Source organism: Achromobacter sp. Root83, from assembly GCF_001428845.1.
In the GTDB taxonomy this organism is placed as follows: domain Bacteria; phylum Pseudomonadota; class Gammaproteobacteria; order Burkholderiales; family Burkholderiaceae_B; genus Achromobacter.
In genome coordinates, this window is sequence record NZ_LMIU01000027.1 from 1 (window position 1) to 115,343 (window position 115,343).

The 115,343-nt window shown below is 64.8% G+C and carries 100 protein-coding genes, 1 tRNA gene and 1 pseudogene (1 of these 102 running past the window's edge); 51 read left to right on the top strand and 51 right to left on the bottom strand.

The window, feature by feature from the left end:
* The 7 genes and pseudogenes from ASE30_RS29705 to tssH form a co-directional block, all read right to left on the bottom strand.
* A partial coding sequence (locus tag ASE30_RS29705; protein WP_369819386.1) for a DUF2345 domain-containing protein occupies positions 1-1,071 on the bottom strand: 1,071 nt, incomplete at its 3' end.
* 65 nt (positions 1,072-1,136) lie between these two features.
* Positions 1,137-2,410 (bottom strand): annotated as a pseudogene (gene tssI / locus ASE30_RS26390) (type VI secretion system tip protein TssI/VgrG); the annotation flags it as partial.
* Between the two features lie 134 nt (positions 2,411-2,544).
* Positions 2,545-6,264, bottom strand: a complete 3,720-nt coding sequence (gene tssM / locus ASE30_RS26395) for a type VI secretion system membrane subunit TssM (protein ID WP_057287248.1) — start codon at positions 6,262-6,264, stop codon at positions 2,545-2,547.
* Between the two features lie 25 nt (positions 6,265-6,289).
* Complete coding sequence (gene tssA / locus ASE30_RS26400; RefSeq protein WP_200964488.1) at positions 6,290-7,732, bottom strand: type VI secretion system protein TssA; 1,443 nt, start codon at positions 7,730-7,732, stop codon at positions 6,290-6,292.
* Positions 7,729-8,415, bottom strand: coding sequence for a type VI secretion system-associated protein VasI (vasI, locus tag ASE30_RS26405; RefSeq protein WP_082601753.1), 687 nt, complete (start codon positions 8,413-8,415; stop codon positions 7,729-7,731). Before vasI ends, tssA begins: the two co-directional genes overlap by 4 nt.
* Positions 8,412-9,983, bottom strand: coding sequence for a sigma 54-interacting transcriptional regulator (locus tag ASE30_RS26410; protein WP_057287250.1), 1,572 nt, complete (start codon positions 9,981-9,983; stop codon positions 8,412-8,414). Before ASE30_RS26410 ends, vasI begins: the two co-directional genes overlap by 4 nt.
* Positions 9,984-9,987: 4 nt before the next feature.
* Positions 9,988-12,561 (bottom strand): type VI secretion system ATPase TssH, encoded by a 2,574-nt coding sequence (gene tssH, locus ASE30_RS26415; RefSeq protein WP_057287251.1) that lies wholly within the window; start codon positions 12,559-12,561, stop codon positions 9,988-9,990.
* A gap of 400 nt (positions 12,562-12,961) precedes the next feature.
* On the opposite strand from tssH, the gene tssB reads away from it, so the two are divergent.
* From tssB to ASE30_RS26485, 14 genes are all read left to right on the top strand, one after another.
* The gene (gene tssB / locus ASE30_RS26420; RefSeq protein ID WP_057287252.1) at positions 12,962-13,468 is read left to right on the top strand and encodes a type VI secretion system contractile sheath small subunit; all 507 of its coding nucleotides are present in this window, start codon (positions 12,962-12,964) and stop codon (positions 13,466-13,468) included.
* A gap of 49 nt (positions 13,469-13,517) precedes the next feature.
* Positions 13,518-14,990 (top strand): type VI secretion system contractile sheath large subunit, encoded by a 1,473-nt coding sequence (tssC, locus tag ASE30_RS26425; RefSeq protein WP_057287253.1) that lies wholly within the window; start codon positions 13,518-13,520, stop codon positions 14,988-14,990.
* 6 nt (positions 14,991-14,996) lie between these two features.
* Complete coding sequence (gene tssE / locus ASE30_RS26430) at positions 14,997-15,425, top strand: type VI secretion system baseplate subunit TssE (protein WP_057287254.1); 429 nt, start codon at positions 14,997-14,999, stop codon at positions 15,423-15,425.
* Between the two features lie 27 nt (positions 15,426-15,452).
* Positions 15,453-17,219, top strand: a complete 1,767-nt coding sequence (gene tssF / locus ASE30_RS26435) for a type VI secretion system baseplate subunit TssF (protein WP_057287255.1) — start codon at positions 15,453-15,455, stop codon at positions 17,217-17,219.
* Positions 17,183-18,202 carry a type VI secretion system baseplate subunit TssG gene (tssG, locus tag ASE30_RS26440; RefSeq protein ID WP_057287256.1) on the top strand — a complete coding sequence of 340 codons (1,020 nt, stop codon included), beginning with the start codon at positions 17,183-17,185 and terminating at the stop codon, positions 18,200-18,202. The genes tssF and tssG overlap by 37 nt, the downstream gene beginning before the upstream one ends.
* Positions 18,199-19,563 carry a type VI secretion system-associated FHA domain protein TagH gene (gene tagH / locus ASE30_RS26445; protein ID WP_057287257.1) on the top strand — a complete coding sequence of 455 codons (1,365 nt, stop codon included), beginning with the start codon at positions 18,199-18,201 and terminating at the stop codon, positions 19,561-19,563. Before tssG ends, tagH begins: the two co-directional genes overlap by 4 nt.
* Positions 19,560-20,588, top strand: coding sequence for a type VI secretion system lipoprotein TssJ (tssJ, locus tag ASE30_RS26450; protein ID WP_057287258.1), 1,029 nt, complete (start codon positions 19,560-19,562; stop codon positions 20,586-20,588). Before tagH ends, tssJ begins: the two co-directional genes overlap by 4 nt.
* A complete protein-coding gene (tssK, locus tag ASE30_RS26455) occupies positions 20,585-21,922 on the top strand; it encodes a type VI secretion system baseplate subunit TssK (RefSeq protein WP_057287259.1) in 1,338 nt (445 codons plus the stop codon). Before tssJ ends, tssK begins: the two co-directional genes overlap by 4 nt.
* A gap of 1 nt (position 21,923) precedes the next feature.
* Positions 21,924-22,751: a type IVB secretion system protein IcmH/DotU gene (gene icmH, locus ASE30_RS26460; protein WP_082601754.1), complete on the top strand. Its 828-nt coding sequence runs from the start codon at positions 21,924-21,926 to the stop codon at positions 22,749-22,751.
* 23 nt (positions 22,752-22,774) lie between these two features.
* On the top strand, positions 22,775-24,082 hold the full coding sequence (locus ASE30_RS29135; RefSeq protein WP_057287260.1) for a DUF2875 family protein: 1,308 nt from the start codon (positions 22,775-22,777) through the stop codon (positions 24,080-24,082).
* Between the two features lie 52 nt (positions 24,083-24,134).
* Positions 24,135-24,398 carry a PAAR domain-containing protein gene (locus tag ASE30_RS26470; protein ID WP_057287261.1) on the top strand — a complete coding sequence of 88 codons (264 nt, stop codon included), beginning with the start codon at positions 24,135-24,137 and terminating at the stop codon, positions 24,396-24,398.
* 223 nt (positions 24,399-24,621) lie between these two features.
* Positions 24,622-25,959 carry a C4-dicarboxylate transporter DctA gene (locus ASE30_RS26475; protein WP_057287262.1) on the top strand — a complete coding sequence of 446 codons (1,338 nt, stop codon included), beginning with the start codon at positions 24,622-24,624 and terminating at the stop codon, positions 25,957-25,959.
* Positions 25,960-26,052: 93 nt separating this feature from the next.
* Entirely contained in the window at positions 26,053-26,742 is a 690-nt protein-coding gene (locus ASE30_RS26480; protein WP_057287423.1) for a glutathione S-transferase C-terminal domain-containing protein, read from the top strand.
* Between the two features lie 138 nt (positions 26,743-26,880).
* Positions 26,881-27,504, top strand: a complete 624-nt coding sequence (locus tag ASE30_RS26485) for a PIN domain-containing protein (protein WP_082601755.1) — start codon at positions 26,881-26,883, stop codon at positions 27,502-27,504.
* Between the two features lie 62 nt (positions 27,505-27,566).
* Here the strand turns inward: ASE30_RS26485 and ASE30_RS26490 are convergent, their stop codons facing one another.
* From ASE30_RS26490 to rpsO, 6 genes are all read right to left on the bottom strand, one after another.
* Positions 27,567-29,072, bottom strand: coding sequence for a tripartite tricarboxylate transporter permease (locus ASE30_RS26490; protein WP_057287264.1), 1,506 nt, complete (start codon positions 29,070-29,072; stop codon positions 27,567-27,569).
* 10 nt (positions 29,073-29,082) lie between these two features.
* Positions 29,083-29,505 (bottom strand): tripartite tricarboxylate transporter TctB family protein, encoded by a 423-nt coding sequence (locus ASE30_RS26495; protein ID WP_082601756.1) that lies wholly within the window; start codon positions 29,503-29,505, stop codon positions 29,083-29,085.
* A gap of 480 nt (positions 29,506-29,985) precedes the next feature.
* Positions 29,986-31,203: a threonine ammonia-lyase gene (locus tag ASE30_RS26500; protein WP_057287266.1), complete on the bottom strand. Its 1,218-nt coding sequence runs from the start codon at positions 31,201-31,203 to the stop codon at positions 29,986-29,988.
* A gap of 12 nt (positions 31,204-31,215) precedes the next feature.
* Positions 31,216-31,944: a hypothetical protein gene (locus ASE30_RS26505; RefSeq protein ID WP_057287267.1), complete on the bottom strand. Its 729-nt coding sequence runs from the start codon at positions 31,942-31,944 to the stop codon at positions 31,216-31,218.
* A gap of 212 nt (positions 31,945-32,156) precedes the next feature.
* Positions 32,157-34,319 carry a polyribonucleotide nucleotidyltransferase gene (gene pnp / locus ASE30_RS26510; protein WP_057287268.1) on the bottom strand — a complete coding sequence of 721 codons (2,163 nt, stop codon included), beginning with the start codon at positions 34,317-34,319 and terminating at the stop codon, positions 32,157-32,159.
* 90 nt (positions 34,320-34,409) lie between these two features.
* Positions 34,410-34,679 (bottom strand): 30S ribosomal protein S15, encoded by a 270-nt coding sequence (rpsO, locus tag ASE30_RS26515; RefSeq protein WP_006223612.1) that lies wholly within the window; start codon positions 34,677-34,679, stop codon positions 34,410-34,412.
* A gap of 313 nt (positions 34,680-34,992) precedes the next feature.
* Between rpsO and ASE30_RS26520 the strand changes: the two genes are divergently transcribed.
* A complete protein-coding gene (locus ASE30_RS26520) occupies positions 34,993-35,511 on the top strand; it encodes a hypothetical protein (protein WP_057287269.1) in 519 nt (172 codons plus the stop codon).
* A gap of 49 nt (positions 35,512-35,560) precedes the next feature.
* Here the strand turns inward: ASE30_RS26520 and pssA are convergent, their stop codons facing one another.
* The 4 genes from pssA to ASE30_RS26540 form a co-directional block, all read right to left on the bottom strand.
* Positions 35,561-36,334 carry a CDP-diacylglycerol--serine O-phosphatidyltransferase gene (gene pssA / locus ASE30_RS26525; RefSeq protein WP_057287270.1) on the bottom strand — a complete coding sequence of 258 codons (774 nt, stop codon included), beginning with the start codon at positions 36,332-36,334 and terminating at the stop codon, positions 35,561-35,563.
* Positions 36,335-36,500: 166 nt separating this feature from the next.
* Positions 36,501-37,517 carry a ketol-acid reductoisomerase gene (gene ilvC / locus ASE30_RS26530; protein WP_057287271.1) on the bottom strand — a complete coding sequence of 339 codons (1,017 nt, stop codon included), beginning with the start codon at positions 37,515-37,517 and terminating at the stop codon, positions 36,501-36,503.
* 75 nt (positions 37,518-37,592) lie between these two features.
* The gene (gene ilvN / locus ASE30_RS26535; protein ID WP_006223608.1) at positions 37,593-38,084 is read right to left on the bottom strand and encodes an acetolactate synthase small subunit; all 492 of its coding nucleotides are present in this window, start codon (positions 38,082-38,084) and stop codon (positions 37,593-37,595) included.
* Positions 38,085-38,095: 11 nt separating this feature from the next.
* Positions 38,096-39,811, bottom strand: a complete 1,716-nt coding sequence (locus ASE30_RS26540) for an acetolactate synthase 3 catalytic subunit (protein ID WP_057287272.1) — start codon at positions 39,809-39,811, stop codon at positions 38,096-38,098.
* Positions 39,812-40,282: 471 nt separating this feature from the next.
* On the opposite strand from ASE30_RS26540, the gene ASE30_RS26545 reads away from it, so the two are divergent.
* Positions 40,283-42,508, top strand: a complete 2,226-nt coding sequence (locus ASE30_RS26545) for an FUSC family membrane protein (RefSeq protein WP_057287273.1) — start codon at positions 40,283-40,285, stop codon at positions 42,506-42,508.
* Positions 42,509-42,584: 76 nt separating this feature from the next.
* On the opposite strand, the gene yaaA is transcribed toward ASE30_RS26545, so the two are convergent.
* From yaaA to ASE30_RS26560, 3 genes are all read right to left on the bottom strand, one after another.
* Positions 42,585-43,358: a peroxide stress protein YaaA gene (gene yaaA / locus ASE30_RS26550; RefSeq protein ID WP_057287274.1), complete on the bottom strand. Its 774-nt coding sequence runs from the start codon at positions 43,356-43,358 to the stop codon at positions 42,585-42,587.
* Between the two features lie 15 nt (positions 43,359-43,373).
* On the bottom strand, positions 43,374-44,156 hold the full coding sequence (locus ASE30_RS26555; protein WP_057287275.1) for a 3-hydroxybutyrate dehydrogenase: 783 nt from the start codon (positions 44,154-44,156) through the stop codon (positions 43,374-43,376).
* 106 nt (positions 44,157-44,262) lie between these two features.
* Complete coding sequence (locus ASE30_RS26560) at positions 44,263-45,480, bottom strand: cation:proton antiporter (protein ID WP_057287276.1); 1,218 nt, start codon at positions 45,478-45,480, stop codon at positions 44,263-44,265.
* A gap of 260 nt (positions 45,481-45,740) precedes the next feature.
* On the opposite strand from ASE30_RS26560, the gene ASE30_RS26565 reads away from it, so the two are divergent.
* Positions 45,741-45,831, top strand: a tRNA-Ser gene (locus ASE30_RS26565).
* A gap of 194 nt (positions 45,832-46,025) precedes the next feature.
* On the opposite strand, the gene ASE30_RS26570 is transcribed toward ASE30_RS26565, so the two are convergent.
* The 4 genes from ASE30_RS26570 to ASE30_RS26585 form a co-directional block, all read right to left on the bottom strand.
* The gene (locus tag ASE30_RS26570; protein ID WP_304438831.1) at positions 46,026-47,624 is read right to left on the bottom strand and encodes a methyl-accepting chemotaxis protein; all 1,599 of its coding nucleotides are present in this window, start codon (positions 47,622-47,624) and stop codon (positions 46,026-46,028) included.
* 306 nt (positions 47,625-47,930) lie between these two features.
* Entirely contained in the window at positions 47,931-48,548 is a 618-nt protein-coding gene (locus ASE30_RS26575) for a flavin reductase family protein (protein WP_057287278.1), read from the bottom strand.
* Between the two features lie 3 nt (positions 48,549-48,551).
* Complete coding sequence (locus tag ASE30_RS26580) at positions 48,552-49,511, bottom strand: carbon-nitrogen hydrolase family protein (protein ID WP_057287279.1); 960 nt, start codon at positions 49,509-49,511, stop codon at positions 48,552-48,554.
* 15 nt (positions 49,512-49,526) lie between these two features.
* Complete coding sequence (locus tag ASE30_RS26585) at positions 49,527-51,179, bottom strand: MFS transporter (RefSeq protein WP_057287280.1); 1,653 nt, start codon at positions 51,177-51,179, stop codon at positions 49,527-49,529.
* A gap of 171 nt (positions 51,180-51,350) precedes the next feature.
* On the opposite strand from ASE30_RS26585, the gene ASE30_RS26590 reads away from it, so the two are divergent.
* Positions 51,351-52,199 (top strand): IclR family transcriptional regulator, encoded by an 849-nt coding sequence (locus ASE30_RS26590; protein WP_057287281.1) that lies wholly within the window; start codon positions 51,351-51,353, stop codon positions 52,197-52,199.
* Positions 52,200-52,308: 109 nt separating this feature from the next.
* On the opposite strand, the gene ASE30_RS26595 is transcribed toward ASE30_RS26590, so the two are convergent.
* From ASE30_RS26595 to ASE30_RS26605, 3 genes are all read right to left on the bottom strand, one after another.
* Entirely contained in the window at positions 52,309-53,289 is a 981-nt protein-coding gene (locus ASE30_RS26595; RefSeq protein ID WP_057287282.1) for a tripartite tricarboxylate transporter substrate binding protein, read from the bottom strand.
* A 138-nt stretch (positions 53,290-53,427) separates the two neighbouring features.
* Positions 53,428-54,339 (bottom strand): dihydrodipicolinate synthase family protein, encoded by a 912-nt coding sequence (locus ASE30_RS26600; protein WP_057287283.1) that lies wholly within the window; start codon positions 54,337-54,339, stop codon positions 53,428-53,430.
* Positions 54,340-54,355: 16 nt separating this feature from the next.
* Complete coding sequence (locus ASE30_RS26605; protein WP_057287284.1) at positions 54,356-55,483, bottom strand: mandelate racemase/muconate lactonizing enzyme family protein; 1,128 nt, start codon at positions 55,481-55,483, stop codon at positions 54,356-54,358.
* 162 nt (positions 55,484-55,645) lie between these two features.
* On the opposite strand from ASE30_RS26605, the gene ASE30_RS26610 reads away from it, so the two are divergent.
* Positions 55,646-56,524, top strand: coding sequence for a LysR family transcriptional regulator (locus ASE30_RS26610; RefSeq protein ID WP_057287285.1), 879 nt, complete (start codon positions 55,646-55,648; stop codon positions 56,522-56,524).
* 20 nt (positions 56,525-56,544) lie between these two features.
* Here ASE30_RS26610 and ASE30_RS26615 read toward each other — a convergent pair whose 3' ends face one another.
* Together ASE30_RS26615 and ASE30_RS26620 are read right to left on the bottom strand one after the other, a co-directional pair.
* Positions 56,545-57,735, bottom strand: a complete 1,191-nt coding sequence (locus ASE30_RS26615; protein ID WP_057287286.1) for an amidohydrolase family protein — start codon at positions 57,733-57,735, stop codon at positions 56,545-56,547.
* Between the two features lies 1 nt (position 57,736).
* Positions 57,737-57,934, bottom strand: coding sequence for a hypothetical protein (locus ASE30_RS26620; RefSeq protein WP_057287287.1), 198 nt, complete (start codon positions 57,932-57,934; stop codon positions 57,737-57,739).
* Between the two features lie 193 nt (positions 57,935-58,127).
* Here ASE30_RS26620 and ASE30_RS26625 point away from each other — a divergent pair, with 193 nt between their 5' ends.
* Both ASE30_RS26625 and ASE30_RS26630 read left to right on the top strand, forming a co-directional pair.
* A complete protein-coding gene (locus ASE30_RS26625; RefSeq protein WP_057287288.1) occupies positions 58,128-58,643 on the top strand; it encodes a hypothetical protein in 516 nt (171 codons plus the stop codon).
* Between the two features lie 293 nt (positions 58,644-58,936).
* Positions 58,937-59,263, top strand: a complete 327-nt coding sequence (locus ASE30_RS26630; protein WP_057287289.1) for a virulence factor — start codon at positions 58,937-58,939, stop codon at positions 59,261-59,263.
* Positions 59,264-59,492: 229 nt separating this feature from the next.
* Here the strand turns inward: ASE30_RS26630 and ASE30_RS26635 are convergent, their stop codons facing one another.
* From ASE30_RS26635 to ASE30_RS26650, 4 genes are all read right to left on the bottom strand, one after another.
* Positions 59,493-59,741 carry a hypothetical protein gene (locus ASE30_RS26635; protein ID WP_082601757.1) on the bottom strand — a complete coding sequence of 83 codons (249 nt, stop codon included), beginning with the start codon at positions 59,739-59,741 and terminating at the stop codon, positions 59,493-59,495.
* 229 nt (positions 59,742-59,970) lie between these two features.
* Positions 59,971-61,314, bottom strand: coding sequence for a serine--tRNA ligase (serS, locus tag ASE30_RS26640; protein ID WP_057287291.1), 1,344 nt, complete (start codon positions 61,312-61,314; stop codon positions 59,971-59,973).
* Positions 61,315-61,356: 42 nt separating this feature from the next.
* Positions 61,357-62,697: a replication-associated recombination protein A gene (locus tag ASE30_RS26645; protein ID WP_057287292.1), complete on the bottom strand. Its 1,341-nt coding sequence runs from the start codon at positions 62,695-62,697 to the stop codon at positions 61,357-61,359.
* Between the two features lie 127 nt (positions 62,698-62,824).
* Positions 62,825-63,616: a deaminated glutathione amidase gene (locus ASE30_RS26650; protein WP_082601758.1), complete on the bottom strand. Its 792-nt coding sequence runs from the start codon at positions 63,614-63,616 to the stop codon at positions 62,825-62,827.
* Positions 63,617-63,793: 177 nt separating this feature from the next.
* On the opposite strand from ASE30_RS26650, the gene ASE30_RS26655 reads away from it, so the two are divergent.
* The 9 genes from ASE30_RS26655 (at position 63,794) to ASE30_RS26695 (ending at position 73,497) form a co-directional block, all read left to right on the top strand.
* Positions 63,794-65,062, top strand: a complete 1,269-nt coding sequence (locus ASE30_RS26655; RefSeq protein WP_057287293.1) for an amino acid deaminase — start codon at positions 63,794-63,796, stop codon at positions 65,060-65,062.
* 110 nt (positions 65,063-65,172) lie between these two features.
* Positions 65,173-66,729 carry an ABC transporter substrate-binding protein gene (locus ASE30_RS26660; protein WP_082601759.1) on the top strand — a complete coding sequence of 519 codons (1,557 nt, stop codon included), beginning with the start codon at positions 65,173-65,175 and terminating at the stop codon, positions 66,727-66,729.
* Between the two features lie 97 nt (positions 66,730-66,826).
* Positions 66,827-67,768, top strand: coding sequence for an ABC transporter permease (locus ASE30_RS26665; protein ID WP_057287294.1), 942 nt, complete (start codon positions 66,827-66,829; stop codon positions 67,766-67,768).
* Positions 67,769-67,781: 13 nt separating this feature from the next.
* Positions 67,782-68,651, top strand: coding sequence for an ABC transporter permease (locus ASE30_RS26670; protein WP_057287295.1), 870 nt, complete (start codon positions 67,782-67,784; stop codon positions 68,649-68,651).
* 2 nt (positions 68,652-68,653) lie between these two features.
* A complete protein-coding gene (locus ASE30_RS26675) occupies positions 68,654-69,661 on the top strand; it encodes an ABC transporter ATP-binding protein (protein WP_057287296.1) in 1,008 nt (335 codons plus the stop codon).
* Positions 69,658-70,653 carry an ABC transporter ATP-binding protein gene (locus ASE30_RS26680; RefSeq protein ID WP_057287297.1) on the top strand — a complete coding sequence of 332 codons (996 nt, stop codon included), beginning with the start codon at positions 69,658-69,660 and terminating at the stop codon, positions 70,651-70,653. Before ASE30_RS26675 ends, ASE30_RS26680 begins: the two co-directional genes overlap by 4 nt.
* Positions 70,654-70,678: 25 nt before the next feature.
* A complete protein-coding gene (locus tag ASE30_RS26685; RefSeq protein WP_057287298.1) occupies positions 70,679-71,551 on the top strand; it encodes a MurR/RpiR family transcriptional regulator in 873 nt (290 codons plus the stop codon).
* A gap of 14 nt (positions 71,552-71,565) precedes the next feature.
* Positions 71,566-73,035: an amidohydrolase family protein gene (locus ASE30_RS26690; RefSeq protein ID WP_057287299.1), complete on the top strand. Its 1,470-nt coding sequence runs from the start codon at positions 71,566-71,568 to the stop codon at positions 73,033-73,035.
* 48 nt (positions 73,036-73,083) lie between these two features.
* Positions 73,084-73,497 (top strand): RidA family protein, encoded by a 414-nt coding sequence (locus ASE30_RS26695; protein WP_057287300.1) that lies wholly within the window; start codon positions 73,084-73,086, stop codon positions 73,495-73,497.
* 87 nt (positions 73,498-73,584) lie between these two features.
* Here ASE30_RS26695 and lolA read toward each other — a convergent pair whose 3' ends face one another.
* Together lolA and ASE30_RS26705 are read right to left on the bottom strand one after the other, a co-directional pair.
* A complete protein-coding gene (gene lolA, locus ASE30_RS26700; protein ID WP_057287301.1) occupies positions 73,585-74,208 on the bottom strand; it encodes an outer membrane lipoprotein chaperone LolA in 624 nt (207 codons plus the stop codon).
* A complete protein-coding gene (locus ASE30_RS26705; RefSeq protein WP_156407792.1) occupies positions 74,208-76,592 on the bottom strand; it encodes a DNA translocase FtsK in 2,385 nt (794 codons plus the stop codon). Before ASE30_RS26705 ends, lolA begins: the two co-directional genes overlap by 1 nt.
* Before the next feature lie 42 nt (positions 76,593-76,634).
* On the opposite strand from ASE30_RS26705, the gene trxB reads away from it, so the two are divergent.
* Genes trxB through ASE30_RS26730 form a run of 5 tightly spaced genes read left to right on the top strand, consistent with a single transcriptional unit; the run spans position 76,635 to position 80,327 of the window.
* The gene (gene trxB / locus ASE30_RS26710; protein WP_057287303.1) at positions 76,635-77,594 is read left to right on the top strand and encodes a thioredoxin-disulfide reductase; all 960 of its coding nucleotides are present in this window, start codon (positions 76,635-76,637) and stop codon (positions 77,592-77,594) included.
* Positions 77,581-78,249, top strand: a complete 669-nt coding sequence (locus tag ASE30_RS26715) for a Smr/MutS family protein (protein ID WP_057287304.1) — start codon at positions 77,581-77,583, stop codon at positions 78,247-78,249. Before trxB ends, ASE30_RS26715 begins: the two co-directional genes overlap by 14 nt.
* The gene (locus tag ASE30_RS26720; RefSeq protein WP_057287305.1) at positions 78,246-78,575 is read left to right on the top strand and encodes a multidrug efflux SMR transporter; all 330 of its coding nucleotides are present in this window, start codon (positions 78,246-78,248) and stop codon (positions 78,573-78,575) included. Before ASE30_RS26715 ends, ASE30_RS26720 begins: the two co-directional genes overlap by 4 nt.
* The gene (locus ASE30_RS26725) at positions 78,572-79,210 is read left to right on the top strand and encodes a hypothetical protein (protein ID WP_057287306.1); all 639 of its coding nucleotides are present in this window, start codon (positions 78,572-78,574) and stop codon (positions 79,208-79,210) included. The genes ASE30_RS26720 and ASE30_RS26725 overlap by 4 nt, the downstream gene beginning before the upstream one ends.
* Positions 79,197-80,327, top strand: a complete 1,131-nt coding sequence (locus ASE30_RS26730) for a hypothetical protein (protein WP_057287307.1) — start codon at positions 79,197-79,199, stop codon at positions 80,325-80,327. Before ASE30_RS26725 ends, ASE30_RS26730 begins: the two co-directional genes overlap by 14 nt.
* Here ASE30_RS26730 and ASE30_RS26735 read toward each other — a convergent pair.
* Complete coding sequence (locus tag ASE30_RS26735; protein ID WP_057287308.1) at positions 80,324-82,414, bottom strand: sodium:solute symporter family protein; 2,091 nt, start codon at positions 82,412-82,414, stop codon at positions 80,324-80,326. The two genes, ASE30_RS26730 and ASE30_RS26735, sit on opposite strands and share 4 nt — an antisense overlap.
* Complete coding sequence (locus ASE30_RS26740) at positions 82,414-82,692, bottom strand: DUF4212 domain-containing protein (RefSeq protein WP_057287309.1); 279 nt, start codon at positions 82,690-82,692, stop codon at positions 82,414-82,416. Before ASE30_RS26740 ends, ASE30_RS26735 begins: the two co-directional genes overlap by 1 nt.
* Before the next feature lie 753 nt (positions 82,693-83,445).
* On the opposite strand from ASE30_RS26740, the gene kdpF reads away from it, so the two are divergent.
* The 9 genes from kdpF (at position 83,446) to ASE30_RS26785 (ending at position 93,960) form a co-directional block, all read left to right on the top strand.
* Positions 83,446-83,535, top strand: coding sequence for a K(+)-transporting ATPase subunit F (gene kdpF / locus ASE30_RS26745; protein ID WP_035183859.1), 90 nt, complete (start codon positions 83,446-83,448; stop codon positions 83,533-83,535).
* A complete protein-coding gene (gene kdpA / locus ASE30_RS26750) occupies positions 83,535-85,331 on the top strand; it encodes a potassium-transporting ATPase subunit KdpA (RefSeq protein ID WP_057287310.1) in 1,797 nt (598 codons plus the stop codon). Before kdpF ends, kdpA begins: the two co-directional genes overlap by 1 nt.
* Positions 85,332-85,352: 21 nt before the next feature.
* Positions 85,353-87,512: a potassium-transporting ATPase subunit KdpB gene (gene kdpB / locus ASE30_RS26755; protein WP_057287311.1), complete on the top strand. Its 2,160-nt coding sequence runs from the start codon at positions 85,353-85,355 to the stop codon at positions 87,510-87,512.
* Positions 87,513-87,540: 28 nt separating this feature from the next.
* Positions 87,541-88,149, top strand: a complete 609-nt coding sequence (gene kdpC / locus ASE30_RS26760) for a potassium-transporting ATPase subunit KdpC (RefSeq protein ID WP_057287312.1) — start codon at positions 87,541-87,543, stop codon at positions 88,147-88,149.
* Between the two features lie 51 nt (positions 88,150-88,200).
* Positions 88,201-90,987, top strand: coding sequence for a sensor histidine kinase KdpD (locus ASE30_RS26765; protein WP_057287313.1), 2,787 nt, complete (start codon positions 88,201-88,203; stop codon positions 90,985-90,987).
* Positions 90,988-91,000: 13 nt separating this feature from the next.
* Positions 91,001-91,693, top strand: coding sequence for a two-component system response regulator KdpE (gene kdpE / locus ASE30_RS26770; RefSeq protein ID WP_057287314.1), 693 nt, complete (start codon positions 91,001-91,003; stop codon positions 91,691-91,693).
* Positions 91,694-91,821: 128 nt separating this feature from the next.
* Complete coding sequence (locus ASE30_RS26775; protein WP_057287315.1) at positions 91,822-92,592, top strand: TorF family putative porin; 771 nt, start codon at positions 91,822-91,824, stop codon at positions 92,590-92,592.
* 204 nt (positions 92,593-92,796) lie between these two features.
* Positions 92,797-93,057: a hypothetical protein gene (locus ASE30_RS26780; protein WP_082601761.1), complete on the top strand. Its 261-nt coding sequence runs from the start codon at positions 92,797-92,799 to the stop codon at positions 93,055-93,057.
* 3 nt (positions 93,058-93,060) lie between these two features.
* Positions 93,061-93,960, top strand: a complete 900-nt coding sequence (locus ASE30_RS26785) for a 4-hydroxy-tetrahydrodipicolinate synthase (protein WP_057287317.1) — start codon at positions 93,061-93,063, stop codon at positions 93,958-93,960.
* 19 nt (positions 93,961-93,979) lie between these two features.
* Here ASE30_RS26785 and ASE30_RS26790 read toward each other — a convergent pair whose 3' ends face one another.
* Positions 93,980-95,245, bottom strand: a complete 1,266-nt coding sequence (locus tag ASE30_RS26790) for an O-antigen ligase (protein ID WP_057287318.1) — start codon at positions 95,243-95,245, stop codon at positions 93,980-93,982.
* Between the two features lie 118 nt (positions 95,246-95,363).
* A complete protein-coding gene (icd, locus tag ASE30_RS26795) occupies positions 95,364-96,620 on the bottom strand; it encodes an NADP-dependent isocitrate dehydrogenase (protein ID WP_057287319.1) in 1,257 nt (418 codons plus the stop codon).
* 203 nt (positions 96,621-96,823) lie between these two features.
* On the opposite strand from icd, the gene ASE30_RS26800 reads away from it, so the two are divergent.
* Positions 96,824-97,249, top strand: a complete 426-nt coding sequence (locus tag ASE30_RS26800; RefSeq protein ID WP_057287320.1) for a DUF1841 family protein — start codon at positions 96,824-96,826, stop codon at positions 97,247-97,249.
* 80 nt (positions 97,250-97,329) lie between these two features.
* On the opposite strand, the gene ASE30_RS26805 is transcribed toward ASE30_RS26800, so the two are convergent.
* Positions 97,330-97,692 (bottom strand): cytochrome c, encoded by a 363-nt coding sequence (locus ASE30_RS26805; RefSeq protein WP_057287321.1) that lies wholly within the window; start codon positions 97,690-97,692, stop codon positions 97,330-97,332.
* 12 nt (positions 97,693-97,704) lie between these two features.
* Positions 97,705-98,058, bottom strand: coding sequence for a cytochrome c (locus tag ASE30_RS26810; protein WP_057287322.1), 354 nt, complete (start codon positions 98,056-98,058; stop codon positions 97,705-97,707).
* 174 nt (positions 98,059-98,232) lie between these two features.
* On the opposite strand from ASE30_RS26810, the gene ASE30_RS26815 reads away from it, so the two are divergent.
* Positions 98,233-99,114, top strand: a complete 882-nt coding sequence (locus tag ASE30_RS26815) for a MoxR family ATPase (RefSeq protein ID WP_057287323.1) — start codon at positions 98,233-98,235, stop codon at positions 99,112-99,114.
* A 25-nt stretch (positions 99,115-99,139) separates the two neighbouring features.
* On the top strand, positions 99,140-100,312 hold the full coding sequence (locus ASE30_RS26820) for a VWA domain-containing protein (protein ID WP_057287324.1): 1,173 nt from the start codon (positions 99,140-99,142) through the stop codon (positions 100,310-100,312).
* 34 nt (positions 100,313-100,346) lie between these two features.
* Here the strand turns inward: ASE30_RS26820 and ASE30_RS26825 are convergent, their stop codons facing one another.
* The 3 genes from ASE30_RS26825 to ASE30_RS26835 all read right to left on the bottom strand — a co-directional run bounded on the left by ASE30_RS26825 (position 100,347) and on the right by ASE30_RS26835 (position 102,236).
* On the bottom strand, positions 100,347-100,904 hold the full coding sequence (locus ASE30_RS26825) for a GNAT family N-acetyltransferase (protein WP_057287325.1): 558 nt from the start codon (positions 100,902-100,904) through the stop codon (positions 100,347-100,349).
* Positions 100,905-101,006: 102 nt separating this feature from the next.
* On the bottom strand, positions 101,007-101,387 hold the full coding sequence (locus tag ASE30_RS26830; protein WP_057287426.1) for a hypothetical protein: 381 nt from the start codon (positions 101,385-101,387) through the stop codon (positions 101,007-101,009).
* Positions 101,388-101,636: 249 nt separating this feature from the next.
* Complete coding sequence (locus ASE30_RS26835) at positions 101,637-102,236, bottom strand: GNAT family N-acetyltransferase (protein ID WP_057287326.1); 600 nt, start codon at positions 102,234-102,236, stop codon at positions 101,637-101,639.
* 131 nt (positions 102,237-102,367) lie between these two features.
* On the opposite strand from ASE30_RS26835, the gene ASE30_RS26840 reads away from it, so the two are divergent.
* Positions 102,368-105,124 (top strand): pitrilysin family protein, encoded by a 2,757-nt coding sequence (locus ASE30_RS26840; protein ID WP_057287327.1) that lies wholly within the window; start codon positions 102,368-102,370, stop codon positions 105,122-105,124.
* Positions 105,125-105,411: 287 nt separating this feature from the next.
* Positions 105,412-105,801 (top strand): DUF4148 domain-containing protein, encoded by a 390-nt coding sequence (locus ASE30_RS26845; RefSeq protein WP_057287328.1) that lies wholly within the window; start codon positions 105,412-105,414, stop codon positions 105,799-105,801.
* Positions 105,802-106,732: 931 nt separating this feature from the next.
* Here ASE30_RS26845 and dnaJ read toward each other — a convergent pair.
* The 7 genes from dnaJ to hrcA form a co-directional block, all read right to left on the bottom strand.
* Positions 106,733-107,866, bottom strand: a complete 1,134-nt coding sequence (gene dnaJ, locus ASE30_RS26850; RefSeq protein WP_057287329.1) for a molecular chaperone DnaJ — start codon at positions 107,864-107,866, stop codon at positions 106,733-106,735.
* 108 nt (positions 107,867-107,974) lie between these two features.
* On the bottom strand, positions 107,975-109,900 hold the full coding sequence (dnaK, locus tag ASE30_RS26855; protein ID WP_057287330.1) for a molecular chaperone DnaK: 1,926 nt from the start codon (positions 109,898-109,900) through the stop codon (positions 107,975-107,977).
* An 80-nt stretch (positions 109,901-109,980) separates the two neighbouring features.
* Positions 109,981-110,385, bottom strand: a complete 405-nt coding sequence (locus ASE30_RS26860) for a thioredoxin family protein (protein ID WP_057287331.1) — start codon at positions 110,383-110,385, stop codon at positions 109,981-109,983.
* Positions 110,386-110,399: 14 nt separating this feature from the next.
* Positions 110,400-110,957, bottom strand: a complete 558-nt coding sequence (gene grpE, locus ASE30_RS26865; protein ID WP_057287332.1) for a nucleotide exchange factor GrpE — start codon at positions 110,955-110,957, stop codon at positions 110,400-110,402.
* Positions 110,958-111,084: 127 nt separating this feature from the next.
* The gene (locus ASE30_RS26870) at positions 111,085-111,321 is read right to left on the bottom strand and encodes a hypothetical protein (RefSeq protein ID WP_057287333.1); all 237 of its coding nucleotides are present in this window, start codon (positions 111,319-111,321) and stop codon (positions 111,085-111,087) included.
* Between the two features lie 12 nt (positions 111,322-111,333).
* Positions 111,334-112,425 (bottom strand): ferrochelatase, encoded by a 1,092-nt coding sequence (hemH, locus tag ASE30_RS26875; RefSeq protein WP_057287334.1) that lies wholly within the window; start codon positions 112,423-112,425, stop codon positions 111,334-111,336.
* Between the two features lie 45 nt (positions 112,426-112,470).
* Positions 112,471-113,475, bottom strand: a complete 1,005-nt coding sequence (gene hrcA / locus ASE30_RS26880; RefSeq protein WP_057287335.1) for a heat-inducible transcriptional repressor HrcA — start codon at positions 113,473-113,475, stop codon at positions 112,471-112,473.
* A 140-nt stretch (positions 113,476-113,615) separates the two neighbouring features.
* On the opposite strand from hrcA, the gene ASE30_RS26885 reads away from it, so the two are divergent.
* Together ASE30_RS26885 and recN are read left to right on the top strand one after the other, a co-directional pair.
* Complete coding sequence (locus ASE30_RS26885) at positions 113,616-114,515, top strand: NAD kinase (protein ID WP_057287336.1); 900 nt, start codon at positions 113,616-113,618, stop codon at positions 114,513-114,515.
* A 13-nt stretch (positions 114,516-114,528) separates the two neighbouring features.
* Positions 114,529-115,343, top strand: the 5' portion of a protein-coding gene (recN, locus tag ASE30_RS26890) for a DNA repair protein RecN (RefSeq protein ID WP_057287337.1). Its footprint extends 847 nt past the window's final position; only the first 815 of its 1,662 coding nucleotides appear in the window; its start codon is at positions 114,529-114,531; its stop codon lies beyond the right edge, outside the window.

Consider the following 115,343-nt stretch of genomic DNA (forward strand, 5'->3'; position numbering starts at 1 on the left):
CGGAAACGCGCCCGCCTGACTCTTGGGCCCGGTGTAGTTCACGTCGGCCGAATGCACCTTGTAAGGACCGCTGGTCGCATGCGTGATGCCGCCCGCGTTGTAGGTGGTGCCGCTGCCTCCGGCGTTGATCACGAGTTCTTCCTTCGCGCTGATCGTGATCCGGGTGGCGCTGACCGTCACGTTCAGCTTGGCCAGCACGTTGATGCTGTCCTTGAGTGCCTTGATGTCGATATCCCCGCCTGCCGCAATCAAGCGGTATCCCATGCTCTGYACAAAGAAACGCATGCCTCGGCTGGCGCTGGCCAACAGGCGCTTGCCGGCGGAAACACTGGTGTGGSCGGTGCTGGAAAGCGCRACGTGYTCCCCGCTTGCGATATGGGTGGATCCCGGCGTGCTGGCGGCGATTCCGACGGGRCTGGCCAGCACCAGATGTGGTGCGCYGAGTTCCGGGTATTGATTGGACTGCGGGTTGGCGGCCCCTTGGCCTTGGATATCCTGGTGCTGCGTCTGCAAGGACCGCGCGACCTCGTCCTGATCTCCCGCCTCTTGCGCCAACAGTTCGCGCGCCATGCTGGCAAAGGTGTCCTGCTGCTCGCGCGCCACGGACAGGCGCTCTGCCGTCTCAGGCAGATCCTTGTGATGTTCGCTGGCGTTGGCGCGCATCTCGGTGGTGAGCAGCATKCCGCCACCGGCGCGCAACACCCCATGCGCGTCCGTTCTCAGTTCGAAGCCCTCACCGCGCGGCACGCCGCCCGAGGGTCTCGRATGCGTGAGATAGCCGATATTCAACGCCGTGGCCGCGTGGTCGCTCATCAGCGCCGCGCTGATCTGGCCGGAGGTGTCGTCCAGCCGCAGCTCGTTGGCGCGGCTGCCCTTRTGCTCCTTGGTCTTGACGGTGTTGAGGATGTTGTGCTTGGGCAGTGCATACGGCGGCAGGTTCGTCGCCCGGTACGTTCTTCCGGAAATGATCGGCTGGTCGCAATCGCCGTCCAGGAAATTGACGATCACTTCCTGCCCGATGCGCGGGATCGCCATRTGGCCCCAGGCCGCGCCCGCCCAGTTCTGCGACACGCGGATCCAGCACGAGCTGTGTTCGTCGTGCTTGCCCAGGCGGTCCCACGGAAACTGGACCTTTNTGGCCCCAGGCCGCGCCCGCCCAGTTCTGCGACACGCGGATCCAGCACGAGCTGTGTTCGTCGTGCTTGCCCAGGCGGTCCCACGGAAACTGGACCTTTACGCGCCCGTACTCGTCGCAATAGATCTCTTCATTGGCCGGGCCCACGACTGAAGCGATCTGCGGGCCGTCGATGCGCGGCTTGGCGGCGGGTTCCGGCTTCCAGTCCATGTGGTCGGGCACGATGTCGGCGGTGTAGCGGTATTGCGTGCCCTGCGAGGCATCGGCCGCTTCCTCTTGCTGGCTCGTGTGCTGCACGCCGTGGTGCCGCATGCGCACAGGGCGCCAGCCGTGGTTCCAGTCCTCGCGGGGATGGCCCGTCAGGTCGAAGGCCACGCCGGGAACGAGGCGCGCGTCGTCGCCTTCCACTCGCGCCATGCGGGCGTCGCGGCGCAGTCCCAGCAAACGGCTCTGCGTGAACGGCTTGCCCGCTTCGTCGACCTTGTAACGTCCGGGGTAGTCATAGCGCTCGTAGCGCTCACCCTGATGATCCAGGTCCGTCGCGACCGGTGAATGCTCCTGGTCGTATTGTGGGTGTGTATAGGTGTAGTCGCGCTGCGTCTGGCGCGCCGTGCGCACCTGTTCGGCGTAGGTGAACCGGCGCAGCGCGGGCGCCGGCTGGTCGCCGCCGGGCGACGGGTTGTATTCCACGGGCCCGCCTTCGATCKSSCCRTGSACATAGATCCGGTCGCCGTGGATCAGCCGATGGCCYTTGTCMGTGTGCGCAWAGCGGTRGAAGAACCCCTCTTCGGCCGCCAGGCGGGCCAGAAACGCCAGATCGGTTTCTCCAGCCTGCACGCAATACTCGCGCGGCAGGTGCGGGTTGGTCGTGACCTGTTCGTAGTCCGTGATGCCGTGCGACTTGATGATCTGCTCGAGGATCTCGGGCACGGACTGCTGCTGGAAGATGCGCCAGTCCGAGCACAACTCAGCGCGCGCCAACGCGGGTTCCACCACGGCCTGGTAGCGCGTTCTTCTGAAGCCGGTGTCGCCCTGCTCGAAGCTGGAAACCACGCCATGGACATGTCGCACAGGCATATCCCCGCGCCAGATCGTGAACAACGCCGGTTGATCCAGCATCGCGCCAAAATCCACCGCCGGATCGAAGCTCGATAACTCCACGCGCAGAAGGAAGGTCTCGGACAAAGCTTCATCGAGCGTGAATTCGAGCACCTCGAAGTCCACTCCTGTGGCGGACGGGGAAAAGGTAAACCGCACATCGGATAAACGGGGCATAACGGCATCCTGAGCAAGCTGAACGCCTTAGGGGCGTTCAGCGCGTATATGAACAAGAAACGGTCCAGACCTGACGCAACTCACCGATCACAAGTCCCGGCTTGAATTGCGTAAACGACTCAAGCCGTTTCAACTCAACGTCCTGACACCGGCTTGCCCTTGGCCACCTTGGCAGGCGGCGGGACCGGCGGGACGGCCCCGGGTTTGGCTGGAGGGTCCATGAGCAACGTGCGCGGCAGCGCAAAGCCGTCAAATATGGCTTGCGTGAACGGGTTGTTGGATTTTTCAGCCACGATCCGGTAGCGCATCGCGCCGTCGTTGGCGGCAAAGCTGAGATCCACCGCATTGGTCGTGGCGCTGTCGAGCCGCGCCTGGCTAAGCAGGCGGAACATGGACCACGAACCCCGGTAAACCAGGCTGCTGCTGGTTCCGCTGCCGTTGACCAGCGTGATGCGGCTCTCTGTGTTGGCGGCCAGGCTGTTGGGCCAGATCAGCCCCACACTGTTGGACGCGCCATGGCTATAAGAGATCAGTTGCCCCTCGACGCTCAATACGCTGCTGCGCCGTGTCGGCGTCAGGCCCAGGGGCTCGACGCTGAATTGAACGCCCAGCGCTCCCCGGCTGTTGAAGAACGCGTCCCGGATCCGGTCCGCCGCTTCAAGCTGCTTCAGGACGTCCATGCGCACCAGATAGCCGCCGCGCCGCTGGGAATACAAGGCCTCCAGGTTGTCCTCCAGGAACAGCTTCAGGTATTGCTCCTTGAACTGCGCCAACCGGCCTTGCGGCCCGAACATGACGGTGAAGTCCTCCAGAGACGCGTCGACCCGCCCCGCCGGATTGAACGGGTAGCGATTGGCAAGCCGTTCGTCGTAGTAGCGGTAGACCTCGGTGTTCCAGCGGCGCTCCAGTTCCTTCAGCGCTTCAATCAGCAACACCTGGGACGATTCGTCAGCAAGCTTCTTGACCTGCGTGTTCAGCGGCTCGGGCATGCCGGCGGCCATGCGCTGCAGGTTGCCGATAGGATCCGTTCCCTTCAGCGCAAAGCGGTCCAGCACGATGGTCAAGGCGGCCTTGCCGGGCTCAGGGCTGTCCTGGACGCTCTTCACGGTGTCGTAGACCCGCGCGATGGCGGCCATGCTTTCGTCCAGATACGAGGGTTTGTTGTCCGCGCCGACCAACACGCCCGTGAGCGGCGCGAACGGCCGGGAGATGGCGGCGATCTGCTGGGCCTTGGCGGCGGTGGCCGGCGTCACCGGCGCGGGCTCTGTCTTGGTCCCCGCGACGGCGGCCTCGGCCGGCTGCAACGTGGTGTTGTCGCGCACCGTCTCCACCAGCCGGCGCAAGGGCGCTGCCGGACTGGTCACGCTGCCCAGCACGCTGACTGCCTGGGAAATGTCCTCGAAATCGACCACCTCCAGTCGATTCAGGCCGCGTTGCCACGTGTCGATGTAGTCACGGCTGTAGATGGCGCGAACCCGCTCGGCCAGGGCCTGCTTGTCGGCCTCGGAATAATCGATGCGCTGGCGTTCTCCCAGCGTCCATTGGTCGATCATGGCCAGATCGGTGAAGTCGTTGCTGCGCGGATCGAAGTAGCCGCGAAAGCCCTTGGCCGTCAGCAGGGCTTCGATGCGGGTGTCCTGCTTGTCCGTGGCGTTCCGAAGCCCTGCCGCGGCGCCGTACACGATATCGAAGGCCGGACCGACCTCATTGCGCAGGTCCAGCGGCGCCTGCAGCGCCCGTTCGGCCTGCTCGCGCATGCTCATGTACACCCGCTGCGGCATCGGCACCTGCCGCAGCCGCTGCTGGACTTCCGCCACGCGTTCGCGATATTGCGGAAGGTCGGTCGCGGCGTATTGCATGGCATACGCAAGATGGCGCATCAGGCCATTCTGCACGGCGCCATCGCCCGGGTACGCACTCTGCCACTGCTTGCTCATCCAGTCTTGCACGATGGGCGCGCGACGGTTCTCACGGTCTTCGATCATTCGATAGACGCGCAGGGCGGCAAGCTGCTGGTCGCTATCCGCAGGCGCCGCGTTCACGGCATTCATCACGCCGCCGGCCAGCTCCGGAAGAAACCGCTTGGACAAGAGCTGCAGGTAGGCCTCGTCGACTTTCGGACCGATCTTCCGTCCTTGGTAGAGGCCCAGGTCCGAAACCACGGGCCAGGCATCCCGGTAGTCGCCGAAGACGGCGACCGCGCTGCGGATCTGGTCCAGAGGCTCCAGCAGATTGCGGCCGGTCGGGTCGGCGCGGCCATCGATCCGGTTGGCGCTGAATTCCCGGCTCTTCTCCAACACCTGGTTGACCAGGTCGCGATTGATGCCGTAATAGTGATACCAGCCGCCAGCCAGCACCAGGCAGCCCAGCGCCGCCACGCCGAAACCAACTCGGAGCACGCGCCGCTTGTCGGCGAGGATCTTGAGATTGTCGCCGGCAAGGCCGGCTTCGGGATAAATGATCCGCTGGAATACGCGCTGAGCGAAGTAGACCATGGAGCGCCCGCTGGGCTTCACGTCCGCCACCGGCTCGCTCAAGCCATACGAATGCGACGCGGCATTGATAAAGGCGTTGCACAGCAAGCCTTGCTGATACACGGAAGAAAAATACACGCCACGCGGCAGCGCGGGCGTGGTGTAGCGGTCGCTGCCCAGGACATCGGCCAGAAAGCTCAGCAAGACGGGGCGCATGCCAGCCAACTGCCTCACCAGTGAAAACAGCGCCTCGCGCGTCTCCACCACGTTGGTGTCGCTCAACGCGTCGAACACCCGCTCGTTCAGACGCGTGATGAAGCCGTCATAGCGCCCCGCCAGCTCGTCCAGCCAGGCGTCATAGTTGTTCACGGAGTCCAGCGTGAACGTGAACCCGAAGATGTCTTCGCGCACGGAACGCGGCAGGCGGGCAAAGAAGGGTTCGAAGCCAGTCAACAGATCGAACTTGCTGAGCACCACGTAGAGCGGCGGACGCGTGCCAAGCTGCCGCCCGAGTTCGCTCAGGCGGGTACGCAGCAGAATGGCAAGCGCCTTGCGGTCGCTGGCCTTCTGATTCAGCAGGGTGACCATGTCAACCATCAGCACGACGCCGTTGAGCGGGCGGCGGCTACGGCTGCGGCCCAGCCAGTCGACCAGGCTTTCCCACAGGCGGCCATGGGTGCCGGGCGGCAGGTCGCGGCGCGGCGCGGCGGGGCCGGCCGCGCGCGCCCCCGCGTTCGCAGGCGCGTCCGGCCCCGTCGCTTCAACGGGTTCAGGCACCGACTCGATCTGGCTGATCAATTCGCCCGGAGGGTCGATCAGCACGGCTTCGTCGCCCATCCACCAATCGATGGTGTACGCAAGATCGGGGTCGCCGAATACGCGCCGGCTGGCCGCCTTCAGTTCTCCCGTCAGCGAGAAATTCTGATTCGAACGGTTGATGAAGCTGGTCTTGCCCGAATTCTCCTGGCCCAGGACCAGATACCAGGGAAGCTCGTAAAGACCGTTCCGGCCCTTCAGGTTGCCGCGCAAGGCGCTCAGGCTCAGGTCCAGCGCCCGCTCCTGCGCCTGCACGAATCGCAGGGCGGGGTCCTCCTGCAGCCTTGCCGTCTGTTCACGGTCGGCCTCCAGGTTGCGGTTACGGCGACGCAGCGTGAGTGCCCAGACCAGCATGGGAACCATCAGCAGGACCAGCGTCGACAGCACGCGCGCCGACAGTTCGGCAAGCGGCTGCCGTTCGCGCCAGGTCCAGTGCGGGCCGAGCCACCAGATCCCAATAAGAAGAAACAATATGCCCAGCAGCAACAGCACTGGCATTGCGCTCTTGAACTGGCGCAGCACGGGCAGCCCAAAGCGCTTCATGAAAGCCCAGATCTTCAACATCGTGATTCCCTCTTCAACTCTAGCTTTAGCGTTCTTCTTCCGCGGCGCGGGGCGCAGGCGCGTATTTGCTCAACGGGCCATACAACTCCGGTTCCCATTGACTGGCGGGCGTGGTCCGCATCGCTCTGCCGACGGACGCATACAGGTCGTCGGCCAGCCACGACAGCCCGCGCGCGGCGAGCATGTCGGCGGCGATCACCGTGGCATAGCCGCGCTGCCGGGGCGGCGCCGCGCCGCCTTGGCTATCCTGCAGCCGCCGCAGCACGACCTCCACGCCCTCCGTTTCCAGTTGCTCCACCAATTCCTTGCGCAGGGCAGCGAACTCCTGGGTAGCGTGCTGTTCCCCGCTGCGCGAATCCGCGCCACTCAGCCAACCCATGGTTTCGCTGTCGACGAACGGCCGGCCGTCGTTGAACTGCAGTTCCACCAGGACGGGAATCCGCCGCACGAAGCGTTCGGTGGCCTGCCGTATGGCGACCGCCACTTCCTTCATTTCGAGGCGCGCGGCGATGCTGGCGGCCAGAAAGCTGCCGCGTATCCAATAGGGCGATGCGACAACGCTCTTTTCCACGCGCTGGAGCAAGGCGGGGTTGATCGTGTTGGCCGACAGCGCCTCGCGGTAGCCCTCCACGATGTCGGCGGGCACCGCCATCAGCTCGGTGCGATGTTCCTTGCGGGCCGGCGGGGCCGCGTGCAGATGGCCCCATAACGCAAAGCGGCGCAGTTGGTAGCCGGTGGGGTCGTAGGCATCCTGCTGATTGATGAACTCCGCGACGCTCAGCAAAGAACGCCGGCTTTCGCGCTCGTCGCCCAGTTTCAAGGTGTCGCCCGGGACGCTGAAGAACGCTTCGCTGATCGCCTGACCGCCCTGCTGCCCCGGATTGGGTGCGGCAGCCGCCGGTTCCGGGTAGCGGGCTTGTTCGACGCGGCGAGAGAACTGCGCCTCCAGCCGGTTCAGCATGGCGACGTCCAGCCTTGCCGCGGCCGCGTTGGCCTGGAGCGTGTCCAGCGCCAGGCGCGCGGCCTCCTGGTGTTCCTTGGCATCGCCGTCCGCGCTCAGGTCGGCCAGCCCCTCGTAGAGACGGTCGACCTGCAGGGCAACGAGCTTGCGTTTTCCCAGGTAGCCGGTCGGACCCGGCTTGGGATAGCCGGTCTCCCAGTACGCCTGCACCATGCATGCCAGCACACCGGCGGCTTCGCCCCACGTGCGCCAGGACTTGACGCGCAGGCGGGCTGCGATCAAATGTCCGGCGACGCGGAAGTGCTTGCATTGGCTACCCAGATACTGGCGCGCCGCCTCGTCGACGTAGGCCCAATCCATGCGAGGCTCTTGCAGGCCGCCCAACTTGACCATTTCGTGGTCGATGCCCTGAAAGGTCTCGTCCTCTTCATCGAAATAGCCCGCCGGGTCGATTGCATCCAGCGGCGCCAGCAGCCTTTCCAGTTCGAGCGGTGGATAGTCGATCACCAGTGACACGCCTCACGTTGTTGCGCCACAAGTCCATGCAGGTCTTCCGCGCTGAACATCAGCCCGTTGACCGGCGCGTAGTCGCTTTCCACCCGCAGGCGCCCGCCCGACGAAAACTGCCGCAGTATGTCGATGGCGACCAGCCCCCGGCCGGCGTCGACCACATTGCCCTCGTCCACCACCTGCCACGTACTGGCGGGCGCCAGCGCTCTGTGATCGATGTACAAGCGGATGCGCATCTGATTCCGGTCCGCGGAGCGATGCAGCAGCAATTGCAGGCGGGAGATATTCGAAACGCAGCTGATCGCGAGGTAGTTCGGCCGGGCCGCGCCGTCCAGCGCCGGCGCCGAGATCACGACCTGCGTCTGTCCCGGTTGCCGGTCGGCAGACCGGGAGATCAGGAACGCAACGTTTCTCTCCTGGCGCCCCACTTCATTGAGCCGGACCAGTTCGGTCACGCCCGGCGCGGTTCCCGCGGCAGCCGCCTGTGCGGGCAGGCCGGCGGCCGGCGCGGTCAACGTGGGCGAAGGCGGCGTGCCGGCGGCCGCGTCAAAGCAGCCCAGACGCTCCAAGTCGGAGACGATCGCCGTGCAATCGCCGCCGCTGGCGTGGCCGGAGGCGTGCCCGGTGTGACAGGTGAAGGCGGCCAGCAACAGCGGCAGCAGTGTGCAAAATGATTTCATTGAAAGGAGTCCTCGCGGTCCAGATTCCAGGTCTGGCATCGGCGCGCCAGCGTGCGCTTCGGAATGCCGAGACTTTGCGCAGCACGGCTGCGCGACCCGTCCAGCGCTTTCAGACGCGCCGTGATCAGCAGACGCTCGAACAGGTCGAGCGCTTGAGGCAGGTTGTCCGTTTGAAGCAGGCCATGCAGATGCGGATCAAGGCTGCCCGGCGCGCCGGCGGCCATCGTGTCTTCCGGCAATTCCCGCAGGGCTTGCGCGCCGATGCACCTGCCCCGCGCGGTCCTTTCGGCCGCGACCAGCAACAGGCTGCGCAGTTCCCGCACGTTTCCGGGCAGGGGATGGCGTTCCAGCATCGCCAGGGCATCGGGGTCTATGCCTGCCACATGGGTCTGGCGCTCCCGGTTGTGCTGCAGGATGACGTGCGCCGCGAGCACGGGAATATCGTCGGTCCGCTCCCGTAGCGCGGGCAACTGCAAGGTCTGCTGCCGTATCCGGAAATACAGGTCTTCCCTGAAGCAGCCTTCGCGTATCAATTGCGGCAGCGGCCGATGGGTTGCGCAGATCAAACGAAAGTCCGATGCCAGTTCGCGCGAGGCGCCCAGCGGGCGGTATTTCTTTTCGTTGAGCAGCCGCAACAAGGTAGCTTGCAGCGCAAGCGGCATGTCGCCGATCTCATCCAGGAACAGGGTGCCGCCATCGGCCTCGGCAACCAGGCCGGTGCGCGCCTGGGTTGCCCCGGTGTAGGCGCCGCGGACATTGCCGAACAGCTCCGCCTCGATCAGATCCTTGGGAATGGCCGCGCAGTTCACGGGAACAAACTTGCCGCCGCGCGGCGAGGCCTGATGGATCAGCCAGGCGGCGTGGTCCTTCCCGGTCCCCGTCTCGCCGGTGAGCAGCACCGCCAGCGAGGAGTCCGCGATGCGAAGCATGTCTTCCCGAATGCGCCCTGCCGCCTCGCTGACCCCAATGAATTCGGCCGCCAGCAAACGAGCCGCGCGCACGCTCCTGCGTTCTTCCTGCGGTTGACGGACGCTGCGCTGATACCGCGCGCTTTCCGTCGCGCTCATCTGCTCGTGCAATCGCGCGGACAGGCACTCGTGGATCTGGACGAGCATCTTCCATAGGGGATCGTCCAGCCAGCCACGCAAGGGCTGCGCGTCGCCCGCCAACACCAGCACGGAAAGCGCCTGCTGGCGGTTGTCCCGCTGCGGCACGGCCACCAGCGCATTCCGCGGCCCGAGGCATTCGGCCAGGCGTTCGAATCCCGCGCCCACGCCAACCACCCCGGACAGGCGTTCGATGTAGCAGGACTTCCCTCCGGTCAGGCTGTAGACCAGGGGATCGTCGAGCGCGTCCATGCTGATCGCCGGCAACCGGTCCACCGGGAGCGGCACGCTGGCCAAAGGCAACAGCTTGTCGCCCGCGGCATCACGTCCATACAGACAAGCGTGGTGCAGGCCGGGATAGCGCGTTGCCGCCATGAGAAACGCGGCAGCCAGCGCGCCGGGGCCCGGGGCCAGCGCCAGATCTCGCGCAATGCCTGCCACTTCAAGCGCGTTCACCGGCATCGCCCTATTCCAGCGCGGCGGCGAACGCGCCGTCGCGCCACTGCAGACGCGCGGCGCCAAAGGGCGTGCCGCTGGCCAGACGTTGAAGGACCGCCAGGGACAAGGGCGGCAGCAGCTCTCCATCGATGCTCGCATCCAGCAGACGCGCGCCGTTCTCGTGGCGGCTGCAACGGCCGCGCAGTTCGTCGCGCGCATCGGCGTCCACGTGCAGCACCGCGCCATAACGCGAACCGAATTGGTGCTGCAGACGCTGCAGCCGGCCATCGATGATCTCACCCAGTACAGCCTCGTCCAGATAGCGGTACGGGATCAATTGCATGCGCGCCAGCAGCGCGGGCTTGAAGAACTCCATGAGCCGCTGGCGCAGCGCCGCTTCGGACAAGTCCGTCAAGGCGCCGTCCTGCCGGTCGAAACCCAGGTTCGAGGTCAGGAAGAACAGGATGTTCTTGCAATCGATCTGGCGTCCCTCGCCATCGGCGAGTTCGCCCTTGTCGAAGGCCTGATAGAAGATATTCAACACTTGCGGGTGGGCCTTTTCCACCTCATCGAGCAGCACCACGGAATAAGGCTGTTTTCGGATCGCTTCGGTCAGTACGCCGCCTTCTCCATAACCGACATAACCGGGCGGCGCACCCAGCAGACGGGACACGGTGTGCTTTTCCTGGAACTCCGACATATTGATGGTCGTCAGGAAATTCTTGCCGCCGAACATGGCGTCGGCCAGCGCCAGCGCAGTCTCGGTCTTGCCCACGCCGCTAGGGCCGACAAGCAGAAATGCGCCAAGCGGCGTGCCTGGCCGGCGCAGATCGGCCATGGCGGTGAGCAGGTGCTTGTGCACGCGTTCGATCGCCACGCTCTGCCCCTTGACCCGTTCCTGCAACAGAGCCGGCAATTGAGCCAAGCGCTCCATCTGGTTGCGGTTGATGGTGGTGGCCGGAATGCCGGTCCAATCCGCGATCACCTGGGCGATCTGTTCATGGCCGACATCGGCGTGCAACAAGGCGCCACCGCGTTGAAGTTCGGTCAATTGCGCGACCTTCGCGGCCAGCGCGTCGTCGCGGCCCACGTCATCGTCCTCGCCCTGCTGCCCCCGTAGCGCCAGGATCTCATCGATCAGGCTCTTCTGCTGGGTCCAGGCCTGCCGCAGATGGTCGATCTGCCGCAGCACGTCCTGGCCCGCGATTTCCAGGGTTGCCAGGCGGCCCGGATTGGCTTTTCTGCCTGCCCGGGCATCGCGCCGCAGCAACGCGATTTCCGCATCGATCTGAATCCGTTCCTGCTCCAGGGCGCCCACGCGTCTGGGCGGCGCCGCCAGGGCGGTCGCGACACGCGCGCAGGCCGTGTCCAGCACGTCGATCGCCTTGTCCGGCAATTGGCGCCCGGACAGGTAGCGCGCGGAAAGCGCCGCCGCCGCCTGTAGCGCGTCGTCTCCGATATAAACGCGATGCGCCTGTTCATAGATCTGGCGCAGCCCGCGCAGGATATGAACGGCCTGTTCCTGGCTGGGCTCATCCAGCTTGACCAGTTGGAAACGCCGCGCAAGCGCCGGGTCCTTTTCAAAGTACTTTTTGTACTCGGACCACGTGGTGGCGGCTATGGTGCGCAATTCGCCGCGCGCCAGGGCGGGTTTGAGCAGATTGGCCGCGTCGCTGCCGCCGGCCGCATTGCCGGCGCCGATCAGCGTATGGGCCTCGTCAATGAACAGGATGATCGGTTGCGCGGACGCCTTGACCTCGTCGATGACCGATTTCAGACGCTTTTCGAATTCGCCTTTGACCGAGGCGCCAGCTTGCAGCGCGCCCAGGTCCAGTCCCCACAAGGCCACCTGTAGCAAAGGCTCGGGAACACGTTCCTGCACGATGCGCAGCGCCAGGCCTTCGACCACGGCGCTTTTACCCACGCCGGCGTCGCCCACCACGATGGGGTTGTTTTTTCTGCGGCGCGACAGGATGTCGATCATCAAGTCGATTTCCGCATCCCGGCAGAGCACCGGGTCTATGCGGCCCGCGCGAGCCTGCGCGGTGAAGTCATGGCCATACTTGGCCAACGCCGTCTCGCCGCCGGAAGGCTGCAAGCCGGGCGTGGGCTCGGATGACCCAGGCGCTTCCGACGAATCCGACAGCAAGGCCGCGAAGTTCTTGCGCAGCGCTTCGCGGTTGATGCCGTCGAACAGCGTTACCGCGGCCAGCGGCAGATAGCGGGCCGGATTGAGCAGCGCCGCCAGAAGCAGGCAGCCGCCCCGCAGATTCTGAAAGCCCATTTCAAGCGATCCGAGCAACCAGGCCTCTTGCAGGAGTTCGATCAGCAACGGGGAAAACGTGGGGTACTGCCCAGGGTTCTCCTCCTGGAACGGCGCCTCGCTGGACAAGGCCTGGCGCACTGCATCGACATCCAGCCCTGCCTGTTTGATAAGCAGCCGGGCGTCGCTGAGCGGCTGGTCCAGCAATTTGAAAATCACCAGCGCCACGGTTACTTCGGAACCGCGTTGGCTTATGCAGAGGCTAGCGGCTTCCTCCAACGCCTGACGGCAGATGGGGTTCAAGCGTTGAATAACCGCCGGCAAATCAATTCTGATCATTGATTTCACTCGTCCAATGATGTGGGGAACATTTGATTATTGGTCGCACTGACAGCCCACCAAGAGAACACTTTTCTTTTCACTGGAACATAAGACCAGTTTGAAAATAAGTGAGGAGGATAGGCGATTATTTTGAAAATAAACAAGCCTTAATTTTTCGAATTTTTCTTATTTACCGTATATGACCGTAGACCGTAGGATCGCCCCGATTCAGCCTATCTGTGGAGAATCAACTTCAGTATTTCCAAATATTCCCACAGCGATTAACGGTATTCTTTTTTTCAATAGAAAGAACCCAATGGCGATGGAATCGCAATAATCGGTCAACATTGAAAGAAGAGTTTGGCCATTTTCCGAGGCCAAGCCTTTGGTTTTCCCGTGGTTATAACCAGGAGTTCCCATGGCAAAAAAAATGGCGTCAGTCGCCCCGCAAGAACGCATCAACATTAAATACGTGCCGGCGACTGGCGATCAACAGGCTGAAATGGAATTGCCGCTGAAGCTGCTCATCACGGGCGACTTCAAAGGTCACGGCGAGGAGATGGCGCTCGAGGAGCGTCCGACCGTCCGCATCGACAAGGACAATTTCGACGAGGTGATGTCGGGCGCGGGCCTGCACTTGGCGATGCAAGTGCCGTCGCGCCTGAGCGAAGGGCAGGAAGAGGACACGCTCAGTGTCGGCCTGCAGTTCAAGGCGATCAAGGATTTCTCTCCGGACGCGATCGCCCGCCAGGTACCGGAACTGAACAAGTTGCTGGAATTGCGTGAGGCGCTGGTTGCGCTGAAGGGCCCGTTGGGTAATGTGCCGGCGTTTCGCAAGCAGCTTCAGACGTTGCTGGCCGACGAGAAGGCGCGCAGCGCGCTGGCCAAGGAACTGAATCTGGTATTGGAAACGTCGGCTTCCTGAGTCCGGCTTTGTTTTTCCCTTCGCCCCATCGGTTTAAAAGGACAAGAGCATGAAGGCTCAAGCTAGCGTTGCACAGGAAGTGAAGCAAACCCATGGCCTGCTGGAGCAGATCATGGCGCAAACTCGCATTGAACCCAGTCACGAAGGATATGCCGTCGCCGAGCGCGGTGTTGCCGCGTTTATTGGCGAAATCCTGAAGAGCCAGGAACGCGAGCAGCAGGTCAATAAGCAACTGGTCGACCAGATGATCGCGGAGATCGACCGGAAGATCGGTTATCAAATGGATGCGATCCTCCACCAAAAGCCGCTGCAGGATCTTGAATCCGCATGGCGCGGATTGAAATTGCTGGTGGATCGCACGGATTTTCGCGAAAACATCAAGATCGAAATCCTGCACGTCACGAAAGACGAAATGCTCGAGGATTTTGAAAGCTGCGGCGACATTACCCGCAGCGGCCTCTACAAGCATGTGTATACCGCGGGCTATGGCCAATTCGGCGGCGAACCGATAGCAAGCATCGTCAGCAATTACACGTTCGGTCCTTCCGCGCCGGACATCAAGCTGCTCAGCTACGCGGCCTCGGTCAGCGCCATGTCGCATGCCCCGTTCCTGGCGGCGGCGGGTCCGGAGTTCCTGAATATCAAGAGTTTTCAGGATCTGCCCAACCTGAAGGAGGTGAAGGACATTTTCGAGGGCCCGCGCTTTGCCAAATGGCGCGGCCTGCGCGAATCGGAGGATGCCCGCTACCTGGGGTTGACGATGCCGCGCTTTCTGCTGCGCCAGCCCTACGATCCGCTCGAGAACCCGGCCCGCAGCTTTGTCTACCGCGAGACGATAGCCGGCGACCACGAGAATTATCTGTGGGGCAACACGTCCTATCTGCTGGCCAGCCGCATCACCGAGAGCTTTGCCAAATATCGCTGGTGCCCGAACATTATCGGGCCGCAGTCGGGCGGCAGCGTCGACGACCTGCCGGTGCACCTGTATGAATCCCTGGGCCAGCTCCAGGCCAAGATCCCCACCGAAGTGCTGGTCTCCGACCGCAAGGAATTCGAGCTGGCCGAAGAGGGCTTCATCCCCCTGACGATGCGCAAGGACAGCGACAACGCGGCATTCTTCTCCGCCAATTCGGTGCAGAAGCCCAAGCTGTTCCAGAAGACGCCCGAAGGCCAGGCCGCGCAGACCAATTACAAGCTGGGCACGCAGTTGCCCTACATGTTCATCATCAACCGCCTGGCGCACTACATCAAGGTGCTGCAGCGTGAACAGATCGGGAGCTGGAAGGAGCGCCAGGATCTGGAGCGCGAGCTCAATGGCTGGCTCAAACAGTACATCGCGGACCAGGAAAGCCCCTCGTCCGATGTCCGCAGCCGCCGCCCCTTGCGCGCTGCCCAGGTCCAGGTCCAGGACGTGGCCGGCAATCCCGGCTGGTATCAGGTTTCGCTCGCCGTGCGTCCGCACTTCAAGTACATGGGCGCCAACTTCGAGCTGTCGCTGGTGGGACGCCTGGACAAGGAATAACGGGAGATGCCCAGATCGCCCGGGCAGGGCAGTTTGTTCGAGCGGCTCGAGCCGGACGCGCTGCCCCGGCGCTCCCGGTCGCGCCGGGACCTCGCGGTCGCACGCATCCATGCCATCAAGCGGCATCTTGAACTCATTCTGAACAGCCGCAGGGGCTGCTCCCAGAGCAGTCCCGAGCTGGGCTTGCAGGACTTCAACGACGCCGCGATCGGCAGCGCCGATTTACTGGTGCAAGTAAGTCAGGACATCCGTCAGTCGGTGGCCGCGTTTGAACCCAGGGTCAAGGTGATCGGGGTGCATGCGCGCCCCGACGCATTGCAGCCATTGAACCTGAATTTTCGGTTGGACTGCCTGGTGCCCGTCGCCAACGCAGAAGAAAAGGTGGAGATCGATCTTGTGATCCACCGTCCGGATCGATACGCGCGCATCGTTTAGCGCAACGCCAAGGGAGGCGGAAAGAACATGCCGTTGCGGGGGAAGTTCCGCGAGGAAATGGATTATCTGCGCCGGCTCGGCCGCGAGTTTGCGCGCGACAATCCGCAGTTGTCGCAATTTCTGGGCGACGAGGCGGCTGATCCCGATGTGGAGCGGCTATTGGAAGGGTTTGCCTTTCTTACCGCCAAGCTGCGCCTGAAGATCGAGGACGATCTTCCGGAACTGACGCATTCCTTGTTGCAGTTGCTGTGGCCCAATTACCTGCGGCCGCTGCCGAGCGCGACCATCATGCGCTTCGACCCGATCGATCGGGCCATCACGACGCGGCAGGTGATTCCAAAAGGCACGCGGGTGCTGTCCCGGCCGGTCGAAGGCGTACGCTGCGAATTCCGTACCTGCTCGGACGTTACGGTGTATCCCCTGCGCATCCTTGAGGTCAGTGACGCGCACACACGCGAGAAATCCATCATGCGGGTGGATCTTGCGCCCATGGCCGGCAACGCCCTGGACAGCTTCGACTGCGATCAGCTCGATTTTCACCTGAGTGGCGATGACACGACCGCGCTCACCCTGTACCTGTGGCTGTCCAGATACCTGGCCGAAATACGGATAGAGGTGGGCGGGCAGATGCGCCGGCTATCCGCGCGTCAGATCGGTTTTCCGGGGTTCTCGCCCGACGAGGCGCTGCTGCCCTATCCGAAGAATGTATTCGACGGGTATCGGATCCTGCAGGAGTACTTCGTTTTTCCGCGCCGTTTCCAGTTCTTCAGCCTGACCGGGCTGCGCGCCTTGTGGCCCGCCGGGAGCACGGACAATGTACGGGTGGAATTCCACTTCAACCGGCCCATGCCGGTGGATATCCGCCTGCGCACCGCTGACCTGATGCTGTACTGCACGCCCGCGGTGAATCTCTTTGAACATGACGCGGAGCCGATCAATCTCAATGGCCGCTCCGTGGACCAGCGCCTTCGGCCCGGCGGGCAACGGCAGGACGCCTACGAAATCTTCAGCATCGATGAGGTCAGCGGCTGGCACCGCGGAGCGGATGGACAACGCGGCAAATTCCTGCGCATTTTCCATCCCTTCGAGTCCCTGCAACATGAAATCGAACACGCGCAAGGACGCACCGCGCTCTACTACCGGACGCGCATCGAGAATGCGCTGACCGAGGACGGCGTGCTGCACCGAGTGGCCTTCATCCGCGGCGACGAGACCGACTACATCGACGAAGATGAAACCGTATCGCTGGCCCTGACCTGCACCAACAGGGATCTACCCCTGTCCTTGGGCGTCGGCGATATCTGTGTCCAGACGCAGACCACCCCCACTTTCGCAAGCTACAGCAACGTCACGCGGCCGACGCCGTCCTATCGGCCCGTCCTGGACGGACAGCTTCAGTGGACGCTGATCTCCAACCTGTCGCTGAACTATCTGTCGCTGCTGTCGACGGAACCCTTGAAGGCGGTGCTGCGCGGCTATGACTTTGCCGCGCTGCATGACATCCAGCGCGCCCGCGCCACGCGCAAACGGCTCGATGGCATTGGCGATGCCATCACCACGCCCACGGACCTGCTGATGAAGGGCCTGCCCATACGGGGCCTCAAGACGCGGCTGAAACTGGACCCGGAGGCCTTTCTCTGCGAGGGCGACCTTTACCTGTTCGGTACCGTGCTGAGTCATTTTTTCGCCCTATACGCGAGCATCAATTCCTTTCATCTGCTGGAAGCCACCAATACCGGCAACAACGAGCACTACGAATGGCCATTGCAGAACGGCAAGCAGCCGTTGATCTAGCCGGCCATCTGCTGGCTGACGCGAAGAACTATGACTTTTTCCGTTTGCTCGAGCAGTTGCACGGCTTGCACGACGACAATCTGGAAGCCCCGGAGAGCGCCGACCCGGAGCGCCACCGCGTCCGCCTGAGCAGCTACGCGGGGCTTGGATTTCCGGCCTCGGACGTGGCGCTGGCCGAGCGCATGCCCGCCGCCGCCAGCAGCGACTATCGGGTGCAGGCCACGTTTTTTGGCCTGCATGGACCGGACTCTCCCCTGCCCGGTTATTACCTGGACCGGCTGGCCTATGAGTACGGACAGGGTGTCGGGATACGTCCTGCCTTCCTGGACTTCTTCAACCACCGGTTGTTGACGCTGCTGCACCACGCCTGGCGCAAGTACCGCTATTACGTGCGCTTCCGGCGGGAGGCTCAGGACCGGTTCTCGCGCTATGTCTTTTCCATGGTGGGACTCGGCGACGTCGAGCTGCGCGGCGTCACCCCCATCGCCTGGAGCCGCCTGCTGAGTTACGCGGGCGCCATCGCCAGCCGCAGCCGCTCTCCGCACGTGGTGGCGGGCATCATCGCGCACTGCTTTGACCTGAAGACCGTGCAGGTGCGCGAATTCGAACTGCGCTACATGCACATTCCGGCCAATCAGCGGCTGGCATTGGGCAAGCGCAACGGCACGCTGGGCGACAGCTTCGTGATCGGCGATCGCGTCCGCACCCGCTACAGCAAGTTCACCATCGTCATTCCCGATCTGGATCAGAAGCGCTTTCGTGAGTTCCTGCCCAGCGGCGAAAACTTCGAGCGCTTGCGCAAACTGATCGACTTTCTGCTGCGCGACCCGGCCGCCTACGATCTTGATCTGGGCTTGCGTCAGGAAGAAGTGCCGCCGTTCAACCTGGGACGCGCCAGCGGCGCCCACCTGGGTTGGACGAGCTTTGTTGCGCATACGGCGGTACGCCGCTCTTCCACCGTCAAAATCAAGGCGCGCCTATGAATCACAATCAAGCCGAGCGCAGCGTCGCGCTCGTCGTGACCAATCCCCAGGCGCTCCAGCACGGCAGCACGCCCCGCCATCGCTTCGACGCCGCGGGCGGGACCATAGGCGGCGCCGGCGCCAACTGGACCCTGGTCGACCATGCCGGCCGGGTACAGCCTGTCCATTGCGAGATCCGTTTCAGCGACGGTTCCTTCTGCGTGATCGACCGGTCCGGCCACACGCATATCAATGACGCCAGCGACCCATTGGGCGCGATGGTCGGCGCGCGCTTGAGCGAAGGCGACATCTTGCGCGTGGGGCCCTATCTGGTGGCGGTTCATCTGCATGACGAGCGCCACGAGCTACCGGATGCGTCCCGCCATCTGGCGCAGTACGAGGTCAGCGAACTGCTCAACGAACAGCGTGGCGCGATGGACGACCTGCCGGCCGGCGCCTATTCGTTTGATCGCGACAAAGGCGGGACCGCCCAGGACGCGGCCTTTCAGGCCCTGGCGACCCATCACGATCCGCATTCCGATCTCGATCCCTTGCGGGCGCTGGATGCCGCCGAGCATTCCGCCAGGCCCGCTGCCCCTGCCCTGGACTTTTCCGACGCCGCGCGATGGAACGTCGCACACACGCCGACCCAGCCGGACCTTGCCTCAACCCGATTCGCTGCCGTCACTGGCGCCCCCAAGACTACTTCCGGAGATCCCCGCATGTCGAATTCACGCGATCACTTCGTTTCCGACCAGGATTGGCAGGGCTCGCCGCTGCCCATCGGCGGCGACGCGTCGCAGGCAGCCGCGCCCTTGCTGCAGGGACTTGGCGTTTCGCTTGGCCCGCTGGACGCGCAATCGAGCCACACCCTGATGCTGGAGGCGGGCCAGGCCCTTGGGGCGGCGATACGCGGGATTGCCGAACTGTATGGCAGCCAGGCCGGTGAGCAGCGCCGCATGGCGCTGAACGCGCTGACGTTGCAGCCCATCGAGGACAACCCCCTGCGCCTGGGGCAGAGCTATCCGGATACGTTGCGGGCCATGTTCTCCAGCGAGCGCAGCGTTGTGCATTTGTCGCCGATGGCCGCGATTGACGAGAGCATGGCCCAGCTCAGGGCGCACCACGCTGCCGTGATCGCGGGGATAGAGGCAAGCCTGGAAGCGTTGCTGCGCGCCTTTTCACCCGAACTGCTGTTGCAGCGTTTTCGCCGTTACCGGCCAGAACAGCCGCAACAGAGCGGCGGCGACGATTGGGCGTGGCGGATGTACACCCATTACTTCGAAGAGCTGAGTTCCGCCCGGCAGCGCGGATTCGAAAAGCTCTTCTGGGAGATCTTCGAGCAAGCATACGACCGTGCATTGCGCGCGGCTGCGCAATGAGGCGCGTCCTGTCCGTGCTGGTGGCGAACGCTGTCCTCGCCGGCTGCGGCACCGTGGGCGATGTCCTGACGAAGACGGGGCAGATACTGATGGATCCCTCCATTCCCGTCGGCGCGCCGGAGGATCAGCCCAGCCAGATCGGCCTGAGCCTTTATGCGGCGGATGACGTCAACCCGAATCCGTCGAGCGGGGCCGAGCCCCAGGCGGGAATCTCGACGCCGGATGGCGCCGCATCCCGCTCAGGCACCGGAGGGCCTTTCGAGGTGAGCCTGAAAACAGGAAGCCGGCGCGAGCTGATCGACAGCCTGCGCGGCCTGCTGGGTGAACTGGAAGAGGACCGCCCCGCAACCCAGCCCTTGAGCCGCACCGACCGGGGATCTTCCCGCGTGGTGCACACCGCCGGCGCCCCAGGCCCTGCGCCGCTCGATTCGGCACTGCTCCCGGTAAGCGCCCTTTCGCCCTATTTTCTGCCCAATCGTCGCTTCGGTTCGGGGCCGGCCATGGCATCGCAGGCCGTGACCCGGGCGCCCTTGCCGCTGGCGTGGGTGTCCGACGAAGAACCGGACGCTGGCGCCGATGGCGACGGGATGGGCCGGGGACTAGGCCAATACAGCCGGGGACCCAGCTTTTCGCCCGTGGAGATCCCGGCCGCGCCCAAAGGGGTGTCCACCCCCATCGCATTCAAGGTGCTGCAGCTCAAGGACGATTCATTGCTATTGAACGCGGACCCGCAGCAGGTTGAGAAAGATCTCAAGAAGGCATTGGGCACGACCTTCGTGACCCAGGACGACTACGTCCTTCTGCCGGGGCAGTTCAAGTACATCGATTTCTCGCGGATTCAAGCGGATACGCGGTACGTCGCCATCGTCGCCGACTTCCATGATGCGGACGGCGCGGTGTGGAAGCAGGCCTTTCGCCTGGAGCCCAGAGGGCGCAAGTATTCGCTGCTGCTGACCTTGCGCGGCAACCGCGTCGCCATCACCGACGAAAGCTATCGACCATCGCAACCAGGTTCCAAACCATGACTTCACGCAATCCCGTTATCTGGAGCGAGGGGCTGTTCGTCAAGCCCCAGCATTTCCAGCAGCAAGCCCGCATGTCGGAGCATCACGCCAACCAGCGCGTCAATGGTGTCAGCGAGTATCTCTATGGCTTCAGTGAGCTTGAGCTCAACCAGGAGTATCTGAGCTTTGGCAAGATCGCGATCGTGCGCGCGCGCGGCGTCATGCCGGACGGCAGCGTGTTCGACATCCCCAATGATCAGCCGCCGCCCGTGCCCTTGCCGATCACCGACGCGTCCGCGGTCAACCAGACCGTGTATCTGACTCTACCCCTGCGGTCGGACGGCGTGCTTGAAGTGCAATGGCCCGAGACGTACGCCAATGCGCGCTACCTGACCCGCAACGAAGAGGTCCGCGATACGCACAGCCAGGAAGGCGACTATGTGCCGATGAATCTGGCCGCGTTGAATCTGCAGTTGGCACTGGAGCGCGACGACCGCAGCGCGTTTACCGGCATAGCGGTGTGCCGGCTGCTGGACCGTCGGCCGGACGGCAGCCTGCTGCTGGACGAATCGTTCTACCCCACCGGCATTTCGCTGAACGCGATTCCGCCGCTCAAGCGCTACCTCGGGGAGATCGCCGGGCTGATGCGCGAGCGCGCGAAGAACATCGCCGAGCGCATCGGATCGCCCGGCCAGGCCGGCGTCGCCGACGTCACCGACTTCAACCTGTTGCTGGTGCTGAATCGCCTGCATCCGCTGTTCCTGCACCTGTCGCGTCTTCGGCGCGTCCATCCGGAACAGGTGTATATCGCGTTCAGCCAGGCTTGCGGGGAACTCGTGACCTTTACCGATGAAGGCCGCCTGCCGCAGGAGTACCCGGCCTATCAGCACGACGACCCGCGCGCGTCGTTTCGCGTGCTTGAAGAGACGCTGCGCCGTTCGCTGAGCACCGTGCTGCAACCGCGCGCGGTGTCGCTGCCTATCGAGCGCCAGCAATACGGCGTGCTGACGGCGGCCGTGCACGACAGGCGCCTGTACGCCGACGCCGATTTCGTTCTGGCCGTGCGTGCCCGCATGCCGCTGGACAAGCTGCGCCAGCAGTTCGTCCAGCAGGCCAAGGTGACCTCGATGGAGAAGCTGGGCGAGCTGGTCAGCCTGCAATTGCCCGGCATTCCGCTCCTGCCCCTGCCGGTTGCGCCACGCCACCTGCCTTTCCACGCCGGGTTCACCTACTTCCAGTTCGACCGCAGCCATCCCAGCTGGCAGGCGATGCGCGACACGGCTGGCTTCGGCTTCCATATCGCGGGCGATTATCCGGAGATGGAGTTGCAGTTCTGGGCTATCAGGAGCCAATGACATGAAGACCATCGAAGCGTCTCCTTCCGGCGGCGGAAGTTTTCTGCGCACGGCCCCCGTCGCGGAGATCGACCAGAAAGAGTCCATCGCCTTTGACACCATCGGGCATATCGACCAGGACGAGGATCTGGGGTTTCAACTCCGGGGCCATGGCTACAACCCCCTGGTCGACGGGGCACTCCCTTTGTTCGGGCTGGTCATCCGTTTACGCAAGCTGACGCATTACGAGGGCATTGAACGCCTCTATGGCACCGTGCGCGATCAGATCGCGGCGCTGGACGAGGAAATCCGCCAGCATGGTTACGACGGCGCAACTCAGCTCGCCTATCGATACGCGCTGTGCAGCTTTATCGACGAGGCCGTGATGGGCACGCCATGGGGCGCGCATTCCCCATGGGCCGAACGGTCGCTGCTCAGCGTGAACCACAACGAGACATGGGGCGGCGAGAAGTTCTTCACAGTGCTGTCACGCATGATGATGGACACGGTCAAGTACCGCGATGTGCTCGAGTTCAAGTATCTATGCCTGTGCCTGGGCTTCAAGGGCAAGTACGGCATGCAGCACAACCAGAACGAAGCCCTGCAGGCCATCATCGTCAAGCTTCACCGCGAGCTTCGCGAACTGCGGGGCGAGGTGCCCGAAGAACTTACCGACGCGCAGCAGAACATCGTGTCGCGCCGGTACAGCGTGGGCCGCCTGTGGCCATGGTGGACGCCCTGGCTGAGCGCGCTGGTGGTGCTGGTGGTCGTTTATGCCGCTTTCGCGGCCAGCCTGGGCGGCACGAGCGACCTCGTACTGCATTCCTTGGACGAAGTCCTCAAGAAGTAACGTGGCGCAAGGAGACTCCCATCATGCCAACCGGCGCGCGCTACACGGCCCCTGCGACGTCCCCGCCTTTGGAAGTCCTGGATGTGCTGAGGGTCGGGCTTAGCCTGGATGTGTACCGGCAGGGACAGGCATGGGACGCATTGCGCAGGCAGGACGCCGCCCAGCCCAATGCGCTGGGCTTGCTCAGCATCCTGCCTACCGGCCCCGGCGGATACCCGGTCACTGCCTATGCGAAGGATATGGCCTATGACAAACGGAAATCCGATGCGCTGCGATTGGCCCTGCGCGATTTTCTCGAGGGCTGGCCCATCCCCACTGTCACGGTGGTGCGCGGCTGGGACCCGGATGCGCCCGATCCCAGCCTGACGCCGGCGCAAACCCGGAAAATGCTGTCCGGCATGGTGGACCGGCTGCGCGATCCCGCCGGACTGCATGGACACCAGATCCGGCAATTGGAACGCGGCGGAATCGTCTGCGACGACACCCCGGAAGGCGTGGTGGAGCATCTATTCCGGCTCTTCGAGGCAAACCCCGATCTGCCCGCGGTGTTGGTCTACAGCGTGGATGGCTTCAATATGGCCGCCACCTTGGGCACCCGGGGCAATCAGCCCATCGGCGTCGGCAATGGCCCGCGCCAGCCGGGCGAACTTACCGACAGCATGGTGGCGATCGTTATCGGCCGATCCGAGCGTTTGAACTGGCTTCGCGAATACGCGCGCCTTACCAAGAGCACCGCGGGCCCTGTCGATCCGCCATACCCGGGCTGTCACGGACGCGGCACCTTCGTGCCCTCGCCTTTCGTGCCGCAACCGTGGACGGAGCGGACCTTGACGCAATGGGACGCGCTGCCCGTGCTGGCCAGAGTGCACCGCCCGGTCACGGCGCCGCTGCGGGACGCAGGGGGCAGACGCCTGCGGAATGACGCGCTCACGGCCGCCCGGGCATTGGCCTGGCGCCAGGCGACCCAAGGACTGTCCGCGGATCCGGCACGGGTGTTCTACGACGGCGGCCACGACGGCCACGGGGCACTGACCGACTGGACGCCGGCCTTGCGGGCCGCGCACAGTTCCGTCGATCTGCTGGCGTCGAACCAAAGCTACGACCTGACGCGGCGGCTGGGCGATACGGGTTCGGCATCGCCCTTCGTCGGCCTCGCGCTGGCAACCATCGCGAGCTGTCTGAACGCGGATACCAGCATGGTCGCGGCGCTGCGCCGGACCGATCAGGCGACGCTGATTGCCGTCAGCTCGCCCACGCCAGGCACGCCCCCTGGCGTCGACCCCTTTGGCTTGCAACACGCCCCAACCCAAACGAACGCTGCCCGGCCGTGATGCGAGGCGGACGGCCCGACCTTGCCACCCCTGACCAGCGAAGGAGATTGATATGAAAGAGATCATCCGAGTGGGCGACGCCACCAATCATGGCGGAGTCGTCGTGAATGGCTTCGGCCAGACAAACTTGAACGGCAAACCCATTGCCGGGGTGGGACACATGGCCACCTGCCCGAAATGCAAGGGTGTCTTTCCCATCGTGGAAGGCAGCGGGCATCTCCGCGTGGACGGCACGCCTGTCGCGTTGGAGGGCATGAAGACGGCATGTGGCGCCAGCCTGATTTCCAGCGGCTCACTGGGCGCGGTGGACGGCTGACCACCCGTGGCTCGAAAGCTGGTGACCAGCCGACTATCGGACCGACTCCAAGGTCGGTAAGGGTATGCCCCAGCAGTCATCGGCGGCGCTTCGGGTTTAACGTACGCATGTTTTGTATACAACTTAAGCATGCACCATAAATTGAGATAACGGTCCGCCCGGCGGGGCATCATCCCGCCGGCGCGGATCCTTTGCCTGCAAAGGGCACCGAGGGGACATACTCATGCGCGGTTTTGCGAAATCATTATTCGGCCAGGTCGTTATCGCCCTCGTCTTGGGCGTGATACTGGGCTTGGCCGTGCCGGACATCGCGCCCAAGCTCAAGCCGCTGGGCGACGGGTTCATCAAGCTGATCAAGATGATCATCCCGGTGCTGGTGTTCTGCGTGGTGGTCCATGGCATCGCCGGCGCGGGGGATCTCAAGCGCGTGGGCAAGGTGGGCGTCAAGGCGCTGGTCTATTTCGAAGTGCTCACCACCCTGGCCTTGATGCTGGGCCTGGCCGTGGCGCTGGTGTTCAAGCCGGGCGCCGGCATGAACATCGACACCAGCACGCTGGACGCGTCCGCCATGAGCGCCTACGTGTCCAACGCCGACAAGCTCACCAGCGGCGGTACGGTCGAATTCCTGTTGAAGCTCATCCCCAACACGGCCGTCAGTCCGTTCGCCACCGGTGACGTGCTGCAGGTCCTGCTGTTCGCGGTGCTGTTCGGCTGCGCGCTGTCGCAATTGGGAGAGCACGGCAAGCCCGTGGTGCGCCTGATCGATGCCACGTCCCAGGTGATGTTCAAGATCATGGGACTGATCATCCGGCTGGCTCCGCTTGGGGTGCTGGGCGCGGTGGCGTACACCGTCGGACAGTACGGCGTCGGCTCGCTCAAGCAATTGGGCATGCTGGTGCTCGTGTTCTATGGGTCCGTGGCGGCCTTCGTGTTTGGCGTGCTGGGAATCGTGATGCGCTTGTGCGGTTTCAGCCTGCTCAAGCTGCTTCGCTACCTGCGTGAAGAACTGGCGGTGGTGTTCGCCACCACCTCGTCGGACAGCGTGCTGCCGCAGGTCATCGCCAAGCTGCGCCACCTGGGCATCCGGGATTCCACGGTCGGGCTGGTGATCCCCACGGGCTACTCTTTCAACCTGGACGCCTTCTCCATCTACATCACACTGGCCGCGGTGTTCATCGCCCAAGCCACCAACACCCCGGTGTCGATGGTGGACCTGATGACCATCCTGGCGATCGCGCTGATCACCTCCAAGGGCGCCCATGGCGTACCCGGTTCCGCCATCGTCATCCTCGCCGCCACGCTGCACGCGATTCCCGCCATTCCCGAGATCGGGCTGGTGCTGGTGCTGTCGGTGGACTGGTTCATGGGCATTGCCCGGGCGCTGGGCAACCTGGTCGGCAATTGCGTCGCGACGGTGGCGGTCGGCGCCTGGAACGGCGACATCGACCGCGAGCAGGCACATGCCGTGTTGAACGGCGAACGTCCGGTGGACCTGACCCCCGTTCCCGTGGCGGATGACGAAGAAGCCGCCGGCCTGCCGGGCGTACAGGCCAGGGCATAGCGACCGGGCCGGGGTGCAGGCGTCCCGGGTGGAAAAAAGGCGTGCGCGGGCGCGCCGGTGGATTATTCTGATCCGGCCACCTGGGAGCGCGCCATGATCACTCTTCATTCCTACCCCGGACTCTACGGCCTGGAAGACAACAATCCGTACGGCCTGAAGATCTACGCGTTCCTCAAACTGTGCCGCCTGCCGTTCGACCACGAACATGGCATCGACGTCAGCGCGGCTCCCCGCGGACAACTGCCCTACCTGACCGACAACGGCCTGGCGATCGGCGACAGCGACGCCATCATCGTCTACCTCAAGCGGCAGTATGAGCTGACCATAGACGCTACGCTGGACCTGGCGCAGCAGAGCCAGGACCTGATGGTCCGGCGCACCCTGGACGATCTGTACTGGGTGATGTCGTACTCGCGCTGGCGCGACGACCGCTATTGGCCGGTCTTCCGCAAGGCCCTGCTGGACACCCACCCGGACGTGACGCCCGAGCAGTTGGAAGCCGCCCGGCAATTCAATTTCCAGCGCTACCACTATCAGGGCATCGGCCGGTACGCCCCCGAGGAAGCCTATGCCCGCGGCATCGCGGACCTGGATGCGATCGCCAACCTGCTGGGCGATGACGGCTTCCTCTTCGGACCCAATCCCGGCAGCGTCGACGCCGGAATCTATGGCTTCGTGGCCAACATCTACCACTACGCGATCGATACGCCGCTCAAGCGCCATCTGCTGTCCCGCCCGAATCTGGTAAACCACTGCCTGGCGCTGCGGGCGGAACTTGGCTGAGGCCGTCCCCCGCTCAACAGGCCATCGAAAAAACCATTATTCTTCTGCCTCGTTCCTGATTCTTCAAACCGCGCTGGCGGCCCGGATCCGCGCGCAGCTCGCGCGCCTCGTCCCCCACAGCGGGTGACTCGCCCTATCTTGACCTCCCAGCCCTCAGCCCCGCCCTTTATCGTCCTGGATGCGTGCGTCCTTATGTCCGGCATCCTGCGCCGGTTCTTGCTGCGCCTGGCGGACGCCGGGGTGTTCAAGCCGGTATGGACCGAACGCATCGGCGAGGAATGGCGCCGCAACGCGTCTCGCATCTGGGATATCCCCCCTGAGGTGATGACCGAGTTCTGGGCGGATATGAACGCGCGGTTTCCAGACGCGAACGAAGCCGACACACAGGTCTACGAAGCCTCGCTGCGCTACAGCGACCCCAAGGACTTCCACGTCATCGCGGCCGGGCTGGCGCGGCGCGCGCGCTGCGGTTTGCCGCTGACGCCCATCGTGCAGGTGCTGACCTGGAACCTGAAGGATTTCAACCGTTCCGAGTTGCGGCGGCAGGGCCTGGATGTCTACAACCCGGACCGCATGCTGGTGCAGTGGTGGCAAGCCGGCCCCGACCGACTGCGCGACGCCATCGCGCAGATTCCCGCCGACTACATCGCATTGGGCCGGGAACCCGAGCCGCTGTCCGCGACCTTGCACCGGGAACGCCTGTACGGGCTGAAAAACCTGGTGGCACGCGAGGCAGCCGGCGACCGCCCCAGCCCGCGCTGAACAAAAAAGGGGCCTGGGCAGCTTGCGCCGCGCCAGACCCGGAGCCAACTTGTTACGTCGGATCAGTCGACCTCGACGAAAGCCTCTTCACGCTTCTTGCGCAGGGCCGGCAGCATCACCAGCACCAGCAGGATGGCCGCCATCGCCAGCAGCGTCGCCGACAGGGGCCGCGTGACGAAGGTCGTGAACTCTCCGCGTGACAGCAGCAGCGCCCGGCGGAAGTTCTCTTCCATCATTGGGCCCAGAACCAGTCCCAACAGCAGCGGCGCGCCCTCGCAGCCCAGTTTGCTCCACACATAGCCGACGATGCCGAATATGGCGAACATGAGGATATCGAAGCCGTTGTAGTTCAGCGAATACACCCCGATCGTGCAGAACACCAGAATCGCGGGGAACAGCATCCGGTATGGCACCCGCAGCAGCTTCACCCAGATGCCGATCAGCGGCAGATTGAGGATCACCAGCATCAGGTTGCCGATCCACATGGATGCGATCAGGCCCCAGAACAGATCGGGGTGGCTGGACATCACCTGCGGACCAGGCTGGATGTTGTGGATCGTCATGGCACCCACCATCAGCGCCATGACCGCGTTGCCGGGTATGCCCAGCGTCAGGAGCGGAATGAACGAAGTCTGCGCGCCGGCGTTGTTCGCGGATTCGGGTCCTGCCAGGCCGGCGGGATGGCCCTTGCCGAAGCGCTCCGGCTCTTTGGACAGTTTTTTCTCAAGCGTGTACGAGGCGAACGCGGACAGCACCGATCCGCCGCCCGGCAGGATTCCCAGCGCCGAGCCCAGCGCGGTCCCGCGCAAAATGGCCGGCGCGGCTTCGCGGAATTCCTGGCGGCTGGGATAAAGCGATCCCACCTTGTCGGTGATCTCCACCCGTTTCTCTTTGAGTTCCAGGTTGTTCATGATCTCCGACAGGCCAAACACGCCCATCGCCACGATCGCGAAATCGATCCCGTCCTGCAGCTCCGGAATGCTGAAGTCGTACCGGGCGACGCCCGAGTTGACGTCGGTGCCCACCATGCCCAGCAGCAGACCGAGCAGGATCATGCAGATCGCCTTCGGGAGCGAACCCGAGGCAAGCACCACCGCGCCGATCAGGCCCAGGGCCATCAGCGAAAAATACTCGGCTGGCCCAAACGCGAAAGCCACTTCCGCCAAGGGCGGCGCAAACGCGGCAATCAGCACGGTGGCCACGCTGCCCGCGAAGAACGACCCGATCGCCGCAAGCGACAGCGCCGCACCGGCCCGGCCGTTGCGCGCCATCTGGTGTCCGTCCAGCACGGTCACCACCGCCGAGGTCTCGCCCGGCAGGTTTACCAGGATGGCGGTGGTCGACCCGCCATATTGCGTGCCGTAATAGATACCGGCCAGCATGATCAGCCCGGCGGTCGGGGGCAGCACATACGTGATTGGCAGCAGCATGGCGATCGTGGGCACCGGGCCAAGCCCGGGCAGCACGCCCACCAGCGTGCCCAGCAGGCAGCCAATGAACGCGTAAGTCAGGTTCTCCGGCGTGAAGGCGACCGAGAATCCCAGCATCAGGTTTTGAAGTAGTTCCATTGCCAGTCTCCTAGTTGCTCAGCACGCTGGGCCACAGCGGAAAGATCAGCCCCAGGCCGCGTATGAATGCGACGTAGGAAAAGGCCACGAGGAACAGGCCATTCGCAATGGCGACCTTCCAATTGAATTCATGGCTGGCGAAGCTGCTGATCAACACCAGCAGGAAAACCGAGAGATACAGCCCCAGATAGCGCAGGGTCAGGCCGTAAAGCATCACGGAGCCGACGACAAGAAAGAGAATGCGGAAATCGTAGCGGCTGACGGTCGTTGTCTGGGCGCGCTTGGACAGCGCGCTCATCAGCACTGTCGCGCCCATCAACGCCAGAACGATACCGAGCCAGAACGGAAAATAGCCCGGCCCCATGCGGGCCGCGCTACCCATGGAGTACTGGGTGGCTTGCACGGCGAAGCCTCCTCCAAGCGCGATGAACATTGCGCCGGACCAGAAGTCCTGTCTATTTTTTATCAAGCTGCTCTCTCCTGTACTGGCGCGCCGGAAAAATCGTCTCATCGATGGCGCGCGCGTTTCTTCTATTTGTCCGCCCGGCGCGATCCCCCTGCCCGGCAAACGATGAGAAACGGATGGTATATCGTGCTGCGACCTATCGACTATCCGTATGAACCATGAATTTCCTGGGGATATCCCTAGGCGTTCTTTTGGACAGAATCAGTGCTTTTGCCGCGAATTCGCGCCCTGGCGGTCTTGCAGGATCGCCGCAATCCCATGCCAGCCCAAAGTCGCGCCCGCGTCAGGAAAAGTTCCACGGACTTTTGTCCGCGGTACGCCTGAAACGAGTGGATTCATTTTTTTTCTGTGCGAGCGCCGACCGCGCATCGCTCGGACGCAGAGGACATGCGCGCGCCCGAGCCCGGCAGGCTGCCGCGTGTCAGGCGCCCTGCCCGGCTGGGATTGTCAGTGGTCGTGGTTGCTGGCGGCGAAGCCCGCGGCGTTCAGGATGTCGATCACTTCCTGGATGTGTTCGGGTCCGCGTGTCTGAAGCACGAAATCCACCTCGACGTTGCGCACCGGCAATGAGGTGAAGGCCCGCTGATGATGGACTTCGGTGATGTTGGCCTGCGCATCGGCGATGAGCTTGGTGGCATGCGCCAGCGCGCCCGGCAGGTCGCGCAGGTCGACGCGGATGCGGGCCAGGCGGCCGGCGCGCACCATGCCGCGTTCGATCAGTTCGCCGAGCATCAGCGGATCGATGTTGCCGCCCGTCAGCACCAGGCCGATACGCTTGCCCTTGTAGCGGTTGCTGCCTTCTTCCTGTGCGCGCAGCAAGGCGGCCAGGCCCGCCGCGCCCGCGCCCTCGACCACGCTTTTCTCGATTTCCAGCAACACCACGATGGCGTGCTCGATATCGGCCTCGCTGACCAGTTCGATGCGGTCGACGAGCTTGTCCACGATGGGCAGCGTCAGTTCGCCCGGCGATTTCACGGCGATGCCTTCGGCGATGGTATACAGGCCCTGCGGCATGGTCTCGCCCTTGATCGCCGCGTACATCGCCGGGAAGCGCTCAGTTTGCACGCCCACGATCTCGATGCCGGGTTTCAGGGCCTTGGCGGCCGTGGCGATCCCGGAGATCAGCCCCCCGCCTCCGATGGCGATGACCAGCGTGTCGAGCTGCGGCTGGTCTTCCAGCATCTCCAGCGCCACCGTCCCCTGCCCCGAGATGACCGCCTCGTCGTCGTAGGGGTGGATCATGATCAATCCGCGCTCATTGGCCAGTTCGTAGCCGCGCGCCTTGGCGTCGTCGAACGTGTCGCCGGCCAGCACCACCTCGGCGCCGAAGCGGCGCGTATTGGCGACCTTGACCGTGGGCGTGAAGCGCGGCATGACGATCACGGCGGGCACGCCCATGCGCTGCGCGTGGTAGGCCACGCCTTGGGCGTGGTTGCCGGCGGACACGGCGATCACGCCTTTGGCGCGCTCGTCGTCGGACAGCGTCAGCATGCGGTTCAGTGCGCCGCGTTCCTTGAAGGACGCGGTGAACTGCAAGTTCTCGAACTTCAGCCAGATCTCGGCGCCGAAAATGTCGGATAGCGTGCGGGACAAGGTGAACGGGGTCTTCAGCACCTGGCCGCGCAGGTTTTCGCGGGCGGTCTGGATGGAGGCAATATCGATCACGATGAAATCCTGTTAACGCACCGGCAGGAAATTGAACAGCAAAAGGCCCTGCGCGTAATTGATTCCGATGCGCCTGGAATTCTCGCCGAGCAGATTGGCGATCAGGTCGAGCCGGCCGATGATGGCGCCGAACTCGCGCTCGAAGCTGAGGTTCGTGGCGTTTTCGGACATTTCATTGGCCAGCAGCAAGAGCTCGCCTTGATTATTGCGGCGCGATGCCAGCAGCCACGCTGCGGCCTCGACGTTCCGTGCGGCATTGTAGACCCGCTGCCCGTCCAGCGCGTCGGTGGCGTACAACCGGGTCTTGCCGTTATGCGCGGCGATGATGGTGTCGGCCAGGCCGTAGACGAATGCGGCGACCCGGTCGCCTGAATAGTTGGGATCCAGCGACACGGCCAGGATCTGGATGTCGCGCAGCCCGGACATGTCGCTGGGGGGAACGCGGACCTCGATGGCGTGTTTGACGCGGTTCACTGCCGTGGCATGGTCGGGCAAACCGGTCTTGCGCCATTCGCGCGGATTGCGCCGGTAGAGCTTGTCCAGCAGCGAATACAGGCTGCCAAGGTTGTCGCGGACTTCCAGCGTGACGGTGCGGTTGAAGTCGGTCTGGCCGAACTGGTCCGCCGACATGCCTTCGCTATGGGGCCCTCGCTGCCCGGGCGCAGGGCTGGACATGCAGCCGGTCAGCAGCAACGCCGCAAGCAGCGCCGCGGCGCCAGCGGTGGTCGGCCGCGCGATCATGCCTTGCTCATCCGTACGCCCCCTCAAGAATGCGTCGAGGCCGTCCCTCAGGCTCGGGCGGCGCCGCTCTCGCGCAAGACTTTACAGGAAGGCCGCCGAAGTTGGGAGACGTCCGCCGGACCAACAGGCAAGAAGATGAATCAAAACCGGCTGGAGCAACCAAGAAAAACGGCGCCTCGCGGCGCCGTTTTTTCGATCAGAACCTTGCAGGCTTATTCAGCTTGCGGTTCCGACTGAGGAGCTGCCTCGGGAGCAGCACCGGCTTGCTGCTGCTCGATGCCGCCGATCGCCTTGATGGACAGGCGCAGACGGCCCTTGTCGTCGGCCTCGATGACCTTGACGCGGACTTGCTGGCCGACCTTCAGCACATCGTTGATGTTCGCGATGCGGTAGTTGGCGATTTCGGAGATGTGCAGCAGGCCGTCGCGGCCCGGCAGCACTTGCACGATGGCGCCGAAGTCCAGCAGACGCAACACCGAGCCGTCGTAGATCTGGCCAACTTCAACGTCGGCGGTCAGCTCGACGATACGGCGCTGGGCTTCCTTCGCCTGCGTTTCGTCGACGCTGGCGATCACGATCGTGCCGTCATCGGAGATGTCGATCTGCGTGCCGGTCTCTTCGGTCAGCGCGCGGATGGTGGCGCCGCCCTTGCCGATCACGTCGCGGATCTTCTCGGGGTTGATCTTGATGGTCAGCATGCGCGGGGCGAATGCGGACAGTTCGCCGCGCGAACCGTCCAGCGCTGCCTTCATCTCGCCCAGGATGTGCAGGCGGCCTTCGCGGGCCTGAGCCAGCGCCACCTGCATGATTTCCTTGGTGATGCCCTGGATCTTGATGTCCATCTGCAGTGCGGTGACGCCGTTTTCGGTGCCCGCAACCTTGAAGTCCATGTCGCCCAGATGATCTTCGTCGCCTAGGATGTCCGTCAGCACGGCGAACTTGCCGCCGTCCAGGATCAGGCCCATGGCCACGCCGGCCACGTGATCCTTGACCGGCACGCCGGCGTCCATCATGGCCAGCGAGCCGCCGCAGACCGAAGCCATCGACGACGAGCCGTTGGACTCGGTGATTTCCGACACGATACGGATCGTGTACTGGAAGTCTTCGGGAGCCGGCAGCAGCGGGATCAGCGAGCGCTTGGCGAGGCGGCCGTGGCCGATTTCGCGGCGCTTGGGCACACCGATGCGGCCCGTTTCGCCGGTGGCGAACGGAGGCATGTTGTAGTGCATCATGAAGCGGTCGCGGTATTCGCCCATGAGCGCGTCGATGATCTGCTCATCCTGCTTGGTGCCCAGCGTGGCCACGACCAGCGCCTGGGTTTCACCACGGGTGAACAGCGCGCTGCCGTGCGCGCGGGGCAGCACGCCCAGACGCACGCTGATGGGGCGCACGGTGCGGGTGTCGCGGCCGTCGATACGCGGCTCGCCGTTCAGGATCTGGCCACGGACAATGGCCGATTCCAGCGAGAACATGATGTTGTCGACCGTCACGGCGTCCGGCAGCGACTCGCCCTTTTCAGCGGCGGCGGCAGCCAGCTTGGCCGACACGTCGGCCGACACTTCACGCAGCTTGGCCGTGCGGGCCTGCTTTTCGCGGATCTGGTAGGCGGCGTTCAGGCCTTCCTGGGCAGCGGCGGTCACCGCGGCGATCAGGGATTGGTCCTTGGCAGGCGCTTGCCAATCCCAGTCGGGCTTGCCAGCGTCCTTCACGAGTTCGTGAATGGCGTTGATGACGGTCTGCATTTGCTGGTGGCCATAGACCACGCCGCCCAACATGACTTCCTCGGACAGCTCTTGGGCTTCCGATTCAACCATCAGCACGGCGTTTTCCGTACCGGCGACAACCAGGTTCAGCTTCGACGACTTCAGGTCCGAGGCGGTCGGGTTGATGGTGTATTGACCATCGATGTAACCCACGCGAGCGGCGCCGATCGGGCCCGAGAACGGGATGCCCGAAATGGCCAGCGCGGCGGACGCGCCGATCATGGCGGCGATGTCGGGATCGATTTCAGGATTGACCGACAGCGTGTGGATGACCACCTGGACTTCGTTGTAGAAGTCTTCGGGGAACAGCGGACGCAGGGGACGGTCGATCAGGCGCGAGGTCAGCGTTTCCTTTTCGGAGGGCTTGCCTTCACGCTTGAAGAACCCGCCCGGGATACGGCCGGCGGCGTAGGTTTTCTCGATGTAGTCGACGGTCAGCGGGAAAAACGTCTGACCCGGCTTGGCCTTCTTGGAAGCCACGACGGTGGCCAGGACGACGGTGTCCTCGATCGACACCACAACGGCGCCGGAGGCCTGGCGAGCGATTTCGCCAGTTTCCAGGACGACCGTATGCTGGCCGTACTGGAACGATTTTGTCACTTTGTTGAACATGACGATTATTCCTTACAAATGAAAAACCGTGGCCGCTGCGACGTACGTCGCACCGACCACGGTTGCGTCATGGGGAGCCAGCCCCGTCGATCACTTGCGCAGACCGAGTTTTTCGATCAGTGCGCGGTACGAATCGGGATTGCGGCCCTTGAGATAGTCGAGCAGCTTGCGGCGACGGCTGACCATACGCAGCAGACCGCGGCGCGAGTGATGGTCCTTCATGTGTTCTTTGAAGTGACCGGTCAGTTCGTTGATACGGGCGGTGAGCAGAGCCACCTGAACTTCGGGGGAGCCGGTATCGCCTTGAGCGCGTTGGAACTGCGCAACGATATCGGATTTCTTGATGTCAGCTACAGACATTGATGACCTCTTCGGACATGCGACAGGGCCGAGGTGCCCTGACGTGGTTTGAAAAATTTGCGCAAGACCAGGCTGAATTCGCTTTCTCACTGCTGCCCATGATGACCTAGGCAGTACCGGGGCATCAGGCAAAAGCGCCTTGTTCCAGGTAGCTGCGTAAGTATCTGCGGCTGGCGCAAAATATCTTGCAGAATCAATACATTTGATAAAGCTCGACGATTATAGCCGATTCGATAGAATTACCTCAATGGCGGCTTGGCCCACCCGGTGGCGCGCCGACGTTGCCCGTCCGGCACCGGTAAGGAGCAAAATCATGACAGACCATTTCCCACGCGCCCGCGTCGCCCTGGCATGCCTGGCACTGGCCGGGCTGACGGCCTGCGCCAACATGGCCCAGGTGCCGCCAGGCACCCCGCTGGCCGACGTCCAGGCCCAGTTCGGCTCCCCTAATTTTGAATGCCCGCAGGCCGGCGGCGGCCGCCGGGTGATCTGGACCCAACAGCCCATGGGCCAGTACGCCTGGGGCGCCAACGTAGGCACGGACGGCAGGGTGGACCGCGTGCAGCCGCTCCTGACCGACGCCCACTTCAAGGTGCTGGCGGTCGGCGACTGGGGCCCCGAGCGGGTCCGTTGCGAATTCGGGCCACCCGCCCGCATCGACGTGGTCGGCCTGGGGGAACGGCGCGAAGTCGTCTGGTCCTACCGCTACAAGGAAAACAGCGTCTGGAATTCGCTGATGTACGTCTACATGAGCCGAGATGGCAGCAAGGTGACCCACTTCCATCCCGGGCCCGACCCCATGTACGACGATGACAGATTCATGTGGCACTGAACCGCCCCCCAAAAACAAACCCGCCTGACGGCGGGTTTGCTTTTGGGCTTCAGGACGAATGATTGCGGCGTTCCTGCTGCAGGCGGCGGACCTTGTTCCAGCGCCAGCCCCACGTGATCCAGCCCGACAGCCCGTACAGCACGAACAGGCCGAACAGCACGACCGGAGGATCGCTGGACACGAAAACGAACACGGCCACGACCAGCAGGATGCCCCAGAACGGCACGCTGCGGCCCAGGGCGAAGCTCTTGCCGCTGAAGAACGGCGCGTTCGACACCATGGTGATGCCGGCATACATGGTGAGGGTGAATGCCACCCAGGCCATCAGGCTGTCGTGGATGGGCAGCTTGTTGTCCACGGCCAGCCAGACGAAGCCCGCCACCAGCGCGGCCGCGGCCGGGCTGGGCAGCCCCTGAAAGAAGCGTTTGTCGACGACGGCGATATTGGTGTTGAAGCGCGCCAGGCGCAACGCGGCGCCGGCGACGTAGACGAAGGCGGCCAGCCAGCCCCAGCGGCCCAGATCGTTCAGGATCCATTCGTACATGACCAGCGCGGGAGCCACCCCGAAGGACGTCATGTCCGACAGCGAATCATATTGCTCGCCGAAGGCGGACTGCGTGTTGGTCAGCCGGGCAACCCGCCCATCCATGCCGTCCAGCACCATGGCCACGAAAATGGCGATGGCGGCGACTTCGAAGCGGTCGTTCATGGCCTGCACGACGGCATAGAACCCCGCGAACAAAGCGGCGGTGGTGAACGCGTTCGGGAGCAGGTAGATGCTCCTGTGGCGGTTCTCGGAATCGCGCATGGAAAAATTGGGCATGGTCTCAATAACTTACAACGGACTTTGAAAGGTTAACCCATATGGCCCCGCTTGCGGGATTGAGCAAGGATCGTGCCTGAGCCAAATAGCAAAAAAAACGGCACGCCCTCGCAGGCGTGCCGTTTGGATCCGAACGGTGCGGGGCCGGGCCCCGCGTCGGCCGGGATCAGTTCTTGGACTTGTCCACCAGCTTGTTCGCGGCGATCCAGGGCATCATGGCGCGCAGCTTGCCGCCCACCTGTTCGATCTGCGATTCGGCGTTGATACGGCGGCGCGAGGTCAGCGTCGGCGCGCCTGCGGTGTTTTCCAGGATGAACTTCTTGGCGTATTCGCCGGTCTGGATGTCCGTCAGGCACTGGCGCATGGCCTTGCGGGTTTCTTCCGTGACGATCTTCGGACCCGTTTCGTATTCGCCGAATTCGGCGTTGTTCGAAATCGAGTAGTTCATGTTGGCGATGCCGCCTTCATAGATCAGGTCGACGATCAGCTTCAGTTCGTGCAGGCATTCGAAGTACGCCATTTCGGGCGCGTAGCCGGCGTCCACCAGCGTGTCGAAGCCGGCCTTGATCAGTTCGACGGTACCGCCGCACAGCACGGCCTGTTCGCCGAACAGGTCGGTTTCGGTCTCTTCGCGGAAGTTGGTTTCAATGATGCCGGCACGGCCGCCGCCGTTGGCGCTGGCGTACGACAGGGCCACATCGCGCGCGGCGCCCGACTTGTCCTGGTACACGGCCACCAGGTGGGGCACGCCGCCACCTTGCTTGTACGTGTTGCGCACCGTGTGGCCGGGGGCCTTCGGGGCGATCATGATGACGTCGATGTCTTCGCGCGGCACGACCTGGCCGTAATGGACGTTGAAGCCGTGGGCAAACGCCAGGGCGGCGCCGGCCTTGATGTTGGCGTGGACTTCGTTGTTGTAGACCGAAGCGATGTTCTCGTCGGGCAACAGCATCATGACGATGTCGGCGGACTTGACTGCATCAGCCACTTCCTTGACTTCCAGACCGGCGTTGGCGGCCTTGTTCCACGAGGCGCCGCCCTTGCGCAGGCCGACGATGACCTTCACGCCCGACTCATGCAGGTTCAGCGCATGCGCGTGGCCTTGCGAACCGTAGCCGATGATGGCGACGGTCTTGCCTTTGATGAGGGACAGATCGCAGTCTTTGTCGTAGAAAACTTTCATGGTTGTGCTCCAGATTCCAGTATTTGGATATTCGATTGATTCAGATGTAGGGTGCGGCGTGGCCTGCAAGGCCGGTCAAATCTTCAAAATCCGTTCACCGCGTCCGATGCCGGACACGCCGGTGCGCACGGTTTCAAGGATGGCACTGCGGTCCAGGGCCTCCAGGAAGGCCTGTACTTTTTCCTGCACCCCGGTCAACTCAATGGTGTAGGACTTGTCGGTGACGTCAATGATGCGGCCGCGGAAGATGTCCGCCATGCGCTTCATTTCCTCGCGTTCCTTGCCCACGGCGCGCACCTTCACGAGCATCAGCTCGCGCTCGATGTGGGCGCCTTCGGTCAGGTCCACCACCTTCACGACATCCACCAGGCGGTTCAGGTGCTTGGTGATCTGTTCGATGACTTCATCGGAACCGGTCGTCACGATGGTCATGCGCGACAGCGTGGAGTCCTCGGTGGGCGCCACGGTCAGGGTTTCGATGTTGTAGCCCCGCGCGGAAAACAGGCCGACCACGCGCGACAGCGCGCCGGGCTCGTTTTCGAGGAGGACGGAAATCACGTGCTTCATGGGTGGCCTCCTTACAGGTCTTCAGAGCCGAGCAGCATATCGGTCAGGCCGCGGCCGGCCTTGACCATCGGCCACACGTTTTCGGTGCGGTCGGTGATGAAGTCCAGGAAGACCAGGCGTTCCTTGTGCTTGCCGAAGGCTTCGCGCAGCGCCGGCTCGACGTCCGCCGGGCGCTCGATGCGCAGGCCCACGTGGCCATAGGCTTCAGCCACCTTGACGAAGTCGGGCAGCGAATCCATGTACGACTCGGAATAGCGCGAGCCGTAGTCGATCTGCTGCCACTGGCGGACCATGCCCAGGAATCGGTTGTTCAGGCAGATGATCTTGGGCGTCAGGCGGTACTGGTGGCAGGTCGACAGTTCCTGGATGTTCATCTGGATGGAACCCTCGCCGGTGATGACGGCGACGTCGTGCCCCGGATTGGCCATCTGCACGCCCATGGCGTACGGCAAGCCAACGCCCATGGTGCCCAGGCCGCCGGAGTTGATCCAGCGGCGCGGCTTGTCGAACTTGTAGTACTGGGCCGCCCACATCTGGTGCTGGCCCACGTCGGACGTGACGAAGGCGTCGCCGCCCGTCACTTCCCAGAGCTTTTCCACCACGTACTGCGGCTTGATGACTTCGTCCGAATTGGCGAACTTCAGGCATTCCTTGCCGCGCCAGGTCTCGACCTGCTCCCACCACCGGGTGATCGAGGCGGGCTTGTGCTCGGCGGCGGCAATGTCGTACTGCGCGCTGAGATCGGCCAGGACGTCCTTGACGTTGCCGACGATCGGGACATCCACGCGCACGCGCTTGGAGATCGACGACGGGTCGATATCGATATGGATGATCTTGCGGGCGTTCTGCGCGAAGTGCTTGGGATTGCCGATCACGCGGTCATCGAAGCGGGCGCCGATGGCAAGCAGCACGTCGCAGTGCTGCATGGCCATGTTGGCCTCGTACGTGCCGTGCATGCCGGGCATGCCCACGAACTGGCCGCTGCTGGCCGGGTAGCCGCCCAGACCCATCAGGGTGCTGGTGCAGGGCGCGCCAAGCTGCGACACGAGCTTGTTCAGCTCGGGCGCGGCGTTCGACAGGATGACTCCGCCGCCCGTATAGATCATCGGCCGCTCGGCGGCCAGCAGCATCTGCACGGCTTTCTTGATCTGCCCCTGGTGGCCCTTGGTGACGGGCGCGTAGGAACGCATCGAGATCTCGCCCTTGGGCGGCGTGTACTTGCACTGCGCGATGGTGATGTCCTTGGGGATATCCACCAGCACCGGGCCGGGACGGCCCGTGCGCGCGATGTGGAACGCGCGCCGCATGGTTTCGGCCAGGTCCTTGACGTCGCGCACAAGGAAGTTGTGCTTGACGCAGGGACGCGTGATGCCGACGGTGTCGCATTCCTGGAAGGCGTCCTCGCCGATGGCCGCAGTGGGCACCTGCCCGCTGATGATGACCATCGGGATGGAATCCATGTAGGCGGTGGCGATGCCGGTGACGGCATTGGTCACTCCCGGGCCGCTGGTCACGAGGCAGACGCCGACCTTTTGCGACGAGCGCGAATAGGCATCGGCGGCGTGCACGGCGGCTTGCTCGTGACGAACCAGGATATGCTGAAATTTGTCTTGCTTGAAGATCGCGTCGTAGATGTAAAGCACTGCGCCGCCGGGGTAGCCGAAAACGTGTTCCACGCCCTCATCGGCCAGGCAGCGCACGACGATATCGGCGCCATTCATTTCCATGTTGTATTTCCTTTCAGTACCGGCCCTGCAACCCTGACTGCTGCTCGCCCGGATACGGCGGCAACGGAACCCATACCGGCTACGACAACATGATCCGGCGCTTAGCGGCTCACGGAGCCACGCCACCCGGACACCTTGCCGACCCGGCACACGCTCGACAGAACGCAGTGCAAACGCCCCTGGGGGACGCTGGAGGTCGAAATGGAAGCCTTGGCAACACACGCTTGTGGCGCGGCCAACGGCAGGTGTGACTGTTGCAAGAGGGCTGGGAGGTGACCCTGGCCCTCTGCATCAACGCCCCGGTATCGGATATGCAGACCGGAGCAAGTGGAGGAATTTACCGCGTTGCGTCAAAGGTGGCAAATCGGCTTTTTTCCGACCGTTGCGCGGAAGGTTCGGTAACTATCCGGCCCCAAAAAAGCCGCGTGCGTCTCTATACTTGTTCCGTTGTCCAGAACCGAGCCGCAGCCCATGGATTTGCGCATTGCCAGCATTCGCCGCTTCCTCTATAGCCACTACTTCTTCGGAGGGGTGCGCCAGGGGGTCGGCATGCTGTTGCCCGTGCTGGTGCTTGGGGGCATTTTCGGCAACTACACGACGGGCCTGGTCGCCACATTCGGCGCGCAATGCCTGGCCATCATCGACCAGCCGGGCGGCCCACAGCGCCACCGCACCAACGAGATGCTGGGCGGCGCGGCGCTGGGCACCATCACCGTCATCATCACCGGGCTGGCGTCCACGCACCCCGTGCTGATCTGGCTGGTGGTCATTGCGCAGTGCTTTGTCTATTCGATGTTCACCGTCTTCGGCAAGCGCGGCGGATTGATCGGCTTTGCCGGCCTGCTGCTGATGACCTTGACCATGCATTCGCCGCTGGAGCCGCACGAGGTGCTGGCCCATGCGGCCGCCACCTTGGGCGGCGCGCTCTTCTATGTGGTGTTCAGCCTGGGCTTTTCCCGGCTGTTCTGGCTGCGCGAAGAGCAGCAGGCCATGTCGGTGGCGCTCTTCGCCACGGCCGACTACGTCGCCGCCCGCGCCTCCTTCTATGACGAAACCGCCGATCTGGACGAGGCCTACCGCAACCTGATCCAGCGCCAGTCCGTCATGACGGAAAAGCACCAGGCCGCCCGCGACATGGTGCTGCGCGCCCTGCCCCGCGGCAAAGGCCTGGGGGACCGCCAGCGCGTCATGATCTGGAACATGTTCGTGGACATGCTGCAACTGCTGGACACGCTGGTGGCCACGCACACCGATTATGCGGCCCTGCGCCGCACGCTGGCCGGCAACGACTGCCTGATGTTCATGCGCGACGCGCTGGTGAAGATGTCGCTGGAACTCAACCGCATCGCGCTGGACGTGTCGCGCGGGCGCAAGGTGCAGTACCGCAGCAGCGCCAAGGCGGAACTGCGCGCCATCGAATACGAGATCGAGCAGCTCAAGCAGCAGGGCCTGGGCGAGCGCGACCCGGAGATACTGGCGCTGATCATCCAGGTGCTGCGCCGCCTGCGCAACTCGGCGCGCATCGTCGACCGGCTTGCCGACCACACCGCGGCCTCGCCGGACGCCAAGCCCACCGACGTGCTCCGCATCAACAAGTCGCTGACCCGGTTCATTTCGCGCCAGGAGTTCCGATTCGGCCTCCTGACCAGCAACCTGCGGCTGGATTCGCCTCATTTCCGCTACGCGCTCCGGGTAACCGCCGCCGCCGCGATCGCCATGACCCTGGCCAGCCGGTGGCTGTCGCCGGAGTTCTCGGCGCACAACTACTGGATCATGCTGACCATCGTGATCATCATGAAGCCGGGCTTCGCGCTGACGCGCCAGCGCAATGGCTGGCGGCTGATGGGCACCCTGATCGGCTGCATCTGCGCCTTGCTGCTGTTCAACGTCACCGATCGACCCGGCATCCTGTTCGCGGTGCTGCTGGGCGCCTGCATCATGGGCAACAGCCTGGTTCAGCTGAACTACATGGCCAGCGCCATCTTCAACACGCTGTTCGTGGTGCTTGTCTTTCACTTCGTGTCGCCGGGCACCGTGTCCATGGCGGTGATCGGCGAACGCGCCATCGACACCCTGCTGGGCTGCGCGCTGGCGCTGATCTGCAGCTATATCCTGCCCTGGTGGGAGGCCCGCTACCTCAAGCCCCTGGCCTCGGCGGCGACGCGCGCCAATCGCGAATACCTGCTGGCGGGACTGCGCTACGCCGAGGCCATGCAGGCGCACGGCGCCCCGGTGGGCGAGGCGGCCGCCGAGACGCCCGCGGTGACGGACGCGGATCTGGCCTGGCGCCTGGCCCGCAAGAACGTGCATATCGCATTCAGCAATTTCGCCGAAGCGTTCTACCGGATGATGAGCGAACCCAAGTCGCACCAGGTAGATGTGCCGGAACTGAACAACCTGCTGATCCAGAACCATGTGCTGGCGTCCCAGATCACCGCGGCGGTCCCCATCCTGGCAGCGCTGCCCAGGACGCCCGAATCCATTCAGCAGGCCTTGAACGGCATGGTCACGCTGCTGGACGAAAGCCGCCCGCAGGCGCCCGCGAATCTGCCGGCGCATTTCGACACCGACGGCGAACAGGCCGCGCTGGTCTATCCCGTCAAACAGATGCTGAAGGCCAGCCACATGATCCGGCAGGAACTCCAGGCGCTTGCCGACCCCATGCATGCGCCGCCGATGGCGGCGGCCGCCTCCTAGCGCCCGAACTCGGCGGCCCGCACGCGAAAAAAAATCCGGCCAGGCCGGATTTTTTGTTGGGACGATACCCTGCCGTTCAGGCCAGCTTGCGGCGGAACACCAGCTTGTCCGCCGACGACGCCGATGCGTCATGGGCATAGCCTTCCAGATCGAAGCCATGCAGGCCTTCCGGCTTGGCGACCTTGTGCTGGATGGCATAGCGGGCCATCAGGCCGCGCGCACGCTTGGCATGGAAGCTGATGATCTTCCAGGCCCCATTCTTCCAGTCCTGGAACACGCACTGCACCACGCGCGCGTTCAGGGCCTTCAGGTCGACCGACTTGAAATACTCTTCGGACGCCAGGTTGACGATCACCGGAGACTTCTGGCCGGACTGCCGTTCATTCAGGTATTCGGAAATGGCGCCGCCCCAATACTCGTACAGGTTCTTGCCCTTGGCGGTCGCCAGGCGCGTGCCCATTTCCAGGCGGTACGGCTGCATCAGGTCCAGGGGCCGCAGCACGCCGTACAGGCCGCTGAGGATGGCCACATGCTCTTGCGCCCAATCCAGCTGCTTGGCCGACAGGGTGGCGGCATCCAGACCTTCGTAGACATCGCCATTGAAGGCCAGCACGGCCTGGCGCGAATTGGCCTGCGTGAAGCTGCGCTTCCAGTGCGCATAGCGCTGGACGTTCAGTTCGGACAGGGCCGGGCTCAGGCTCATGAGAGCCGAGATGTCCTCGGCGGTCTTGGTCTTCAGGACCTTGATCAGACCCGCGGCCTGGTCGACGAACAGTGGCTGGGTGTGCGTCTCGATGTGGAGCGGCGAGTCGTAGTCCAGCTTCTTGGCGGGGGAAAGCAAAAACAGCATTCGGGGATTCCTTTATTAGCGCGCCGTCCAGCCGCCGTCGACAGAGATGGTGGTGCCGGTGATTTGCGCGGCGGCGTCCGAAGCCAGGAAGACGGCAGTGCCGCCCAGTTGCTCGGGCGTCACGAATTGCAGCGAAGGCTGCTTTTCGCTGAGCAGGTCGCGGGCGGCGGCTTCCTGGTCCACGCCATTCTTTTCAGCCAGCGCGGTGATCTGTTTTTCAACGAGCGGGGTGCGCACCCAGCCCGGGCAGATGGCGTTGGCGGTGATGCCCTGGCCAGCCGTTTCCAGCGCCGTGACCTTGGTGAAACCCACCACGCCATGCTTGGCGGCCACATAGGCGGACTTGCTGGCCGAGGCCACGAGGCCATGCGCGGATGCGATATTGATGATGCGTCCGGAGCCCTGCTTCTTCATGTGCGGCAGCGCCGCGGCAGTGCCATGGAACACGGCCGACAGGTTCAGCGCCAGGATGGCGTCCCATTTCTCGGCGGGAAAGTCCTCGATCAGCGCGGTGTGCTGGATGCCGGCGTTATTGACCAGGATGTCGATGCGGCCCATCTGGCGGACCGTGTTCTCGACCAGTTCACGCACGGCCGAACCCTTGGACAGGTCCGCGCCGTCGTAGATCACCTTCACGCCATGCTGTTCGGCCAGGCTGGCGCGCAGCGTTTCGATTTCGGCCGCGTCGCCAAAGCCGTTCAGCACGATATCGGCGCCCTGTTGGGCGAAGGCCGTGGCGATACCCAGGCCGATGCCGCTGGTGGAACCGGTGACGAGTGCTACTTTTCCTTTGAGCATGAGCTTTCTCCTGTGAGCTGGCGCATAAATCGGGAAGCGAAAACGGGCTTCAAGTGTAGCTGCCCGGCAAGGCGGTCATCATGCCATGTCCCCGCGCGCCGCAGGGTCAGGCGGCAGGCGGCTTGTCCGCCGGGGAGGACGGCGACGGCTCCGTCGCCTGCTCCGCCTCCGCCACGGGCAGGCCCGCCATGCCGCCCATCCTTTCCGGCACGCGCTCGAGCAGCTTGATCAGCATGGGCACCACGCCCATCGACACCGCCACGATCACCGACAACACGTCGCGCTGCTCCAGGTTCACCAAATGGTTGTCCCAGGCTTCGTTGAAGATGGCGAAGCTGAACTCCCCGCCCTGCGCCAGCACGACGGCAAACAGCAGGCGGTGGTAGCGGGGCAAACCCAGAAAGCGCGCAAAACCGTACAAGACCACGGACTTGACCACGAGCAGGGCGGCCACGCCGGCGAAAATGAACATCCAGTGATGGGCCACTACCTTCAGATTGATGGACATGCCGATCGCCACGAAGAACAGGCCCAGGAGCAGCCCCTTGAACGGGTCGATCGCCTTTTCCAGTTCATGCCGATAGCGCGATTCGGCCATCAACACGCCCACCAGGAATCCGCCCAGGCCCGCCGACAAGCCGGCATAGTCGAACAATTGGGCGGCGCCCACCACCATCAGCAGGGCGGCCGCGGTGAAGAGTTCATTCAGTTCCGCCTTGGCCGCCCAGCCCAGCAGCCGCAGCCGGTACGCCAGCGCCACGACGGCCACGGCCACCAGCGCTTCCTTGAAGGACGGCGCCGACGAGCCGTCCGCCCCCAGAAGGCCGGCCGCCACCAGCATGGGAATCGCCGCCATGTCCTGGAACAGCAGCACCCCCAGCGCGGAGCGCCCCAGTGGAGTGCGCGTCAGCGCGCGCTCGTCCAGCAGCCGCAACGCCACCGCCGTGGACGACAGCGCCAACGACAAGCCGCACAGCACCGCCGCCTGCCATTCCATGCCCGCCAGATGCCGCAGGGCCGCGCCGAACACCAGCCCCAGCAGCAGGCCGCAAGCCAGCATCTGCAGGGAACCCAATATGAAGACCTCGCTGCGCATGGCCCACAGGCGCTTGGGCGACAGTTCCAGGCCGATGATGAACAGCATCATCACCACGCCCCACTGCGAGACGCCAATCATCGTGTCCACATTCGTCACGAGCTTCAGGCACGAAGGCCCGACCAGCACGCCTGCGATCAGGTAGCCCGGAATGGCTCCCAGGCCCAGCCGCTGGGTGATGGGCACACACAGCACGGCCGCAAGCAGAAGAATGAGGATGAGGTCCATGGGACGAGAGATAGACTGAATGGGGGGAATTCTGGCCAAAGAATGGCCTGGCTGGAAGCCGGTTGAAACCCGCTGTGGTCCTTTTACCCGTGCTCTTTTCCTACCGCTTTACACAAACAAAAAAAATCCTGTAGAATTGCGGGCTTCGCTGCTCCGACAACGATGATCCTTCCGACCAGGGATCTGTGTGAGAGACCCGCCCTAATCAGGCAGTAATGTCCTGATCAGGCAGTAATCTCAACGTTACGGAATCCAGCCACGGAGAGGTGGCAGAGTGGTCGAATGTACCTGACTCGAAATCAGGCGTACGGTATCCCCGTACCGTGGGTTCGAATCCCACCCTCTCCGCCAGTATTCAAGAACGAAGCCCCTGAGAAATCAGGGGCTTTTTTCTTTGGGCTGCGGGGATGCGGGGGGATACGGATGCGCTCAGTCCAAAACAAACTCCAAAGCAAAAATCCAAAGCAAAAGAGCAACTGAGGCAAAGCAACAACGCAACCACAGCGGGAGGACGCAAGGCGCCCTTGCCCGCCCTGGCCCTTGTCCTAGTAGGCTGCGAGCCGCAACGCCGCCGACGACCTGGGCGCCGCGGCGGGGATTGCGCCCTGCCCGCCACCCGGCAGTTTGAAAGCGCTGACCGCCCGTGTCAGTTCCGCTGCCTGGTCCTGCATCGAACCGGCCGCGGCGGCGGCTTCTTCGACCAGCGCGGCGTTCTGTTGCGTTACCTCGTCCATCTGGGATACGGCGCGGTTGACCTGCTCGATGCCGTCGGCCTGTTCGGCGGAGGCGGCCGCGATTTCGCCCATGATGTCCGTCACGCGTTGCACCGAGCTCAGGATCTCCTGCATCGTCGACCCGGCGCGCTCCGCGCTGCCCGAGCCCTGGCTGATCTTCTGGACGGTGTCCTCGATCAAAATCTTGATTTCCTTGGCGGCCTGGGCGCTGCGTTGCGCCAGGGTGCGCACTTCGGCGGCGACCACCGCGAAGCCCTTGCCCTGCTCGCCCGCCCGCGCCGCCTCTACCGCCGCGTTCAATGCCAGGATATTGGTCTGGAAGGCGATGCCGTCGATGACGGACACGATATCGGAGATCTTGACGGAACTGGCCGCTATCGCGCTCATGGTGCTGACGACTTCAGACACCGTTGCACCACCCCGTGACGCGGTGTCCGACGCCGCCGCGGCAAGCTGGTTCGCCTGCTTGGCGCTATCGGCATTCTGCTTCACCGTGGACGACAACTGCTCCATCGATGCGGCGGTCTCTTCCAGGGAAGCGGCCTGCTGTTCGGTGCGCGAGGACAGGTCGGTATTGCCGGCCGCGATCTCGCCTGACGCGGACGCGATGCTGTCCACGCCGGTGCGGATCCGGGCGACGGTGCCGGCCAGGTTGGCGTTCATGGATTCCAGCGCCCGCATCAACTGCCCGATCTCGTCGCGCGAGGTCGCGACGATCGTGCTGCTCAGGTCGTTGGCGGCCACCGTGCGCGCGACGCGCACGGCTTCGGACAGCGGCCGGGTGATGCCGCGGGTCAGCAAAACGGCCAGCAGCAGACCGCTGACGACCGCAATGGAGCCGATCGCGATCATCCAGAAATTGGCCGAGCGGTAGGCATCCTCGATTTCGGCGGCGCGGGCGTCGATATCGGCGCGCTGCAAGCTGGACAGGCGGGTGATCTGGTCAATGAACTGGCGGGTGGCCGGCAGGAATTCCTGAGAGAAGACCTTGTTGGCCGTCTCGACGTCGCCGTCGGTCTTGGCCTTGAATATCCGGTCGCGCGTGCTGAGGTAGGCGGCACGGGACTTGCCCACCCCGTCCCAGAGCTGCTTTTCCTCGTCGGTCTGGATCAGCGGCTCGATCTTCTGCTGCAATGCAGAGGAGTTGCGCGAGGAGGTCGCCGCTTCTTCGGAAAAGAATCCCGCCAGTCCGGCATCGGCGCTCTTGGCGATGGCCGTGGTCCGGGTGACCCCGGTCTGGATGTTGCGCGCCCAATCGTTGATCAGGCGCTCCTTGGTCAGCGAACGTTGTGTGACGGTTTCAACCGACTCGTGGATGTTGGCCAGGCTGACCAGGCCCACGATGCACATGACCATGATCATGGCCAGCAAGACGGCGAATCCACCCGCTAGGCGGGTTCCAAGCTTCATGTTTTTCATACTGCCTCCGGCTACTTCCAGGGCAAGTGTGAATGCGGGCTCGAGCGGAAGCGTCAGCGCCGGCCAAACGCCGCCGCCAATGCCAGCCAGATGCCCGCAAGCCCCTGGATATCCGCCCCCAATAATGGTGTCCGTTATGTCGAAATAGTGCCGCCGGAGGGCTCGGATGCGAGGGGTTCTCGCGACGGTCAAAGGGATGCTAGCAGCCCGGATTTGACGGGCATCCGGCGAAATGGAGAACTTATTGACTCAAGCTCTTCCCTTTGTGCGAAGCGGCCGCATCGGCCGCTTTGCTTGCTATTGCGGCGCCGTCGGCCGGGCCAGTTGAAAGGTATCGGTACTGCGCGCATACCACCCGCCGCCGTGCATGCGGGCGATCAAACCCAGGGCCGGCGCGTCCACATGGCCACGCGCCGCGTCCCGCACAAACGCGTCGTCGACATGCGCTCCCAGCACCCGGCCGATGACCACGATCTGGCGCGGACCGGTCACGACCGTTGCTTGGCTGACACACTCCAGCGACACCGGGCTGCCCTGGATCAGGGGCGGACGCACATGCGACGCGGGAAGCGCCGTCAGGCCGGCTGCCTCCAGTTCGTCGACGTCGGCGGGGTAGTCGGCGCAGGTCTCGTTCATCTGCCGGACCAGCGACTCCGGCACCAGGTTCACCACGAACTCGCCGGTCTCGATGATGTTGGCGCCGGTGTCCTTCAGTTCTCCGCTGGCATGGCGCATCAGGCCGATGGCGACCGTGGGCGGCTGATGGCCCATGACGTTGAAGAAGCTGAAGGGGGCCGCGTTGACGACGCCCTTGCCCGAAACGGTGGTGACCCAGGCGATCGGGCGGGGCGTGACGGTCGAGGTCAACACGTTGTAGACCGTCTGCGCCGGCAAGGCGCTGAAATCAAAGTGCATTGCTCAGGCCTCCTGCGGGCCGGTGTGGGTGATGGCGGATACGGGGCGCTTTTCGCGGGTGTCGACCTGCAACTGGAAGACATCGGGCCGGGCATAGTGGCCGGACACGTCGAAGTCGTACTTGCCGCGCAGGATCTGGTTGGGGTCGATGTCGGCGTACAGGATGGTCTCGTCCGAGAAATCCGGTCCGGCCAGCACCTCGCCCAGGGGGTCGATGATGGCGCTGCCGCCGCGCATCAGTACGGTGTCGGGCGCGTCGCCCAGCGCGCATTCGAAATCCTCGGGGTAGGCGCTGCGGCGCAGGTGCTGGCAGGCCGTGAGCACATAGCAGCGGCCTTCCAGCGCAATGTGGCGCATGCTGGGGATCCAGCTATCGCGATCGTCGGCGGTGGGCGCGCAATACAGCGCCACGCCCTGGCTGTACATGTACATGCGCAGCATGGGCATGTAGTTTTCCCAGCAGATGACCGCGCCGACCTTGCCGTAGGGGGTATCGAAGACGGGCATGGTCGAGCCATCGCCAAAGCCCCAGATCAGCCGTTCGCCCGCCGTGGGCATCAGCTTGCGGTGCTTGCCCGCCAGGCCCTGCTGGCCGTTGAAGTACAGCACGGTGCAATACAGCGTGCCGCCGTCCGCCTCGATGCAGCCCATCACCACGAAGCTGTCGGTGTCGGCCGCGGCTTGCGCCACCAGCGCGACTTCCTCGCCGTCCAGACGGATGGCCTGCTGGTGGTAGCTGGCGAAGGCGTCACGGCCTTCGGGCTTGCGCATGCCGATGGGCGCGCCAAAGGAATTGCCCTTGGGATAGCCGCCCAGGAAGGCTTCCGGAAAAACCAGCACGCGAGCGCCCTGCTCCGCGGCCTGGCGGATCAGCGAGGCGGCCTTGGCGGCGCAGGCCACGCTGTCGGTGGGGATGGACGCCGCCTGGATGACGGCGGCCTTGAAACGCTGATGCACGGACATGTCTCTTCTCTCTTGTTAGTGGACCGGGTCTTCGTCGATGGCCTGGGCGCGCGTGTTGGGCAGGAACAGACTGCCGATAATGCCCACGATCACCATCACCGCGACCGGATACATCAGCCCGCCGAAGATATTGCCGCTTGCCTGGGCCAGGTAGGTGGCGGTAAAGGGCACGATACCCCCAAAGATGCCGGCGCCGATGTGATACGGGAACGACAGCGCCGTGTAACGGATGCGCGCCGGGAACAGTTCGACCAGATAGGACGCGACCGGCCCGTAGACCATGGCGACCACCGCGGTCATCAGCACCAGGATCAGGATGATGGTGCCGCGGTCGACGCGCGCGGCATCCGCCCGGTCCGGGTAGCCGGCGGCAGCCAGCGCTTTCGCATAGCCAGCGCGGTCGAAGCCGTTGACGGTGACGCCGCCCACGCTCATGGCGATCTCGTGGCCCGGCAGCGGGGCCGCGTATTCAAAATTGATGCCCTTGCCGACCAGGAATTTCTTGGCCTGCACGCAGACCTTCTTGTGGTCGGCGTGGCTGCCGATCATTGCCGCCTGCAGCCCGAAATCGCAGGCGCCGCCGCTGGTGTCCGCATGCACGCGGACGGGGGTGGTCTGCATGGCCTGAGCCAGCGCGGGATTGCCGGCGTTCAGCAGGACGTCGAACATGGCGTGATAACCCAATGCGCCGATGAACAGCCCGGCCATCATGATCCACTTGCGGCCGATCTTGTCCGACAGCCACCCGAACAGCACGAAGGTCGGCGCGCCGATGATGAAGCCGATCAGGATGAGCGTGTAAACGGTGGTCTGATCGAGCTGCACGGCCTGCTGCAGGAAGATCATGACGTAGAACTGGCCCGTGAAGTAGGTGGCGCCCTGCCCGGCGGTCACGCCGATCAGCGCCAGCAGCACGAGCCGCAGGCTGGGCCACTGGCCGAAAGTTTCCTTGACGGGATTCTTGGACAGGCGGTTCTGCTGCTTCATCCGCGTGAAGACCGGGGACTCGTGCAGCTTGGCGCGGACGTAGATCGAAATGGCCAGCATCACGATCGACAGGATGAACGGCAGACGCCAGCCCCACTGCCGGAAATCCTCGGCGCTCATCGAGGCCTGGGTGCACAGGATCACAACCAGGGACAGGATCAGGCCGGCCGACGAGGTGATCTGGATCCAGCCGGTCAACAGGCCGCGCCGCTTGGGTTCGCAATGTTCGGCGACGTAGATGACGGCGCCGCCGTACTCTCCCCCGACCGCCAGGCCCTGGACCACGCGCAACGTCAGCAACAGGATCCACGACAGGTGGCCCGCCGACTCATAGGTGGGCAGGCAGCCGATCAGGACGGTGGCCCCGCCCATCATGACGACGGTGATCAGAAAGGTGTACTTGCGGCCCAGCTTGTCGCCCAGGTAGCCGAACATCACGGCGCCCAGCGGCCGGATGATGAAGCCCACCGCCAGCGCGCCCAGCGCGGCCAGCAGCGCCACCGTGGGATTGTCCTGGGGGAACAGCACCTGGCTCATGAAGACGGCGAGCGTTCCGTAGATGAAGAAGTCGTACCACTCGAACAGCGTGCCCAGGGTCGAGGCCACGACGACCTGGCGTTCTTCTTTCCGGCTGAGCGTTGGCCCGTCATCGATCCTGGGCATTGCGATGTTTGCTTCCATGCTGGCTTTCCCCTGTCGTTTTAGATTGATAGTGCTGTACGCATTAACTATTATCAAACTTAAAACCGGACCTGAAATAGCTAGGGATAACCCGGCGGCAGGGGCCCGCCTTGGCCTGGAGGCCGGCGGGGCCGCTGCTACACTGCCGCCACGGAGACTGTGGAGGCAGTAATGGCAAGGCCCGCCGGCAAGGTTGAAAAGAACACGGAACAGACGCCGGCCACGGCGCGCAGGGGCATCCAGTCGATCGAGGTGGGGTTCAGGATCCTGGACGTGATCCGCAAGACCGGCCGCCCGATGCCCTTGAAGGAAATCGCGGACGCCTGTGAACTGACCGTTCCCAACGTGCATTACTACCTGGTGAGCTTTCAGAAGGTGGGCGTCGTGCAGCAGCATGCCGACACCGGGCACTACGGCCTGGGCCCCTATGCCCTGCGGTTGGGCCTGGCGGCGCTGGAGCAGTTCGACGTGTTCACCACGGCGCGGCCCATCATGGCCGAAGTGGCCGCGGCCACCGGACACACCGTGTTTTTGGGCGTGTGGGGAAACAAGGGCCCCACCATCGTCTACCGCGTGGAAGGCAGCCGCAGCCGGCCTTTGCTGGAACTGCGCGTGGGAACCGTGATGCCGCTGCTGTCGTCCGCACTGGGACGCAATTTCCTGGCGCATCTGCCGGCCGCGCTCACCCGCGAACTGCTCGAACAGGAAATGGCTTCGGCGGTGCCCGAAAGCCACGGCGGCATGGCGGGCAATTCATACACGATGAAGGATGTGGAGGCGATCCGCGACGAAGTGCGGAAACACCACATCAGTCGTTGCCGCCACGCGCTGCTGCCGCACTTCACGTCGCTGTCGGCGCCCATCTTCGACATGCTGGGCGAAATGAAGGCGGCCATCACCCTGATGGGCCCCGTGGGCGCCGTGGATGACGACCTGGAATCCGATACCGCACGGCTGCTGAGCGAGAAAGCCCGCTCGATCTCGGCGACGGCGGGCTGGGTGGATCCCGAGGCACGCTGATCGAAGCGCGCTGATCGGAGCGCGCGGGTCGGGACGCGCGAGTCGGAACGGGCTGGGCGGGACGCGCCGGGCGGTGGCCTGCTCGGCGGCGCGCCCGGAGGGTTGGGCGTCAGCCTTCGGCGACGATCTTCGCGTCCTGAATGGTCTTGGCGTACTTCTGCTGTTCGCTCTTCATGAATTCAGCAAAGCGCTGCACGCTGCCACCGCCATCTTCCGCGCCCACCTGCGCCAGCTTCTCCTGCACATCCGCCATCGCCAGCACCTGGTCGATATCGCGGTTCATGCGCTGGACCATGGCGTCGGGCATCTTGCCCGGCCCCACCATGCCGAACCAGATGCTGGCCTCGAAGCCCGGATAGCCCTGCTCGGCCACGGTCGGCACGCCGGGCTGGCTCTTGGATCGTTTCTGCAACGTCTGCGCCAGGGCGATCACCTTGCCGGACTGCAGCAGCGGCGTGGCGGTCGTCATGCCTTCAAAGCAATATTGCACGTGGCCGCCCATCAGATCGTTCATCAGCGGCGCCGACCCCTTGTACGGCACGTGCAGCACGTCGATCCCGGCGCGTGCCTTGAAGATTTCCAGCGCCAGGTGCTGAGCGGAGCCGCTACCGGCGGAACCGAATATGATCTTGCCCGGTTGCGCGCGGCATAGCTTGACCAGGTCGGGCAAGGTCTTTGCCGGCTGGGCGGCGCCGCCGATCAGGATGGTGGGCGTCTTGCCCACCAGGGCGATGGGCGTGAAATCGCGATCGACCGAATAGGCCAGCTTGGGCTGCAGGCCCGGCGCAATGCCGTGGCTATTCACATGGGCCATCAGCAGGGTATTGCCGTCGTTGGGCTGACGCGCGACCTGTTCGGCGGCGATGATGCCCGCCGCGCCGGCGCGGTTCTCGACAATGACCGGGATGTTCCACAGCACGCCCAGCTTCTGGCCCAGCAGTCGCGCCAGCACATCGGTGCCGCCGCCGGCGGGAAATCCCACCACGATCTTCACGGGTCCCGAGGGCATGTCCTGCGCCCGTACCGTTGCCGGCAGGACGAGCGCCGCCCCCAGCGCCGCGGCGCCGGTCATGAATTGCCTACGTTGCATAGTTGTCTCCTCGCGCGCCGATCCAAAGGCCGGCGACTGGTTATGGATGCACTGCCTGCCTCTGTCGCATCCGGCCGTCTGACGCGGCCTGGATGCTGCACTGCTGTACTACGCCTGCATGAACGCCATCGAACGCCGTCAGCGCGCGGCCGGCGCGGCCAGCCGCTGCGCCAGTTGCGCCGACTGCACGCTGTCCAGCTCCACCAGCGGCGGCCTGACGGTGGCCCACGCCGGATCCTGCCTGCGCTGCGCGATGGCGGCCTTCATGGCGGGAATCATCGGATAGGACTGGAAGATCGCGCGCGTTTCGTTCAAGGCGCGCTGCCTGTCGTCGGCGCCGTCCTCGCGCCAGTTGCGGTAGAGGTCCACGATAGGCCCCGCGTTGACGTTGCCGGTAGCGGTGATGCAGCCGGCTCCGCCGGCACGCATGGTATCGAGCAGCACGGCCTCGGTGCCGGCGAACACGTCGAAGCCCCGCGGCTGGAAGTCGCGCAGCATCGCCTGCGTGTTGGCCCAGTCGCCCGAGCTGTCCTTGATCCCCGCGATGATGCCGGAGAATTCGTTCAGCAAGCGGTCGATCAAGCCGAGACTGATGCCCACGCCCGACACGGGCGGGATGTGATACAGATAAATGCGCAGGCTGTCGTCCGCGACCCTTTCGATCACGTGCGCGAAGGCCCGGAACAGGCCTTCGTCGCTGACGCCCTTGTAATAGAAGGGGGGCAGCATGAGCACCCCGCCGCACCTCGCGGCAACCGCGTGCCGCGTCATCTCCACCGCGTCGGGCAGCGCGCAGGCGCCCGTGCCCGGCATCATGCGGCCGGGGGGCAGGCCGGCCTCCAGCAAAGCGTCCAGCAACTGGCGCTTTTCCGCCACGCTCAGTGAGTTGGCCTCGGAGTTGGTGCCGAAGATCGCCAGCCCCGCGTCCTGCTCCAGCAGCGCCCGGCAATGTTCGACAAACCGCGGCGTGCTGGGCGACAGGTCCGCATTGAATGGCGTGAGGACGGGCGAATAGACGCCCTGCGGGCGATCGGCGGCAACAGTGCTCATGAGGTTCTCCGGTGTATCAACGGGCGACGCGGGTCCACTTGCCGTACCGTTCGACCATGCGTTCGTCAAAACCGAACCCCAGTCCCGGCTCCTGATGCAAGACCACGCGACCCTGCTTGTGGGTCAATTGGCGATCGACCAGCTTGCGGAAATTCAGGACCTGGTCGTCCCAGAAAAATTCGACATAGCGCGCATTCGGCGTCGCGGCCACCAGCGGCGCATGCACGTCGTGGAACCAATGCGGGCAGACCACCACGCCATAGCTGGCGGCGGTGGCGGCGATGCGCTTCCACTCCGTGATGCCGCCGCAAACCGCCGCATCCGTCTGCAGGATGCCAGCAGCGCCCTTGTCCAGCAATTCCTTGTGATACCAGCGGCCGTAGCCGATCTCGGCGGTGGCGATCGGCAGGTGTGTCAGGCGCGCCAACTTGGCGTGGCTGTCGATGTCGTCGGGACCGAAGGGTTCTTCGATGAAATAGGGTTCGTACTGCTCGAAGCGCCGGATGTATTGCATGGCCTGGGTCACGTCCTGCCAGGCGTTGTTGCAGTCCATCATCAGTTCCACGTCCGGACCGACGGCCTCGCGCGCGGCCTTCAGGCGCGCCTCTTCCTCGCGCGGCGACAGGCGGCCCGTCTTCATCTTGACGGCGCGGAACCCCTTGTCCACATAGCTGGCCATTTCCTCGCCCAGGTGCTGCGGCGTCTTGCCGTCCAGGTAGTAGCCGCCGCTGGCATAGGCCGGCACGGTTTCGAGTTCCACGGCGCCCAGGAATTTGTGCAGCGGCAGGCCCGCCGTCTTGGCATTCAGGTCCCACAGCGCGATATCCAGCGCGCTCAGCGCCCGCATCACCGTGCCCTGGCGGCCTTGCAGCAGCGCTTCCTGGTACATGGCGTTCCACAGGCCCTCGACGGCGTGCGAGTCCTTGCCCAGCAGCACCGGGCCCAGCAGGCTCTGGACGGCCGCCTCGAAGATGGCGCCGCCGGCGCTGCCGACATAGCAAAAACCGATGCCTTCCACGCCGTCGGTGGAACGCACCTTGACCAACCCATAGTGGCGCGTGGAGACGGTGCGATTCGAAAACGAGGTGACTTTATCCAGGGGCACCGCGGCGGCGCATACGTCTATGGATTCAATGATGGGCACGGTGGCTCCTTGGTAGCTGGGTTGTTTCGACAGGGCTTGGTCGGCGCGCCTTGCGCTGCCTCAATGCCATGGACGTATTCTTCCCTCCACCAAAGAAAACAACAATTATCTTCACCCATCTTTAGAATATGAAAAAAGCATCTTTTAAAGAGACGGACGGCCATGGATTCGCGTTTTCTTCAAACCTATGTGCATGTGGTGGAACTGGGCTCCATTGCGCAGGCCGCGAGGCATCAGGGACTGACGCCGGCCACCGTGCAGCAACGGCTGCGGGCGCTGGAGGCGGATGTGGGCAGCGCGCTGATTGCGCGCTCGGGACGCACCGTCAAGCCCACGCCGGCCGGCGTCCGCATCCTTGAACGCGCGCGCGGCATTCTGCGCGATGTCCGCGACCTGCGGTCCGCGGCCTCGGATACGGAACTGCCGGCAGGCCCGCTACGGCTGGGTGCCACGCCCACGGCGCTGACGGGCATCATGCCGCCCGTGCTGCGCACCTGGGTGGCGCGCCATCCGCGCACCGAGATCTACATCGAGCCGGCGCCCACCACGCTGCTTTATGGCAAGGTGCTGTCCGGCGAACTGGACGGCGCGCTACTGGTGCATCCGCTCTTTTCCATTCCCAAGACCTGCGCCTGGCGCGACCTGCGCCACGAACCGCTGGTGCTGGTGACGCCTGCGGGCATGAAAGTGCAGGACCCCTTGGCCATCATCGCGCGGGAGCCTTACATCTGCTACGACCGCAGCGTAGTGGGCGGCAAGATGGCCGACGATTACCTGCGGGCGCGCAATCTGCGGCCGACGATAAGATTTGAACTCGATGGCATCGACTCCATCGCCAAGCTGGTGTCGGAAGGCCTGGGCGTGGCGCTGTTGCCGGATTGGGCCACCACTGGAACGCCATCGGCGCGCGTCACGCGCTGGGCGCTGCCCGCGCCCTGCCCGGTGCGTACCGTGGGCGCCATCTGGCTGCGGTCAGGGGTGCGTTCGGAATTGATGCGGGCTTTCGTGGAACTGACCGAGTCGCAGCTCGGCCTGGACTGAAACACCCATAACCAGCGCAGCTAGGCGATGGCGTCCTGGCCATTGCGGGCGACGATCGCCCCGCCGGACACCACCAGGCGGCGGGGCGCCGGTTTGACCACGGCCTCGGCCACGCAACTCGCGTCGGCCAGAACCAGATCGGCGCGAGCGCCCGGGGCCAGGCCGTAATCGGCAAAGCCGCAAGCGCGGGCGGCGGCGCCGGTCACGCATTCGAACGCCCATTCGATCTCGTCGTCGCGGCGCAGGTCGTTGCGCAGACCGATCAGTGCGGCGCGGGCCAGCATGTCGGGACTGCCGTATGGCGTCCAGGTATCGCGGATCCCATCGTTGCCGCCAAAGAGCGTCACCCCTGCCTCGCGGCACGCACGCACGGACGGCACGGGCCGCGACGCGGGCGCCGTGGTCAGCAAAGCCACATCCAAAGCGGCCAGGCGCTGGAGCAGGCCGTCCAGCCGCCTGGCGTCGACGCTGCCCAGACAGAAGGCATGGCTGATGACGGCCTTGCCGTTCATGCCCAATGCCTGGACGCGGTCCAGGATGAGCTCCAGCGTGAAGGCGCCCAGCTCGCCGGGCTCGTGCAGATGAATGTCCACCGGCTTGCCATGTTTGCCGGCCAGCGCGAACAACAGGTCCAGGGATCTTGCGGGATCGCGGTCGATGGCGGATGGATCCAGCCCGCCAAGCACATCCGCGCCCTGCGCCAGGGCCTGATCCAGCAGTTCCGCCGTGCCGGCGCGCGCCAGCAGGCCGGATTGCGGGAACGCAACGGTTTGAATTTCAATGCGGCCGGCAAGCTCCTGCCGCGTGGCGTGCACGCCATCCAGATGGCGCAGGCCAGCGTCGGTGTCGATATCGACGTGGGTCCGGATGCGGGTGGCGCCTTCGCGCAGAAAGGCCAGGGCCAGGGCGCGCGAATGGCTCGCGGCATCATGCCCCGTGCCGGCGCGCCAGGCGCGTTCATTGTCGATGCGGTCGGTCAGGGCCGGGCCGACCTCGTTCACGTACCAAGGCGAACCCCAGGTCGTTTTGTCCAGATGGGTGTGCCCTTCGATCAGGCCAGGCAGCAGCAAGGCGCCGCCGCCATCTTCCACCGGTACGTCCGGGCCGGCCTGGAGACGAGGCCCGATCTGCTGGATACGTCCATCGCGCACCAGCACGTCCACGGCACCGCCTTGCGGCGCGCGGACGTTCTGCAGGAGCAGATCCGCCATTTCAGAGTTGAGGCGGTTCGATCCAGAAGAAGCGCTCGCCCTGGCGGACCATGTCGGCAACGCCTTCCGCGCCGATGCGATAGTCCGTGCCCATGAGCGTGGCGCCGCCGTCTTCATGGATATGGATGACGGCCAGCGGGTCATTGGCCATGGTGTACCAGTAGTAACCGGGCTTGAGATCGTGCAGGTCTGTATTCATGCTTCGAGTATACAAATAACCTCGCGCTGTTTTCAAAAAGACAACACAAATTCAGACGGCGCCTGACATGAGGGACGTGACACGTCATACTCCCCCTGCGAGGCTTGAATCAAGCTCACTTAGTTGGCACGTGTCGACTCGGCCGCAACGGCAATAGCGCGCAAGCGTTGATCCTGAGGGGAATAGCGAGCACATGAAAAGGCAGTCACTCCAATTCAGCGAACCGCACAAGCAAGCCATTCTTGAAGGCGCCAAGGTGCAGAGCCGGCGTATCCTCAAACCCCAGCCGACCAAATTCACGACGGCCTGGTATGCGGATGCCGCGGATTCCGGCAGATGGGTGGCCATGGGCCCGTCGCCGGACAATCCTTCTGAGTTGCGCAGAACCTCAAGCTGGGTCAGATGCCCGTACGGAAAATCCGGCGAAACCATCATGCTGGCCGATGAAGCCGGCGAACCCTTTGCAACCGCCGTCGTCGTGGGCGTGCGTATCCAACGCCTGCAGAACCTGACCGAATCCGACGCACGCGCGGAAGGCACGCAAGCGCTCTATCAAAGTTCGGCATTGCTGCCTGGGGTTCCCCTGCAAACTGCGTTTGCATTGATGTGGTGCGAGCGCTATGGCTCGCATGCGTGGGCCGCGAATCCGTGGGTCTGGGTCGTGGAATACCGCCACTCATCCCCGTACGAAAACCTGGAAAGCCAATGAAGCTGGCGCGCCGGCGCCACACCGTTACTGCTGCCCGCGCGCAGATGGTGACGACGTGTAACGCGGGCGAATAACTTCACCTCATTCCAGCTTATTTCAATCGACTTCAATGCAGGGTTCGCCAGGGTGAACGCCCGCTGCCGCAATGCAGCACCCGCACGGCTTGTATCAAAGGGACGGTTGCGGATTGTCGCTATTGAACCGGGCTCGCTTACGAATACCTGGCGCAAAGCACCGAAAATAGGGCCAACGAATACTCAACTTTGCTGCGTCAGGCAGTAGGCAGGTGCAACATGAAAAAATGGCTTATCGCAGGTGTGGGTGCCGCGGGTTTGCTGATCTCCAGCGTCGCCCTGGCTCGCGTGGACGTGGGTATTTCCATCGGCGTGCCCGGAATCGTTTATCCCGCGCCGGTTTACGTCGCGCCCCAGCCTGTGTACGTGGCGCCACCTCCCCCCGTCTACTACCGTCCGGCTCCCGTGTATATGGCGCCGCCGGTAATCTACCCGGCGCCGGTTTATTATCGCGGCGGCCGGCATTACGATCGCGGGTACTACCATGGACGCGGCCGTGGGCATGACCACGGGCATCACCGCGGCCGCGGCCATGATCGCGACTGATCGCGAACGGTGAATAAAACAAAGGCCACTTTCGAGTGGCCTTTTTTCCGGCAGGGCAATGTCCGGTGCCCTGTGGGGATACCCTCAGCCCGCGGGGGGCTGAACGGGTTTTCCGGTCAACACGACCGGTTGCTGCGACGCCTGCTTGGCTTTGTTATCGGCCCAGCGCGGCGATTCCTGAACAAGATCGATCCATCGGCGCGGCGCGCTCGACGCCCGCCACCAGCCATTATGCGGACGCATGAGCAAACTCCGGTTCGCCGTTGAAGCGCACGCCATTGATTCCCTGGAACAATTGACGGCTTTCCTGTTCCGCTTCGTGCAAGTTCGTGAACGGCGCCTGTCCCGGCACGGTCCAGCATTTTTCCGGTGCGGTTCCGCCTACGCGGCGGGTCCATATTTGCACACGGTAGCCCTGCTCGTCTTCATGAGCCACAGAGCATCTCACACGAAAATCTCCAATCATTCTTGAAGTCATGGACAACTCCTTGTTATATAAGTGAATGAAGCGTGTAGAACGCGGGTGTATTGTGCCGCAACTATCTGGCCCTTTTATTGAAATACACAATTGCTCACATCAAAATCAAGCACTTATGCCGGCAGAATAGCGTTCTAAAGCGACATGATTATGTCGCAATGATAAAAAAAAACGGAGCCCGAAGGCTCCGCCTTTTTATCGGCCATATGGCCGATGGACAACGGTTTTGTCAGGGTTTCAGCACCGTCAGGCCGCCCATGTAAGGCTGCAGCGCCTCGGGGATCAGGACACTGCCGTCCGCCTGCTGGTGGTTTTCCAGCACGGCCACCAGCGCCCGGCCGACGGCCAGTCCCGATCCGTTGAGCGTGTGCACGAATTCCGGCTTGCCCTGAGCGTTGCGGAAGCGCGCCTGCATGCGGCGGGCCTGGAAGGTCTCGCAGTTGGAGACCGACGAAATCTCGCGCCAGGTGTTCTGCGCCGGCAGCCACACTTCCAGATCGTAGGTCTTGGCCGAACCGAAGCCCATGTCGCCCGTGCACAGCAGCACGACGCGATAAGGCAGGTTCAGCAACTGCAGCACGCGTTCGGCGTGGCCGACCATGTCCTCCAGCGCCTCGTACGACTGGTCCGGCTGCGTGATCTGCACCATCTCGACCTTGTCGAACTGATGTTGACGGATCATGCCGCGCGTATCGCGCCCGCCGCTGCCGGCTTCGGAGCGGAAGCACGGCGTGTGGGCCGTGAGCTTGATCGGCAGGTCGGCGGCGGCCTGGATGGCGCCGCTTGCCACGCTGGTCAGCGTGATCTCGGAGGTCGAGATCAGGTACTGATCCTCGCGCACATACGGCTTGCCCTGGTCGTCGACCTTGGGGTCGTCGTCGCCGCCCTTGGAGACCGCGAACATGTCGTCCTTGAACTTGGGCAGTTGGCCGGTGCCGAACAGCGTCGACGCATTGACGATGTAAGGCGTATAGCACTCGGTGTAGCCGTGCGTGCCGGTTTGCAGGTCCAGCATGAACTGGGCCAGCGCGCGGTGCAGGCGCGCGATGGGTCCGCGCATGAACGAGAAGCGCGCGCCGGACAGCTTGGCGGCCATGTCGAAGTCCAGGCCCAACGGTTCGCCCAAGGCGACGTGGTCGCGGGCTTCGAAGGCCAGGGCCGGCGGGTTGCCGTCGGCGCCCGCGGCGCCGGGCAGCCAGCGGCGAACCTCGACGTTGTCGTCGGCGGACTCGCCCAGCGGCACGCTGGCGTGCGGCAGGTTCGGGACTGACATGAGCAGTTCGTTGAGCGGCTGCTGCAAGGCGGCCAGCTCTTCTTCCAGTTGCTTCAGGCGTTCGGGCACGGCCTGCGATTCCGCCATGACGGCGCTGGCGTCTTCGCCTTTAGACTTCAACTGACCGATCTGCTTGGCCAGCGCGTTGCGGCGGGCTTGCAGGGATTCGGTTTCGGTCTGGACGGCCTTGCGGCGAGACTCCAGGTCGTTGAACCGTTCCGTGTCGAAGGCCACGCCACGGCTCTTGAGGCGGTCTACGACGGTTTGCAGGTCTTTGCGCAGCAGTATCGGGTCTAGCATGTCGGTATCAGTGAGGTTGCGAGAAGCAACGGGCGCGGCCCGTTACCGGTTCCTGGCACGTTCCTGCGCGTCCAGCTCACGCAGGAATGCCAGCTTTTGCTGGATTTTAGCCTCCAGGCCGCGATCGGTCGGCCGATAGAAGGAGGGATTGAGTCCATCAGGGAAATATTGCTCGGCCGCGGCGTAGCCGTGAGGCTCGTCGTGCGCGTAGCGGTAAGCCTTGCCATGGCCCAATTGCTTCATCAATTTGGTGGGCGCATTGCGCAGGTGGATGGGCACCGGCGCGCTGCCGTGTTCCGCGGCGAATTTGCGCGCCTGGTTATACGCGTTGTAGACCGCGTTCGACTTGGCCGCGCAGGCCATGTAGACCACCGCCTGCGCCAGCGCCAGCTCGCCTTCGGGCGAACCCAGGCGCTCGTAGATATCGGCGCCGTTCACCGCCAGGTCCGTGGCGCGCGGATCGGCCAGGCCGATGTCCTCGACCGCCATCCGCACCAGCCGGCGCGACAGATACTTGGGGTCGGCGCCGCCGTCGATCATGCGGCAGAACCAGTACAGCGCGGCATCGGGGTTGGAGCCCCGCACCGATTTGTGCAGGGCGCTGATCTGGTCATAGAAGGCGTCGCCGCCCTTGTCGAAGCGCCGCAGGTTCTGCGACAGCGAGATCTCGAGCCAGGCGGCGTCCACCGTGTCGCGGCCCGCGGATTGCGCGGATTCGGCCACGACCTCCACCGCGCTGATCAGGCGGCGCGCGTCGCCATCGGCCCAGGCCGCCAACTGCTCGCGGGCGTCGGCCTCGACGCGGATGGTGTCGCCCTCGTCCATGCCGTCATTGAGCGCCTGCACGGCCCGATCGACCAATTGCTGCAGTTCTTCGGCCGTCAACGACTGCAGCACGTAGACGCGAGCTCGCGACAGCAATGCCGAGTTGACCTCGAACGAGGGGTTCTCGGTGGTCGCGCCGATGAAGGTGAAGAGCCCGCTTTCCACGTAGGGCAGGAACGCGTCCTGCTGCGCCTTGTTGAAGCGATGGACCTCGTCGACGAAGAGGATGGTGCGGCGGCCCTGGCCTTGCGCCACCTGAGCCACCGTGACCGCCTCGCGTATGTCTTTCACACCGCCCAGCACGGCGGATATGGCGATGAACTGGGCGTCGAACCCGTCGGCCATCAGGCGCGCCAGGGTGGTTTTGCCCACGCCCGGCGGCCCCCAGAAAATCATGGAGTGCGGACGGCCGGATTCAAACGCGACGCGCAAGGGTTTGTCCGGCCCCAGCAGATGCGATTGCCCGACCACGTCGGACAAGGTGCGTGGGCGCAGGCGCTCGGCAAGGGGCACATAGGGCCGATGCGCAGGATCGGCCGCGAAGAGATCGTTGCTCATTGGCAGCAGATGAAGGAAGACAGCAAGGATTTCAAGTCAGCATTACACCATGTCCCGGGCCGGGCGAATCCCTGTCCACCCGCCGCCGGGACGCCTCCCATGCCCGGCGTGGCGGCCCGCGGCGGCCCTAGCCCAGTGCGGGCGGGGAGAAGCGGCGGTTCGCCAGCACCGGCAGCACTTTCCGCGCATGAGCCAGGCGGTCGGGATCGATATCGGCGAACAGCAGCGCCGGGGCTTCGCCCGCCCGCGCCGTCACCACGCCCAGGGGATCCACCACCATGCTGCAGCCGATGTTGCGCTCGCCGCATTCGCCGGCGGCAGCGACGTAGCAGGTGTTTTCCAGCGCGCGCGCGGTGACCAGGACCTCCCAGTGCATTTCCTTCAGCGGACCGCGCACCCAGGCGGCCGGCAACACCAGCAGATCGGCGCCGTCCAGCGCCAGGCGGCGGGCCAGTTCGGGAAAGCGCACGTCATAGCAGGTCATCAGGCCCACGCGCAGCCCCGCGATCTCCAATAGCGGCGGGATCTCCGTGCCCGGGGTGACGTTGGTGGATTCCTTCATGGTGAAGGCGTCGTACAGGTGCAGCTTGCGGTACTGCGACAGGATCTTGCCGTCGCGCAGCGTGACCAGCGTGTTCCACACCCGCCCTTCTCCGGTCGGGACGTGGATGCACATCATGGTCGATAGCGGCGACCCCCGGCTGGCTTCCAGCAGGCGCGACATGAAGGGGCCATCCAGCGGTTGCGCAGCCTTCAGCACGATCTGCGGATCCGTGATGTCGCGGGCCAGTATCCCTTCAGGCAGGACCAGGAGGTCGGCCCCGCCCGCGCGGGCGCGTTCCATCAGGTCGACGCAGACCTGGGCGTTCTCTTCCCAGACGCGGCCGACGGCGAACTGACCCAAAGCGACTTTCAGCATGGTTCTTCCTCTGTGTGGGGCGGCCAGCACGTACGCCGTGCGCGGCGCTGCGACTATTTTCCCATTGTCGCGGCAGCCCCGACTACGGGAAACTCCTAGCTCCCGCTTGTAAATTTCTTTCACGATAATGAAAAAAATCTGATTTGACGTAAATATTTTCCAAGACAGGCGACCGCCATGACGAACTCCTCTTCCCCTGCAGCCCCCCTGGACGCGAACGGCAAGGGCCTGGGCGCGTTCCCCGAGTCCTGTACCACCGCCGACGTGGCGGCGCTGAACTGGAACCTGCTGGACGAGGACGTGAGCCTGCCCGTCGCGGTGCTGTACGAAGCCCGCGTGCGCCACAATCTGCAGTGGATGCAGCAGTTCATGGAGGCCTACCACGTCAAGCTGGCGCCCCACGGCAAGACCACGATGAGCCCGGCGCTGTTCAAGCGCCAGATCGACAACGGCGCCTGGGGCATCACGCTGGCCACCGCGCCGCAGGTGCTGGCGGCCTATCAGCACGGCATCCGCCGGGTGCTGATGGCCAACCAGCTCGTGGGCCGCGCCAACATGGCGATCATCGCGCGCCTGCTGCGCGATCCCGCCTTCACCTTCTTCTGTATCGTGGATTCGCCGGCCAACGCCGCGCAGCTGGGCCAGTATTTCGGAGAGCAGGGCCTGATCCTGCCCGTCCTCATCGAACTGGGGCCCGCCGGCGGCCGCACGGGCGTGCGCGACGACGCTCAGCTCCAGGCCGTGGCCGACGAAATCGGCCGGTGGCCGGGCCTGGCGCTGGCGGGTATCGAAGTCTATGAAGGCGTGCTGCAGGAAGAGACCGCCATCCGCGCCTTCCTGCGCCGCGCCACCGACGCGCTGCGCGGGCTGGCCACGGCAGGCAGGCTGCGCAAGGGCGCCCCCGCGCTGATCTCCGGGGCGGGCTCCGCCTGGTTCGACGTCGTGGCCGAAGAATTCTCGCAGTTGGATATCGGCACCGCCCTGGAAGTGGTGCTGCGTCCTGGCTGCTACCTGTCGCACGACGTGGGCATCTATCGCACGGCGGCCGAACGCATCAACGCGCACAACCCGGTGGCCCGCAAGATGGAACCGGGCCTGCAGCCGGCGCTGCAGGTCTGGGCGTACGTGCAATCGCTGCCCGAGCCCGGCCGCGCCATCATCGCCCTGGGCAAGCGCGACGCCGCCTTCGACGCGGGCCTGCCCACGCCCGCCCTCCTGTACCGTCCCGGCCAGCAGGCGCCCGGCGCGGCGCCCGCGCACTGGAAGCTCTCGGCCATGATGGACCAGCACGCCTTCATGCAGATCGGCGAGGGCGACGACATCCAGGTCGGCGACATGATCGCCTTCGATATCTCCCACCCCTGCCTGACGTTCGACAAGTGGCGCCAGGTCTTGCTGGTGGACGAGCAATACCGCGTCACCGACGTGGCCGAAACCTTCTTCTAGCCCCTGCCCGCGGCACCGCGCCAGGCCCGAGGGGGCAAGAAAGACCTGGGATCCCGGCGCTTACCTGTTACCACGCGACAACCTGTTTTTGACCCTCTGGAGAGAGAATCATGAACTTCCGTACCTCCCGGCGAGGCGGGCTGAAGAGCCTGCTCGCGGCCGGCGCAATTGGCTTGACCGCATTGTCGACCCCCGCCCTCTGTGCCACGCCGGTCAAGGGAGGCACGATTTCGGTCGCCACCATTGGCGAGCCGCCGACGCTGGACCCGATGAGCAGCACCGCCGACCTGGTGGGCATCCTGACCCAGCATTTCTTCGAAACGCTGTACACCTTCGACGCCCAGTGGAACCTGACGCCGCTGCTGGCCGACAAGATGCCGGAGGTGACGCCGGACGGCCTGATCTACACCATCCCGCTGCGCCAGGGCATCACATTCCACGACGGCTCCAAGATGGATTCCTCGGACGTGCTGGCTTCGCTCAAGCGCTGGACCGAAACCGCCACGCGCGGCAAGAATGCCGCCAAGATCATCTCCGGCATGGAAGCCCCGGACGCCAACACGATCCGCATCACGCTCAAGCAGCCCGATGCGCCCTTGACCGCGTTGCTGGCGATGAACAACAGCGCGGCCGTCATCATGCCCAAGGGCAAGATCGCCCCGGCGCTGACCGAATTCGTGGGCACGGGCCCCTATCAGCTCAAGGCGCGCGTCCCCGACCAGTACATTCAGCTTGTCCGCTTCGAAGGCTACAAACAACGCGAAGGCGAGCCCAACGGCTACGGCGGCGCACGCAAGCAATACCTGGACGAGATCCGCTTCGTGCCGGTGAGCAATGCCAACACCCGCGTCGAGAGCGCGGTGGCCGGACAGTTCGACTATGTCGACTCGCTGCCGGTGGAGTCGCTGCCCAAGCTCAAGAATGGCCGCTCGGACCCCGTCATGCTCAAGCCGTTCGGCTGGCCGCGCCTGGTGCTGAACACCAAGCAGGGCATCATGGCAAACCAGGCCGCGCGCCAGGCCGTGCAACTGGCGTTGAATGAAGAAGACATGCTGTACGCCGCCTTCGGCGACAAGAACTTCTACAAGCTCAACGGCGACCTGTATCCGGAAGGCTATCCGTGGGCCACGTCGCTGGGCGGCAAGGTCTACAACAAGGCTGACGCCGCGGGCGCGAAGAAACTCGCGGACGGCGCCAACCTGCAGGACCGCAAGATCCGGATCCTGACCAGCCAGCAATACGAGTTCCACTACAAGATGGCGCTGGTCGCGGCGGAGTACCTGAAGGCCGCCGGCTTCACGGTGGACATGCAGGTCGTGGACTGGGCCACGCTGACGCAGCGCCGGCAAGATCCGGCCGTGTGGGACATCTTCATCACCCACAGCCCCTTCCTGCCCGAACCCGCTCTGATCGACTTCCCCTCCAAGGATGCTCCGGGCTGGTGGGACACGCCCCGCCGCAACCAGGTGCTGGACGCCTTCAACCAGGCCCGCTCCCAGGAAGAGCGCGTGAAGCGCTGGGCGGACGTGCAACAGGCCGTGTACGACGAGGTGCCGTTCATCAAGGTCGGCGACTTCAACGCGCAGGCCGCGCGCTCGCCGTCGCTGCAAGGCACCAAGGCCGTGCCGTGGCCGTACTTCTGGAACGCATGGAAGGCACCCAAGTAAGCGCCCGCGTGACGGGCGGCCCCGGCCGCCCGTCACACGCCGAAATCCGCGCCTGCCTCTGCGTTCGCATTTGCGCACTGACCTTTAGGATTCCACCGTGCTGCGTTATCTCTTAAACCGGCTGGTCGGGCTGGTGGCCGTGATGTTCATCGTCGCGACCATCGTGTTCGTCATCATCCGCGTCACGCCCGGCGATCCGGCCGCGGTGATGCTCGGCCCCCAGGCCAGCCAGCAGGACATCGCCGCGCTGCGCGCCCAGCTCGGGCTGGACCAGCCCGTTGCCGTGCAATACGTGTCGTGGCTGGGCAGGCTGGTCCAAGGCGACCTGGGCCAGTCCATCTTCATGAACAAGCCGGTGCTGGCCGCGCTGGCCGACCGCGCCGAACCCACGATCCTGCTGACGCTGATGTCGCTGCTGATCGCCAGCGCCATCGCGCTGCCGGTGGGGATACTCTCCGCGGTCAAGCGGGGCACCACGCTGGACCAGTCGGTGCTGTCGTTTTCCATGTTCACTTCCAGCGTGCCCAGCTTCTGGCTGGGCCTGCTGCTGATGCAGGTTTTCTCCGTCAAGCTGGGATGGTTGCCGGTGGCCGGCTACGGCGGACCGGACGCGTCGCTGGCGACCCGCCTGTCGCACCTGATCCTGCCCGCCGTGGTGCTGGGGCTGGTGAATTCCGCGCTGATCACCCGCTTCATCCGGGCCAGCATGCTGGACGTGCTGCGCGACGACTATGTGCGCACCGCGCGGGCCAAGGGCCTGCCGGAGCGCAAGGTCATCCTCAAGCACGCCGTGCGCAACGCGCTGATCCCGATATTGACGGTACTGGGCCTGACCACCGCCCTGCTCATCAGCGGGGCCGTGGTGACGGAGACGGTGTTCGGCCTGCCCGGCGTGGGCAGCCTGGTGGTGTCGGCGGTGCTGCGCCGCGACTACCCCGTCATCCAGGGCGCGCTGCTGGTCATCGCGGCCATCTATGTCCTGATCAATCTGTTCATCGACCTGCTGTACCTGGTGGTCGACCCCCGCGTGCGCTATTGATGATGAAATCGACATGACCAATGCAACTACCGTGAATCCCGGCGCCGACCGCTGGCAGGTGCTGCGCCTGCTGGTCTCGCGCAAGACGGTGCTGGTGAGCCTGATCGTGATCGTCGTGCTGGTGGCGGCCGCGCTGCTGGCCCCGTGGATCAGCCCCTACGATCCGTTCAAGCTGTCCATCATGAACCGGCTGAAGGCGCCCGGCGCCGCGCACTGGTTCGGCACCGACGACTTCGGACGCGACGTGTTCAGCCGCGTCATGCACGGCGGCAGGCTGTCGCTGATGGTGGGCTTTGCCGTCGTCATCGTGTCCAGCGTGCTGGGCATCGCGCTGGGCCTCATCGCCGGCTTCTTCCGCACTGCCGACAAGTTCGTCTCGCGCCTGATCGACGCGATGATGGCGTTTCCCGACATCCTGCTGGCGATTTCGCTGGTGGCCGCGTTGGGGCCGTCGCTGGTCAATGTGGTGATCGCGCTCGGCATCGTCTATACGCCTCGCCTGGCGCGCATCGTGCGGGCGTCGACCCTGGTCATCCGCGAACTGCCCTTCGTGGAAGCCGCCCGCGCGCTGGGCGTTCCAACCTGGCGCATCGTCACCGTGCACGTGCTGCGCAACCTGGTGTCGCCCATCCTGGTGCAGGGCACCTTCATCTTCGCCTACGCGATCCTGGCCGAAGCCGGCCTGTCCTTCCTGGGCGTGGGCGTCTCGCCCGACATCCCGACCTGGGGCACCATGATCAACGCCGGCCAGCAGTACATGGGTTCGGCCGACTGGATCATGATTTTCCCGGGCATCGCCATCGTGTTGTCCGTCCTGTCGCTGCAACTGGTGGGCGACGGCCTGCGCGACGTGCTCGATCCGCGCCTGCGCAAGGAGCTGTAATCATGACCGCAAGCACCCGAGACGTCGTGTTGTCGGTGGAAGGCCTGAAGACCTGGTTCCACAGCCGCGACGGCATCGCCAAATCCGTGGACGGCGTGACCTTCGACCTGGCCCGCGGCGAAACCCTGGCCATCGTGGGCGAGTCCGGTTCGGGCAAGTCCGTGACCAGCCTGTCCATCATGGGCCTCCTGCCCAAGCCGGCGGGCCGCATCGAGGCCGGCGAGATCCTGTTCCGCGACCGCCAGGGCGTGCGGCACGACCTGGCCCGCGCCACGCCCGCCACCCTGCAGAAGATCCGCGGCGCCGAGATCGCCATGATCTTCCAGGAGCCCATGACCAGCTTGAACCCGCTGTACACGGTGGGCGACCAGATCGCCGAAGCCGTGCTGCAGCATGAAGGCGGCTCTTACGCCGCCGCGATGAGGCGCGCCCGCGAGATGCTGGAGCGCGTGGAGATTCCCGCCGCCGACCGGCGCGTCAACGAATATCCGCACCAGATGTCGGGCGGCATGCGCCAGCGCGTGATGATCGCGCTGGCTCTGGCCTGCAACCCGGCCGTGCTTATCGCCGATGAACCCACCACCGCGCTGGACGTGACGGTGCAGGCGCAGATACTGGACCTGCTGCGCCGGCTGCAGGCCGAGATGAACATGAGCATCCTGTTCATCACCCACAATCTGGGCGTGGTGGCCGAGATCGCGCATCGCGTGGCCGTCATGTACGCCGGTCGCGTGGTCGAGGACGCGGGCGTGTACGACCTGTTCGAAAAGCCGACCCATCCCTATACCCGGGGCCTGCTGTCCTGTCTGCCCACGGCGGCATTGCTGGCTTCCGGCGAACGATTGCGCGCCATTCCGGGCAACGTGCCCAGCGTCCTGTCCCTGCCGGCCGGTTGCACCTTCGCGCCGCGCTGCCCGCTGGCCGCCGACGACTGCCGCGCCGGCGTGCCCGAACTCGTGACAGTGCAGCCCGCACACCGTGCGCGCTGCATCAAGGTGAACCCGATATGACGAGCAAGCAGAGCATCCGCGCCGAAGCGCCGCTAGTGCGGATCGAAGACCTGAAAGTCCACTTCCCGACTGCCCAGGGGCGCAACGCCCCCGTTGTGCGGGCCGTGGACGGCGTCAGCTTCGACGTGCCCCGCAACACCATCGTGGGCCTGGTCGGCGAGTCCGGCTCCGGCAAGACCACCACGGGCCGCGCGCTGCTGCGCCTGTTCGCGCCCACCGCCGGACGCATCGTGTTCGACGGGCAGGACATCACCCAGCTCAACGAAAAGCAGATGCTGCCGTGGCGCCGCCGCATGCAGATCGTGTTCCAGGACCCCTACGCCAGCCTGAATCCCCGCATGACGGTGGCCGAAATCCTGGGCGAAGCGCTGGACACCCACAAGCTGGCCCAGAACCGCCGTTCGGCCCGCATCGGTGAACTGCTGGAGCGCGTGGGCCTGAACGCCGACCACAGCCGCCGGTATCCGCACGAATTCTCCGGCGGCCAGCGCCAGCGCATCGGCATCGCGCGGGCGCTCGCGGTCGAGCCGGATTTCATCGTCGCCGACGAACCGGTGTCGGCCCTGGACGTGTCGGTGCAGGCACAGGTGCTGAATCTGCTGCAGGATCTGCAGCGCGACCTGGGGCTGACCATGCTGTTCGTGGCCCACGACCTGGCGGTGGTGGATTACCTGTGCGACGACGTGGTGGTGATGTACCTGGGCCGCGTCATGGAACGCGGCCCCACCAGCGAGGTGTACGCCCGCCCGCGCCATCCCTATACTCGCGCCCTGCTATCGGCCGCGCCCGTGCCGGATCCGCGCGCTCCGCGTTCGCGTATTCTGCTCAAAGGCGATATCCCCAGCCCGATCAACCCGCCGTCGGGCTGTGTGTTCCGCACGCGCTGCCCGCACGCCATCGACGCCTGCGCGACAACCGAGGCGCAGGCCGTCAGCGTCGGCCCCGGCCACTATGTCGCCTGTTCGCGCATCGGCGACCCCGAACTGGCCTAGGCCCGATCTGATCCAGGAATTCCACATGAACATCATCCGCGACATCGTCTTCCAGATACGCAGTCGGCGGGACGCATTGAGCGTGACCGAACGCAAGGTGGCCGACGCCATCCTGGACGACATCATCTGGGGGGCCAGCGCCACCGTCGATCAACTGGCCGCCAAGGCCGGCGTCAGCATCGCCACCATTTCGCGCTTTGCGCGCACGGTGGGCTGCGACGATACGCGCGACCTGAAAATGAAGCTGGCGCAGGCCAGCACGGTGGGAAGCCGCTTCCTGGACCCCAGCGCGCCGGCCGAGGAAAGCACTTTCTACGCCCGCATCTACGCCGACATCGAAAGCACGCTGCGCGCGCACCTGCCCACGTTCACCGAGCCGCTGTTCGAGCAGGCCGCGTCCATCGTGGACGGCGCGCGCATGATCTATGTGTTCGGCATGGGCGGCGCGTCGGCCGTGATGGCGCAGGAAGTCCAGTCGCGGCTGGTGCGCCTGGGCTACCCTATCGCCGTCTACAGCGACGCGGTGCTGCTGCGCATGGTGGCGGCCACGCTGGACGAGCGCGACGCCGTGCTGATCCTGTCGGCCTCTGGCCTGACGCCCGAAATCCTGGGCGCCGCCCGCATCGTGAAGCAGTATCGCGCGCGCATCGTCGCCATCACCGATGCATCCTCGGCGCTGGCGCAACTGGCGGACGTGGTGGTGCCCATCCGCACCGACGAAACCGACTTCATCTACAAGCCGTCCGCCTCGCGCTACGCGATGATGCTGGCCATCGACCTGCTGTCGACCGAACTGGCCATGCTGAACCAAGAAGAAAACCGCGAACGCCTGCGCCGCATCAAGCTGGCGCTGGACGAGCACCGCGGCGGTCCGAACCGTCTGCCGCTGGGCGACTGAACCTGGAACACACGATGTACGACACCCTCATAGGCAACGTCCGCATTCTGGACGGCACCGGCGGCGCGGAGTACCGCGCCAGCGTGGCGCTCGCCGACGGCCGCATCGCCGCCATCGGCGACCTGCCCGGCGCGCTTGCCCGCCAGATCGTCGACGGCACGGATCTGGCGCTGGCTCCCGGCTTCATCGATGTCCATACCCACGACGACACCAACGTCATCCGGACCCCGGGCATGCTGCCCAAGCTGTCGCAGGGCGTGACCACGGTGGTCGTGGGCAACTGCGGCATCAGCGCATCGCCCGTGTCGCTGCGCGCTGAACCGCCCGACCCGATGAACCTGCTGGGCAAGCGGGAGGACTTCAGCTACCCCACATTCGCCGACTACACGCGTGCCATCGAGGCCGCGCGGCCCGCGGTCAATGTGGCCGCGCTGGTGGGCCACACGGCTTTGCGCAGCAATCACATGGACCGGCTGGACCGCCCCGCCACCCGCGACGAAGCGCTGGCCATGCGCGCGCAGCTCCGCGATTCGCTGGCTCACGGCGCCATCGGACTGAGCACGGGCCTGGCCTATGCGTCCGCGTTCGAGGCGGACACGGCCGAGGTCAAGCTGCTGGCCGAAGCGCTGGACGAATTCGGCGCGCTGTACACGACGCACCTGCGTTCGGAATTCGCGGCCATCCTGGAAGCCATGCAGGAAGCTTTCGACATCGCGCTGCACGCCCGCGTGCCGGTGGTGGTGTCGCACCTGAAATGCGCCGGGGCCGGCAACTGGGGCCGCACAAAGGAAGTCCTGTTCAAGCTGGAAAGCGCGGGCCGCCTGCAGCATGTCGGCTGCGACTGCTACCCCTACTCCGCCAGCTCGTCCACGCTGGATCTGAAGCAGGTGACCGACGAGTTCGACATCGACATCACCTGGTCGGTGCCGCACCCGGAGCAGGCGCGCCGAAAACTGGCCGACATCGCCGCGGACTGGGGCGTCACCTTGATGGAAGCGGCCACGCGCCTGCGGCCCGCCGGCGCGGTTTATCACAACATGCACGAGGATGACGTGCGCCGCGTACTGTCGCACCGGCTCACCATGGTGGGCTCCGACGGCCTGCCGAACGATCCCATGCCGCATCCGCGGCTGTGGGGCGCCTTTCCGCGCGTGCTGGGCCACTACAGCCGGGACGTGGGCCTGTTCCCGCTGGCGCAGGCCGTGCACAAGATGACCGGCCTGTCGGCCGCCAGGTTCGGGCTGGCCGAACGCGGCCTGGTGCGCGAGGGCTATCACGCGGATCTGGTGCTGTTCAACCCCGAGACCATCATCGACCGCGCCACCTTTGCCGCCCCGGTTCAGACCGCGGCGGGCATCGAAGCGGTCTGGGTGAACGGCGCCCTGTCCTACCGCCATGGCCAACCCACCGGCGATCGCGCCGGCCGCTGGTTGCCGCGCAACGGCGACCTGCGGAATTCCTTCGCCCAGGTGCCGGGCGCCTAGCCGCCTGCCCCCTTCCGAATCACACCCGCCGAATCAAAGGAACATCCCATGAGCACTACCCCCACTCCCGACCAGAATGGCATCACCCGCTACGGCGTCGCCGGCGGCACCGGCCAGGGCGGCTCGCACATGCCGTTCGCCCGCGCGGTCGCAGCCGACGGCTGGCTGCACGTATCCGGCCAGGTGCCGATGGACAACGGCGAGGTGGTCGAGGGCGGCATCGTGACCCAAAGCCACAAGGCCATCCAGCAGTTGCTCGGCATCCTGAAGGAAGCCGGCTACGGCCCCGAACATGTGGTGCGCTGCGGCGTGTGGCTGGACGATGCGCGCGACTTCGCCTCGTTCAACAAGGTGTTCAAGGAGTACTTCGGCGAGAACCCGCCGGCGCGCGCCTGCGTGCAGTCCAGCCTGGTGGTCGACGCCAAGGTGGAAGTGGACTGCATCGCATACAAGCGGCCTTGAGGCCGCGTCGCGGGCGCCCCCGCGCAAAGCAAAAAGGCCCGGCTGCGCGCCGGGCCTCTCGAAGGGCGACGAACGCCTTCGGAACCGCTACATCTTCACCACGTCCACGCCCTTGGGCGCGGTGAACTGGAATTCCTTGGCCGGCAGCGACGGATTGGCCTGGATGGACGACAGGTCGACACGGGTGGTCTGGCCGAACGAATCCAGCAGTTCCACGCGCACCGGCAGGTTGTCCTTCATGCCGATGTCGACGCGCGAGAAGCCCGCGTCGGCCGTCCGCGGCTTGGCGCGCAGCCATTCCACGCCATCCTTCGCCGGCAGCGCCGACACATCGAAGGACTGCTCCAGCGAACCCGAACCGAAAAGGATCGCGGCCGGCGACGTGCCGATCGCGGCGTCGACCTTGCGTTCGGTCACCTGGGCCAGGTCGGGGTCGAACTGGAACACCTGGCGGCCGTCGGAAATGACCAGCTGCTCATAGGGCTTTTGCACCGCCCATTTGAACTTGCCGGGGCGCTGGAAGGAGAACACGCCGGTCTGGGCGGGCTGCGTGCGGCCCTGGTCGTTCACGGTGTATTGCGAGAACGAGCCGGTGGCCGCGGTGACTGTCGCCACGAAGGCGCGCAATTGCTCCTGCGCGCTGGCGGCGAACGCCAGGGCCGGAGACAGGCTGAGGGCCGCGATGGCGGCCAGGCGGCGAAACGATTTCATCATGCTTCCTCTCGGGCTGCAGCCGCTGCGGGGACCAGGATCTCGCGGTTGCCATTGGACTGCATTGCCGACACCATGCCCGACTGCTCCATCTGTTCCAGTAAGCGCGCCGCCCGGTTGTAACCGATGCGCAGGTGACGCTGCACCAGCGAGATGGAAGCGCGGCGATGCTTGAGCACCACTTCGCAGGCCTGGTCGTACATCGGGTCCGACTCGGCGTCGCCCCCGATACCGGTGACGCTGCTGGCGCCCTCGCCGCCGTCGCCTTCCAGCCCGCCTTCCAGCAGGCCTTCGATGTAGTTCGGCTCGCCCTGCGCCTTCAGGCTTTCCACCACGCGATGGACTTCGTCGTCGCTGCAGAAGGCGCCGTGCACGCGAACCGGCAGGCCGGTGCCGGGCGGCATGTAGAGCATGTCGCCCTGGCCCAGCAGGGTTTCCGCGCCCATCTGGTCGAGAATGGTGCGTGAATCGATCTTGGACGACACCTGGAACGCGATACGCGTCGGGATGTTGGCCTTGATCAGGCCGGTGATCACGTCCACGCTGGGGCGCTGCGTGGCCAGGATCAGGTGGATGCCGGCGGCGCGCGCCTTCTGCGCCAGGCGGGCGATCAGTTCTTCGATCTTCTTGCCCACCACCATCATCAGGTCGGCGAGTTCGTCGATGACCACCACGATGGTGGGCAGCGGCGCCAGGGGCTCGGGCTGGTCGGGCGTCAGCGAGAACGGATTCGGGATCGGTTCTTCGCGTTTGATCGCATCGCGGATCTTGGTGTTGTAGCCCGCCAGGTTGCGCACTCCCATCTTGCTCATCAGGCGGTAGCGTTTTTCCATTTCTCCGACGCACCAGTTCAGCGCGTTGGCGGCGTGGCGCATATCGGTGACGACCGGCGCCAAGAGGTGCGGGATGCCTTCGTAGACGCTCATTTCGAGCATCTTCGGGTCGATCAGGATCAGGCGCGTGTGCGAGGCGTCGGCCTTGTACAGCAAGGACAGGATCATGGCGTTGATCCCCACGGACTTGCCCGAGCCGGTCGTGCCGGCCACCAGCAGGTGGGGCATCTTGGCCAGGTCGGCCACCACCGGGTTGCCGGCGATGTCCTTGCCCAATGCCATCGTCACGACCGAATGGCTGGCGTGGTAGGTCTGCGAGCCCAGGATCTCGGACAGGCGCACCATCTGGCGGCGCGGATTGGGCAGTTCCAGGCCCATCAGGTTCTTGCCGGGTATGGTTTCCACGACCCGGATGCTGACCAGGCTGAGCGCGCGCGCCAGGTCCTTGGCCAGATTGACGATCTGGCTGCCCTTCACGCCGGTGGCGGGCTCGATCTCGTAGCGGGTGATGACCGGGCCGGCCTGCGCCGCCACCACGGTGACGGAAACGCCGAAGTCGGCCAGTTTCTTTTCAATCAGGCGCGAGGTGAACTCGATGGTCTCGGCCGACACGGTTTCCTGGTTGTTCTGCGGGGGGTCGAGCAGGCTGATGGCCGGCAGGTCGCCCTCGGCACCGCCCGAGGGCGCGAAGAACAGCGACTGCTGCTTTTCCTTTTCCACGCGCTCGGACTTGGGCACGACAGTGATGGCCGGCTCGATGCGGACCGGCTGCTCGTGCACCAGCTTTTCCTGCTTGGCCACGACCTGCTCGGTGCGCACGGCCTTGGCGACCTCGCCGACCTTGCGGTCCTCGCGGGCGGCGTAGGAGTCGCGCACGCGGCGCACCATGCCTTCCAGCCAGGACCCCACCCGTTCGGCGACTGAGAGCCACGAGAACGAGAAGAACAGGCTCAGGCCGATGGCCAGCATGACCAGAAAGGCCAGCGTGCTGCCGGTAAAGCCGATGCTGTTGCCGATCAGGTCGGCCAGCGTCTGGCCGATGACCCCGCCCGCGCCGCTGGCGGTTTCCGAGGCGCCGGGCAGATGCGTGCCCCGGCTGGCCAGGCGCAGGGCTTCCATGCCCAGCGAGCCGACCATCAGCAGAAAGAAGCCAATGCCTTCTTCCCAGTGGACGCGCGGCAACACTTCCGGTTGCTTACTATTTGTAACACGAAGCTGCGCCGCCAGGCGCCGGTAGCCGGCCCGGACGCGGTGCAGCAGCAGGATGACCCACCACCAGGCCGAAAAACCGAACAGATAGAGGAGGATATCCGCCAGATAGGCGCCCAGCCTGCCCCCGTGGTTGTGCACCACATCCCCGGGAACGGAGTGGGACCAGCCCGGGTCGGACGCGTTCCAGGTGGCCAGCACAAGCGTGAGCCAGGCAGCCAGGGCGGCAAAGAGGATCCAGCGGGCTTCGCGCAGCAACGCGGAAATGCGCGTTTGTAGCGGCGAAGGGCCGTTGCGGGTGTTGCGCGAGGCGCGCGGAGAAGCAGTCGAGATACGCGGCATGCGGCTCATTATAATTGGGCGTTAACCTAAAGATACCCGCCCATGTCCACGCCTACGCACGCTAAAGTTTTGATACTCGGTTCCGGCCCTGCCGGTTACACGGCGGCCGTCTATGCGGCACGCGCCAATTTGAGCCCTGTACTTGTTACAGGTCTGGCCCAAGGCGGCCAGCTCATGACCACCACGGACGTCGATAATTGGCCGGCGGACGCGGATGGCGTGCAGGGCCCGGACCTGATGCAGCGCTTCCAGAAGCACGCCGAACGCTTCAACACCGAGATGCTGTTCGACCACATCGCCAGCGTCGATCTGTCCAAGCGTCCCTTCACCCTCACGGGCGACACCGGCAAGATCTACACCTGCGACGCCCTGATCATCGCCACCGGCGCTTCGGCCAAGTACCTGGGCCTGCCGTCCGAACAGGCCTTCATGGGCCGCGGCGTGTCCGGCTGCGCCACCTGCGACGGCTTCTTCTACCGCAACCAGGACGTGGTCGTGGTGGGCGGCGGCAACACCGCCGTCGAAGAAGCGCTGTACCTGTCCAACATCTGCCGCAAGGTCACCCTGATCCACCGCCGCGACAAGTTCCGCGCCGAACCCATCCTGGTCGACAAGCTCAAGAGCAAGGTGGAAACCGGCAACATGGAACTGAAGCTGTTCCACACCCTGGAAGAAGTGCTGGGCGACGACAGCGGTGTTACAGGCGTGCGCGTACGCCACGTGGACACCGGCGCCACCGAAGACATGGCCGTCACCGGCGCGTTCATCGCCATCGGCCACCAGCCCAACACGGAAATCTTCCAGGGCCAGCTCGACATGAAGGACGGCTACATCGTCACCAAGAGCGGCCTGTCGGGCATGGCCACCATGACCTCGGTGCCCGGCGTATTCGCCGCCGGCGACGTGCAGGACCACGTCTATCGCCAGGCCATCACCAGCGCCGGCACGGGCTGCATGGCCGCCCTGGACGCACAACGGTGGCTGGAGAATGCGGGGCAGTAAGGTCGGCCTGGCCGACCTGAAACGCCTGAAGAAAGACCTTCAGGCCGAACGCGAACGTACCGCCCTCGCCCAGCGGGTGGCGGTGCTGAAAAAGCCCGAGTCCGCCCCCGTGGACGACATGGCGGCGTTCAAGCGCACGATGAAGTCGGTCACGCCGATCAAGCATGACGCCCGCGTCGAGCACAAGCCCGCGGCGGAACCCGCCCCCGCGCTGCGCCGCGCCAACGCGCTGGGCGAAACGCCCAACCGCGCCGATGCCGGCGTCTCCGACGGCGGCGAGATCACACATCTGCTATCCGAAGCCGGCACGGCGTTCGTGCGCAGCGACGCCGCGCCCGATACCGCGCGCAACCTGCGCCGCGGCCAATGGCGCACGGGCGCCGAACTCGACCTGCACGGCCTGCGTGTCGAGCAGGCGCGCCATGCCCTGCTGTCGTTCCTGGACGAATGCCAGGAACATGGCATCCGCTGTGTGCGCATCGTGCACGGCAAGGGCTATAACTCGCAAGGCCTGGAACCGGTCCTGAAAGACAAGGCGCGCACCTGGCTGGTGCAGAAGGCCGAAGTGCTGGCGTTTTCCGAGGCCCCTGAACGCGAAGGCGGCGCGGGCGCCCTGCTGGTGCTGCTACGGCAATCGGAAGGACCCCGCAAATGAAATGGCTGTACCTGGGCGTGGCGATCGTCGCCGAGATCTTCGCCACCAGCGCGCTGAAGGGGTCCGAGGGCTTTACCCGCCTGATGCCGTCCGTCGTCACCGTGGTCGGCTACCTGATCTCTTTTTATTTCCTGTCCCTGACCCTGCGCGAGATTCCGGTGGGCATCGCCTACGCGATCTGGTCGGGCGTGGGCATCGTGCTGATCTCCATCGTGGGCGCGGTGCTGTTCAAGCAGCACCTGGACACGCCGGCGCTCATCGGCATCGGGCTCATCATCGCCGGCGTGGTGGTGATGAACGTCTTTTCCAAATCCGTCTCGCATTGACGGTCCGCGCCTCGGTCTACGCGCATCGGGTCCTGCGCCGCTGGCTGGCGGCCTGCCTGTGCCTGGGCTGCCTGCTGGCGGGCAGCGCGCTGGCACAGGACTTCGACCGCGCCGCGGAACTCAAGCGCTACCGGTCCTGGCTGCAGGACTTCGGCCAGGACCTGTACCGGTTGTCCGCTGCCCGCGGCCCGATCAGCGATGCACAACTGGACGCCATGTTCGAGCGTACGGTGGTGCCCGGCTCGCGCGCGGCGGGGTTCATCCGGACCACCTTCGCGCAGCGCGGCAGCGACGGCGCCTATTTTCCGCGGCACGGCCCGCGCCCGGTGTTCATGGGCGTGCTGGATAGCGGCATCCCCGCCGGCCAGGGCGGCATCTACCCCGAGACGGAAGCCGGCCTGAAGGGGGCGGAACTGACCGTCTGGTACCTGCACGTGGACGTGGGCGACATGACCAACACCTACCTGCTGTCGCCCGAGAACTTCACGCCCTACCGGCTTCCCCCCGCCGGCAAGCTTGAACGCAAGGCCTATCCCTTCCTGCTGATGGAATCGCGCGACGGCGCCCTGCGCCTGGGCGGCGTTAGCAGCGAACTCTGGGGCCTGATCGTCTACCTGCACAATGCCGCGCACTGATTCCACCTTGCGCCTGCTGGCTCTGGCGGCCCTGTCCGCGGCCCCGGGGCTGGCCTGCGCGCTGTGCCAGCCTCTGGCCGCATCCGCCCAACGGGAGACGCTGGTGGCAGACGTCCGCGTGGACGAAACGAACACGCTGCTGGGCGTGGACGGTACGCGGATCAGGTCCTGGCTGCCTCAGGTAAGCGTGGAAACCGGCGCGCGCGCGGTGCCCTTCATCTGGGCCGAACACGTGGACTGGCGGGTCTATGCGGCCCCGCCCGACGCGCGTATCGGCGTCACGCTGCTGCGCTTCGAGCGCGGCGCCGGCGGCGGCAGGCATCTTTGCGGCATTGCCCAATACAGCCCGGCTGTCGTGAGCGAATTGCGGGCATCGCCGGACGCCGCCCTGCCGCCGCCCGACGCCGAGACCCGCTTCTACTACGACGACGCGGACCGCTTGACGGGCTATGCGCTGCGATCGCGCGCCTGGAACGGCAGGCCGAATCCCGACGTCCGCCATTGCCTGCGCTACGACGAACACGGCTGGTTGTCCGAGCTTGGCGCGGGCGACTGCGGCGGCACGCCCGCGCCTCAGGTCCGCTACGTGCATGATGCGGGGGGCCGGCTGTTGCGAACCATCACCTATGGGCTCGGCCGGGAACAGGCGATCGAGGTGGTCGTCCACGACAGCCTGGGCAAGCCCGCGCAGCGCTACCAGCGGCTGCAGCGCGAGGACGCCGACGGCAGGCCGGTAACGGCCTTGCCCTACCGCATCGTGCCGACGGATCATCCCGTGCTCGTGCTGTCCGGACCGGACTGGAAGGCGCCGTCGCTGGATTCCTATCACTACGACTGGGCCATCGTGCAGCCCAAGGGCGGCAGCGGCGTCTACGACGCGAAACGCGATCCGTCGTCCGTGCTGGCCAAAGGCAATAGCGGCAACGGCGGCCAGTTCGCCCTGAGCGTTGCGCAACGCAAGCGCGTCTGGGACGCGGCGGGCCGCGCGCCCGGCGGGGTGCAGTGGCTGTGGGCGCCGGGGCAGATCCTTACGCTGCTGCGGGCCATGCCCGACCCGGCATGGGCCGCCTGCGCCGATCCGGCCAACCGCGCCGCCAGCGCCTGCCCCGTTCCTTAAGTGTTTTCAGCCTGCGGGTTGCGCGCCGCGGGATTGCGCAGATAGTCCACCAGCGCCAGCGTGGCCCGGTCGGGCGGCGGCGTCAACAAAGACACCACCACGATCGTCAGGAAGGCCACCGGCGCGCCGAAGATGCCCGCCGCGATAGGCTGGATGCCCCACCACAGATCCACGGGTTGGGTGCGGGAGATTCCCAGCACCGATTCTCGCAGCCAGGGATGCGTGTGCGTCATGTACGCGAAGGTCACGGCCAGCCCCGCCGCCATCCCCAGCGTTGCGCCCCATTTGTTGGCACGCCGCCAGAACACGCCCATGACCAGCGCGGGGAAAAAGGACGAGGCGGCAAACGAAAATGCGGCCGACACCATGAACAGGATGTCCGCGGGCTTGCGCGCCGCCACCCAGGCCGCGCCGAACGCCACCACCAGCAGCAGGATCTTGGACACCATCACCCGGCGTGCGGCCGACATGCGCGGCGACACCATCCGGTACCACATGTCGTGCGACAGGGAATTGGACAGGGTCAGCAGCAGGCCGTCGGCGGTCGACAAGGCGGCCGCCAGCCCCCCCGCCGCCACCAGCCCGGAAATCACGTAGGGAAGCCCACCGATCTCGGGCATGGCCAGCACCACCACGTCCGCCCCCATGCTGATTTCGCTCAGTTGCACGACGCCGTCGCGGTTGATGTCGGTGACGTCCAGCAGATTGGTGTCGACGGCGCTCCAGGCATGCACCCAATTTGGCAGGCTGAGAAAATTCGAACCCACCACCTGGGTGTAGACCTCGTACTTCACCAGCAGCGCGAGTGCGGGCGCCATGAAGTACAGCAACAGGATGAACAGCAGCGACCAGCACACCGACTTGCGCGCCTCGATCACGGAGGGCGTGGTGTATGAGCGCATCAGGATATGCGGCATGCCCGCGGTGCCCAGCATCAGGCACAGCACCAGCGCCAGAAAATTGACGCGCATGTTGCGCCGTTCTTCCGGGTCTTTCGCCGGGAAAGGTTCCGCATGCGGGGTGGGCGGAGCCGCCCTGGCCTCGAAGGTCGCCTTGGACTGCGACCAGGCGACACGCGCGTCCTCTACCGTGGGCGGATAGCTGGCCAGTTCCCGTTCGGCCGAGCGGATATCGACCATGGGCGCCTCGCTGGCGTTCAACTGGGCCAGGCGGCTGCGCAGCTTGTCCTTTTCCAGCGCCCAGGATTCGGGCAGCGCCTCCACGCGGCGCGCCATTTCGTCGGCGTGTTGCTGCCAGAGACGGCGTACTTCGATCTCGGAAGGATCGTTTTGCAGGTAGACCTCTTTCTCGGTCACCTGTTGCAGCACCGCGCCCGCCGAAAGCTGCGGCAGGGGCATGTTGGTGTGCTTGATCGACAGCCAGACCACCGGCACCAGGTAGGCGATGACCAGAATGATGTACTGCCCCACCTGCGTCCAGGTGACCGCGCGCATGCCACCCAGGAAGGAGCACACCAGCATGCCGCCCAGCGCCACGAAAATGCCCAGTTCGAACGAGATGCCCGTCATGCGCGTGGTGATGATGCCCACGCCATAGATCTGTGCGACCAGATAGGTGAACGAACAGAGGATGGCGCAGGCCACGCCGGCCAGACGCGGCAGATTGCCGCCATAGCGCGCGCCCATGAAATCGGGGATGGTGTATTGGCCGAAGCGGCGCAGATACGGGGCCAGCAACATCGCCACCAGCACATAGCCGCCGGTCCAGCCCATGATGTAGGCCAGCCCCCCGTACCCGGTCAGGTAGAGCGTGCCGGCCACGCCGATGAAGGACGCCACCGACATCCAGTCGGCGGCCGTCGCCATGCCGTTGTAGATGGCGGGCACCCGCCGGCCGGCCACGTAGTACTCGACCTGATCGGAGGTGCGGCAGACGATGCCGATGCCCGCATACAGGCTGACGGTGACCAGCAGGAACACATAGCCGATCCAGTTGCGCGGCATGCCCAGGATCTCGGCCAGCGCCATCAGCAGGATCATCAGCGCGAAGCCGGCCGTGTACAGCACATAGATGCGCCGCAGCCGGATCCTGAATTGCTGGGGGGTGTCTCCGCTGAAAAACGGCATCAGCGCTGCTCCCCGGTTTCTTCGGCGCGCTCGTCGGCGCGATTCATGACCCGGGCGTAGACGGCGATGATGATCAGGTACGCCAGCGGGGCGCCATAGGCGGCCATCCAGAAGGCAAATGGCCAGCCGATGAAATCGAAGCTCAGGCTGCGCGCGAAAAAGGACGGCGCGAACGTCAGCGCCGCCCAGACGGCAAGCAGAAGCACGATCAGCCGCAGGTTGCGGCGCCAGTAGGGCGTGGGGGATGTCTGGGAAGGAGTGAGGCGCGATTCCGGCATAGCTAGGATGAGCAGGACTCCTACCTGAATATCGCTAAACGCCGCGCTTGAAAAGCCGTACAGCGTGAAATTCCGGCTTTTTATGCGACAACGGCTGGCACTGCTTGGTGCCAGCCGTCGTGCGTTTGCTTTTTTTGAGTACTGCTTTACTTTTTTTATGTACCGGTGCCGCCGGTATTTGCCCATGCAGGGCTTTGTCTCCTCACCTGCATGGGAAGAGATTCTGCACCAGATGCGGGAATGCCACACTAGGGGAATGCCCTAAGACGGAGCATTCATTTACATATTCCCTGCACCATATAAGTGCATTTCGATGCAGCCGTACTAAATATTGGGATTTTTCGGGCTGAACAGCGGCCGAACGGCCTAAATCTTGAGTCCCGCTCAGTTAATCAACATGAGGGATGGCCATCCCCGGGCATCACGCCCGTTTCCCCCCGGCCGTCATGCCCGAATCCGGGCACGGGACCGCGCCCTCCCCCTGCGGCCCCTCTTTACGCCTTGTTTACACCCCCGCCTGCAAGCTATATCCCGTTTTTACCCCCCGATCCGTAACCTGCCCCGTGTCCTGATTGGTCACCTCGCCTGCCCGGTGCGCATCCGCTTTCGCCGCGCAGGCCAGTCGTTCGAAGGGAGCCGAGCTCCCGGGAGGAAAAACGTGGATGTCATCTATATCGCCATCTTCGCCGTCATGGCCGGGCTGACCTTCGCCCTGCTCCGATTCTGCGAAGCCTTGTCCGTGGGAGAGCAACCATGAGCTGGCTCTACTGGCTGAGCGGCCTGACGGCCGCCTTGCTGTTCGTCTACCTGCTGGTGGCGCTGTTCAAACCGGAGAAGTTCTGATGACCGCCGAATTCTTCGGGCTGCTGGGTCTGTACCTGGCGGTCCTGCTTGCGATCGCGCCCTTCCTTGGGCGCTACATCCGCATCGCCATGGAAAACGGGCATTCCCGGCTGACCGCCTGGGGCCGCCCCATAGAGCGTGGCATCTACCGTCTGGCGGGTATCGACCCCCAGACCGAGATGGGCTGGAAGCGATATGCCCTGGCCGTGCTGGCCTTCAACATCATCGGCATCGTTGCGGTCTACGCCCTGCAGCGCATGCAGGGCCTGCTGCCCCTGAACCCCGCCGGCATGGGCGCGGTGTCGCCGGACTCCGCCCTGAACACGGCCATCAGTTTCGTCGCCAATACCAACTGGCAGGGCTATGGCGGCGAGTCGACGATGAGCTACCTGACGCAGATGCTGGCGCTGACGGTGCAGAACTTCGTCTCGGCCGCCACCGGCATCGCCGTGCTGTTCGCGCTGATCCGCGGGCTGGCCAGGCATTGCTCGGCCACCGTGGGCAACTTCTGGGCCGATATGGTCCGCTGCACGCTCTATGTGCTGCTGCCGCTGTCCCTGGTGCTGGCGTTGGCGCTGGTCAGTCAGGGCGTGATCCAGAACTTCAGCCCGTACCAGGAAGTTCAGACGGTCGAAGCCGTGCATTACGACCAGCCCGGCCTGGACGCACAGGGCCAGCCGGCGCTGGACGCCGAAGGCCGCGCGCTCACGGACTCCGCCGTCACCCGCACGCAGACCCTGGCCATGGGGCCGGTGGCCTCCCAGGAAGCCATCAAGCTGCTGGGCACGAATGGCGGCGGCTTCTTCAACGCCAATTCGGCGCATCCGTTCGAAAATCCCACGCCGCTGGCGAACTTCCTGCAGATGCTGGCCATCCTGGCGATCCCCGCCGCGCTGTGTTTCTCGTTCGGCGAGATGGTGGGCAGCCGGCGCCAGGGCATGGCGATCCTGGCGGCGATGACGGTGCTGTTCGCCGTGTTCGCGCTGAGCACCGCCTACTTCGAGCAGCAGCCCAATCCCATGGCGGCGCAGGCCGGGGCCGACAGCGCGCTCGGCGCCTCCTCGCCCGGCGGCAACCTGGAAGGCAAGGAAACCCGCTTCGGCATCGCCGCCACCTCGCTGTACGCCACCGTCACCACGGCGGCGTCCTGCGGCGCGGTCAACGGCATGCACGACTCGCTGACCGCGATGGGCGGGCTGTCGCCGATGCTGCTGATGCAACTGGGCGAGGTCGTCTACGGCGGCGTCGGTTCGGGGCTCTACGGCATGCTGGCCTTCGCGATCCTGGGCGTCTTCATCGCCGGCCTGATGATCGGCCGCACGCCGGAATATCTGGGCAAGAAGATCGAAGCCCACGACATGAAGATGGTGTCCATCGTCATTCTCGCCACGCCCTTGCTGGTGCTGGGCGGCACTGCCCTGGCGGTGTCCCTGTCCGCCGGCCAGGCAGGCGTGCTGAACCCGGGCATCCATGGCTACTCGGAGATCCTGTACGCCCTGTCTTCGGCCGCCAACAACAACGGCAGCGCCTTTGCCGGGCTGTCGGCGAACACGCCCTTCTACAACGTTCTGCTGGGCATCGCGATGTGGTTCGGCCGATTCGCCGTGATCATCGCGGTGCTGGCCATGGCCGGCTCGCTGGCGGCCAAGCGCCGGCTTCCCGCCGGCCCGGGCAGCATGCCCACCACGGGCCCCCTCTTCGTGGTGCTGCTGATCGGCGCCGTGCTGCTGGTGGGCGCCCTGACATATGTGCCCGCGCTGGCCTTGGGCCCGGTCGCGGAACACCTGCAACCCTGATGCAACAGGCTAGGAAAGAAAATGGCCAAGATTGAAATGCCAACTACCGGCGCCGGCGGCGGGGCCGCTCCCGCGGCTTCGGCCGGCACGCATGAACGTCCATTCGGCATGTGGTCGCGCTCGCTGGTCGGGCCGGCCCTGCTGGACAGCCTGCGCAAGCTGTCGCCCGGCGCACAGCTCAAGAACCCGGTGATGTTCGTGGTCTACGTGGGCAGCATCCTCACCACGGCGCTATGGGTCATGGCGCTACGCGGACAGGCCGAAGCCCCCGCGGGCTTCATCCTGGCGATCAGCGTGTGGCTGTGGTTCACCGTGCTGTTCGCCAACTTCGCCGAAGCCCTGGCCGAAGGCCGCGGCAAACAGCAGGCGGCGACCCTGCGCGGCCTGCGCACCACCATCGATGCCCGCCTGCTCAAGGGCTTTCGCGACGCCGACGCCCGCGACGCGCAACCCGGACAATGGCGCGGCCAGGCCGTCAGCCAGCCGTCCGGCCTGCTGCGCCGCGACGACGTCGTGCTGATCGAAGCGGGGGAAACCATCCCCGGCGACGGCCAGGTCATCGCTGGCGTGGCGTCGGTGGACGAAAGCGCCATCACGGGCGAATCCGCGCCCGTCATCCGCGAATCCGGCGGCGATTTCTCGTCGGTAACGGGCGGCACGCGGGTGCTGTCGGACTGGATCTTCGTGCGGATCGCGGCCGACCCCGGCGAGAGCTTCCTGGACCGCATGATCGCCATGGTCGAAGGCGCCAAACGTCAGAAGACGCCCAACGAACTGGCGTTGACCATCCTGCTCGTGGGGCTGACGGTGGTGTTCCTGCTGGTCGTCGTCACCCTGATGCCGTTCTCGATCTATGCGGTGTCGGCGGCGGGCGGCGGCGCGGCCGTCACGGTGACGGTGCTGGTGGCGCTGCTGGTCTGCCTGATTCCCACCACCATCGGCGGCCTGCTGTCGGCCATCGGCGTGGCGGGCATGAGCCGCATGATGAGCGCCAACGTCATCGCCACCTCGGGCCGCGCGGTCGAAGCCGCGGGCGATGTCGATGTGCTGCTGCTGGACAAGACGGGCACCATCACCTTCGGCAACCGCCAGGCCTCCACCTTCCTGCCCGCGCCGGCCGTGTCCCCGCGTGAATTGGCCGAGGCCGCGCGCCTGGCCTCGCTGGCCGACGAGACGCCGGAAGGACGCAGCATCGTGGCGCTGGCGGACAAGGCCATGCATGCGCCCGCCGCCCGCCTGGCCGGCGCCGAATTCGTACCGTTCACGGCGCAGTCGCGCATGAGCGGCGTGAACCTTGGCGAGCGCATGATCCGCAAGGGCGCGGTCGACGCCATCCAGTCCTGGCTGGCCACGCAGCACGCCACCGTACCCGAACAGGCGCTGCGCCTGGCCGAAGACGTGGCGCGGCGCGGCAGCACGCCCCTGATGGTCAGCGACGGCAACCGCGCGCTGGGCGTGGTCGAACTCAAGGACATCGTCAAGCCAGGCATCCAGTCGCGCTTCGCCGAACTGCGCCGCATGGGCATCAAGACCGTGATGATCACGGGGGACAATAAGCTCACCGCCGCCTCCATCGCCGCCGAAGCCGGGGTCGACGACTTCCTGGCCGAAGCCACCCCGGAAGCCAAGCTCAAGCTCATCCGCGCCTACCAGGCGGAGGGCCGGCTGGTGGCGATGACGGGCGACGGCACCAACGACGCGCCCGCGCTGGCGCAGGCCGACGTGGCCGTGGCGATGAATTCGGGCACCCAGGCCGCCAAGGAGGCGGGCAACATGGTGGACCTGGATTCCAATCCCACCAAGCTGATCGAGATCGTCGAGATCGGCAAGCAGATGCTGATGACGCGCGGCGCGCTGACCACGTTCAGCGTGGCCAACGACGTGGCCAAGTACTTCGCCATCATTCCGGCCGCCTTCGCCACGGTCTATCCGCAGCTAGACGTGCTGAACGTGATGGGCCTGACGACACCGGCCTCGGCCATCCTGTCGGCCGTGATCTTCAACGCGCTGATCATCGTGGTGCTGATCCCGCTGGCCTTGAGGGGCGTGCGCTACCGCCCGCTCGGCGCCTCGGTGCTGCTGCGCCGCAACCTGCTCATCTATGGCCTGGGTGGCCTGCTGGTGCCCTTTGCCGGCATCAAGCTCGTCGACATGGTCCTGGCCGCCTTGGGCTGGGTCTAGGCCCGGTCCTTACTGAAAGGAATTCATCATGAAACCCGCTTCCCCCCTGCCGCGCCAAGGCGGCATCCTGCGCCCCGCGCTGGTCGTCTTCGGCGCCCTGTCGCTGGTGACCGGCCTGGCCTATCCCTTCCTGACCAGCGGCCTGGCCGCCGCCGTGTTCCCCCACGAGGCCGCCGGTTCGCTGATCAAGCAGGACGATAAGGTCGTCGGCTCGGCGTGGATCGGCCAGTCGTTCACGTCGCCGCGATATTTCTGGGGCCGGCCGTCGGCCACCGCGCCCATGCCGTACAACGCGGCGGCGTCGGGCGGCTCGAACCTCGGCCCGCGCAATCCGGCGCTGGCCGAGGCCATCCAGGCGCGCATCGCCGCCCTGAAGGCGGCCGATCCGGACAACTCCGCCGCCGTGCCGGTGGACCTGGTCACCGCGTCCGGCAGCGGACTGGATCCCCACATCAGCCCCGCGGCCGCGGCCTACCAGGCAGCGCGCGTGGCGCGCGCCCGCGGCCTGCCTCGCGCCCAGGTCGACGCCCTGATCCTGGCCCACACCGACAGGCCCCTGCTGGCCGTGCTGGGAGATCCGGGCGTCAACGTGCTGGAGCTGAATCTGGCGCTGGACAAGCTGGGCGCGGCGCGCTGATGGCGCGGCGTATAGTGTTGCCAGCCGTTCCCTCCCTCCTCTTGCGCGTTCATGGCTGACATTGCTGGCGAGCGTCCCGATCCCGACGCGCTCTTGAAAACCCTGGACGACGCCGCCCGCCTGGCGGTGCGCGGCAAGCTGCGCGTGTACTTCGGGTCTTCAGCCGGGGTCGGCAAGACCTACGCCATGCTGGTGGCGGCCCGCGCGCAAGCCGCGCAGGGCATCGACGTGCTGGCAGGCATCGTCGAAACCCACGGCCGCCGCGAAACCGCGGCGCTGCTCGAAGGACTGGCCGTCCTGCCGCTCAAGGATGTCGCCTATCGCGGCCATGCGCTGAAGGAATTCGACCTGGACGGCGCCCTGCTGCGGCGGCCGGGCCTGGTCCTGGTGGACGAGCTGGCCCATTCCAACGCGCCGGGCTCGCGCCACGCCAAGCGCTGGCAGGATATCCAGGAACTGCTGGCGGCCGGCATCGATGTCTGGACCACGCTGAACGTGCAGCACCTGGACAGCCTGAACGAGGCGGTCGGCAGCATCACGGGGGTGCGTGTCTGGGAAACGGTGCCGGACGAGGTCTTCGACGCGGCCGACGAGGTCATGCTCGTCGACCTTTCCGCCGACGAGCTGCTGCGCCGCCTGAAGGAAGGCAAGGTCTATCTGCCCGAGCAGGCCCGCCACGCCACGCAGAATTTCTTTCGCAAGGGAAATCTGATCGCGCTGCGCGAATTGGCGCTGCGCCGCACCGCCGACCACGTGGACGACGACGTCCAGGCCTATCGCCGCGACCGCGCCATCGAATCCGTATGGCGCACGCGCGAGGCCATCGTCGCCTGCATCGGCCCCGGCGTCGACGCCGAATACGTCATCCGCAGCGCCCACCGGCTGAGCCAGCAGCTTGATTGCGATCTGCACGTCGTCACCATCGACACGCCGCGCGCGGCCCCGCCGCCGCCCGCCGAACAGGACCGCCTGCAGCACAGCCTGGCGCTGGCCGATTCACTGGGCGCCCGCACCGAAACGCTTGCTGGCGGCGACATGGTCGACGCGGTGGTGCGCTATGTGCGCCGCCACAACATCACCAAGGCGGTCGTGGGCCGCACGCGCGCCGGCGGCCTGCAGCGCCTGCGGCTGTCGCTTTCGGCCTTGCTGAACGCCGTCATGGCGCCGGGCTGGCTGTGGCGCCGCCATAGCTTTGCCGACATGCTGGCCGCGGGCTGCCCCGAAATCGACATCATCCGTCTGGGCGCGCCGGCGCTGCCCGCCCAGGCGGCGCCCGGACGCAATCCGCTCACCCTGGGCCGCCGCGCCCGCCAGGCCGCCGACGAACGCCCCGCGCCGCCCCTGGCCGGCTATGCCTGGGCCCTGTGCTATTGCGCTACCGCCACGGCGCTGTCCACGCTCGCCTTCCCGGCGCTGCATCAGACCAACATCGTCATGCTCTTCCTGCTGGCGGTGGTGGCCGTGGCGCTGCGCCATGGCCGGGGGCCGGCGGCGCTGGCCTCGGTCGTCAGCGTGGGGCTGTTCGATTTCTTCTTTGTCCAGCCGCTGGCGTCGTTCGCCGTGTCCGACGTGCAGTACCTGCTGACCTTCGGCGTGCTGCTGGGCGTGGGCCTGCTGATCGGCCAATTGACGGCCGGACTGCGGCTGCAGGCGCAAGCCTCGGTCAAGCGCGAGGCCGATGCGCGCAGCCTGTACGAATTCGCGCGGGAACTGTCGTCCGCGCTGCTGCCCGAACAGATCGTGGCCCTGGCCGGCTCGTTCGTGCATGCCACCTTCGGCTCGCGCTGCGCGCTCTATATCCTGGGCCTGGACGACCGCCTGAAGCTGGCCTCACCCGCCGCCGACGACATGCCGCCGCTGGAATCCGCGCTGGCCCAATGGGTCTACGACCACGGCCAGCCCGCCGGCGCGGGCACCTCCACCCTCTCCAACAGCGAACTGCTGTACCTGCCACTGAAGGCGCCCATGCGCACGCGCGGCGTGCTGGCGCTGGCGGCGCCGCGCCGCAGCCTGTTCACGCACCCCGATTCGCGCCGCCAGATCGAAGCCTATGCCACCCTCATCGCCATCGCGCTGGAACGCCTGCACTATGTGGAAGTGGCGCAGCAGGCCCTGGTCAGCATGGAATCCGAGAGGCTGCGCAACTCCCTGCTGGCCGCGGTCTCGCACGACCTGCGCACGCCGCTGACCAGCCTGGTCGGCATGACCGACACGCTGATGCGCCAGCAGGCCGCGCTGCCCGCGGACATCCAGGAAACCATCCGCGCCATGCGCGACCAGGCGCAGCGCATGCACGCGCTGGTCGTCAACCTGCTGGACATGGCAAGGCTGCAGAACCGCGACACGCCGCTGCGCCTGGAATGGCAATCCATCGAAGAGCTGGTGGGCGCCTCGCTTGCCGCCATGCGGGAACCGCTGGCCGCGCACCGGGTCACGGTGGCCAGCCTGTCGCGGCTGCCGCTGGTGGAATGCGACGGCGTGCTGATCGAACGCGTGCTGTGCAATCTGCTGGAAAACGCGGCCAAGTACACGCCGGCCGGCAGCACCCTGCACCTGCATGCCGGCGTGCGTGACGACGAGCTGCGCGTCGCGCTCAGCGACAACGGCCCGGGCGTGGCGCCCGGCGCGGAACGACGGATCTTCGAGAAATTCACGCGTGGCGAACGCGAGTCCTCCACGCCCGGCGTCGGCCTGGGGCTCGCGGTGTGCGAAGCCATCATCACGGCCCATCATGGCCGCATCTGGGTCGAGCATGCGCCGGGGCAAGCCTCCGGCGCGCAATTCGTCTTCAGCCTGCCGCTGGGCACCCCGCCCGCGATCCAACCCGAAACCCCTTGACCGCCCCTTTCACATGTTCGATTACCAGCCTGCCATCCTGATCATCGAAGACGACGCCAACATCCGGCGCTTTGTCCGCCAGGCCCTGGAAAGCGAGGGCTGCGTGGTTCATGAAGCCGACACCGTCAAGCGCGGCCTGATCGAGGCGGGCACCCGCCAGCCGGATGCGATAGTCCTGGACCTTGGGCTGCCCGACGAAGACGGCATGACGCTGATCCGCGAACTGCGCGGCTGGACCGAAGTGCCGGTGCTGGTGCTTTCCGCGCGTAGCGCCGAAGCCGACAAGGTGGCTGCGCTGGACGCCGGGGCCGACGACTACCTGACCAAGCCTTTCGGCGTCAGCGAGCTATTGGCCCGTCTGCGCGTGCTGTTGCGCCGCCATGCCAGGGGCGGCGCGGGCAATGCGGCCGAAATCACATTCGGCGACGTGCGCGTGGACTTTTCAAAGCGGGTCGTCGAACGCAACGGCCAGCACGTGCACCTGACCGCCATGGAATACCGGCTGCTGGCGGCCTTGCTGGCACATCGCGGCAAGGTCATGACGCACCGCGAACTGCTGCGCGAGGTCTGGGGCCCGTCGCACGTCGAAAGCAACCATTACCTGCGGATCTACATGGGCCATCTGCGCCAGAAGCTGGAAGCGGATCCCGCCCAGCCCGTATTCCTGCTGACCGAGATCGGCGTGGGCTACCGCTACGCGGGCTGAAGGCGCCGGCCGAACCCGGCTCACCCGCCGCCATTGATGCGGCCTTTACGCGGAACCCGCGAGTCTTGTCTCGCGCTTTATGCCAATCCTCCTATTGTTGCGGTCCCGTTCAACACCAGGAGCATTCCATGTCCCGCAATACCCTGGCCGCGCTTGCGCTGCTGACTCTGACCGCCACGGTGCAAGCTGCCGACATCCCCGCCGCGTCCGGGACTCCCGCCACGGCATCCGATTACACACTGACGGCCAACGTCACGCTGGCCAGCCAGTACCGCTATCGCGGCCTGATGCAGACCAACAACAAGCCCGCGGTCCAGGGCGGCTTCGACCTGACCCACGCCAGCGGCTTCTATCTGGGTAACTGGAACTCCAGCATAAGCTGGCTGAACGACAGCGACAGCGACGTCTCCGCCCCCGTGGAAATGGACTTCTACGGCGGCTACAAAGGCAATATCGCGGACGGCATGCCGGTGGACCTGGGTGTCCTGCGTTACTACTATCCGGGCGACTATCCGTCCGGCTACACCAGCCCGGACACCACCGAGCTGTACGCCGGCGTCGGCTACGGCCCGGTGATGTTCAAGTATTCCATCGCCATGACCAATCTGTTCGGCTTCGCCGACAGCCGTTACAGCCAGTATTTCGACCTGTCCGGCAATTTCGACACCGGCGTCTGGGGGCTGACCGTCAACGCCCACATCGGCCGCCAGAACGTGCGCAACGTCGACAACGGCTCCTACACCGATTGGAAGGTGGGCCTGACGAAGGACTTCGGCCATGGCCTGGCGATATCCCTGGCCTATCTCGACACCAACGCCGACCGCGCCGTCTACACCAATACGCGCGGCCGCGACATGGGCCGCGCCACCGGCCTGCTGTCCGTGACCAAGACGTTCTGAACACCGGCGGGCGTTGACGCGATTTTTACGCGCCCCGCCCGAATTTATCGGCAGGATTTACAGCGGGATTCCTATAGTGGAATCGTCATCCACCAACCCGATACGCGGATCGCCGCAAGCGGCGTCTTCGTCCCCCCTGCCATGATTCCCCGACTGGATCGCCGCCTCGACCGTACGCCCCAACAGCCTCCTGCCCCGCGCGCGGTGTCCCAAGCGCAAACCGTCGCGCTGACCGTCAGGATAGACACGTTGGACGCCCTGAACGTGCGGCTGGCGCTGCACCGCGAACTGGGCGGCCGCATCGGCGTCTACCTGCTGGCGGTGGACCATGCCCATGCGCGCAGCACGCTGCAGCTTCAATGCGCGCGCGGCGAACTGGACGCGCTGATGCTTGCCGTCATGCGCGGCCTGCCCCGGGCGGAATTCGGCCCGGTGCGCCCCGCCCTTGCCATCACGGAGCGATAAGCCATGGACATGCCGGCCAAGACGGGTTTCTCAGGCATCTGGCTGCCGATGGTGACGCCGATGCGCGGCGGATATGTGGACCTGGACGCCGCGCAGGCGCTGGCCCGCTACTACCGCAACGCCGGTATCGCCGGGCTGGTGCTGTTCGGTTCCACCGGCGAAGGCAATCTGTTGGCAATGCCCGAGAAGATCGACATGATCGAAGCCATCGCCAGTGACCCGGATGCGCTGCCGCTGGTGTTTGGCGCGGGCGGCGTGGACACGCGCGGCGTCGCGGCGGCGATCCGCCGCCTGGACAAGTACGCGCCCGCCGGCTACCTGGTGCCTCCGCCCTACTACCTGAGCCCTTCGCAAGCCGGCATCCTGTGGCACTACCGGCAGATCGCCTGGGCCACCGAACGTCCCATCATCCTGTACAACATCCCCAAGCGCGCCGGCGTAGCGATGACGGTGGAAACCATGGAGACGCTGGCCGCGCTGCCCAACTTCGGCGCGGTGAAGGAATGCAATCCATCGCTGCTGGCCACGCTGAACGCGCGCGGCACGCTGGACGCGCTATGCGGCGAAGACCTGGCGCTGCTGGACCACTTCCTGGCCGGCGGCCTGGGGGCCATTCCGGCTGCCGCCCACCTCTATCCAGAGCGCTTTGTCGAAGTCATGCAGCTTGCGCGCGATGGCCACGCGGAGGCGGCCCGAGAAATGTTCGAACCCCTGCGCGGCCTGGCGCGGCTGCTGTTCAGTGAACCCAATCCCGCGCCGATCAAGCGCGCGCTGGCCATGCAGGGACTCATCGCCGACGAATTGCGCATGCCGATGATGCCCGCCAGCCGCGAGCTCGGACCGCGGCTGCAGCGCGCCATGAGCATGGTCCAGGGATCGGCCAGCCGGCTGCAGACCGCCTGAGGGAGCTCCGCGCGCTGGCTCAGCCCCGGCGCGCGGGAAGGTCCGCGCCGCCTGGCCGCGCCGTGGTCAGCGCAATCAGCGCCACCACGATCAGCGAATACGTAGGCACGCTGCGCATGTTGCGGAACATCATTTCGGTCAGGCTGAATGCAAAGTAGCCCAGGCAGAACAACAACCCCAATTGCGCGCCCACCCTGATGACCCGGTCATTGCTGGCAAGCCTGCGGAAGAACACGAACGCCGGCAGCAGGTACAGCATCAGGACGCTGACCAGCCCCAGCACGCCGTATCCAGCCATTGCCGCGAGCATGTCATTGTGGGGTTCGCCATAGCCCTTGACGACTTCGGCGGACACGACGCCCTGCTTCTCCAGCAGCGCCAGTTCGCTGCGGAAATTGCTGGGTCCCACGCCCAGCACGGGACTCTTCTGGAACATCTTGACGGCCGCATGCCACAACTGCAGGCGGATGCCCAAGGAGGTATCGCGATCCGCCGATGTAGCGAAGTTCTGGACGTCAGCGGTGATACCCTGCATCCGGCTGCTGTAGTTCCAGATGACCGTGGCGCTTATAGCCAGCGCCACGACCAGTCCCGACGCGCAGTAAACCAGCTGCCGGCGGCTCCAGTGACGCAGGCCTAACAGGCAGACCAGGGCGAAGATGGGCAACAGCATCCAGCTGCTGCGCGTCTCCGACACCCAGGTCGCGTAGATGCTCAGCAATGCGACCAGCACCTTCAGGCCGGCCTCGGCGCGCGGCCAGCGCGTGCTGGGTCCCCAGCCTATCGTCAATAGTGACATCATGCCCAGCAGCAGCGTCATATTGGCGAAAGCCACGGCGTTGTAGCGTCCGCCAATGTCGACCACCGCGCTGCGGTCCAGCGTCTTCATGGTGATGATCAGCATGAGCGCCCCCGCGAGCGCGCCCGCCAGAATGGTCCACTGGATCTGCTTGAGCCAATGCTGAGGCGCTCTGAGCAACACCCAGAGCACGGGCACGGCCAGTGCGAAGCGCAGCAGTTTTTCGACTTCGGAACTGCTCCACCCGCCTCGCACGGCTGACGTGACGAACATGCAGGCCAGGGGCAGAAGCAGCGCCAGCGCGACGGGCCACAAGGCCCGGAAATCCATGGGTTCATAGCGCCGGATTGCGTTGGCCGCCAGCGCGACCAGCGCGATCAACCCGGTCAGGTAGACAATGGCTGGCCCGCCGACAGCGCTGGTCAAGGCCAGCGCGGGAACCAGAAGCACAAGCCATACCGTCAAAGATACGTACAGTCGGGGCACAACTCTCAACCTGAAAAGGACAACGGAAGCGCAACGCGCATCATGCTGATTGATTGGACAAAACCCGCCAGCCATGACGGCGGGCGGGTTTCGCAGGACGCGTGGAAAGAACCGCGGCTTACATGTTTTCGATCATTACCTGGCCAAAACCCGAGCACGACACCTGGGTCGCGCCTTCGAGGAGGCGCGCGAAATCATACGTGACCTTCTTGGACAGGATGGATTTCTCCATGCTGGAGATGATCAGGTCGGCAGCCTCGGTCCAGCCCATGTGGCGCAGCATCATTTCAGCTGACAGGATCTCGGAACCGGGGTTCACGTAGTCCTTGCCGGCATATTTCGGCGCCGTGCCGTGGGTGGCTTCGAACATGGCGACGGAATCCGACAGGTTCGCGCCCGGGGCGATGCCGATACCGCCCACCTGCGCGGCCAGCGCATCCGAGATGTAGTCGCCATTGAGGTTCAGCGTGGCGATCACGTCGTATTCGGCCGGGCGCAACAGGATCTGCTGCAGGAAGGCGTCGGCGATCACATCCTTCACGATGATCTCGCGGCCGGTCTTGGGGTTCTTGAACTTGCACCACGGGCCGCCGTCGATCAGTTGGGCGCCGAATTCCTTTTGCAGAAGCTCGTAGCCCCAGTCACGGAAGCCGCCTTCCGTGAACTTCATGATGTTGCCCTTGTGCACCAGCGTCAGCGACGAGCGGTCGTTGTCGATGACGTATTGGGCCGCCTTGCGCACCAGGCGCTCGGTGCCTTCGCGCGACACGGGCTTGATGCCGATGGACGAGGTGTTGGGGAAGCGGATCTTCTTCACGCCGAGCTTGGTCTGCAGGAACTGGATCAGTTCCTTGGCCTGCTCGCTTTCGGCCATGTATTCGATGCCGGCGTAGATGTCTTCCGAGTTCTCGCGGAAGATCACCATATTGGTCTTCTCGGGTTCGCGCACCGGGGACGGCACGCCCTTGAAGTACGCCACGGGGCGCAGGCACACGTACAGGTCGAGTTGCTGGCGCAGCGCCACGTTCAACGAACGGATGCCGCCGCCCACCGGCGTGGTCAGCGGGCCCTTGATGGAAACCACGTAGTCTTTGACGACTTCCAGGGTCTCGTCGGGCAGCCACACGTCCGGGCCGTAGACCTTGGTGGCCTTCTCGCCGGCGTAAACCTCCATCCAGTGGATCTTGCGCTTGCCGCCGTAGGCCTTCTGCACCGCCGCGTCGACGACCTTGATCATCACTGGCGTGATGTCGGCGCCCGTGCCATCACCCTCGATGAACGGAACGATGGGCTGTTCAGGCACATTCAGCGAAAAATCGGCGTTGACCGTGATCTTCTGGCCGCCAGCGGGAACCTTGATATGTTGGTAGGACATGAATGCTCCATTTGCTCCGGGTGGTTATTCTGCGCGCGCCGGCATCGGAAAGCGTCCGATTCCGCGGGTAATTCCGCCCCCGCGAACCGCATACCGGATGGCGGATAGCAACCAATTCTATATCGCAAAGCGGCAGGCGGAACTGGCGGTCCGCCCGGGGCGGTAAAATAATGCGTCTACAGCCCGCTTTCCGTCCCCCGCAGATGTTCAATCCTTCCCGCGACCAAGTCCGCGAATTTTTCATCGATACCTGGCGCAAACACCGCGCCAACGAGGTGCTGACGCCGCTCGAAGCCATCGCGCTCGACTGGATCATCGAGCATCCCGAATACCACGGCGACCTCGAAAGCCCCGACGCCATGACGGCCGAATACGCGGTCGAAAAAGGACGCACCAATCCGTTTCTGCACCTGTCCATGCATCTGGCCATTGCGGAGCAGCTTTCCATCGACCATCCGCCCGGCATCCGTCTGGCTTACCAGCAACTGACTGCCCGCTCCGACGCCCACCATGCGGCGCACGAAATCATGGAGTGCCTGGGCCAGGTCGTCTGGGAGGCCCAACGGCTGGGCACGCCGCTGGACAGCGACACCTACATCGACCTGATCCGCCGGCGGGCCAGCCTTTGACCCAATAAAAAAAACCCTCGGCGATCAACCGAGGGTTTTTTTGTGCGGATCGCGTGTCCGGGCCGTGGGCCCGGGTACGCTTATTTGCGCACGCCCAGGTCGCTGGGCAGCGACGAGAGCCAGGCGGACACATTGGAGATGTCCTGGTCGGACAACTGCGTGGCGAAGGCGCCCATGATGGGATTCTTGCGCACATTGGCGGTGGCCGCGCTGCCGGAGGCGCCGCGCTTGTAGGCCTTCAGGGCATGGGCCAGGTAGTCGGCGTGCTGCCCCGCCAGCGTGGGATAGGATGGATCCACCGCCGTCTTGGCGTCGGCGCCGTGGCACGACGCGCAATTGAATTTATCGAAAACGGCCTTGCCGGCCGCCAGGTCCTGCGCCTGGGCTGCGGCGCCCGAGATGGCCAGGGTCGCGCCCGCGAGGGCAAGCATCGTGCGATTCATGGTGTTGCCCCCTTATTTGAGATTCGAGTAGTACGCGGCCAGGTCGGCGATGTCCTGATCGGACAAACTGCCGGCGATGGCGTCCATCGTGGGATGGCTGCGCGCGCCTTTCTTGTACTCGTTGAGGGCGGTTTCGATGTATTTGGCGTTTTGGCCGGCAATCATCGGAACATGGTACAGCTCGGGAAACGTCGCCTTGTAGCCTTCGATGCCGTGGCAACCGATGCACATGGAAACCTTGTCGCGGGCATTCTGGATATTACCGACCGGCGCTGCGTCCGCAGCGAAAGCCTGGCCGGCGATCGCACAGGATGCCATGGCGGCCAACACGGAAACCGTGCACTTCAGAGAGGTTCGCAACTTCATTGGAATGACTCTTCTTGGTATGGCTAAGGACTAGGGCCTGCTCACACGAAAAGGCCCTCGGCAAACACGTTGCGGGTCGAACCCAAAGCAAAACCGCCTGATTGTACGATAATTGCTCAGGATTAATACCTTACGATGGTATTGATTGCCATCAAACCACGGAAGCCCTCAAACATGTCCGCAGCCCAGACCGCCTCCTCCGCCAAGCCAGTCCGCTTCGACGGGACCGACAGCTACGTCGCCACCGACGACCTGAAGCTTGCCGTCAACGCGGCGCTCACCCTGGAGCGCCCGCTGCTGATCAAGGGCGAGCCCGGCACCGGCAAGACCATGCTGGCCGAGGAAGTCGCCCGCGCGCTGGGCCGGCCGCTGCTGCAATGGCACATCAAATCCACGACCAAGGCGCATCAGGGCCTGTACGAGTACGACGCGGTGTCGCGCCTGCGGGATTCCCAACTGGGCGACGAAAAAGTCCGCGACATCCGCAACTACATCGTGCAAGGGACGCTGTGGCAGGCTTTCCAGGCCCAGGAGCCGGTGGTGCTGCTGATCGACGAGATCGACAAGGCCGACATCGAATTTCCCAACGACCTGCTGCGCGAACTGGACCGCATGGAATTCCATGTCTATGAAACGCGCGAGACCATCGCCGCCCGCCACCGCCCGCTGGTTATCATCACGTCCAACAACGAAAAAGACCTGCCGGACGCCTTCCTGCGCCGCTGCTTCTTCCACTACATCCGCTTCCCGGACCGCGACACGATGCGCGACATCGTGGCCGTCCACTATCCCCACCTGAAGCAGGACGTGCTGCGCGCGGCGCTGGATACCTTCTTCGCGCTGCGCGATGCGCCGGGGCTGAAGAAAAAGCCGTCCACGTCCGAACTGCTGGACTGGCTGCGGCTGCTGCTCGCCGAAGACGCCACCGCCGCCCAGATCGACGCGCACACGGCGACTGCGGTGCCGCTGATGGCCGGCGCGCTGCTGAAGAACGAACAGGACGTGCATCTGCTGGAGCGCCTGGCGGCCATGACGCGCGGCAGCCAGCGCCGCTGATCCCGCACCCACCGGCGGCCCGCACATGCTGATCGACTTCTTCTACCACCTCAGGGCGCACAAGCTCCCGGTCTCGGTCAAGGAATACCTGACGCTGGTGGACGCCCTGCGCCAGGATCTGATGTCTCCCACCCTGGACGAGTTCTATTTCCTGGCGCGCGCCACGCTCGTCAAGGACGAGTCCCTGTACGACCGCTACGACAAAGCCTTCGGCGCCTATTACAAGGGCATCGAAGCCGCCCTGCCCGCGGGCAAGGAGATCCCGCTGGACTGGCTGATCAAGCAGTTCGAAAAAAGCCTGTCTCCCGAGGACAAGGCCGCCATCGAAAAGCACGGCTGGGACAAGCTCATGGAGCTCTTCAAAGAACGCATGGAAGAGCAGAAAGAGCGCCATGCCGGCGGCAGCAAATGGATCGGCACCGGCGGCACCTCGCCGTTCGGCAACGGCGGCTACCATCCCGAAGGCATACGCGTGGGCGGCGCATCGGCCGGCAACCGCACGGCTGTCAAGGTCTGGGACATGCGCCAGTTCAAGGACTACGACGATCAGGTCGAACTGGGCACGCGCAACTTCAAGGTCGCGCTGCGCCGGCTGCGGCGCTTTGCCCGCCAGGGCGCGGAACTGGAACTGGACCTGGACGACACCATCGCCAGCACCGCCCGCAACGCGGGCCACCTGGACCTGCGCATGGTCCCCGAACGCCACAATACGGTGAAGGTGCTGATGCTGCTGGACGTGGGCGGCAGCATGGACGATCACATCGGCCGGGTCGAAGAATTGTTTTCGGCGGCCCGCAGCGAATTCCGCAACCTGGAAGTCTATTACTTCCACAATTGCCCCTACGAAAGCCTGTGGCAAAGCAACCGCCGCCGCCAGAACGAACGCTTCGACACCTGGGACGTGCTGCGCAAGTACAACCCGGACTGGCGTCTGATCATCGTCGGCGACGCCACCATGAGCCCCTACGAGATCCTGCAGCCCGGCGGCTCCGTCGAACACTACAACAAGGAGCCCGGCGCCGAATGGATGCGCCGGCTGCTGGACGCCTGGCCGAAATCGGTCTGGCTCAATCCGGAGCCCACGGCCTCGTGGCAATACCGCCAGTCCATCGCGCTGATGCGCGACATCATGCAGGACCGCATGTACCCCGTGACCGTCGCGGGCCTGGAACAGGCCATGCGGATGCTGTCCAAATAAGACGCTACGGCCTGTCCGGGCGCTCCGGCCCGGCTCAGCCGTCCACAGGTTTTTCTGGGGTGTCCAGCGTCAGCTGGTAGAACGCCAGGTCCAGCCAGCGTCCGAACTTGAATCCGGCTTCACGGATCGTGCCGGCGTGCTTGAAGCCCAATTTCTCGTGCAGCCGGATGCTGCCTTCGTTCGAGGCGTCGATCCCGCCGACCAGCACATGCACCTGCCCGGCGCGGGCGCGCTCGATCAGCGCGCGCATCAGGACCAGCCCCAATCCCTGGCCGCGAAAGCGCGCATCCACGTATACGGAATGCTCCACCGAATACTTGAAGGCCGGCCAGGCGCGGAACGTGCCGTAGCTGGCGAAAGCCATCAGCTCGCCGGCCTCGTTCTCGATGCCCACCACCGGAAAGCCGCCCTGCTGCTTGGTTTGAAACCACGCAACCATGGCCTCGGGCGGCCGCGGCTTGTAGTCGTACAGCGCGGTGGACGTGGCGATGGCTTCATTGAAAATGGCCAGGATCTGGTCGGCATGACGCTCATGCGTGCAATCGACCAGCGTGGTGCCTTGCGGGGCGCGAAGATCAGCGTGCGTGTTCATGCCCAAATTTTAGCCAGCCACTTGGCCGCGCGTAACAGGTCCAGCCAAAAAAAAACCGGCGAATCCGCCGGTTCAGTGAGGTGCTGCCGCTTCTGGCCACTCTTAGGCGGCGCGGCTCTCCACAGATCGGTGGGCGTGATTCGCGATGTCACGCAGGCCCGGGCACTGGCGCCAGGACAGTTCGTCGGCGTCCATGTCCAGATCGAACAGATCATGGGCGGCGGGCCATGGATGGCTGCGGGCCGCCGCACCTTCCATTTCCAGCACATGACCGGCGAATCCGCGCGGCGATCCTCCGCACTCAGCGAAATACCGTTGTGTGTTCAAGTCCACCACATACGTGGTCATGTCGTGGGTCAGTATGGCCACGAATTGGCCGTCATCACTGGCATAGGCGTACTGAAACTGTCCTTTGATGCCGGCGCCGCTCAGGGCGCTGCCTGTCAATTGGGACAAAGCACGCGTGACGATCTCGGTCAGCATGGGTCGTTCCTCCGAAGAATGCGCCGGCAGGATGCCGGCGGCGAAGGCGCGAACGACAAGCACCGGCACCGCGCATGCAGCGGCGTCAGGCGTTGGACGGGAAGCCGGTAGACGGCTGTCGCGCATCCCGTCGGCAACAGCTACTACTTGTCCAAAAGCTTACACCCGCAAGCAGCCGGACCCCAAATCGGCCCCGCATTCCCGGGACGCTGCACCGCAACATCGTGGAAGGACCAGGCCTTCCTGCCGTTAAGCCGCCGCAACGGGCGTGCCATCTGCGTTTCCGTCACCATTTCTTTGCCGGATCCAGCCATCGCGGCTCATTCTGTACAGCACATGCGCGCGCAGCGGGCTTTCCTTGGGTACCGCCGGATGGTCGAAGAGGTCCGGGTCGGCACGCATGCCCAGGCGGTCCATCACGGCCCGCGAGCGCTGGTTGCCCACCGCCGTGAACGCGACGATCAGGGGCAGGCCGACCTGCTCGAAACCCACCCGCAAGGCCGCCTCGGCGGCCTCGCTGGCATACCCCCGGCCCCAATAGGGCTGCGCCAGGCGCCAGCCGATCTCGACGCCAGGGGAAAACGGCAGGGCGGGCGCCAGCGGCTTGATCCCCACGAAACCGATGAAAGGCGCGACGCCAGGGGCCTCCACGGCCCAGAAACCCCAGCCATGCTCATCGATGCCCGCGGCCAGCCTGTCGGCCAGCGCATCGCTCTCGGCGGCAGTAAGAGGCAGCAGGTACTTCGTCACGCGCGGGTCGCCGTTCAGCGCCGCGAAAGGTTTTCGGTCGGCGGCAAGCCATTGCCGCAGCACCAGGCGCGGGGTTTCAACTTCCATGGATAGAGACATAACGGGCTTCCTTTGCCTGCTGGCCGGCGCCAAGGCTCCGCCGCGGGCGCTGGCGCCGCGCATGGCCCGCCTGAACCATTGCCAACGTATACACTCCAACGGATTCTGCCATGCCTAAGGAATTGTCCGCCATGCGCTTGTCCCTGTCGAAGCTGCCGCGCCCGCTGAGCGTGCTGCTGTTCTCCTCATTCCTGGCCTTTCAGGCCGGAGCCGCCAGCCTGCCAGCCGGCGTCTCGGAGGCCGCCTCGATCGAAGGCATCACCGAATACCGCCTGGCCAATGGCCTGAGAGTGCTGCTGGTTCCCGACGAATCCAAGCCCTCCACCACAGTCAACATGACGTACCTGGTGGGCTCCCGCAATGAAAACTACGGCCAGACGGGCATGGCCCACCTGCTCGAGCACATGCTGTTCAAGGGCACGTCCACGACCCGCAACGCCATGGGCGAGTTCTCGCGGCGCGGCCTGCAGGCCAATGGCTCGACGTCCAGCGACCGCACCAACTATTTCGCGAGTTTCGCGGCCAACCCCGAGACGCTGAAGTGGTATCTGGGCTGGCAAGCCGACGCCATGGTGAACTCCCTGATCGCCAAGGAGGACCTGGATTCGGAAATGACCGTGGTCCGCAACGAGATGGAAAGCGGTGAAAACAGCCCTTTCCGCATCCTCATGCAGAAGATGCAATCGGCGGCCTTCCAGTGGCACAGCTACGGCAAGAACACGATTGGCGCCCGCTCCGATGTCGAGAACGTGGACATCGGCCAGTTGCGCGCCTTCTACCACGAGTACTACCAGCCGGATAATGCCGTGCTGATCGTGGCGGGCAAATTCGATCCGCAGGCCACCCTGGCGGATATCGAGGCCACGCTGGGCAAGCTGCCCAAGCCGGACCGCAAGCTGCCGCCCGAGTACACGGTGGAACCCGTGCAGGACGGCGAGCGCTCGGTGACGCTGCGCCGCGCCGGCGGCACGCCGCTGGTCGCGGCGATGTACCACATCCCCGCAGGCGGCAGCCCTGACTTCGTGCCCTTCGACCTGGCCACCACGATCCTGGCCGATACGCCGTCGGGCCGCCTCTACCACGCGCTGGTCCCGACGAAGCTCGCTTCGGGCGTGTTCGGCTTCACGATGGAAAACCTGGACCCGGGCCTGGCGATGTTTGCCGCCCAACTGCCGCCCGGCAAGAGCCTGGACGCCGCCATGAAGGCGCTGACCGGCACGCTGGAATCGCTGGACAAGAAGCCCTTCACCCAGCAAGAGCTTGACCGCGCGCGCAGCAAGTGGCTGACCTCATGGGAACAGACCTATAGCGATCCCGAACAAGTCGGCGTGGCGCTGTCCGAAGCCATCGCCGCCGGCGATTGGCGCCTGTTCTTCCTGCAGCGCGACCGGGCCCGCCAGGCTTCGCTTGCCGAGGTGCAAAAGGCCGCCACGGCCTATCTGGTGCAAAGCAACCGCATCGAAGGCCGCTATATCCCGACGGAAAAGCCGGTGCGGGCGCCGCAGGCGCAGCGCACGGACCTGACGGCGGTCTTCAAGGACTACAAGGGCGATCCGGACTTCAAGGCGGCATCGGCGTTTGATCCCACGCCGGAAAATATCGATAAGCTCACTCAGCGCAAGAAGCTTGACCTGCCCAATGGGACGGTCGAACTGGCGCTGCTGCCCAAGGCGACGCGCGGCGGCCGTGTGCAGGCACAGATGCTGGTCCAGTTCGGCAATGAAAAGGATCTGCTCGGCCAGCGCGTGAATTCCAGCGCCGCGGCCGACCTGCTGCTGCGCGGCACCGCCAAGCTGTCACGCCAGGATATCCAGGACCGCCTGGACAAGCTGCAGGCCGAACTGGGCTTCAGCGGCGGCGGCGCCACGCTCAAGGTCGCGATGTCGACCAAGGGCGAGAACCTGCCGGAGCTGACCGCCCTGGCGCTGGAGATCATCCGCAGCGCCAACTTCCCTAAGGAACAGCTCGAGGAATACCAGCGCCAGCTTGAAACGTCGATTCAGAACGCCATGACCGAACCCTCGGCCCTGGCCGGACGCGCCCTGGCCCGCCAGGACAATCCGTGGCCGGTCGACGACCTGCGCTACGTGCCGACGTTCGAGGAATCGCTGGCCGGCGTGCGCGCGCTGAACCGCGATGCCCTGGCCAAGTTCCACGCCAAGTTCTATGGCGCGGGCAATATCGAGTTTTCCGCCGTCGGCGATTTCGAGCCGGAGGCCGTGGAAAAGGCGATCCGGACTGGCCTGGCCGGCTGGAAGCAGGCGCCTGCCTACACGCGGGTTCCCAACCCGTATCGCGACATCCCGGCCAAGCAGTTCGACATCGACACGCCCGACAAGGCCAATGCCTTTTATCTGTCGCGCATGCCTTTGAAGCTGCAGGACACGGACGCGGACTACGCGGCGCTGTACCTGGGCAATTATCTCTTCGGCGCGTCGGAGACCTCGCGCTTGTGGAATCGCGTGCGCGAGACCGAGGGCCTTTCCTACAACGTGCGCAGTTCGCTGTCGGTGTCGTCGTTCGAGCCCACGGCAAGCTGGAGCATGTATGCGATCTACGCGCCTCAGAACCGCGAGCGCCTGGAGAAGGCCGTCAATGAGGAACTGTCCCGTGTGCTGAAGGACGGTTTTTCGGACAAGGAGATCTCTGAAGGGATCACGGCGCTGCTCAATTACCGCAATCTGGCCCGCGCCCAGGACGATATCCTGGCCAGCACCTGGCTGGATTACCTGCAGCGCGGCCGCACGTTCGCATGGTCGGCCGAGATGGACAAGAAGATCTCCGCGCTGACGCCCGAGGCGGTCAACGCCGCGCTGCGCAAGTATCTGCGCCCGGAGGGCTTCAGCACGGCGGTGGCGGGCGACTTCAAGAAGAAAGCCACGCCTTGATCGGTCATTCCACTGGACAAACCCCTGCTTAGGCAGGGGTTTTTTTTGGATAAACCGACGATTTCTGGGGCGTTGCTTCCGGGAGTTCGGCTATAACCTTGCCATTGGTGGGGAAAATTTGAACAAATTCAACGATTACTCGGTTATTTGGAAAGATGTTTTCAAGAAATACGGGTTTATCCCAGGTTGGATGGCGCGCACAATTCAGTCATCGGGAACAAACAACGAACCACGACGGAGGGCCGCCGGATTCGGTCCCCCACCCAAGACGAATTGGAGGTCTCACAATGAAAACCCTAACCACCACCCTGCTTCTATCCCTGGCACTTGCCGGCGTTGGCGCCCAAGCCGCCGGCGTTGAACAAGCCAAGAGCAGCGCCCAGGTCGCGACCGAGCTGCAACAGGCCAAGACGAGCGGCCAATACACCTTTGGCGAACTGGACTATCCGCCCGCCCTGCCCCAGACCACCAGCCTGAGCTCGCAGCAAGTGCAAGCCGAGTTGCAACAGGCCAAGATCAATGGCCAGTACACGTTCGGTGAACTGCAATACCCGCCCGTCGCGGCAGCTTCGGCCAGCGTCAAGTCGCGCGCCGATGTGCAGGCGGAACTGGCGCAAGCCAAGGCCAGCGGCCAATACACGTTCGGCGAGCTCGAATACCCGCCGATCACCCGGTGAGCTGCTTGCTGTGGCCCGGCCGGCCTCGGGTGGCATCATGGCCTGAGGCCGGTAGTTTCTGGCGACAGCGGCGGTTGATGTAGCAGTGAAGTGCTGTAGTTGAAGTTGCTGGTTGAAGTTGCTGTAGTTGAAGTTGAAGTTGCAGTTGCTGTACCGGAAGTTGCTGTACCGGAAGTTGCTGTACCGGAAGTTGCTGTACGTGAAGTTGCTGTAGCAGTGGCAGTAGCAGTGGCAGTGGCAGTGGCAGTAGCAGTAGCAGTAGCAGTAGCAGTAGCAGTAGCAGTAGCAGTAGCAGTGAGACCGCGGCGAGAGCCGCGGTTTCTTTTTTTGGGCGGGAGTTTGGTTCTTTAGGCGCCTGGCGTGGCTGGGGCCCCGGTGCGCGGGGCAACGATCGCGGTCCGGAGCCTACGCTCCGGACTGCCCCTGCCTCATCCTCGTCCAGGCCTCCGGCCTTCCCTACGGATTCCGTCGGGCTTATCGACGCCCCGCGCACCGGGGCCCCAGCCACGCCAGGCTCGCGCTTTTGGAATCGCCTCGGACGCGGGGACGGGCGGTTTGCTTGGCGTTTTTGCCGCCAGTTGGCGAAGAGAGGAGAAGTTTGCGAGGCCCGCCCGGCGCCGGCCGCGCGGGCGGCCTTGCCGGGCTTACGCGATGTCTTGCGTCGGAGGGGTGACGCTGCGCGTTTAGGCGGATGCTGGATTTCAGGGCTCTGTGGTTGTGTGTTGCGTAGCTGCTCAATGCGTTGCAGCCTGCTCCGTTTGCTGTTCGATGCACTGCCGTGCCATGCGTCGCGGTCCGATCCGTCTATGGTTTGAGACCCCGGCGCGCGATGTCTTGCGTCGGAGGGGTGACGCTGCGCGCGTATGGGGACTGGGCGTGAAACAAAAAAAAGCCGCGGCTTTCGTCGCGGCTTTTTTGTGGGTCCGGGGATTCAGCTGAAGAATTCCTTGACGCGGTCGGTCCAGGACTTGCTTTGCGGCGAGTGGCGGTCGCCGCCGTCGTTCAGCGAGGTCTCGAACTGGCGCAGGATGTTCTTCTGGTCCTCGCTCAGGCGCACCGGCGTTTCCACCACAACGTGGCAGTACAGGTCGCCCGGATAGCTGCCACGCACGCCGCGGATGCCCTTGCCGCGCAGGCGGAAGGTTTTGCCGGACTGGGTGCCTTCGGGGATCGAGATCTCGGCCTTGCCGCCCAGCGTCGGCACCTGGAGTTCGCCGCCCAATGCCGCCGTAGTGAACGGGATGGTCAGTTCGCAGTGCAGGTCGTCGCCGTCGCGCTGGAAGATCTTGTGCTGCTTGATGTGGATTTCCACATACAGGTCGCCCGGAGGACCACCATTGATGCCCGGCTCGCCATTGCCGCTGGACCGGATGCGCATGCCGTCGTCGATGCCGGCGGGGATTTTGACCTGCAGGGTCTTGTTGCGGCGGATGCGGCCCACGCCGTCGCATGACGGGCACGGGTCGGTGATTTCCTTGCCGTTGCCGTGGCAGGTCGGGCAGGTCTGCTGCACGCTGAAAAAGCCTTGCTGCATACGCACGGCGCCCGAGCCGCCGCAGGTGCGGCAGGTTTTGGGCGAAGTGCCCGCCTTCGCGCCGGAGCCGTGGCAGGTGTCGCAGTTTTCCCAGCTTGGCACGCGGATTTCGGTATCGAAACCGGCGGCAGCCTGTTCCAGCGAAATTTCCAGCGCGTACTTCAGGTCGGCGCCGCGGTATACCTGCGGACCGCCGCCACGACGGCCACCGCCGCCGCCGCCGCCGAATATTTCACCGAAGATGTCGCCGAATGCGTCGGCAAAGCCGCCGCCCATGCCCGCGCCGCCCATGCCGGCGGAGTTGGGATCCACCCCTGCATGGCCATAGCGGTCGTAGGCGCCCCGCTTCTGGTCGTCGCCCAGGACCTCGTAGGCTTCCTTGGCTTCCTTGAACTTCTCTTCGGCTTCTTTGCTGTCCGGATTGCGATCCGGGTGGTACTTCATGGCCAGCTTTCGATAGGCCTTCTTGAGTTCGTCGTCCGAGGCGTTCTTTGCCACGCCAAGGACTTCGTAATAGTCGCGTTTTGCCATGATCCGTGGGCTCGAAACGAGCCTTCTTTTCAGTGCTACAGAATGAGTCCGCCCGGTAGGCGGATTTCTCCGGCTACCGGGCGGCAGAGGCAGGTCAGAGCCCGGCCATTATTGGTCGCGCTTGACTTCCTTGAAGTCGGCGTCGACGACGTTGTCGTCCACCGGCTTCGCGTTGTCGGCCGCCTGTTGCTGGCCGGCGGCTTGCTGCGCCTGCATGTCGGCGTACATTTTCTCGCCCAACTTTTGCGAAGCGGTCGACAAGGTTTCCACCTTGGCGTCGATCGCGGCCTTGTCGCCTTCCTTCAGCGTGTCTTCCAGGTCCTTGATGGCGGCTTCGATGCTTTCCTTTTCGGAGGCTTCGAGCTTGTCGCCATACTCGGTCAGCGACTTGCGGGTGGCATGCACCAGCGCATCGGCCTGGTTGCGCGACTGGGCCAGTTCGGCAACGCGGTGATCTTCCTCGGCGTTGGCCTCGGCATCCTTGACCATGCGCTGGATCTCGTCTTCCGACAGACCCGAGTTGGCCTTGATGGTGATCTTGTTTTCCTTGCCGGTGCCCTTGTCCTTGGCGGACACGTGCAGGATGCCGTTGGCGTCGATGTCGAACGTGACTTCGATCTGCGGCATGCCGCGCGGCGACGGCGGGATTCCTTCGAGGTTGAACTCGCCCAGGGCCTTGTTGCCCGCGGCGATTTCGCGCTCGCCCTGGAACACCTTGATCGTCACGGCCGGCTGGTTGTCGTCGGCGGTAGAGAACGTTTGCGAGAACCGGGTCGGGATCGTGGTGTTCTTCTGGATCATCTTCGTCATCACGCCGCCCAGGGTTTCGATACCCAGGGACAGAGGCGTCACGTCCAGCAGCAGCACGTCCTTGCGGTCGCCCGACAGCACGGAGCCCTGAATGGCGGCGCCAGCGGCGACGGCTTCATCGGGGTTCACGTCCTTGCGCGGATCTTTGCCGAAGAATTCCTTCACCTTTTCCTGGACCTTGGGCATGCGGGTCATGCCGCCGACCAGGATCACGTCGTCGATGTCGGAAACCTTCACGCCGGCGTCCTTGATGGCGACGCGGCAGGGCTCGATCGTGCGTTCGATCAGTTCTTCGACCAGCGCTTCCAGCTTGGCGCGCGTGATCTTCAGGTTCAAGTGCTTCGGACCCGAGGCATCCGCCGTAATGTACGGCAGGTTGATTTCGGTCTGCTGGGTCGAGGACAGTTCGATCTTGGCCTTTTCGGCCGCTTCCTTCAGGCGTTGCAGGGCCAGCACGTCCTTGGACAGATCAACGCCTTGTTCCTTTTTGAACTCGGAGATGATGTAGTCGATGATGCGCTGGTCGAAGTCTTCGCCGCCCAGGAAGGTGTCGCCGTTGGTCGACAGCACTTCGAACTGCTTTTCGCCGTCAACGTCGGCGATTTCGATGATGGACACGTCGAACGTGCCGCCGCCCAGGTCATAGACGGCGATCTTGCGGTCGCCCTTTTCGGTCTTGTCCAGGCCGAACGCCAGCGCCGCGGCGGTGGGTTCGTTGATGATGCGCTTGACTTCCAGACCGGCGATGCGGCCGGCGTCCTTGGTGGCCTGGCGCTGGCTGTCGTTGAAGTAGGCGGGCACGGTGATGACGGCCTCGGTCACTTCTTCGCCCAGGTAGTCCTCGGCGGTCTTCTTCATCTTGCGCAGCACGTCGGCCGACACTTGGGGAGGCGCCATCTTCTTGCCGCGCACTTCCACCCAGGCGTCGCCGTTGTCGGCGCGCGAGATCGTGTAGGGCATCAGGTTGATGTCCTTCTGCACGGCCTTTTCTTCGAACTTGCGGCCGATCAGGCGCTTCACCGCGTACAGGGTGTTGCGCGGATTGGTCACGGCCTGGCGCTTGGCGGGCGCGCCGACCAGGGTCTCGCCATCGTCCATGTAGGCAACGATGGAGGGGGTGGTGCGAGCGCCTTCTGCGTTTTCAATGATTTTGACCTGCCCGCCGTCCATGACAGCCACGCAGCTGTTGGTCGTGCCCAGGTCAATGCCAATAATCTTGCTCATGGTGGGTTACCTTGATTGAATCTATGAAAATAGAGAAAAACTTCTTGTCCCCACATAACTGGGGCTGCCCGCAGGGTTTTTCAAGACGCCTGACTGGAATTTTCAGTAGCGGCGTCCTGCAGGCGCTTGATTGCCGCCGAGAATTGGGGCAATCCGGGCCAGCCGGTGATCCGGCCAAGCCGCTTTCCGGCACGGTACAGCACAAAAGTGGGGACACCATGCAGGGAAAAGCGGCGGCCCAGCGGTTCGTCCGCATAGACATCGGCCTCGAACCACGTCAGGCCGAGTCCCAGCAACGTTTCCTGGTGCAGTAGCGCCGCCTGCTTGAACAGGTTGCAGTTATAGCAATCCTGGCCCCACAGAAATACGCAGCGCAGATCCGATCCCGGCGCCTCGACCACGGCGGCATCGAATTCCGCGGTGTCGACATGACGCATGCCGAACACCTGGAATACCTGAGCCGGGTCGAAACGGGGATCGGTCATGGCTTGCGGGACCGTCAGCCTTGGCCGGCCGACACCACCACCAGCGCCGGACGCAGGGTCCGGTCGGCGATGGCGTAGCCCTTTTGCAGCAGTTGCAGCACGGTATTGGCGGGCTGCTCGCTGGGAATGGACGAAATGGCCTGGTGCAGGTGCGGATCGAACTTGTCGCCCTGCGCCGGCGCGATTTCCTTGAGCAGGTTGCGCTCGAAGGCGGCCGTCAGTTGCTTGAGGGTCACTTCGACGCCTTCGCGCAACGTTTCAACGGTCTGGTCGGGCTGGGCCAGTGCGGCCTCCAGGCTGTCCTTGACCGGAACCAGGCTTTCGGCAAACGACTCGATGCCGAACTTGCGCGCCTTGGACACTTCTTCCTGAGCGCGGCGGCGCACGTTCTCGGCCTCTGCCTTGACGCGCAGAAGCTGGTCGTGCTGCTCGTTGACGGTAGCCTGGGCGGCGTCCAGTTGGGCGCGCAACTCGTTCAGCTCGGCCTGCGCGCCGTCCTGGGCGGCGGGTGCCGCATCGGCGTCCTGGCCGATTTCGGGCGCCTGATCTGCAGGCTCGTGGGGTGCCGTCATGGGGAATCCTCCAAAAAGAATGGCTTTCGCAGTCATGAATGGGGGCCAATACCCCTATTTCAAGCCCGGGTAAGCGAAAATCCCCAAGGACGCCTGGGCCGCCCGCCTGGCGGCGGGCGAACCTCGTTTATTTCTTGTGCGGCTGCGCCGGGGCGACGGGGTCGCTGGCGGGGAAACTCTCTTTCAGCGCCCGGTCCACCTTCCTGTCGTCTTCGTCGGGCTCGGGTTTGATCGCAACCGGGTCGCTCGCGGGGAAGGTGTCGGCCAGGGCCTCGTCCAGGTCGTGCTCGACGCGGTCCTCGTCGACGGGGGTGCTTACCTTCCCCTTCTTTTCCGTCTGGCCAGTCTTGGGATCATGGTGCATGCGCCTTCTCCTTCAAGTCCGTGATGTCGGTGTCCATCCCTGCAAGTTCCGTTCCACCAGGCGGGCAAGCCCCGAGATCCAGGCGGGATCGTCATTGATTGCCGGAATGTAACGGAACTGCTTTCCGCCCGCCTCGATGAAGGCGTCGCGGCATTCCAGGCTGATTTCTTCCAGGGTTTCAAGACAGTCTGCCACAAATCCCGGGCACACCACATCGACCTCGGTCGTCCCGGCGGCGGCAAGCGCCTTGAGCGTGGGTTCAGTATAGGGTTCCAGCCAGCGGGCGGTGCCGAACCGGCTCTGGAAGGTCACCTCGATCTGTTCTCGTGGCAGCGACAGGCGCTGCGACAAGAGCCGCGCGGTCTCCATGCAATCGCGGTAGTAGGGGTCGCCCAGCTCGATGGAATAGCGCGGCAGGCCGTGAAAGCTCATGACCAGCTTCTGGGGCTTGCCATGTTCCTGCCAGTACCGCTCGATGCGGCCAGCCAGCGAGTCCAGGTAGGCGGGTTCTTCGTGGAAGCGCTTGATGAAGCGCATTTCGGGCTGGTCGCGTAGCCGCCCGGCGTGGCGGGTCACCGCGTCCACGACCGTGGCCGTGGTGCTGGCGGCGTACTGCGGGTACAGCGGCACGGTCAGGATACGTTCGCAGCCTTGCTCGCGCAGCCGGGTAAGGGCGCCGGGGATTGACGGGTTGCCATAACGCATTCCCAGTTCCACGACGGCGTCCACGCCGGCCGCCTGCAGGGCGGCGCGAACGCCGTCCGCCTGGCGCTGGCTGTAGACCATCAGCGGAGAGCCCTCTTCCATCCAGACGCCGCCGTAGCGCGGCTCGAGCTTTTTGGGCCGCATCGTCAGCACCAGTCCGTGCAGGATGGGCTTCCAGAGATAGCGCGGAATCTCGATGACGCGAGGATCGGACAGGAACTCGCCCAGGTATTTGCGGATGTCCTTCTTGCCCGGCGTGTCCGGGGTGCCCAGGTTCACCAGAAGCACGCCGACCTTGCCAGGCACGCGCGGCGGGGGATCTTCGTTGAAGGGGTCGTCTTGCTCGGTTTCAGGCAGATAGCGTTCAGGCCAGAGATACTTGAACAGGCGAAGAAACACAAAAACTCCCCTTCCTCCACCAGGAGGATGTAGCTTTGAATGGAACTACTGGTTGTGGCTGAGCGCGTTGGACAACAGACGTGCCGTGATGTCCACGATGGGGATGACGCGCTCGTAGGCCATGCGGGTGGGGCCGATCACGCCCAGGGTGCCCACCACCTTGCCGTCCACGCCGTAGGGCGCGGTGATGACGGAGACTTCTTCCATCGGCACAAGCTGCGAATCGCCGCCGATGTAGATCTGCACGCCCTGCGCGCGGCTGGACACATCCAGCAGTTGCAGCAGGTCGGTTTTCTTTTCGAATAGCGAGAACATCTTGCGCAGCCGGTCCATGTCGGATGCGATGTCGGTCACGTCCAGCAGCTTGCGTTCGCCGGAGATGACCATGGCATCTCCGTCTTCCGCTGCTTCGGCGCTGGCTTCGACGGCGGCCTGCATCAGACGCGAGATGTCTTCGCGCAGCTGGGCAAGTTCGGTCGACAGCGTCTGGCGGACCGCGTTGAACGACTTGCCGGCGAAATGCATGTTGAAGAAGTTGCCGGCTTCCAGCAGTTCGGCCTCGGCGTAATCGCGCTGGACGAAGAGAATGCGGTTCTGGACGTCGCCGTCGGGCGTGACGATGATCAGCAGGACCCGCTTGTCGGACAGGCGGATGAATTCAATCTGGCGGAACACCTGGGCACGCTTGGGCGTCAGCACCACGCCGGCGAACTGCGTCAGGTTGGACAGCAGGGCCGCGGCCGCGTTGACCGCGCGTGTGGGCTCGGCCGCCGAGAGCATCTCGCCCATGTTGTGCGGCTGTAGCTGATAGGACTGCACCGCCAGCAGGGAATCGACGAACATGCGGTAGCCCCGCGGCGTCGGAATGCGGCCGGCGGACGTATGCGGGCTGTGGATCAGCCCCAGCTCTTCCAGATCCGCCATGACGTTGCGGATCGTGGCCGGAGACAAGTCGAAGACTTTCGATAGCGTCCGCGAGCCGACTGGCTGCCCATCGGCGATGTAGCGTTCTATCAACGCTTTCAGTAATGCGCGTGCGCGGTCATCCATAGCAGGTATTTTAGGGAATCTTTTCCAAATAAGGCGATTTTTGTCCCGCAAGCAGATATACGGCCCCATATAATCGGCTAACTGGCCCGTTTTGGGCGGGTTCCCCCGTTCTGGTTTCGCCTTTTCATACGCACGCAGCCATGCATTTTCCTATAGTCGCCCTGATCGGCAGATACCAGGACACCGGCCTGGACACACCGCTGAGAGCACTTGCGCACGCGTTGACGCAGGCGGGCCGGCACGTGCTCATCGATGCAGACACGGCGCGCAATACCGGATTGACCGAGTATCCCGTCGCCACGCTCGAAGAGATCGGCAAGACCGCGTCGCTGGCCGTCGTGATGGGCGGCGACGGCACGGTGCTGGGCGCGGGCCGCCACCTGGCGCCTTATGGCGTGCCGCTCGTGGGGATCAACCACGGACGCCTGGGATTCATCACCGACATCGCCCTGCAGGATTCGCACGCCGCCCTCGCCCGCGTACTGGAAGGCAGCTTCCAGATCGAGGAGCGCATGCTCCTGGAAGGCGGCGTGTGGCGGGGCGATCAGAAGATGTATTCCGCCTCGGCCCTGAACGACGTGGTCCTGAACCGCGCCGGACGCGGCGGCATGATCGAAGTCCGTGTCGAACTGGACGGCGCCTTCATGTATACGCAGCGCGCCGACGGCCTGATCATCGCCACCCCTACCGGTTCCACGGCCTACGCGCTGTCGGCCAATGGCCCCATCCTGCACCCGGGCATGAACGCCATGGTGCTGGTTCCCGTGGCGCCGCAAACGCTGTCGAACCGCCCCATCGTCATTCCAGACACGGGCGTGCTGAACATGACGCTCACGGCCATGGGCCGCGTCGAAGTCGGCGCCAGCGTGCACTTCGACATGCAGACCTGGTCGGACTTGCAACCGGGCGACCGCATCGTCGTGCAGCGCGCGCCCTATACCATCCGCTTCGTGCATCCCGAAGGCTACAGCTTCTTCTCCACCCTGCGCCGCAAGCTGCATTGGAACCTGATGCCCCAAGCCACCGACAACGTAGAGTAGTTAGCGCCCCAACATGCTGCGCACCCTGCACATCCGCGACTTCGTCATCGTCGAACAGACCGAGATCCACTTCGGCCCTGGCTTTACCGTCTTCTCCGGCGAGACCGGCGCAGGCAAGTCCATTCTGGTGGATGCGCTCGCGCTGGCGCTGGGCGAACGCGGCGACGCCAGCATGCTGCGCGAAGGCGCGCCGCGCGCCGACATCACCGCCGTCTTCGACACGCCCAAGACGCTGCACGCGTGGCTGGCCGAACGCGAGATCGACGCCGACGAAGCATTGTCGTTGCGCCGCGTCATCGACGCGCAGGGGCGCAGCCGCGCCTATATCAACGGCACGCCCGCCACCGTGGCGCAGTTGCGGGAACTGGGCGACAGCCTGGTGGACATCCACGGCCAGCACGCGCATCAAAGCCTGATGCGCCCCGACGCGCAGCGCGATCTGCTGGACGCCCACGGCGGCCACGCCGACCTCCGTCACGCCGTCAGCCAGGCCTGGAAGCAATGGCGCGCCCTGGCGCGGCAACTGGAATCCGCGGAAAAAGACGCCGAAAGCCTGGCCACGGAGCGCGACCGCCTGCAATGGCAGGTCCAGGAACTGGATCAACTGGGCCTGGGCCCGGACGAATGGGACTCGCTGCAATCCGAGCACACGCGCCTGTCGCATTCGCAATCGCTGCTGGACGGCGCTTCGCACATCCTGGAAGCGCTGGACGGCGAAGGCGATTCCGCGCATCACCGCGTCACCTCGGCCAACCAGCGCATCCAGCAGATGCTGCGCCACGACCCTGGCCTGCAAGGCGTCTACGATGAACTGGAATCCGCCCGCAT

Bases quoted from the DNA above. Each gene is read 5' to 3' on its own strand.
- ASE30_RS26540 (WP_057287272.1), bottom strand. From the start codon at position 39,811: ATGGAAATGAATGGCGCCGATATCGTCGTGCGCTGCCTGGCCGATGAG.
- ASE30_RS26610 (WP_057287285.1), top strand. From the start codon at position 55,646: ATGGATTCGCGTTTTCTTCAAACCTATGTGCATGTGGTGGAACTGGGC.
- ASE30_RS26720 (WP_057287305.1), top strand. From the start codon at position 78,246: ATGAAATGGCTGTACCTGGGCGTGGCGATCGTCGCCGAGATCTTCGCC.
- tssM (WP_057287248.1), bottom strand. From the start codon at position 6,264: ATGTTGAAGATCTGGGCTTTCATGAAGCGCTTTGGGCTGCCCGTGCTG.
- ASE30_RS26655 (WP_057287293.1), top strand. From the start codon at position 63,794: ATGACGAACTCCTCTTCCCCTGCAGCCCCCCTGGACGCGAACGGCAAG.
- ASE30_RS26830 (WP_057287426.1), bottom strand. From the start codon at position 101,387: ATGCTGACCGAGATCGTCACGCGTGCTTTGTCCCAATTGACAGGCAGC.
- ASE30_RS26775 (WP_057287315.1), top strand. From the start codon at position 91,822: ATGTCCCGCAATACCCTGGCCGCGCTTGCGCTGCTGACTCTGACCGCC.
- ASE30_RS26820 (WP_057287324.1), top strand. From the start codon at position 99,140: ATGCTGATCGACTTCTTCTACCACCTCAGGGCGCACAAGCTCCCGGTC.
- ASE30_RS26630 (WP_057287289.1), top strand. From the start codon at position 58,937: ATGAAAAAATGGCTTATCGCAGGTGTGGGTGCCGCGGGTTTGCTGATC.
- tssJ (WP_057287258.1), top strand. From the start codon at position 19,560: ATGAGGCGCGTCCTGTCCGTGCTGGTGGCGAACGCTGTCCTCGCCGGC.
- tssB (WP_057287252.1), top strand. From the start codon at position 12,962: ATGGCAAAAAAAATGGCGTCAGTCGCCCCGCAAGAACGCATCAACATT.
- ilvC (WP_057287271.1), bottom strand. From the start codon at position 37,517: ATGAAAGTTTTCTACGACAAAGACTGCGATCTGTCCCTCATCAAAGGC.
- grpE (WP_057287332.1), bottom strand. From the start codon at position 110,957: ATGACGGCACCCCACGAGCCTGCAGATCAGGCGCCCGAAATCGGCCAG.
- ASE30_RS26625 (WP_057287288.1), top strand. From the start codon at position 58,128: ATGAAAAGGCAGTCACTCCAATTCAGCGAACCGCACAAGCAAGCCATT.
- ASE30_RS26715 (WP_057287304.1), top strand. From the start codon at position 77,581: ATGCGGGGCAGTAAGGTCGGCCTGGCCGACCTGAAACGCCTGAAGAAA.
- ASE30_RS26815 (WP_057287323.1), top strand. From the start codon at position 98,233: ATGTCCGCAGCCCAGACCGCCTCCTCCGCCAAGCCAGTCCGCTTCGAC.
- ilvN (WP_006223608.1), bottom strand. From the start codon at position 38,084: ATGAAGCACGTGATTTCCGTCCTCCTCGAAAACGAGCCCGGCGCGCTG.
- ASE30_RS26615 (WP_057287286.1), bottom strand. From the start codon at position 57,735: ATGGCGGATCTGCTCCTGCAGAACGTCCGCGCGCCGCAAGGCGGTGCC.
- kdpA (WP_057287310.1), top strand. From the start codon at position 83,535: ATGACCGCCGAATTCTTCGGGCTGCTGGGTCTGTACCTGGCGGTCCTG.
- ASE30_RS26825 (WP_057287325.1), bottom strand. From the start codon at position 100,904: ATGAACACGCACGCTGATCTTCGCGCCCCGCAAGGCACCACGCTGGTC.
- ASE30_RS26590 (WP_057287281.1), top strand. From the start codon at position 51,351: ATGGCAAGGCCCGCCGGCAAGGTTGAAAAGAACACGGAACAGACGCCG.
- ASE30_RS26680 (WP_057287297.1), top strand. From the start codon at position 69,658: ATGACGAGCAAGCAGAGCATCCGCGCCGAAGCGCCGCTAGTGCGGATC.
- ASE30_RS26570 (WP_304438831.1), bottom strand. From the start codon at position 47,624: ATGAAGCTTGGAACCCGCCTAGCGGGTGGATTCGCCGTCTTGCTGGCC.
- tagH (WP_057287257.1), top strand. From the start codon at position 18,199: ATGAATCACAATCAAGCCGAGCGCAGCGTCGCGCTCGTCGTGACCAAT.
- ASE30_RS26730 (WP_057287307.1), top strand. From the start codon at position 79,197: ATGCCGCGCACTGATTCCACCTTGCGCCTGCTGGCTCTGGCGGCCCTG.
- ASE30_RS26800 (WP_057287320.1), top strand. From the start codon at position 96,824: ATGTTCAATCCTTCCCGCGACCAAGTCCGCGAATTTTTCATCGATACC.
- ASE30_RS26645 (WP_057287292.1), bottom strand. From the start codon at position 62,697: ATGAGCAACGATCTCTTCGCGGCCGATCCTGCGCATCGGCCCTATGTG.
- ASE30_RS26860 (WP_057287331.1), bottom strand. From the start codon at position 110,385: ATGACCGATCCCCGTTTCGACCCGGCTCAGGTATTCCAGGTGTTCGGC.
- lolA (WP_057287301.1), bottom strand. From the start codon at position 74,208: ATGAAATCGTTTCGCCGCCTGGCCGCCATCGCGGCCCTCAGCCTGTCT.
- ASE30_RS26705 (WP_156407792.1), bottom strand. From the start codon at position 76,592: ATGCCGCGTATCTCGACTGCTTCTCCGCGCGCCTCGCGCAACACCCGC.
- ASE30_RS26520 (WP_057287269.1), top strand. From the start codon at position 34,993: ATGACAGACCATTTCCCACGCGCCCGCGTCGCCCTGGCATGCCTGGCA.
- ASE30_RS26805 (WP_057287321.1), bottom strand. From the start codon at position 97,692: ATGAATCGCACGATGCTTGCCCTCGCGGGCGCGACCCTGGCCATCTCG.
- kdpC (WP_057287312.1), top strand. From the start codon at position 87,541: ATGAAACCCGCTTCCCCCCTGCCGCGCCAAGGCGGCATCCTGCGCCCC.
- trxB (WP_057287303.1), top strand. From the start codon at position 76,635: ATGTCCACGCCTACGCACGCTAAAGTTTTGATACTCGGTTCCGGCCCT.
- tssF (WP_057287255.1), top strand. From the start codon at position 15,453: ATGCCGTTGCGGGGGAAGTTCCGCGAGGAAATGGATTATCTGCGCCGG.
- ASE30_RS26695 (WP_057287300.1), top strand. From the start codon at position 73,084: ATGAGCACTACCCCCACTCCCGACCAGAATGGCATCACCCGCTACGGC.
- ASE30_RS26835 (WP_057287326.1), bottom strand. From the start codon at position 102,236: ATGTCTCTATCCATGGAAGTTGAAACCCCGCGCCTGGTGCTGCGGCAA.
- serS (WP_057287291.1), bottom strand. From the start codon at position 61,314: ATGCTAGACCCGATACTGCTGCGCAAAGACCTGCAAACCGTCGTAGAC.
- ASE30_RS29135 (WP_057287260.1), top strand. From the start codon at position 22,775: ATGCCAACCGGCGCGCGCTACACGGCCCCTGCGACGTCCCCGCCTTTG.
- ASE30_RS26475 (WP_057287262.1), top strand. From the start codon at position 24,622: ATGCGCGGTTTTGCGAAATCATTATTCGGCCAGGTCGTTATCGCCCTC.
- ASE30_RS26545 (WP_057287273.1), top strand. From the start codon at position 40,283: ATGGATTTGCGCATTGCCAGCATTCGCCGCTTCCTCTATAGCCACTAC.
- ASE30_RS26650 (WP_082601758.1), bottom strand. From the start codon at position 63,616: ATGCTGAAAGTCGCTTTGGGTCAGTTCGCCGTCGGCCGCGTCTGGGAA.
- ASE30_RS26885 (WP_057287336.1), top strand. From the start codon at position 113,616: ATGCATTTTCCTATAGTCGCCCTGATCGGCAGATACCAGGACACCGGC.
- icmH (WP_082601754.1), top strand. From the start codon at position 21,924: ATGAAGACCATCGAAGCGTCTCCTTCCGGCGGCGGAAGTTTTCTGCGC.
- pnp (WP_057287268.1), bottom strand. From the start codon at position 34,319: ATGTTCAACAAAGTGACAAAATCGTTCCAGTACGGCCAGCATACGGTC.
- ASE30_RS26765 (WP_057287313.1), top strand. From the start codon at position 88,201: ATGGCTGACATTGCTGGCGAGCGTCCCGATCCCGACGCGCTCTTGAAA.
- ASE30_RS26870 (WP_057287333.1), bottom strand. From the start codon at position 111,321: ATGCACCATGATCCCAAGACTGGCCAGACGGAAAAGAAGGGGAAGGTA.
- icd (WP_057287319.1), bottom strand. From the start codon at position 96,620: ATGTCCTACCAACATATCAAGGTTCCCGCTGGCGGCCAGAAGATCACG.
- ASE30_RS26505 (WP_057287267.1), bottom strand. From the start codon at position 31,944: ATGATCGCGCGGCCGACCACCGCTGGCGCCGCGGCGCTGCTTGCGGCG.
- hrcA (WP_057287335.1), bottom strand. From the start codon at position 113,475: ATGGATGACCGCGCACGCGCATTACTGAAAGCGTTGATAGAACGCTAC.
- ASE30_RS26410 (WP_057287250.1), bottom strand. From the start codon at position 9,983: ATGCCGGTGAACGCGCTTGAAGTGGCAGGCATTGCGCGAGATCTGGCG.
- ASE30_RS26635 (WP_082601757.1), bottom strand. From the start codon at position 59,741: ATGACTTCAAGAATGATTGGAGATTTTCGTGTGAGATGCTCTGTGGCT.
- ASE30_RS26555 (WP_057287275.1), bottom strand. From the start codon at position 44,156: ATGCTCAAAGGAAAAGTAGCACTCGTCACCGGTTCCACCAGCGGCATC.
- ASE30_RS26840 (WP_057287327.1), top strand. From the start codon at position 102,368: ATGCGCTTGTCCCTGTCGAAGCTGCCGCGCCCGCTGAGCGTGCTGCTG.
- dnaJ (WP_057287329.1), bottom strand. From the start codon at position 107,866: ATGGCAAAACGCGACTATTACGAAGTCCTTGGCGTGGCAAAGAACGCC.
- ASE30_RS26580 (WP_057287279.1), bottom strand. From the start codon at position 49,511: ATGTCCGTGCATCAGCGTTTCAAGGCCGCCGTCATCCAGGCGGCGTCC.
- ASE30_RS26490 (WP_057287264.1), bottom strand. From the start codon at position 29,072: ATGGAACTACTTCAAAACCTGATGCTGGGATTCTCGGTCGCCTTCACG.
- kdpE (WP_057287314.1), top strand. From the start codon at position 91,001: ATGTTCGATTACCAGCCTGCCATCCTGATCATCGAAGACGACGCCAAC.
- ASE30_RS26560 (WP_057287276.1), bottom strand. From the start codon at position 45,480: ATGGACCTCATCCTCATTCTTCTGCTTGCGGCCGTGCTGTGTGTGCCC.
- ASE30_RS26690 (WP_057287299.1), top strand. From the start codon at position 71,566: ATGTACGACACCCTCATAGGCAACGTCCGCATTCTGGACGGCACCGGC.
- dnaK (WP_057287330.1), bottom strand. From the start codon at position 109,900: ATGAGCAAGATTATTGGCATTGACCTGGGCACGACCAACAGCTGCGTG.
- yaaA (WP_057287274.1), bottom strand. From the start codon at position 43,358: ATGCTGTTTTTGCTTTCCCCCGCCAAGAAGCTGGACTACGACTCGCCG.
- tssE (WP_057287254.1), top strand. From the start codon at position 14,997: ATGCCCAGATCGCCCGGGCAGGGCAGTTTGTTCGAGCGGCTCGAGCCG.
- ASE30_RS26810 (WP_057287322.1), bottom strand. From the start codon at position 98,058: ATGAAGTTGCGAACCTCTCTGAAGTGCACGGTTTCCGTGTTGGCCGCC.
- kdpB (WP_057287311.1), top strand. From the start codon at position 85,353: ATGGCCAAGATTGAAATGCCAACTACCGGCGCCGGCGGCGGGGCCGCT.
- ASE30_RS26845 (WP_057287328.1), top strand. From the start codon at position 105,412: ATGAAAACCCTAACCACCACCCTGCTTCTATCCCTGGCACTTGCCGGC.
- ASE30_RS26670 (WP_057287295.1), top strand. From the start codon at position 67,782: ATGACCAATGCAACTACCGTGAATCCCGGCGCCGACCGCTGGCAGGTG.
- ASE30_RS26600 (WP_057287283.1), bottom strand. From the start codon at position 54,339: ATGAGCACTGTTGCCGCCGATCGCCCGCAGGGCGTCTATTCGCCCGTC.
- ASE30_RS26660 (WP_082601759.1), top strand. From the start codon at position 65,173: ATGAACTTCCGTACCTCCCGGCGAGGCGGGCTGAAGAGCCTGCTCGCG.
- tssG (WP_057287256.1), top strand. From the start codon at position 17,183: ATGGCCATTGCAGAACGGCAAGCAGCCGTTGATCTAGCCGGCCATCTG.
- ASE30_RS26740 (WP_057287309.1), bottom strand. From the start codon at position 82,692: ATGCCGGAATCGCGCCTCACTCCTTCCCAGACATCCCCCACGCCCTAC.
- ASE30_RS26785 (WP_057287317.1), top strand. From the start codon at position 93,061: ATGGACATGCCGGCCAAGACGGGTTTCTCAGGCATCTGGCTGCCGATG.
- ASE30_RS26620 (WP_057287287.1), bottom strand. From the start codon at position 57,934: ATGAATACAGACCTGCACGATCTCAAGCCCGGTTACTACTGGTACACC.
- tssK (WP_057287259.1), top strand. From the start codon at position 20,585: ATGACTTCACGCAATCCCGTTATCTGGAGCGAGGGGCTGTTCGTCAAG.
- ASE30_RS26675 (WP_057287296.1), top strand. From the start codon at position 68,654: ATGACCGCAAGCACCCGAGACGTCGTGTTGTCGGTGGAAGGCCTGAAG.
- tssH (WP_057287251.1), bottom strand. From the start codon at position 12,561: ATGATCAGAATTGATTTGCCGGCGGTTATTCAACGCTTGAACCCCATC.
- ASE30_RS26480 (WP_057287423.1), top strand. From the start codon at position 26,053: ATGATCACTCTTCATTCCTACCCCGGACTCTACGGCCTGGAAGACAAC.
- ASE30_RS26575 (WP_057287278.1), bottom strand. From the start codon at position 48,548: ATGCACTTTGATTTCAGCGCCTTGCCGGCGCAGACGGTCTACAACGTG.
- tssC (WP_057287253.1), top strand. From the start codon at position 13,518: ATGAAGGCTCAAGCTAGCGTTGCACAGGAAGTGAAGCAAACCCATGGC.
- vasI (WP_082601753.1), bottom strand. From the start codon at position 8,415: ATGAAATCATTTTGCACACTGCTGCCGCTGTTGCTGGCCGCCTTCACC.
- ASE30_RS26595 (WP_057287282.1), bottom strand. From the start codon at position 53,289: ATGCAACGTAGGCAATTCATGACCGGCGCCGCGGCGCTGGGGGCGGCG.
- rpsO (WP_006223612.1), bottom strand. From the start codon at position 34,679: ATGTCTGTAGCTGACATCAAGAAATCCGATATCGTTGCGCAGTTCCAA.
- kdpF (WP_035183859.1), top strand. From the start codon at position 83,446: ATGAGCTGGCTCTACTGGCTGAGCGGCCTGACGGCCGCCTTGCTGTTC.
- pssA (WP_057287270.1), bottom strand. From the start codon at position 36,334: ATGCCCAATTTTTCCATGCGCGATTCCGAGAACCGCCACAGGAGCATC.
- ASE30_RS26685 (WP_057287298.1), top strand. From the start codon at position 70,679: ATGAACATCATCCGCGACATCGTCTTCCAGATACGCAGTCGGCGGGAC.
- ASE30_RS26470 (WP_057287261.1), top strand. From the start codon at position 24,135: ATGAAAGAGATCATCCGAGTGGGCGACGCCACCAATCATGGCGGAGTC.
- ASE30_RS26585 (WP_057287280.1), bottom strand. From the start codon at position 51,179: ATGGAAGCAAACATCGCAATGCCCAGGATCGATGACGGGCCAACGCTC.
- ASE30_RS26495 (WP_082601756.1), bottom strand. From the start codon at position 29,505: ATGTTCATCGCGCTTGGAGGAGGCTTCGCCGTGCAAGCCACCCAGTAC.
- ASE30_RS26735 (WP_057287308.1), bottom strand. From the start codon at position 82,414: ATGCCGTTTTTCAGCGGAGACACCCCCCAGCAATTCAGGATCCGGCTG.